Below are 115,343 nucleotides of genomic sequence, written 5' to 3'. Positions count from 1 at the left end.
GGCGATCACCCTCAACAAGCACCCGACGGGCGCCTTCCGGAGAAATGACGAAAACTTGGCCAACAATGCTTTTGACGATTGCAACAACACTGCTCATTGAAGATTTCTCCGGCGATCCATTCTGTGGGTGTTCCTGTGGCTGAGACCCTATGGGATTCATCAACCTGGGAAGTGCGTAGTTTATAAAACGGGTGACGTCAAATAATTGGCTATATTTTTTGGCGATTTACTTTATGCCAAACTATTGACCTTATTGGCGCCATCCTAAACAATCGCCTCGCTAATGTCACATTGATATTCACGCGGCGAACCGTCCTACATGTGTGAACCAGTTCCGCTTTTGAACTTTCCGACGTACGGTCATTACGGTAGCCATTTTCTAACGCAGCACGCCAAGTTGCTGTGACTTGAGACAAGAAGTCCTGGGGAATTTTTAAATGCGTTTGCACCTGCTTAAGGCAATACCGTTCGTTCTCGCCGCCAGTTTTGTACAAGCCCAAACCCTGCCCCAGGCCATGCAGCAAGCGCTGGATGTGCACCCGGAGATTCAGGCAGGTGTCAACGCTCGTATTGCTGCCGACTATCAGTTACGTGCGGCCAAGGGCGGTTACCTGCCCCGTGTCGACCTGAACGCCGGTTACGGCCGTGAAGGCACCGACAGTTCTTCCACCCGGGCCCGTGGCGGCCACTGGGACACCCTTAATCGCGGTGAATCGAGCCTGCGCCTGCAGCAAATGGTTTTTGACGGTTTTGCCACCTCCAGTGAAGTTGGGCGTCAACAAGCCACCGTTAACTCCCGCGCTTTCTCGTTGCTTGGCACTTCCGAGCGCACAGCATTGACGGTAGCCCAGGTTTACCTGGACGTCCTGACCCGTCGTGAGTTCGTGCGCCTGGCTGAAGACAACCTGCGCAATCACGAGCGCATCTACGACCAGATCAAGTTGCGCACCCAGCGCGGCGTCGGCAGCGGGGCTGACCTGGACCAGGCCGAAGCCCGTCTGGCCCAGGCCCGCAACAACGTGATCACCGAGCAGACCAACCTGGCCGATGCCCAGACCAACTACCTGAGCGCTGTTGGCCAGGAAGCCGATCAGTTGGAGCGTCCGCCAAGCTTCATGGCGCTGCTGCCAGCAGACCTGAACGAAGCGCGCCGCCAGATGCTGGATAACAGCCCGATCCTGCGTTCGGCCGAATCCGACATCGCCGCCGCCGAAAAACAATACGAAGCCGCCAAGTCTTCCTTCTACCCACGCTTCGACGCCGAGTTGGGCCGCAACGCCGACAACAACATCGACGGCGACGCCAGCCACAACAATGGATGGGAAGCCATGCTGCGCATGCGCTTTAACCTGTATGCCGGTGGCAGCAACAAGGCTGAGCTGGAGTCCAAGTCCTACCAGTCCAACCAGGCTCTGGATATCCGCAACAACGCCCTGCGTCAATTGAACGAAGAACTGGGCCTGGCCTGGAACGCCATGAACAACGCCAATGCCCAGGTGCCGATTGCCCAGCAATACGTCGACCACAGCAGCAAGGTGCGCGGCGCGTACCAAAAGCAATTCAGCCTGGGCGAGCGGACCCTGCTCGACTTGCTCGACAGCGAGAACGAACTGTTCACCGCTTCGCGTCGTCTGGAAGAGATAAAAAACGTTCAGTTATTTACTCAGTACCGAATCAAGGCGACCATGGGCGAGTTGCTCAAGAGCCAGGGAGTGGTCGCACCGATGGCCTCCGTCGTACAGAACGATGTGAAGCCGAAAGTTCAACTGCCTGGGATGAATTGAGCTATTCCTTATAGTCCCATCTGTTAGTTGAGAGAGCCCGCGTGGAATCAGAAGTCAGTCGAGTCCATCTCAGTCATGATCCACGCACATTGCACGACGACCCGTTACTCGACGGGTTGTTGGCTCTCTGCGCCCTGCACCAGAAGCCCGCCAGTGCGGCGATGCTGACCACCGGTCTGCCATTGCCGGCACAGCAACTGACTGCCGATTTGCTGGCCCGGGCCGCGGCCCGCGCCGGTTTGCAAGGGCGCCTGCTGCAACGCAAGCTCGATTCGATCCCCGCGATTGCCATGCCGGCGTTGTTGTTGCTCAAGGACGGTCGCAGCGCCGTGCTGCTCGGCTGGCAGGGTGAAGACGAAGCCCAGGTGCTGCTCAGCGAAAGCGATGGCGGTGAAACCATCGTCAAGCGTCAAGCCTTGGCCGATGACTACATCGGTAAAGTGTTCTTTGCCCAGCCCCAGCACAAATTCGATGTCAGCCACGGCACCCTGATCCCTCGGGCCCGCTCGTGGTTTCGCGATACCCTCAAGCGTTCGCGCTGGCTCTACGCCGATGCCATCGCCGCCAGTTTCCTGATCAACCTGATTGCCATGGCCGCGCCGCTGTTCGTGATGAACGTCTACGACCGCGTGGTGCCGAACCAGGCCACCGCCACCCTGTGGGTGCTGGCCACCGGTATTTTCATCGCCTACGTCTTCGACCTGGTCCTCAAGAGCCTGCGTAGCCTGTGCCTGGACCTGGCCGGCAAGAAAACCGACCTGATCATCTCGGCCACGCTGTTCGAGCGGATCGTCGGCATGTCGATGAAGTACCGCCCGGCGCGGGTCGGCAGTTTCGCCCAGAACATCCACGAGTTTCAGAGCCTGCGCGATTTTCTCGCGTCCCTGACCCTCACCAGCCTGATCGACCTGCCGTTCACCCTGCTGATCTTCATGGTGATCGCCATCCTCGGCGGGCATCTGGTGTGGATCCCCATGCTGGCCTTCCCGATTGCCCTGGGCATCGGCTACCTGCTGCAAAAGCCGTTGGTCGCCACCATGGAACGCACCATGGCCCTGGCTTCCGAGCGCCAGTCGAGCCTGATCGAAACCTTGGCCGGGCTGGACGCGGTCAAGGTCAACAACGCCGAAAGCGAGCGCCAGTACCAGTGGGAACAGACCATTGGCACCCTCAGCCGCCTTGAGCTGCGGGTCAAAATGCTCTCCGGGCTGTCGATGAACATCACCCTGCTGATCCAGCAACTGGCGGGTGTGATCATGATTGTCTTCGGGGTCTACCAGATCATCGCCGGCAATCTCAGCATGGGCGGCCTGATTGCCTGCTACATGCTCAGTGGCCGCGCCCTCAGCCCCCTGGCGTCGCTGTCGGGCCTGATGACCCGCTACCAGCAGGCCAAAGTCACCATGGTCTCCACCGACCAGATGATGGAGCTGCCCCAGGAGCGCAACTTCGAAGAGCGCCCCCTGAGCCGCCGCACCCTGCAAGGCGCCATCGAGTGCCGGGGCCTGAACTTTACCTACCCCAACCAGCAGAACATGGCGCTCAAGAACATCAACCTGGTGATCAAGCCCGGCGAGAAAATTGGCATCATCGGGCGCAGCGGTTCGGGCAAGAGTTCCCTGGCCAAACTGATCGTGGGGCTCTATCAGCCCGACTCTGGCGCCTTGCTGGTAGACGGCGTGGACATTCGCCAGATCGACGTCAGCGAGCTGCGCCACAACGTCGGCTATGTGCCCCAGGACATCCAACTGCTGGCCGGTACCCTGCGCGACAACCTGGTCTCCGGCGCCCGCTACGTTGAAGACGAAGTGGTGCTGCAAGCCGCCGAACTGGCGGGCGTCCACGAATTTGCCCGCCTGCATCCGCAAGGCTACGAACTGCAAGTAGGCGAGCGGGGCCAGAACCTTTCTGGCGGCCAGCGACAAAACGTCGCCCTGGCGCGTGCCCTGTTGCTCAACCCGCCTATCCTGCTGCTGGACGAACCGACCAGCGCCATGGACAACACCGGTGAGGAACGCCTCAAACAGCGCCTGCAAGCCGTTGTGGCAAACAAGACCGTGGTGCTGGTGACACACCGGGCGTCGTTGCTGTCTTTGGTGGACCGTTTGCTGGTCATCGACCGTGGGCAGATCCTCGCGGATGGCCCGAAAGCCGTAGTGATGGAAGCGTTGAAGAAGGGGCAGATCAGTGTTGCGTAAATTCAAGGACGCGGTCCGTCGTTACTTCATTGGTTCCGATTCGCTGGACGGCCAGCCACTGCCAGAGGTCAAGAAGGCCCTGATCGAAGATGCCCCGCGCGTCGTGCGGCTGACCATCTGGGGGATCATCGGGTTTTTCCTGTGCATGCTGCTGTGGGCCGGCTTTGCCAAGGTCGACGAAGTCACGCGTGGCGATGGCAAGGCCATCCCATCCTCCAAGCTGCAGAAGATCCAGAACCTGGAAGGCGGCATTGTCGCCGAGCTGTACGTCAAGGAAGGGCAGATCGTCGAAGCCGGCGCGCCGCTGATTCGCCTGGACGACACACGTTTTGTCTCCAACGCCGGGGAAACCGAGGCCCAGCGCCTGTCCCTGCTGTTGCGCATCGAACGCTTGAACGCCCAGGTCGAAGACCGGCCGTTGAATATCCCTGAAGATGTGCGGGCTGCTGCGCCCACCCAGGCGATCAACGAGCAGTCGCTGTACGAAAGCCGGCGCCAGCAGTTCAAGGACGAAATCGGCGGCTTGCAGGAGCAACTGACCCAGCGCCAGCAGGAGATGCGCGAATACACCTCCAAGCAGGGCCAGTACCGTAACCAGCTGTCGTTGCAGCGCCAGGAAATCAACATGTCCGAACCCCTGGTCGCCCAGGGGGCGGTGTCGCCGGTGGAAGTGCTGCGCCTCAAGCGCGCAGAAATGGAAACCCGTGGCCAGCTGGACGCCACCACCCTGGCCATCCCCCGCGCCGATTCGGCGATCAAGGAAGTGCAGCGCAAGATCGACGAGACCCGCGGTAAATACCGCAGCGAAGCCCTGACCGAACTCAACGAAGCACGCACCGACTTGAACAAGGCCCAGGCCACCGGCAAAGCCCTCGAAGACCGGGTGAGCCGGACCCTGGTCACCTCGCCGGTGCGCGGGATCGTCAAGCAACTGCTGGTCAACACCATCGGCGGGGTGATTCAGCCGGGCAGCGACATGGTGGAAATCGTGCCGTTGGACGACACCCTGCTGGTGGAAGCCAAGATCCGCCCGCAAGACATTGCTTTCCTGCACCCGGGGCAAGAGGCCGTGGTCAAGTTCACCGCCTATGACTACACCATCTACGGCGGCCTCAAGGCCAAGCTGGAGCGCATCGGTGCCGATACCATCACCGACGAAGACAAAAAAACCACCTACTACATGATCACCTTGCGCACCGATCGCAGCCACCTGGGCACCGATGAGAAGCCGTTGATCATCATCCCCGGCATGGTCGCCTCGGTCGATATCATCACCGGCAAGAAAACCATCCTCAGCTACCTGCTCAAGCCCATCATCAAGGCCCGGGCGGAGTCGTTGCAGGAGCGTTGATCTCGATTGCCTGGCCTGGCCTCATCGCAGGCAAGCCAGCTCCCACATTGGATCGGTTTACACGGTCAAAATGTGGGAGCTGGCTTGCCTGCGATAGGGCCCTCAACTCCACCACACTTTCCGGCCTCAACCCCTTAAAAGGCCATATAGTTATTCTCTAACGGTATTTAAATTCCAGTTCTTATATCTATAAAGTCACTCTCCTGACTGCCAGGGAGTGATCTCATGTCCACCGCCACAGCCGCCTTGCCCACCGCCCAAACCTTCGACATCCGCCCATTCCCCGGCAGCGTAGGCGCCGAGATCATCGGCCTGGATCTGTCGCGTCCGGTCAACGACCAGGACTTCGCCCGCATCCACCGCGCGCACCTGGACCACCATGTGGTGGTGTTCCGCGACCAGCGCATCACCCCCGAGCAACAGATCGCCTTCAGCCGCCGTTTCGGCGTGTTGCAGATCCATGTGCTCAAACAGTTCCTGCTGGCCAACCACCCGGAAATCCTCATCGTCTCCAACATCATCGAAAATGGTCAATCCGTCGGCCTGGGCGACGCTGGCAAGTTCTGGCACTCGGACCTGTCGTACAAGGAACTGCCGAGCCTGGGTTCGATGCTCCACGCCCAGGAGTTGCCGTCCGAAGGCGGCGACACGCTGTTTGCCGACATGCACAAAGCCTGGGACCAACTGCCCGAGCATCTGCGCAAAGCCGTGGAGGGCCGCAGCGCCGCGCACTCCTACACCGCGCGCTACAGCGAAACCAAATTCGAAGGCAACTGGCGCCCAACCCTGACCCCCGAACAACTGGCCCAGGTCGCCGAGGTGGTGCACCCGGTGGTGCGCACCCACCCGGAAAACGGGCGCAAGGCACTGTTCGTCAGTGAAGGATTCACCACCCGTATCGTCGGCCTGCCCGAAGACGAAAGCCGCGACCTGCTGGCCCAGCTCTACGCCCACAGCGTCCACCCGCACAACATCTACCGCCATAGCTGGCAGCCCCACGACCTGGTGTTCTGGGATAACCGCTCGCTGATCCACCTGGCCGCCGGTTGCCCCAGCCACCTGCGCCGCAAGCTGTTTCGCACCACCATCCAGGGCGACGCCCCCTTCTGATTCGGAGCATGACCATGTCCAGCAAAACCCCCTTTGCACGATTGGCCGCGACCGTGGGCCTTGGCATCAGCCTGTTGGCCGGCAGTCTGGTTGCCCCGACTGTCGCCCAGGCCGAAGGCCAGATTCGCATTGCCGAGCAGTTCGGCATCGTTTACCTGCTGCTCAACGTGGTGCGCGACCAGAACCTGATCGAGAAATACGGCAAGCAGGAAGGTATCGACATCAAGGTCGACTGGACCCAGTTGTCCGGCGGCGCGGCGGTCAATGACGCGCTGCTTTCCGGCTCCATCGACATTGCTGGCGCCGGTGTCGGCCCGCTGCTGACCATCTGGGACCGCACCCACGGCAAGCAGAACGTCAAGGCCGTGGCCTCCCTGGGCAACTTCCCGTACTACCTGGTCAGCAACAATCCCAAGGTCAAGACCATTGCAGACTTCACCGAGAAAGACCGCATCGCCGTGCCGGCCGTGGGGGTTTCCGTGCAGTCGCGGTTCTTGCAATACGCTGCGGCCAAGCAATGGGGCGACAAGGAATTCAATCGCCTGGATAAATACACCATCGCCGTGCCGCACCCCGACGCCACGGCCGCGCTGATCGCCGGCGGCACCGAGCTGACCGGGCACTTCTCCAACCCGCCGTTCCAGGATCAGGCCCTGGCCAACCCGAACGTGCATGTGGTGCTCAACACCTATGACCTGCTGGGGCCGAACTCGCCGACCGTGTTGTTCGCCACCGAGAAGTTTCGCAACGACAACCCGAAAACCTACAAGGCCTTCATCGATGCCCTGACCGAGGCCGCGCAGTTCGCCCAGAACGACAAGGGCGCCGCCGCCGACACCTATATCCGGGTGACCAAGGCCAAGATCGACCGGGCCGAGTTGCTGAAAATCATCGACAACCCGCAATTTGAGTTCAGCGTCACGCCGAAAAACACCTACCCACTGGCTGAATTCCTCTACCGCGTGGGCGCGATCAAGAACAAACCCGAGTCGTGGAAGGATTACTTCTTCCAGGATGCCAAGCCGCTGCAAGGGAGCTGAGATGAACGCGCCTTTGCAAGGCCACACGGCCAGCAACCTGAGTCCCGCCCAAGCCTTGCTCGCGGTGGATCAAGTCAGCCTGGAATACCGCACCCCCGAACGGGTGGTGCGGGCCACTCACCAGGTCAGCTTCGAGATCGATCCGGCTGACCGCTTTGTACTGCTGGGGCCTTCGGGCTGCGGCAAATCCACGCTGCTCAAGGCGGTGGCCGGCTTTATCAAACCCTGCGAAGGCGAGATCCGCCTGCTGGGGCAAAAGGTCGAGCAACCGGGCCCGGATCGCATCGTGGTGTTCCAGGAGTTCGACCAACTGCCGCCCTGGAAAACCGTCAAGCAGAACGTGATGTTCCCGCTGCTGGCGTCCCGGACCCTCAAGCGCCGCGAAGCTGAGGAGCGGGCGTTGTACTACCTCGACAAGGTCGGTTTGAGCGCCTTTGCCGACGCCTATCCGCACACCCTGTCCGGTGGCATGAAGGCGCGGGTGGCGATTGCCCGGGCGTTGGCCATGCAGCCGAAAATCCTGCTGATGGACGAGCCCTTCGCCGCCCTCGATGCCCTGACCCGGCGCAAGATGCAGGAGGAGTTGCTGCTGCTGTGGGAAGAGGTGCGCTTCACCCTGCTGTTTGTCACCCACTCCATCGAAGAGGCGCTGGTGGTGGGCAACCGCATCCTGTTGCTGTCGCCCCATCCAGGGCGGGTGCGCGCCGAAATCCACAGCCATCAATACGACCTGCACAGCCTCGGCGGTGTGGCGTTCCAGGCGTCGGCGCGGCGTATTCATCGCCTGTTGTTCGATGAGTCGCCCGAGGCAGAAACCGAACTGGATTTCGCCGACATCCGCATCGCTTATTGAAGGACTGTGCCCATGCGCCAGGAATATGAAATCACCCTGCAACCGCTGCCCGGCGTGCCCGTGGAACGCGCCTTACCCCTGCGCCAACGCCTGTGGCAACAAGGCTGGCTGCGCAAGGGCCTGATCCTGATCGTGCTGGCGATCCTCTGGGAAGCGGCGGCGCGCTATCAGAACAACGACCTGCTGCTGCCCAGCTTCTTGCAGACCTTCCACGCCTTCTACGACGGCATTGCCAGCGGCGAGTTGCTGGGCAAGGTCAGCATCTCGCTGGTGGTGCTGCTCAAGGGCTACCTGATCGGCATCGTCCTGGCATTTGCCCTGACCACCCTGGCGGTCTCGACCCAGATGGGCCGCGACCTGCTGAGCACCCTGACCTCGATGTTCAACCCGCTGCCGGCGATTGCCCTGCTGCCCCTGGCGCTGTTGTGGTTTGGCCTGGGGCAGAACAGCCTGATTTTTGTGCTGGTGCACTCGGTGCTGTGGGCCTTGGCGCTCCACACCTACTCGGGGTTTATGGGGGTGTCGGAAACCCTGCGCATGGCCGGGCGCAACTACGGCCTCAAGGGCATGCGCTTTGTGCTGTTTATCCTGATCCCGGCGGCGCTGCCATCGATCCTCGCTGGCCTGAAGATCGGCTGGGCCTTTGCCTGGCGCACGCTGATCGCCGCCGAACTGGTGTTCGGCGCCACCAGCGGCAAGGGCGGCCTGGGCTGGTACATCTTCCAGAACCGCAACGAGTTGTACACCGACAAGGTATTCGCCGGGCTGGCGGTAGTGATCCTGATCGGCCTGCTCGTGGAAAACCTGGTGTTCGACACCCTCGAGCGCGTCACCGTGAAGCGCTGGGGCATGCAGCGCTAAATAGGAATTATTGCTCTTTGGCCGCTATGAGTCCGATAATGCCGCCCGAACCTGACGCCGCCCTGGCGTCAGGCCTGGCCGGTAAAAGGATTTACGAACATGCGGTTTCTTGTCTTGGCTGCAGCCTTACTCGCGTCGACAGCGGTTTTTGCCGGGTTTGAGCCTGAAGTGGTGTTCACGGTCAAGCCGGTGTACCCCAAGACCCTGACAACCACCCAGGGGCATGCGCGGATCAGCCTCAAGATCCACAACGACGGATCGGTCAGCGATGTAAAAGCGCTCAATGCCACCAAGCCCGCCTTTGGCGAAGCGGCTGTCGGTGCGGCCAAGCAATGGCGCTTCAAGCCGTGGACAGTGAGCGCCGAGCGGCCTGCGGTGGTCGAGGCGCGCAACGATATGCTGTTTTCGCCCGAGCCCATCAGCCGTGAAGGGGTGCAACTGAACTTTACCGAGGTGAAGTTTCAATCCTGCCGTGACTTGAGCGAGGAGGTCAGCCAGTTCCGCCGCGAGCATCCCACCCGCCCTTTGAGTGCCATGAAGAGCTTCGCCATCACCCGCGTTGCGGTGATGCTGCCGGCGTTCAGTGGCAAAACTACCTATGCCGACGGCCTGGTCCTGGCCGATCAGCTGGAAAACTTATTGCCGGAAATCGTCCGCCAGTGTCAGGCCAATCCCACCGCCACCTACGCCGATTACCTGCCGCATAGCCTGAAACAGTACCGATAAAGCCTGCTACGATTGCGTGCGCTGTACTCCACATTCATCACGAGTGCTTGGCATGCAATTACCGGACATGAACCTGCTGGTGGCCCTCGACGCCTTGCTCGACGAGGGCAGTGTGGTGGGCGCCGCACGGCGGATGAACCTCAGCCCGGCGGCGATGAGCCGCACCCTGACGCGCATCCGCGAGGCTGTCGGCGATCCGATCCTGGTGCGCGCCGGGCGCGGCCTGGTGCCCACGCCCAAGGCCCTGGAGTTGCAGGGCCAGGTGCGCAACGTGGTGGAGCAGGCGGCGTTGCTGTTCCGCTCGGCGGACGAGGTCGACCTGAGCACTTTGCGCCGGCGGTTCAGTGTGCGTGCCAATGACTTTTTTGTCGGCGTGTATGGCGGTCGTTTGTTCGATGCCATGGAACGGGTGGCGCCCCACTGCGAGCTGCGTTTTGTGCCGGAAGGCGACAGTGACGATGAAGCCTTGCGCGAAGGGCGCCTGGACCTGCGCGTCGGCAACACCATGCCGATCACCCCGGAAGTGAAGGTGCAGAACCTGTTCTCCACCACCTTCGTCGGCCTGGCCCGTGAAGGCCACCCGCTGTTCGACGAAGAAATCACTGCGGCGCGCTTTGCCAGCTACTCCCATATCAGCATCTCCCGGCGCGGTATCGCCCGTGGGCCGATCGACACTGCCCTCAGTGCCCAGGGCCTGGAGCGCCGGGTGGCGATGATCGCGCCGGGGTTTCACGGTGCGATGTTCATGCTGCCCGACTCCGACCTGATCCTGCCGGTGCCCAAGGAAGCGCTGTACAGCGCCAATCGCCTGAAACTGCCACTGCGCGCATTCACCCTGCCGATTTCCCTGCCGACCCTGGTCCTGACCCAGGCCTGGCACCCGCGCTTCGACAAAGACCCGGCGCACCGATGGCTGCGCGAAACCATGCGCGAAAGCTGCGCGGCGACCTGGCGCGAAGCCCAGCCGGTCTGATGACCCCGATCAAATGTAGGAGCTGGCTTGCCTGCGATAGCGGTGTGTCAGCTAACGCATCTGTAACTGATACACCGCTATCGCAGGCAAGCCAGCTCCTACGTTCAATCATTGCGTCTGATGCAGTTATAACCTTCCCACAAGTCAGTTTTCGTCATGTCTAAGCCTTATTAAACTGCTCGGGTATTCTATTGCCGAGTTGTACCTTCATGACTTCCCTCGCTGCCCCCGCGCCCTTGGCCGCCGCCAAACCCGCCGCCGTCAGCCCCCCTGTGTTCGGCCCACGGATCATCATCGGCCTGGTTGGCGTGCTGCTGGCGGTACTGGTCTCGGGCCTGAACGAAATGGTGACCAAGGTCGCCCTCGCCGATATCCGCGGTGCGCTGTACATCGGGTTTGACGAAGGTACCTGGCTGGTTGCTGCCTACACCGCCACTTCCGTCTCGGCCATGGCCTTTGCGCCGTGGTGTTCGGTGACGTTTTCGCTGCGCCGCTTCACCCTGTGGGCCATCGGCCTGTTTACCCTGCTGGGGGTGCTTTGCCCGCTGGCGCCGAATTATGAAAGCCTGCTGGTACTGCGCACCCTGCAAGGCCTGGCCGGTGGAGCCTTGCCGCCGATGCTGATGACCGTGGCCCTGCGTTTCTTGCCGGCCCACGTCAAGCTCTACGGCCTGGCCGGCTATGCCCTGACCGCCACTTTCGGCCCCAGCCTCGGCACACCGTTGGCGGCACTCTGGACCGAATACGTCGGCTGGCAGTGGGCGTTCTGGCAGATCGTCGCACCGTGCCTGCTGGCCATGGCCGCCGTGGCCTACGGCTTGCCCCAGGACCCGCTGCGCCTGGAGCGCCTCAAGCAGTTCAACTGGCGCGGCCTGCTGCTGGGCTTCCCGGCGATCTGCATGCTGGTGATCGGCATCTTGCAGGGCAACCGCCTGGACTGGTTCGAGTCGCCGCTGATCACCACGCTGCTGATTGGCGGGGTGCTGTTGCTGGTGCTGTTCATGCTCAATGAATGGTCACACCCGATGCCGTTCTTCAAGTTGCAGATGCTCGGCCTGCGCAACCTGGCCTTCGCCCTGATCGTGTTGGCCGGGGTGCTGGTGGTGTTGCAGGCGGTGATCATCCTGCCGTCCAGCTACCTGGCGCAGGTGCAGGGTTACCGGCCGCTGCAAACCGCGCCGGTGATGCTGATCATGGCGCTGCCGCAGTTGCTCGCGCTGCCCCTGGTAGCCGCCCTGTGCAACTTGCGCTGGGTGGATTGCCGCTGGGTGCTGGGGATTGGCCTGGGCATGCTGACCTTGTCCTGCCTTGGCGGCGCGCAACTGACCTCGGCGTGGATCCGGGATGAGTTCTACGTGCTGCAACTGCTGCAAATCTTCGGGCAGCCGATGGCGGTGTTGCCGCTGTTGATGCTGTCCACCGGCAGCATCGTGCCCACTGACGGGCCGTTTGCCTCGGCCTGGTTCAACACGGTCAAGGGCCTGGCGGCGGTGGTCGCCACCGGGGTGATCGAGGTGCTGACCACCCACCGCCTGCATTTCCACTCGACCATGCTGGTGGACGCCCTGGGTAACTCACCCCTGGCTGACAGCGATGCCGCGGGCCTTGCCCACCGCCTGCACCAGCAGGCCGTGGTGCTGACTTCTGCGGATCTTTATTACGTCATGGCCGGTGTCGCGGTGGCGTTGATCCTGCTGATTTTCTGGATGCCGACGCGGATTTTCCCGCCGCGCGCACCCGCTTGATTGTTGACTGAAACAAAGGATTTTTATGAAACGCAAAGACCAGATTGCCGTGACTGTTATCAGCGTATTCGCCGTGGGCGCGCTGGTGTACCTGCTGGCGCCGGGTGTGTTTGGCAGCAAGCGCCAGACCACCAACGACGCCTTCGTCGCCGCCGACTACACCTTGGTGGCACCACGGGTCGCCGGGTTTATCAAAGAGGTGTTGGTGGAGGACAACCAGCAGGTCAAGGCCGGGCAGTTGCTGGCGCTGATCGATGACCGCGACTTGCGCGCCGCCGCCCAGGCCGCCGATGCCGAAACCCTGATGGCCCAGGCCCAGCTGAAAAACGCAGTGGCCACCCTTGAGCGGCAAAGCTCGGTGATCGCCCAGGCCCAGGCCACGGTGGCCGCCGACCGCGCCGAAGTGGCCTTTGCCGAGCACGAATTGAACCGCTACAACCACCTTGCCGGAGTTGGCGCAGGTACCGTGCAGAACGCCCAGCAAGCCAGGACCCGCATCGACCAGGCCACCGCGCGCCTGGCCAACGCCACGGCGGTATTGGCCGCCGAGCGCAAGCAGGTGGAAATCCTCAGCGCCCAGCGCGATGCCGCCGAAGGTGGCTTGAAGCGTGCCCAGGCCGCGCTGGAAATGGCCAGCTATCAACTGTCGTACACGCGCATTGTCGCGCCGGTGGATGGCATGGTCGGCGAGCGGGCGGTGCGGGTCGGTGCCTTTGTCACCCCGGGTAGCAAGATCCTCGCCGTGGTGCCGTTGGCCGACGCGTATGTGGTGGCCAATTTCCAGGAAAACCAACTGTCCCACATGCACGCCGGCCAGGCGGTTGAAGTGCGGGTCGACAGCCTCGACGGTGAAGTCCTCAACGGCCACCTGGAAAGCCTGGCACCGGCCACGGGCGTGACCTTCGCCTCGGTCAAGCCCGACAACGCCACCGGCAATTTCACCAAGGTGGTGCAGCGCATCCCGGTGAAAATCATCCTGGAACCGGGCCAGGCACAGGTCCATCGCCTGCGGGTCGGGATGTCGGTGGAGGCCAGCGTCAACACACAGCCCAGCGCGCAGCAACGTGAGGTGGCGCAGCAATGAGAAAACTCGCGCTGCTTACTCTCAGCCTGATCAGCCTGGGCGCTTGCACCGTCGGCCCGGATTTTAAGCGCCCCGACGCCCAGCCAGCGGCGCACTGGGCCGAGCCCCAGGGGCGCCAGGCCGCCAGCCGTGCGGTCAGCGACCCATTGGAAGAGCAGTGGTGGGACGTGTTCCACGACCCGCAACTGTCGGCCCTGGTGCGCCGGGCACTGAGTGACAACCTCGACCTGAAACTGGCCAGCAGCCGCCTGCAACAGAGCCGCGCGGTGCGCCAGGTGACGACTGCCGAGCGCTACCCGCAGGTCAGCGCCGACGGCAACTATGGCCGCAAACGCAATAGCGCCAACGGCCTGAGCGATCCCTCCGGCAATAACGGCCGTTCGGCCTTCAACCTGTGGGACGCGGGCTTTGCGGCCTCCTGGGAACTGGACTTCTGGGGCCGGGTACGGCGCGAAACCGAAGCCGCCGACGCCACCCTGCAAGTGGCCGAAAACGACCGCCGCAGTGTGCTGCTGTCGGTCTTGGCCGAGACTGCCCAGGACTACATCCAGCTACGCGGCGTGCAAAGTACCCGTGCGGTCACCGAGCAAAACCTCGACGTCGCACGGCGCAGCCTGAAGCTCTCGCAACTGCGCTTGGCCGATGGCGTGGCCACCCACCTGGATGTCGCTGAAGCTGCGGCGCAAGTGGCCGCCATCGAAGCGCGCCTGCCGGATTTGCAGCAGCGCCAGGACCAGTTGATCAACGCCCTGAGCCTGCTGATGGGCCAGGCCCCGCAAGCCTTGCATGCACAACTGTCGCCGGACGCGGCGGTGCCCCAGACCCAGCGCCAGGTTGCGATTGGCCTGCCGTCGCAACTGGCACAGCGCCGCCCGGATATCCGCCAGGCCGAGGCGCGCCTGCATGCGGCGACCGCGAGCATCGGCGTGGCCAAGGGCGACTTCTACCCACGGATCACCCTGTCAGGCAGCCTCGGTTCCCAGGCCATGCAATTGTCGGATCTGGGCTCCTGGGGCTCACGCACCTTTGCTTTCGGCCCATCGCTGAGCCTGCCGCTGTTCAACGGCGGCCGCCTGCAAGGCATGCTCGATCTGCGCGAAGCCCAGCAGCAGGAAGCGGCCCTGGCGTACCAGCAGACCGTGTTGCGCGCCTGGCATGAAATCGACGACCAGTTGACCCGCTACAACGCCAGCCAATTGCGCCGCGACAGCCTCGCCGAAGCCGTGCGCCAGAACCAGATTGCCCTGGACACCGCCCAGCACCAGTACGTCGAAGGGGTGGTGGATTTCGTCAACGTGCTCACGGTGCAGAGCGCCTTGCTGGCGACCCAGGAGCAATGGGTGGAAAGCTCCACCGGCGTGTCCCTGGCCATGGTCGGCTTGTACAAGGCATTGGGCGGGGGCTGGGAGTCGGTGTATCCGTTGCAGACCGCCGGGCGGTAACTGATAAAGTTTTTTGCCAGTCGCGATACAAGCTGTAATGATAATTGCTCTCAATAGTGTATCCGGGCGATTCATGGACACCGCGACTGACGGCCAGCAACAGCTTCATCTCCTGTACCGCGACCATCATGGTTGGCTGCAAGGCTGGCTGCGCAAGCGCCTGGGCGACCGTGAGCACGCCGCCGACGTGGCGCAGGACACCTTCCTGCGCCTGCTGGTGTCGGGGCGTATTCCCGGGGCCAAGGAGAGCCGCAGCTACCTGACGCAGATCGCGCGCAACCTGGTGATCGATCAATGGCGGCGCCTGCGCATCGAGCGCGCCTATCTGCAAAGCATTGCCCACCTGCCGGAGCCCGAGTCGCCGTCCCTGGAAACCCGCGCATTGATCCTCGAAACCCTGATGCAGATCGATGCCATGCTCGACCGCATGCCCGAGAACGTGCGCCGGGCGTTCCTGTTGTCGCAGTTCGAAGGTCTGACCTACGCGCAGATCGCCGAGCGCCTCGGGGTAACGATCAGCTCGGTGCAGAAGTACATGACCCGCGCGATCATCGCCTGCTACCAGGTGGCTTACGAAGAATGAGAGCCCGCCATGACGCGCCGATTGCCCAGGCCGTGGTCGAACAGGCCAGCGAGTGGTTGATGCTGCAATGGGGTGGCGAATTCGACGGGGCCCAGCGCCAGGCCTTTGCCCATTGGCAGGCCGCTGACCCGGAGCATCGTCGCGCCTGGCAGCGGTTGCAGCAGTTGCAGCAGACCTTGGGCGGCGTACCCGCAGACAGCGCCCGCGCGGTGTTGCGCGACGCGCCGGACCCACAGCGTCGGGCTGCGTTGAAACTGCTCGGACTGTTGCTGGTAGCCGGTGGCAGCGGCTACCTGGTGCAGGGCAGCCAGCCGTGGCAGGCGGCGTTTGCCGAGCACCGCACCGCCACGGGCGAAATTCGCCACCTGACCTTGAGCGACGGCACCCACCTGGACCTCAACAGCGACAGTGCCATCGACCTGCGCTTCAGTGCCACTGAGCGGCGCATCCGCCTGATTCGTGGCGAGATCCTGCTGACCAGCGGCCACGACCCGTCCCGCCCGCTGATCGTCGAAACCGCTGCGGGCGATATCCAGGCCCTGGGCACCCGCTTTGCCGTGCGCGAACTGGACGACGGCAGCCGCGTCGACCTGTATGAAGGACGCCTGCAGGTGCGCCCGGTAGAGGGTGTGCCGGTGCTGATGAACGCGGGTGACAGCCTGTGGTTCAGTGCAACGCAGACCTCGGCAGTGACTGCGCTGGATGCCAACGCCAGCAGTTGGGCCCAGCACCGCCTGATTGCCGAGCGCCAGCCGCTGGGGCGTTTTGTGGCTGAACTGAGCCGTTATCGGCCGGGGGTGTTGCGCTGTGACGAGGCCGTGTCCGGGCTGTTGCTGACCGGTGTGTTTCCGCTCAATGACACCGATGCGATCCTCACCGCCCTTGAGCGCTCATTGCCGGTACGGGTGCATGCGGTGACGCGCTATTGGGTCACCATCAAACCCAGGGTCTGACTCGATCAACTGTAGGAGCTGGCTTGCCTGCGATAGCGGTGTATCAGTGACAGATGGGCCAACTGACCCACCGCTATCGCAGGCAAGCCAGCTCCCACATTGATGGTGTTTCAGTTTGGAAAATCTGTGGCCGCATTTTTTTTGATTTTCTTTTGTCGGTTTTTCAATCCCGTCCGGGATACCTCTTGAAAGCCAATCAAGAAGCGTTCTCACGGGGAGTCCTGCAATGCCGCACCACCCAATCCAACCCCTGGCCCGCGCCCTGCGCCGTGGCCTGTTTGTCAGTGTGCTGGCGACTGTGCCGCTCGTCCCGACCCTGGTCCAGGCCCAGGAGAGCGCCGGCGAAGCCTTGCGCCAATACAACATCCCTGCTGGCAGCCTGGACCAGGCGTTGAACCGTTTCGCCAGCGCTTCGGGGATTTTGCTCTCGGTGGATGCATCACTGACTGCCGGCAAGCGCAGCCCTGGCTTGCAGGGCCGCTATGCCACCGGGCCGGGGTTGGAACGCTTGTTGGCCGGCAGCGGCCTGGTGGCGCTGCAGTCGGGCGGCGGCTGGTCGGTGCAGGCGCTGTCGGGGGACGGTTCGGTGCAGTTGGGCGCAACCCAGATCAGTGCCCAGCAGGCCCAGGAAAACGCCTGGGGCCCGGTCGACGGCATCGTCGCCACCCGCAGTGCCACGGGCAGCAAGACCGATGCGGCGCTGGTGGAAATCCCCCAGACCATCAACGTGATCACCGCTGCCGAAATCAAGGCGCGCGGCGCGCAAAGCGTGACCCAGGCGCTGCTGTACACCCCCGGCATGAGCGCCGGGGGGTTCTCCGACCGGGTCAAGCTGTTCGACGAGCCGACATCCCGTGGCTTCTCGCCCACCCCCTTGTACCTCGACGGCCTGCACCTGCCTTACGGCGGCGGCAGTACCGGCGGTGCGTTGCAGATCGAGCCCTATTCCCTGGAGCGCATCGAAGTGCTCAAGGGTCCGGCATCGGTGCTGTACGGGCACAACCAGCCTGGCGGCATCGTCAATATGGTCAGCAAGCGCCCCAGCGAGACCCCGGTGCGCCAGGTGGTGCTCGAAGCCGGCACCTACGAGCACAAAAGCGCGGCCATCGACCTTAGCGGCCCGCTGGATGATCAAGGGCAGTTTTTCTATCGCCTTACCGGGCGCCTCAAGGACGAGCAGGGCGAGATCGACTACTTCGAAAACCGCCGCCAATTCATTGCGCCGAGCCTGACCTGGCGGCCCAACGACGACACCAGCCTGACCCTGTTCGCCCAGTACCAGAAAGACAAGGGCGTGCCCGAGGCCCAGGGCCTGCCGGCGTCCGGCACGATCTGGCGCAACCCCAACGGCAAGATCGACCGTGATGTGTTTATCGGCGAGCCGGGTGTCAACAAGTACAACCGCGAACAATTCGCCTTCGGCTACGAGTTGTCCCATCGGCTGAACGACACCTGGACCCTCAAGCAAAACGCGCGCTATGCCGAAGTGGACGACCGCTACAGGGCGCCGTTGCACGGCTACCGTTTTGTCGCCAACCCGGCCACTGGCGCGATGGATCAACGCTACCTGCAACGTTTCGGCGTGGACTGGAGGCAGAACAACAAAGTGATTGGCGTGGATAACATCGCCCAGGCCGAATTCACCACTGGCGAGTTCTCCCACACCCTGATCGTGGGCCTGGATTACTACCACTCCAACTCCAGGTTCCTCGGCCTTTATGACCGCAACCCGCCGATCATCGATCTGTTCAACCCGGTGTATGGCCAGCCGCTGAACTTCGGCCAGCCCTATCGCTGGGACAACACCATCACCCAGACCGGCCTGTACGTGCAGGACCAGATCAAGTGGGACAAATGGGCACTGGTGCTGGGTGGGCGCTATGACTGGGCCAATGTGGTCAACAAGGCGCCGCTGAGCGACGACCGCACCAGCAGCAAGGACCAGGCCTTCACCGGCCGCGCGGGCCTGGTGTACCTGTTCGATAACGGCCTGGCGCCGTTTATCAGCTACTCGGAGTCCTTCCTGCCGCTGTCCGGCACCGATGCCAACCAGAAACCCTTCGACCCGTCCACCGGCAACCAGTACGAAGTCGGCGTGAAGTACCAGCCCCCGGGCCAGGAAAGTTTTGTGCAGGTCTCGGTCTATCAACTGGACCAGAAAAACATCCTGACGGCCAATCCGCCGAGCAACTTCAGTAGCCAGAGCGGCGCCATGCGTTCGCGCGGCGTCGAGTTCGAAGCCAAGGCCGTGTTGAACGATTCCTGGGATGTGGTCGCTTCGGCGGCGCGCAACGACATCAAGTACACCAAGGACAACGAAGGTCGCGAAGGCCGCCACCCGGCCGGTATCTCACCCCTGACGGCGGCGTTGTGGGTCAACTACACCGTGATCGGCGACACCCCCCTGGCCGGCCTCGGCGCAGGCCTGGGCGCCCGCTACTCGCGCAGCAGCATGGGTGACTACTTTGCCGGCGCGTTCACCGTGCCGTCCTACACCGTCTACGATGCCAGCCTGAGCTACGACCTGGGCGCCTCGCCCCTGAAACTCAAAGGCGTGAAGCTGGCGATGAACGTGCAGAACCTTGCCAACAAGACCTACGTATCGCAGTGCACCAGCGACCTGGATTGCTACTACGGCGAAGGGCGTACGGTGGTGTCGAGCCTGACTTACGACTGGTAAGACGCTATCCCCTGTAGGAGCCGGCAAGCCGGCTCCTACAGGGATCAACCTGGATTCTGCAAAAACACCACATACCCCCGAAACCACTCACTCCCCTGCAAATACCCCGGCTCCTGCCATTCCCCGCCCTGGATCAAGCCGATCTTGAACGGCATTCCCAGTCGGTTCATCCGGGGCAGGTACGCCGCGTAATCGGGGATGCTATGGCGGCCCTGATAGGTCTGCACCACCACTTCATCCACTACGCCCTTAAGCTGGGCGATGGCGGCCGGGTCGGCGTTGCTGCTCCAGTCCATCAGGCCGGTGATGCTCAGGCGCAACTCCTTCGGCAAGCGCTGGCGCAGGTCCTTGAGGAAGGTGGCGTATTCGTGCAGGTATTGGGTGCGGGCGTCGAAGTCGATCTGGATCCCGACCACCGGGTTGCCCGCTGCGCGCCAGCGTTGCACCTGCCCGAGCATTTTTGTGTAGACCGGCTCTGGCCAGCGCAAGGTATGGGCGCGGTAGACGATCCACACTTCGCCCTGACGGAGGCGCGGCACGCTCATGCCCTGGGCGATGAACTGCACGCCGCGTTCGGGCTGGCGGCGGGTCGAGTTGATCTGGCCCTGGAGGATGTACAGGGTCTTGGCCTGCTTGAGCACCGGCTGTGGCGCGACGCCGCTCCACAGCCAGAAGGCTTCATAGTCACGGGCGTCGACTGCGCCGAAGGCCGGGCTCGCCAGGAGCAGCAGCGCCAGCCACAAGCCTTTCACCGGCTTACCAGTAGTACTGCAGCGATTTGCCCCACTGGGTGTCGGCAAACCCGGTTTTCAACTGGCGGAACCAGCCCTTGCGCACGGCCTTGTCCACATCTTCGCCACCGCAGCTGTTATAGCCCGAAGGCGCATAGCAGTTGATCGCCCGGAACAGTGCATAGGCCTTGTCGTCACGGGGCGCCTTGGGGTTGGCGATCACTTGTTGGTAGCCCTCGAGCCGCGAGAAGGTTTCCCCGGTGAAGCCCGATGCAGTGCTGCCCAGGCTGCCGGCCGAGCGGGCCTGTTCCAGGGGCATGCCGTCCAGGCCGTTGCGCAGGATGAACTCACCCAGGCAGTTGAGGCCGTGTGGGTTTTTCGGGTCGTCCTGCAAGGTGCTGGCGGTTTGCGCGATGGTCGGGCAGGTGTAGCCGGAGGCGGCCTTGTCGCCGCTCCAGCGGAACAGGGTCAGTGCCTGGCCACCGTCGTACACATAGCCCAGGCTGGTGCCGAGCTTGTCTGCGGCAGGGGCGGTCGGCAGTTGCTGCAAGTCTTGGGCAAAGGTCGCGAACTGGCCCCGCAGCAGGTCTTTGTAGAGCAACACAAATTGCGCGGTACTGCGCTCCAGCGGGTCGCTGGCCTGGCTGATCTGCTGGCGCAGCAACTCGGGCCCGGCCACGCTGCGCAACAGGATATAGCGCACTTGCTGGGTCTGGATCGGCGAGTCGACGGCGAACACCTTGGCCAATTGGCCGCTGCGTTCGTAGTTCATCGCCAGGGCCAGCTCCACTTGATCGCGCTGCAAGGGCTGCTTGGCCAGTGGCAGCAGTTGCAGCCACAGTGCCTCGGCGCCTTTCCAGTCCTGCTTGGCTTGCAGGGCCAGGCCGCGCAGGGTTTGCTGGCTGAATGCCAGGTAATCCAGGCTCGCTGGCAGCTCCTGTGGCAGATGCTTCAACGCCTGGTCTGGCTGGTGCTCGACATACAGGGCGAACGCCGCCTGCAAGTAGTCGTACAGCGCAGGCTCGTTGGCAAACGCGGCCTTTTGTCCGTCGAGGGTGGCGCGGGTCAGCTTGGGCGGGTTGTTGGCGCGCATCCACATCAGGTCGTTGATCGCCAGCAACAAGGGGTTGCGGATGGTCTCGGCGTAGCTGGTCAGCAGCTTGTTGTCGGTTTCTTCCACCAGCTCATCGATGGAGCCATTGCGCTCGGCATCGCTGGCCTCGGTCAGTTGCCAGGCGTAGTCGTCGGCCAGTTTGGTCGCATCGCCCGCCAGCCAATGCACCCGGCGCAGCAGGCCACGAGCGGAGGCCGAATATTTACCCTGTGGATAAGTGTTCAGGTAGCTGAGGAAACTGTGCTCGGCTTCGTCCAGCGCAGACTTATCCACAGCCTGGCGCTGGGGCAAGCCGTACTCGTCAAAAGCATTTTCCTGGGCATGGTTGAGGGACGCGCGGGCGATCATGTACACCGCCGTTTCCTTCAGCCACGGCAACGTGGTCAGGGTGACTGCGGCAAATCCACGCTCGGCATACACAAAGCGCCCGCTGTAAAAGTCGGAGGCGGCGAGCAGGTAGGTGGTCAGTTCGCGACCCTGGGTGGAAGTGATCAACTGCGGCTCCAGCAGCACCTCGCCCTGCCAGTCGCAGGTGCCGAGCAGTTTCAGGCGGGCATTGGCCAGCAGCACACGCTCATTCGCCGGCACATCGGCCTTGGTCACTTGGCGCACAAAGTCGGTGGCGCTCTGCACATTGTTACTGCGGCAACGGCTGCCTTCGCCCCACAAAAACTGGTCGCCCGCCGCCGCCGTGGCCTCGTGCTGGATGCCCAGCGCGGCCAACAACTGCGCAAGCTGCGCGCCTTGTTCTGCGGGCGTCTGCCCCTCGGGCGGGCGGGGCACCAGGCGATACACCGGGAACGGCACCGGGCCGAAGCCCTGGGCCAGGTCATCTTCACCCAGCGGATTGGGGGTCAGGGGCGCGTTCTTTTTTGCCGCGAGCAACAGGCGCAGGTTGGTCCGGCTGTCGTTGCCAGGGCTCAGGAACGGCATGTTGCTGCAAGCGGTCAGCGAATCCTGGGACACGCGCCAGTCGGGGTAGCACGAGTCGTCGCCACTGGCCTGGGCCTGCAGGGATACGCCGGCACACAGTGCCAGGGTCAGGGATGACAGAAGACCGATGCGCATGAATTGTCCTTATTCCGGGAGTCCGTGGATGCCGCTGGGCGGAAGGTGAAGATGATAACGTGAACATTGCAAAATGTTGCACGTATGGCCGCCAATCTGTGGGTTTTATCGGTCTAGACTGTGGGCAATTACCTCGTCTTGGAGTTGTCATGGAATCGCCTGTTCACAGCCTGCCGTCGTTGTTCAAACAGCTCGGACTGGCCGATGACGCCATCAGCATTGAGCGTTTTGTCGCCGTGCATTCACCGCTCAAGGCAGAGTTGAAACTCGAAGATGCGTTTTTCTGGACGCCGAGCCAGAAGGCGTTTTTGCGCGAAGAAATCCTGGAGGATGCGGATTGGGCGGAAGTGGTGGATGAGTTGAATGTGCTGCTGCGCAGCGGTCGTGCGTAAGCGAACGCACTGTGCAAGACAACGGCAATCGAATGTGGGAGCTGTCGAGCCCCAGCGAGGCTGCGATAGCGGTGAGCCAGCCACCATCCATGCACGCAGTGCCAATGCCATCGCTGCCTCGCCAAGGTTCGACAGCTCCCACAGGGTGACGCGGTATGTGGGTGTCCCACCGCCTATCTGTGAATTTGTATCAAAACTTGACGAGACTCCATTCCTTGATCATATTGATAGTTAGCAAACTAACTGTATGCGAATGATCTCGTGCCCCAAACCCTCGAAACCCTACATATGAGCCTCAGCAGCAGCATGGTCGCAGGCGCCCGTCACTGGCGCAAAATCTGCCAGACCACGCTGGTGAGCTACGGTATTTCCGAAGCCTGTGCGGTGCCTTTACTGATGATCGGCCGTCTTGGCGACGGCGTGCATCAAGTCAAGGTGGCCCAGGCCTCGGGGATGGAAAGCCCATCCCTGGTGCGCCTGCTGGACCAACTGTGCAGCGCAGGTTATGTGTGCCGCGCCGAAGACCTGCACGACCGCCGCGCCAAGGCCTTGAGCCTGACCGAACGGGGCCGGGAGTTGGTGCAGGCCGTTGAAGCACAATTGGTGCGCCTGCGCCGTGAAGTGCTGGCAGATATTGCCCCTGCCGACCTGGAGGCAGCGTTGCGGGTACTGCGCGCTTTCGAAGACGCCAGCCAGCCGCCCGTGGTCGTGGCTTCTTGAACGGATTTTTTACCGGCATGCCGCCGGCCCGGGATTGGTTCTACGGCGTGCGCACTTTCGCCGCCTCGATGATTGCCCTGTACATCGCCATGCTCATGCAAATGCCGCGTCCGTATTGGGCGATGGCCACGGTGTATATCGTTTCCAGCCCGTTTGTCGGGCCCACCAGCTCCAAGGCCTTGTACCGTGCGATCGGCACCTTTCTGGGGGCGATGGCGGCGGTGTTTTTCGTGCCGATGTTTGTGCAGACGCCGTTCCTGCTGGTGGTGGTGATTGCACTGTGGACTGGCATTCTGCTGTTTCTGTCCCTGCATTTGCGCACCGCCAACAGCTACGCGTTGATGCTGGCGGGTTACACCTTGCCGTTGATCGCCCTGCCGGTGGTGGATAACCCCCTGGCGGTGTGGGATGTGGCCGAGGCGCGCACCGAAGAGATCTTCCTTGGCATCGCCGTGGCGGCGGTGGTCGGCGCGATGTTCTGGCCACGGCGCCTGGCGCCGGTGTTCGATGATTCGGTGCGCAAATGGTTTGCCGACGCGACGGTCTACAGCCAGCGTTTCCTCACGCGCAATGTGCAGCCCGAAGAAGTCAGCAGCCTGCGCGGCGGCATGGTCGCGACCTTCAACACCCTGGAATTGATGATCGGCCAACTGCCCCACGAAGGCGCGCGGCCGCAAACGGTGCGCAACACCAAGGAACTGCGCGGGCGCATGATCCATCTGTTGCCGGTGGTGGATGCCCTGGATGACGCGCTGTATGCCCTGGAGCGCCGCACCCCGGAGTTGGTCAGCAAGTTCGCGCCGCTGCTGGCGGCCACCACCGAGTGGCTGCAAAGCACCGCCAGTGAGGCGTCGGTGGAACGCTGGCGCGCCCTGCGTGACCAGCTCGAAGCCCTGCAACCCGACGCCGAGGCCCTGGACGATCGCCATCAGTTGCTGTTTTCCAACGCGCTGTATCGCCTTGGCGAGTGGATCGACCTGTGGCAAGACTGCCGCAGCCTGCAAGCTGCCATCCACAGCGAAAGCCAGGCCCCGTGGCGCGCGGTCTACCGCCATTGGCGCCTGGGCCGGCTGACGCCGTTTCTTGACCGTGGCCTGATGTTCTACTCGGCGTTTTCCACGGTCAGCGCGATCATCGTCGCCTCGGTGCTGTGGATTCTGCTGGGCTGGACCGACGGCGGCAGCGCGGTGATCCTCGCGGCGGTAGCGTGCAGTTTCTTCGCCTCGATGGACGACCCGGCGCCCCAGATCTACCGGTTCTTTTTCTGGACCGCGATGTCGGTGCTGTTCGCCAGCCTCTACCTGTTTCTGATCCTGCCCAACCTGCATGATTTCCCGATGCTGGTGCTGGCGTTCGCGGTGCCCTTTATCTGGGTCGGCACCCTGACGGTGCAACCGCGCTTCTACCTGGGCATGCTGCTGACCATCGTCAACACCTCGTCCTTTATCAGCATCCAGGGCGCCTATGACGCGGATTTTCTGAGCTTCGCCAACTCCAACCTCGCCGGCCCCGTGGGCTTGCTGTTTGCCTTTGTCTGGACTCTGATTGCGCGGCCCTTTGGCGCCGAACTGGCGGCCAAGCGCCTGACCCGTTTCAGCTGGCGCGATATCGTCGGGCTCACGCAGCCGGCGACCCTCGCCGAGCACCGGCGCCTGGGCGTGCAAATGCTCGACCGCCTGATGCAGCACCTGCCGCGCCTGGCCATGACCGGCCAGGACACCGGCGTCGCCTTGCGCGAGCTGCGCGTGGCGCTGAACCTGCTCGACCTGCTGGCCTACGCACCCCGCGTCCTGGGCGTGCCACGGGTGTTGCTCGACCAGGTGGTGGCCGAGGTCGGCGAGTACTTCAAGGCGTGCCTGAAGGCCGGTGAACGCCTGCCGGCTCCCAGCGGTCTGCTGATGACCCTGGACCGTACCCGCCGCGCCCTCAATGGCCAGGGCCTGCAAGGCGAGGGCGAAACCCGCCTGCACCTGCTGCACGCCCTCAGCGGTTTGCGCCTGGCGTTGTTGCCCGGCGTGGAGTTTGTCAGCACAGGCGAGATGGACGCGCCGTTACCCGATGGAGCGCCTCTATGATCGGTGACCTGGATATCAGCGGGGTATTCCTGCCCACGCTGCTGGTGCTGATGGGCATTACGTATGGCTTTTACCTGGTGGTGCACGGGCTGTTGAACCGCGTCCACTTCTATCGCCTGGTCTGGCACCGGGCATTATTCAATGTGGCTCTCTACGCGCTGTTGCTGGGCGCTGTGGACTCACTCAGTCGATACCTGATGACATGAAAAAACCTTTTTTGACGATTGGCCGTGTGGTCCTGACATTACTGGTAGTGACCTTCGCCTGCGTCGTGGTCTGGCGCATGGTGATGTACTACATGTTCGCGCCCTGGACCCGTGACGGGCATATCCGCGCCGACATCGTGCAGATCGCCCCGGACGTGTCCGGGCTGATCCAGCAAGTGGACGTGCGCGACAACCAGTTGGTAACCCGTGGCCAGGTGCTGTTTTCGGTGGACCAGGACCGCTTCAAGCTCGCCCTGCGCCAGGCCCAGGCGGCCGTGGCCGACCGCCAGGAAACCCTGGCCCAGGCCCAGCGCGAAGCCAAGCGCAACCGTGGCCTGGGCAACCTGGTGGCCAGCGAGCAATTGGAAGAAAGCCAGTCCCGCGTGGCCCGCGCCCAGTCGGCCCTGGCCGAAGCGCAGGTAACGGTGGACAGCGCCCAGCTCAACCTCGACCGCTCGGTGATCCGCAGCCCGGTGGACGGCTACGTCAACGACCGTGCGCCTCGGGCCCAGGAGTTCGTGACCGCCGGGCGCCCGGTGTTGTCGGTGGTGGACAGCAACTCCTTCCACATCGACGGCTACTTTGAAGAGACCAAGCTGGACGGCATCCATGTCGGCCAACGCGTGGATATCCGCGTGATTGGCGACAACGCGCGCTTGCGCGGGCATGTGCAGAGCATCGTCGCCGGTATTGAAGACCGCGACCGCACCAGCGGCTCCAACCTGCTGCCCAACGTCAACCCGGCGTTCAGTTGGGTGCGCCTGGCCCAGCGGATTCCGGTGCGTATTGCCTTTGATGATGTGCCGGCGGATTTCCGCATGATCGCCGGGCGCACGGCCACCGTCTCGATCATCGATGACCAGCCCAAGGCCGGAGACCAGCCCAAGGCCGGAGACCAGCCATGAAGCAACTGCTGGCGACCGCAGGGCTGGGGCTGGGGCTGCTGCTGTCGGCCTGCCAGGTGGTAGGCCCGGATTACCAGTTGCCGGACCAAGCGGCGATCAACCGTGGCGACCTGCAAGGCCAATTGGCCGGGCAGGGCAGTCATGTGGTCTCGGCCCCGGTGCCCGCCGACTGGTGGAAGCTGTACCAGGACCCGCGTCTGGATGAACTGGTGCGCCAGGCCATGGCCTCCAACACCGACCTGCGCGTGGCGGCAGCCAACCTGCAACGGGCGCGTTTCCAGGTGCAGGAAGCGCAATCGGCGGGCGGCTGGAGCGGTGGGGTCAAGCTTGGCGCCCAGCGTTTGCAGGAGTCCGGCGAGGCCTTTTTGCAGGCCAATAAAGTGCCGGTGGCGAATGTCGGTGATATCGGCATCACCACCTCCTATCAGTTCGACCTGTTCGGCACCCTGCAGCGCGGCATCGAAGGCGCCCAGGCCAATGCCGACGCGACCCAGGCTGCCGTCGATACCGCGCGCATCACCCTGGTGGCGGACGTGGTGCGCTCCTACACCCAGGTGTGCGCGGCCAACGAAGAGCTGCACATCGCCCAACAGTCCCTCGACCTGCAAGCCCAGAGCACGCGCCTGACCCAGCGCCTGCGCGATGCCGGGCGGGGCGATGAAACCCAGGTCACCCGCTCGCAAACCCAATTCAAGTCTCTGCGCGCCGAACTGCCGCGCTTTGAGGCGGCGCGCCAGGCGGGGTTGTTCCGCCTGTCGATGCTCCTGGCCAAGCCCCTGGACCAATTGCCTACTGGCACCCGCGATTGCGCCCAGTTGCCGCAGATTGCCCAACTGCTACCGGTGGGCGACGGCGCAACCCTGCTCAAGCGCCGCCCCGACGTGCGCCAGGCCGAACGCCGGTTGGCGGCGGCGACGGCGGGCATTGGCGTGGCCACCGGCGAGCTGTACCCGGATATCAGCATCGGCGCCTCCATTGGCACCGTGGGCATTATCGACAACCTCGGCAAACCGGCCACCAACCGCTGGGGTTTCGGCCCCTTGTTGAGCTGGACGGTGCCATCCAACGGCTCGCGTGCGCGCATCCATGAAGCCGAAGCCGCGACCCAGGGCGCCCTGGCGCACTTTGACGGGGTGGTGCTCAATGCCATCCGCGAGACCCAGACCGGGCTTGCGCAATACACCGCCCAATTGCAGCGCCGCGATGCCCTGGCCGAGGCCGAGCAGTCGGCGCAACAGGCCGCCGACCAGACGCACCGCTTCTTCCAGGCCGGCCGCGAGTCGTTTCTCGCCGACCTGCAGGCCACGCGCACCTACACCGATATGCGCGCGCAACTGGCCCAGGCCAATAGCCAGGTGGCAATGAGCCAGATCGACCTGTTCCTGGCCCTGGGCGGCGGTTGGGAAAGCGGACGAACGCAAGGTACGGAACCCGGCAAACCCTGAGGCGGTTGCTATGCTTTGATCAGACGGGCTTGCGTGATGGCCCGCTGATCACTGCCTGCGTTGCTCATGGGGATTCCAATAATGAAAAACCCTTATGCTCCCGCTTTCTGGTGCGTGCTCTTCGCACTGGTGTTGTTATCGGCGACTTACTTCTACGGTGTCATGCTGGCCCATCAACTGGATAAGGCCATGGTGTTCCTCGACAGCGCCTGCGCGTTGATCGCCGCATTGTCCGTGGGCGTGGTGGCCTGGGCGTCGTACCAGGGCCAGCGGACCCAGAAGAAAATCCTCGAGCAAGGCAAGACGCGGGTGGCGATCTGGGACACCAAGGTTGCCCTGCGCCGGGTCGAAACCGTGTTCGACCGTTATTTCTGGGGCAGCTACTGGCAGCCGGGGCGTACGTTCCAGGAAGTCATGGGCGAACTGACCGGCACCCCCCTGGAAAAAAGCCTCGAAGCGTTGAAGAAACAATGCGTGGTACTCGACCGGCAAGTGGCTGAAGGACGGCATTGGCTGAACAACGCCCGGGAGCTGTCAGACGTTGCCACCGCCATGGCCCGCGAGCGTTACCAGCTGGACTTCTACGACCCCAAGGCCGACACACCGGGCAATGCGGTGATTCATCGCGAGTTTGAAGTGCTGGTGTACACCTGGACCGCACGGCTGAAGAGCTTCGATCACCAGCTCGACGAGATCGAGATGGAATACTCCTGACCCCCACCGCCCCCTGTAGGCGCCGGCTTGCCGGCGAGACGACCTTGAGCCCTGCGCCGCCCATTCGGCCGCCATCGCCGGCAAGCCGGGGGCGTGTGTATGGCGGGCCTTGCGACAAGCCCCCTTGCCAGTGCTAACCTTGCCCCGATTTTCGGCGGGCTTGAGCCGACGCCCCACTTCGGGGTTCAGGGAAGACAGCCCACTTCGCACAGGATTGGATCAGGACACTTCATGAATAAATCAGCCGTTGTACTCTTGGGTTTTGTTGCCGCCGTCGGCGTGGTCAGTGCTGGCGGTGCCTGGTACACCGGCAGCCAGTTGGAAGGGGTGCTGAAAACCACGATCGAAGACGCCAACAAGGAGATGGAACGCTCCCTGGCCGGTGTCGATGGCCGCATGACCCTGGAGATGGTCTCCCTGGACCGCGGCTGGTTCAGCAGCACCGGCCACTTCCGTCTCAAGGCTGAAGGTGCGGCATTCGGTGAACAGTTCAAAGACAGCGAACTGCTGTTTGTCGACCGTATCGAACACGGCCCGCTGCCCTTCTCGCGCCTGGTAACCCTGAAGTGGTGGCCGGTGCTGGCTACCAGCCATTTGGCGCTTGAGAAGAACCCGACCACCGAAAAATGGTTCGCCGCCACCAAGGACGTTTCGCCGGTCAAGGGCGTGGCCAACATCGGCTTCAACCGTTCGGTCAACGGCAACCTGGAGCTGCTGCCCCTGGAGTACAAGGACGGCACCACCAGTGTCACCTTCTCCGGCCTGAACATGGACTACTTCAACACCGAAAAGGCGACAGAGATCAAGGTCGACGGTTACATGGACGCCCTCAAGGTCTCCCTGGTCGACCCCAAGGGGGCACCGTTCCAGGCAGAGCTCAATGGCTTGACCCTCGCCAGTAACTTGACCAAGAGCAACTTCGGCTTTTATGTCGGCCAGAATACCGTCGTGTTGAGCAACAGCACGTTCACCTTTGGCCCGGAACAAGCCGTGCTGACTGTCAAAGGTTTTGAGCAGAAAGACAGCAGCGATACCAAGGACAACAACCTCAGCGGTCGCGTCGACTACAAAATCACCGAGATCGGATACCAGGGCAAACCCGTGGGTTCGGCGGCCATGGCCGTGAGCGTTAAGAACATCGACGTGCCATCGACCATGGTGCTGACCAAGCTCTATCAGGACAAGATGCAACCGGTGCAGGCTGCCCAGGCTGCCGGCCAACCGATCCCAGAACTGCAACTGAGCGAAGCCGAGCAGGTGCTGGCCCAGGCCAACGTTGACCTGCTGCTGGCCGCCAAGCCGCAAGTGGCCCTGGAAAACCTGTCCCTGAAGACCGCCAATGGCGAAAGCCGCTTCAACCTGGTGGTGGACCTGACCAAGCCGTCCACCATGGAGCTGCCGCCGGTTGAACTGGCCAAGCAGATGATCACCCTGCTGGATGCCAACCTGACCCTGTCCAAGCCGATGATCTCTGATGTGGCTGCCCTGCAAGCGCAGATCGGTGGCGTGACCGACCCGAAAGCCATCGAGCAGCAATCGCAGATGGCCAGCGAGATGGTCAGCGGCATGGCTGTTGGCACGCAGTTGGCGACCCTGGAAGGCAACGACATCCTGGCCAAGCTGCACTACGCCAACAATGAAGTGACCTTCAATGGCCAGAAAATGACCGTCGAGCAGTTTATCGGCGGCGTACTGGGCAAACTGGGTGCGGTCAGCGGCGCGCAGTAAGGCCGCCCGCCCCCTGTAGAAATACGGTCTGTGTAGGAGCTGGCTTGCCGGCGATGGCATCACCTCGGTGTATCAGTGACACTGAGGTGATGCCATCGCCGGCAAGCCAGCTCCCACACAAGCCCCACATTTGATCTCCACTGGTTTGTAGGACGATTCTGAACAATTGTCCTGATTTGCCCTATTCCATATCCTTCTCAGGGATATTGCGCCCCAGGAAAGCTTGGCCGGGTCATCAGACACCGGCGGCCTGATGCGTGTTGTACAGGCGAACCTATCGCTACAGCTTTCCAAGTAAGGAAGCTGACGACATGTTGCGTAATTTCTCTCCCACTGGCCCTGGCCGCCTGCGTCTATTGATCGGTGCCGCCTTGTTGCTGCCGACCCTGGCCGTGGCCGATCCTGCCTATGATTCCCTGATTCGCCAGGCCCGTACCGGCAACTACACGCCGGCGCTCAACCTGCTGCGCCAATTGCCTGCCGAGCGCCAGACCTCTGGCCAGGTCAGCGATCACCTGCTGATTGCCAGTTGGGCGCGCCAGGATGACGAAGTGCTCAAGGTCTATGAGACCCAGGGGCGCCAGCGCCAACTGACCACCCAAGCGCTGACCACCGTGGCCCGCACCTACCGCAATCAACAGCGTTGGGCACCCGCCGAGGCGGTGTATCGCCAGGCCTTGCTGCGCGAACCGAACAACCCGGACCTGCAACTGGGCCTGGCCATGACCATGGCCGATGGCGGCAAAACCGCCGAGGCCGTACAGCGTGCGCGCACCCTGGTGGCGGCCAAGCCTGAGGATGTCCAGCGCCGCATGGCCCTGGGCTACGCGTTGTCCCGTGCCGGGCAGCCCTATGATTCGCTGTTCGAATTCGACCAGGCGTTTATCCGCGCCGGCAACCAGCCCGAGGTGGTGCGCGAATACCTGATCGCCCTGCAACGTGCACGTATGCCGGAGCCGGCCCTGCGCCTGAGCGCCCGCCACCCCGGCCTGCTGGACCCGGTGACCCAGCGCCGCCTGGAAGGTGACCTGGCTGCCGAACGCGTGCGCCTGGCTGAATTCCCGACGCGCAGTGAAAGCGAACGCTTTGTGATCGCCGACCGCGCCCTCAAGGATTACGACCAACTGCTCGCCACCTGGACCCCGGACGCCAGTGCCCATGACGATGTGGTGCGCTGGCGCATCGACCGCCTGGGCGCGCTCAAGGCCCGCGCACGTACCGCCGAGGTGCTCCACGACTACGAAGCCTTGCAAGCTCAAGGCGTGCAACTGCCCAACTACGCCCTGCGCTGGGTGGCCGCCGCCTACCTCGATCAACGCCTGCCGGAAAAGGCTGCGCCGCTGTATCGCCAGGCGGTGATTGCGCCGGACGCCGACCCCAGCAACCAAGTGGTAGACAGCACCGCGCTGTACTACTCCTTGCTGGAAAACGACCAGACCCGCGAAGCCCGCGCCGTCGCAAACGACCTGGCGAGCACGCAAAAACCTCGGGTTGAACTCAAGGGCCTGCCCCTCGGTAACCCCAACGATGCATGGTTGGCCGCCCAGCAACTGGCGGCTCAGGCCGCGACCTACGGCGCCGATCTGCCGACCAGTGAAAAAAGCCTGGAAACCCTTGTGCGTACCTCGCCTGGCAATGTCGGCATGCGTGTGGCCCAGGCGGACATGTTCCGCGCCCGCGCCTGGCCGCGGCGTGCCGAAGTTGCCCTCAAGAACGCCGAAAACCAGAACCCGCGCCATATCGACCTGGAAGTCTCCCAAGGCTACAACGCGCTGGATCTGCAGGAGTGGCGCCAGCTCGATGTGCTCGCCGATGACGTGGTCGCCCGCGCCCCGGACAATCGCCAGGTCCAACGCCTGCAGCGCCTGCGCAAGGTGCATGAGATGGCCGAGCTGCGCATCGAAGCCGAGACCGGCAAAAGCCATGGCGGCGGGGCGGTCTCCGGTAGTCGCGACTGGGGGATCGAAACCCTGCTCTACAGCCCGCCCATCGATGAAGACTGGCGGATATTCGGCGGTATCGGCTACGCCACCGCCGACTTTGAAGAAGGTACCGGCCACCACCGCTGGCAGCGCCTGGGGGTGGAGCGGCGTACCCGTGATATGACCCTGGAGGCCGAAGTCTCCAATCACTCCTACGGCAAAGGCACCAAGCAAGGCGCGCGCCTGGCGATTGCCCGGGACATCAACGACCACTGGCAGTACGGGGGCAGCCTTGACTACCTGGCCGCCAGCACGCCGTTGCGCGCGCTCAATGCCAACGTCACCGCCAACGGCGGTAGCGGGTTTATCCGCTGGAGCGCCAACGAGAGCCGTGAGTGGAAACTGGCGCTGAGCCCGTCCCACTTCAGTGACGGTAACGACCGTGTCGAAGCGTCGCTCATCGGCCGTGAGGGCGTCTACCGCTCGCCGGGCGTGCAAGTGGACCTTGGCCTGGAAGTCGCCACCAGCCGCAACAGCAAGGAAGAAGCGGCGTATTTCAACCCGCGTTCAGACTTCAGCGTGCTGCCCACGGTGAGCGTCAACCATGTGCTTTATCACCGCTACGAAACCCAGTGGAGTCAGCAGTTCCAGGCCGGTGCGGGCACCTACAGCCAGCGTGATTACTCCACCGGCGCCATTGGTTTGCTCAGTTACGGCCAGCGTTATCGCTGGAACGACGTACTGGAGACCGGCGCCAACCTGAGCTGGATCAACCGACCTTATGACGGTGAGCGCGAAAGCGATGTGCGCCTGATCGTCGACCTCACTTACCGTTTCTAGAAGAGTCCGATCATGACCCTTGTTTCCCGTTGCCTGCTGGCCCTGGGCTTTCTGCTGAGCAGTGCCTGTGCCCAGTCGCCCGCGCCTTTTACGCCACCTGCTGAACGACTCAAACCGGTCAACGAAGCGCCGTGGCCGAAAAACCATTTCCTGGGCATTGCCTACCACGATGTCAACGACCGTGACCCCGACCAGAGAGTGGTGGCGGTGCGCACCGAACGCCTGATCGAACAGTTGTCCTGGCTGCGCGAGAACGGCTACCAGGCGGTCAGCGTCGACCAGGTCCTCGCCGCCCGCGCCGGTGGGCCAGAGCTGCCGGCCAAAGCCGTCATGCTCAGCTTCGACGACGGCTATTCGAGCTTCTACACCCGTGTCATGCCGATCCTGCGTGCCTACCAGTGGCCGGCCGTGCTGGCGCCGGTGGGCAGTTGGGTCGACACGCCGTTGAACCAACCGGTGGATTTTGCCGGCGTGCCGCGTGACCGCGCGGAGTTTCTGACCTGGCAACAAGTGCGCGAAGTGGCGCAATCGGGCCTGGTGGAAATCGCTGCCCACACCGACGCCAACCACAAGGGCGTGCTGGCCAACCCCCAGGGCAACCTGCAACCGGCCGCCGCCACCCGGCGCTATGACCCGGTCACCGGCAGTTATGAATCCGAAGCGCAGTTCCAGGCGCGGATGCGCGCCGACGTCGCGGCGATTTCCAACAAGATCCGCGCCGTTACCGGCAAGGCCCCGCGTGTATGGGTATGGCCGTATGGGGCGGCGGATGGCACCTCCCTGGCGGTGGTGGGTGAGCAGGGTTACCAGATGGCCCTGACCCTGGAGGACGGCCTCGATAACCTCGGCAACTTGATGAGCAGCCCGCGCTTTCTGGTGGACAACGACCCGTACGGCGAGGACTTCGCCAACAGCATGGTCTCGGCGCAGGTCAAAGCGCCGATGCGCGTGCTGCATGTGGACCTCGATCATGTCTACGACCCGGACAAGGCGCAGGAAGCGCGCAACCTCGATGCGCTGGTCCAGCGTGTGCTGGACATGGGCGTCGACACCGTGTTCCTCCAGGCCTTCGCCGACCCCAAGGGTGATGGCCTGGCGCGTTCGCTGTACTTCCCCAACCGCCATCTGCCGATGCGTGCCGACCTGTTCAACCGCGTCAGTTGGCAGCTGCACACCCGTGGCGGCCTGGTCAAGGTCTACGCCTGGATGCCCGTGCTCAGCTTTGCCCTGGACCCCAAGCTGCCCCGCGTCAGCCGTTGGGACCCGGCCACCGGCAAAGTGGCCGTCGACCCGAAACAGTACCAGCGCCTGTCGCCATTCGATCCCCAGGTGCGCAAAGTCATCGGTGAGATCTACGAAGACCTGGCCCGTACCAGCGCTATCCACGGCGTGTTGTTCCACGACGACGCCGTGCTCTCGGACTTTGAAGACGCCAGCCCCCAAGCCCTGAAAACCTACGCCGCCAACGGCCTGCCGGGCAGCATCCAGGCGCTGCGCGCCGACCCTGAGGTGATGCAGCGCTGGACCCGTTTCAAGAGTCGCTACCTGATCGACTTCACCCATGAACTGACCGCCAAGGTCCGCACCCTGCGCGGCCCGGAAGTGCTCACCGCGCGCAATATCTTCGCCGAGCCGATGCTCAACCCGGCCAGCGAAGCCTGGTTTGCGCAGAACCTCGACGACTTCCTCAAGCACTACGACTGGACCGCGCCGATGGCGATGCCCTTGATGGAAGGCCAGTCGCTGAAAAACTCCAACGCCTGGCTGGAAAAGCTCGTGGCCACGGTCAAGGCCCGGCCCGGTGCGATGCAACGCACGGTCTTCGAGCTACAGGCCAAGGATTGGCGCACTCCAGCCGCCCCGGACATTTCCGGCGTGCAAATGGCGGAGTGGATGGGTGTGCTCAAGCGCCAGGGTGCCAGCAGTTTTGGCTACTACCCCGACAACTTCCTGGAGAATTCGCCGGATCTGAACACCGTGCGTCCGGCCCTTTCCAACAAATGGAATCCTTGACTCATGTTCGACAGAATCCTTGCTCTTCTCGTGTTGGCATTGGTGTTGGGGGTGCCCCTGGGCCTGATGTTCCTGGTCACCGGGCAGTTCCTGATGGAGTTCGTGTTTTTCTACCCGTTGTTTATGTCCGGGCTGTGGATCGCCGGTGGCGTGTATTTCTGGCTGCACTGGGAGCGCCACTGGCCGTGGTCCGATGACACCCCGGCGCCGGCGCTCAAGGGCGAGCCGCTGATCTCGATCCTGATCCCTTGCTACAACGAAGGCGACAACGCCGCCGAGACCATCGGCGCGGCGTTGGCCCAGCGTTATCGCAACCTGGAAGTGATTGCGATCAACGACGGCTCCAGCGACAACACCGCCGAAGTACTCGATGCCCTGGCGCTGCAAGAGCCGCGCCTGCGCGTGTTGCACCTGGCGCAAAACCAGGGCAAGGCCGTGGCCTTGCGCATGGGCGCCGTGGCGGCGCGCAGCGAATACCTGGTGTGCATCGACGGCGACGCCTTGCTCGACCGCAATGCCGCCGCCTACCTGGTGGCGCCGATGCTCGACAACCCACGGCTTGGCGCGGTCACCGGCAACCCGCGCATCCGCACGCGCTCGACCTTGATCGGCCGGGTACAGGTGGGCGAGTTCTCTTCGATCATTGGTCTGATCAAGCGCACCCAGCGGGTCTTCGGGCGGATTTTCACTGTGTCCGGCGTAGTGGTGGCGTTTCGGCGGGCGGCCCTGGACCGGGTCGACTACTGGAGCACCGACATGATCACCGAAGACATCGACGTGAGCTGGAAGCTGCAACTGGACCACTGGAGCATCTTCTACGAGCCGCGCGCGCTGTGCTGGATCCTCATGCCGGAAACCCTCGGCGGCCTGTGGAAGCAGCGCCTGCGCTGGGCCCAGGGTGGTGCCGAGGTGCTGTTCAAGAACATTCGCGGGATCTGGCAATGGCGCCACCGCTACCTGTGGCCGTTGTTGTTCGAATACTGCCTGTCCACCGGCTGGGCCTTCACCTTCCTGCTGTCGGTGATTTTCTGGGGCGTGGGCAAAGTGGTGCCGTTGCCTGAGGCGATTGCCGTCAGCTCGCTGATGCCACCGGCCTTCACCGGCTTGCTGCTGGCGGTGGTGTGCCTGGTGCAGTTCGCCGTGAGCATCATGATTGACCGGCGCTACGAGCGCGGCCTGTGGAAAACCCTGTTCTGGACCGTCTGGTACCCGCTGGTGTTCTGGCTGGTGAGCCTGTTCACCACCCTGGTCAGCTTTCCCAAAGTCCTGTTCCGCCAACATCAAAAACGCGCGCGCTGGGTCAGCCCGGATCGCGGCATCAAGGCACCTGCCAAGGAAGTGAAGCCATGAACCTGATCCGTACCCCCCAGCGGCCTGTGATGCAGGCCATCGATATTTTCCTGACCCTGCTGGCCTGGGCCGGGCTGGTGATCCTGCTGGTGCGCGGCCTGGTGCCGATGCTCGACAGCCACGGCGGCCCACGCATCGACGCCCCGATCTTTGCTGCGCTGAACACCTTGCAGATCTACCTGTGGATTGCCCTGTTCAACGCGGTACTGCTGATCAGTTGGGCGCGCTACCAGCAGCGGCGCGGCAAGCGCTTCGCCCAGCGCCGGGCGGCGGGCAAGGCCTTGAGTGATCACGGCCTGAGCGAGAGCTTCCGGTTGGCGGCGGGGGAGCTTGAGCAACTGCGCCGGCCGGGGGTGCTGGTGATTCATAACGACCAGGAGGGTGGGGTGCAGGCGGTGACGGCACAACGGCGGGAGCTGAAGCTGGTGGCGGAACGCGTTGGGTAGGAGTCGGCTTGCCGGCGATGGTCGTCAACGATGATGTTGGGTATCTGACACTCTGCGGCGGTCTCGCGGCCGTCATCGCTGGCAAGCCAGCTCCTACAGGGAGGGATCTGCGGTACCTATCGTCAGAAATGGGATCCAATTCACAAAATAACCGCGAACTTTTCCGCTTATTTGGCTACTAAACCATCTCGGCACAACATTGATGGCTAACTAGTGGCAACTTTCAAGTTGCGCCGAAAGCTGTATCAAAACTGATACCGCTTGTCGGAATAAAAATTCCGAATACAAGCATTTAATTGTTGCTGATAGTTTTTATCGTTATTAATCAGCAACTTATTGGTGATTTAATTTTTAGCTTCAACTAGCCGGGAATTTAGGCTGTGTGGAAGTTCGATGTTAGTTTGCCGCCCCTTGTTATTCGATGGATCGAACATGCCTTCGTTATTGCCACGGATTCGGTATTCCCTGTGTATTGCCCTGTTCGCCCTCTGTGGGTCAAACAGCGCAGTGGCCGCGACTTCGCCTGGCGATCAGGACCTGATCCGCGAGCGGCAAAACCGCTTGCTTGAAGAGCAGCGCCGGCGCCTCGAAGAGCTCAAGGAATTGCCCGGCAAGGAAGTCAAACCCGCAACGCCCACCGCCCCGGTAGATACCCGTTGCTTCGCGATCAAGACCATTGAACTCAAAGGCGCCGACAGCCTGTCCGCCCCCGAGCGTGAGCGCTTGATCAAGCCTTACATCGACCAGTGCCTGGGCGTGGCCCAGCTCAATCAACTGCTCAAGGCCGTCACCGATCACTACATCGACAAGGGCATGGTCACCAGCCGTGCCTACTTGCCGCAGCAGGATTTGTCCAAAGGGCATCTGCAAGTGTTGGTGGTCGAAGGCAAGCTCGAAGGCTTGAATAGCGCCGCCGACAGCAAGATCTCGGCGCGCGAGTTGGCCATGGCCTTCCCCGGCAAAAACGGCGACCTGCTCAACCTGCGGGAAATCGAGCAGGCCATCGATCAGCTCAACCGCTTGCCATCCAACCAGGCACAAATGGAGCTGGCCCCCGGCGAAGCCGTTGGCGGCAGTTCGGTGCTGGTGAAAAACACTCCGCAAAAGCCCTGGCGCGCCAGCCTGTCGCGCAATAACGACGGGCAGAAAAGCACCGGCGAGCAGCAGTGGGGCGCCGGCCTTGAGTGGGACAGCCCCCTGGGCCTGGCGGACCAGTTGGTGTTGCGCGGCGGCCATGATGCGATCAGCGATCACCAGAAAACTTCGAAGAACGGCATGTTCTATTACAACGTGCCGTGGGGCTGGTGGAACTTCAGCTACACCTACAGCGAGAGCGATTACCGCGCGCTGGGCCAGGCCGACACGTTCAGCTTCAAGCAATCGGGTGACAGCCAGAACCACCAACTGCGCGCCGAGCGTGTGGTGCATCGTGATGACGTGAGCAAGACCTCGGTCAACGTCGGCCTGGCCCACTTGCGCACCAATAACTACGTGCTCGATACCCGCCTGGACAGCAGCACTCGCCTGAGCGAGATGCAAGTGGGCATCAACCACGGCCGGCGGGTCGGCAGTGCCTTCGTCAACATGGATCTGGGCATGCAGAACGGCATTGGCCTGCTCGATGCCCAGTCCCAGGACGAACGTGGCGAATTCGGCAGTCGCCAACCCAATTCGCGCTACCGCAAATACACCGCCACCGTCAGCTACCTGCAGCCGTTCACGTTGTGGGGCGAGTCGTTCAGTTTCACCAGCCTTGCCACCGGCCAACGCAGTGAAGACATACTCTTCAGCCCGCAGCGCATGAGCCTCGGTGGTTCGTCCTCGGTGCGCGGCTTCAAGGACCAGCAACTCAACGGTGACAGTGGCGGCTACTGGCGCAACGACCTGCGCTGGGCGCGGCCGGTGCTGGTGGATTGGTTGCGCCCGGCCTTCGGCGAATACGGCGTGAGCCTGGGTTACGACCAGGGCGTGATCCGCAATGACCGCTACAACGACATCGTCCACGGCCGGGTTTCCAGCAACTCCGTGGAGCTGTTCGCCCGTGGCAAAAACGTCAGCACCAGCGTGACCTTTGCCCACTCTTTGGAACGTCCGGCAGTGATGAGCGAGCGCGAAGCGCCGATCTACTTCCGGATGGATTTCTACCTGTAATTCAACGCCTAGCCGCATCGAGAATTTGACATGGATGTCCGCCCGTTTGCCTTCCTTGCCCGCCTGCCTTCTTCAGCCATGAAGCGCCGTGATGCGTTCTGCGGCCTGCCCAAGCGCGGCCTGGTGCTGATCCTGGCCAACGCGCTGTTCTGGCAGCCGCTGCTGGCCCAGGCCGATGGCATTGTGGTCAGCGGCCCCGGCACGACGGTGGGCGCGGCGGGCAATGGCGTACCGGTGGTGAACATCGCCACGCCCAACGGCAGCGGCCTGTCCCACAACCAGTTCAAGGACTACAACGTCGGCCCCAATGGCGTGATCCTCAACAACGCCGGCGGCCCGTTGCAGTCCACCCAACTGGGCGGGATTATCGTCGGCAACCCCAACCTCAAGGGTGGCTCGGCGAATGTCATCCTCAACGAAGTCAACGGCGGCAGCGCCAGCCAGTTGCGCGGCTACACCGAAGTGGCGGGGCAGTCGGCCAAGGTTATCGTCGCCAACCCCTATGGCGTGACTTGCAACGGCTGCGGCTTTATCAACACCCCCAACGTGACCCTGACCACCGGCAAACCGATCCTCGATAACGGCCGCCTGGACCGCTACCAGGTCGATGGCGGCGCGGTGACCATCGACGGCCAGGGCTTGAACGCGAGCAATGTCGACCGCTTCGAAATCATCACCCGCACGGCCAAGATCAACGCGCAGATCAATGCGCGCAACCTGACCGTGATTGCCGGGCGCAACGACGTCAATGCACAGACCTTGAATGCCACCGCGCGCGCCGACGATGGCAGCGCCAAGCCGGAGCTTGCGATTGACTCCTCGGCCCTGGGCGGCATGTACGCCGGTGCGATCAAGCTGGTGGGCACCGAGGCCGGTGTCGGGGTAAAACTGGACGGCACATTGGCGGCCAGCGCCGGCGATATCCAGCTCGATGCCAACGGGCACCTGAGCATGGCGCAGGCGGCGGCCAGTGGCGCGATCGACGTCAAGGCGGCGAGCCTCGACGCCCAGGGCCCGGCCTACGCCGGCACCGCCCTGACGGTGAAAACCAGCGGCGACCTGAGCACCCAGAAAAGCCTCGCGGCCCGCGACACGGTGCGCCTGAGCAGCGGCGGCAAGTTGACCAACAACGGCGTTATCGAAGCCGGCGTGAATGCTGATAACACCCGCACCACCACCGGCGACGTCAGTCTCGAGGCCCGCGATATCCGCAACAACGCCAGTGTGGTTGCCAGCCGCAGCGCCACCGTCAAGGCCAGCCAGACCCTGGATAACCAGGGCGGCGTCATCAGTGCCAGAAAGGCCCTGGACGTCACTGCCAGCACTGTGGATAACCGCAACAAAGGCCGCCTGCTGACCAGCGGCAGCACCCAGTTGACCGCCGCTGCGCTGTACAACAGCCAGGGCGAAATCATCAGCGATGGCGCGTTGCAGGCCAATGTCGCGCAGGTCAATAACCAGGGCGGCGTGGTGGTCAGCCACGACACCCTTAGCGTGACCGGCGACAGCCTGGATAACAGCAACAAAGGCGTGATCTCCAGCGCCGCAGCGCAAACCCTGACCCTCAGCGGCGCACTCAATAACAGCCAGGGCGGCACCATCGACAGCGCCGGCGCATTCACCCTGCGCGGCAACAGCCTGGACAACAGCGCCGGCAGCCTGACCGGCAACGGTGCGCTGACCCTCGACCTGCTGGCCGATCTGATCAACCGCAACGGCAAGCTGGCCAGCGCCGGCCCGCTGTCGATCGAGCGGGTGGCCGCCCTCGACAACCAGGGCGGCAAACTCACCAGCCAAACCCTGCTGACGGTATTGGCGGCCAGCGTGGACAACCGCAACAGCGGCACCCTGGCGGCAAACGCCGGGCTGACCCTGAACGCCAGCGGCCTGCTGCAAAACGACAACGATGGCCTGATCCACAGCGAAAACGCCGGCCTCAACCTCACCGTCGGCAGCCTGAACAACGCCGGGGGCAAACTCTCGGCCAAGGCGGGCGATGCGCTGATCAACGCCGGTGTTTTCAACAACGGCAACGGCGGTGTGTTTGCCGGCCAGCGCGTGCGCCTCAGTGGCGGCAGCGTCGATAACGCCGGGCAGATCGCCGGTCAGCAAGTCGACCTCAGCCTGCTGGGCGCCCTCAACAACCGTGGCCTGATCGAAAGCGCCAGCACCCTGGACATCACCGCCGCCAGCCTGAGCAACCAGGGCGGGCAATTGCGTGCCCTGGGTACCAGCGGCAAAAGCCGCGTGGCGATTGGCGGTGTGCTGGATAACAGCGGCGGCAAGCTGGAAGCGGCCAATGCCGACTTGAGCCTGGCCGCCGGCACTTTCCAGAACCAGGGCGGCAGCGTGTTGCATGTGGGTACCGGGGTGTTTGATATCGCCGGGATCAACCTCGATAACGTCGGCGGCAGCCTGGTGACCCAGGGCGACCTGAGCCTGGACAAAACCAACTGGACCAACAGCAGCCTGATCCAGGCCGGTAACCTCACGGTCAATGTCGATAATCTTGAGCAAACCAGCAGCGGCCAACTGCTCGCGGCCAACCGCATCAAGGGCACGGGCCAGAACTGGTCCACCCAGGGCGTGATCGCCAGTAACGGCAGCCTTGAGCTGAACCTGGGCGGGACCCTCAACAACACCGGCCGCCTGACCGGCGCCACGGATTTCAGCCTGGCCAGTGCCGCGCTGAACAACCTCGGTACCCTGGGCAGCGGCCGCGCCATGACCCTGACCACTGGCAGCCTGCTCAACCAGAACGGCCTGCTGTTCAGCGGCGGTGATATGAGCCTGCGGGTCGAGCGCTTGAAAAACCTCGGCGCTGATATCTATGCCATGGGCAACCTGAGCATCGACCGCGACGGCAAGGGCGCGTTCGCCACCAGCATCATCAACAGCTCGTCGAGCATCCAGAGTGACGGCAACCTGAGCCTGGCCGCCGGCACCATCCAGAATATCCGCACGGTGCTGACCAGCGAATCGGGGATCTACAGCGCCTCGATCAGCCCGGTGCAGTGCATTGAAAACGTCAACGGCGGTGACTGCGAAGGCGGCAAGGAAAACCGTCCGTTCCTGATTGCCCAGCGGGAGCGCCTGAGGGTTACCGACGCCAGTGCGGCTTCCAGCATTACCTCCGGCGCCAACCTGCTGCTGGTCGGCGGTGATGTGCTCAACAGCAGCAGTAGCATCGCTGCAGCCGGCAGCCTGACGGCCCGGGTCAACCAGTTGACCAACCTCGGCCTGGAAACCCATGACACCCTGACCGAGCGCGTGTTTTCTTCCGAGCGCACCCGTGATCCGTCGGGCTACAACCAGACCGCCGCGCAATTTACCCAGCGCTATTCCATCGGTGGCGCGGCCTACAACCCCAACAACCTGGGCGGCCTGGAAGCGGCCATGGCGTTCTTTATCGGCGCTATGGAGCGCCAGTGGGGCGAGACCAAAACCACTCAATTGGCGGCTGCGGACCAGCGCTACGCAGCGGTGATCCAGGCTGGCGGCGCGGTGAACATCCAGGCCCAGGCCGGTATCGATAACAGCGTGGTGCGCGGCGGCTACACCTACGTGGGCAGCGGCGCGAAGACCGACACCAACGCTCCCGGCTTCTCCACCCAAGTGAAGCTCAACGGGCAATTGCCACCGGATGTCGCCCAGCAACAAGTCAACCCGCTGGGCCTGCCGGGCTTCAGCTTGCCCACCGGGCAGAACGGCCTGTTCCACTTCAGCGATGGCAGTGGCGTGCAGGGCCTGCCCAACAGCCAGTTTGCCGATAAGCCGCAAAAGTACCTGATCGAGACCAACGCGCAGCTGACCAATATGGCTGAGTTCATGAGCTCGGATTACATGCTGGCCAAGCTGGGCTACGACCCCGACGCCAGCCAGAAGCGCCTGGGCGACGGTTTCTACGAGCAGCGCCTGATCCAGCAAGCCGTGGTCGCCCGTACCGGCCAGCGCTTCATCGACGGCCAGACCAGCGACGCCGGGGTGTTCAAGTACCTGATGGACAATGCGGTCGGCGCCCGCCAGCAACTGAACCTGGCCGTGGGCGTGAGCCTCACCGCCGAACAGGTCGCGGCCCTGACCCACGATATCGTGTGGCTGGAAAACGCCACCGTCGCCGGCCAGCAAGTGCTGGTGCCCGTGTTGTACCTGGCCCAGGCCAGCAATCGCCTGGCCCCCAATGGCGCGCTGATTTCCGGCAGCGACCTGAACCTGATGACCGGCGCCAACCTCAATAACGTCGGCACGCTGCGCGCCACCAGCAACCTGGGCGCCAATGTGGGCGGCGACCTGAACAATAGCGGGCTGATGGAGACCGGCAACCGCCTCGACCTGCTGACCGGCAAGAACCTCAACAACCGTGCCGGCGGCATCATTGCCGGGCAGCAGGTCAACCTGGTGGCCGGTGCCGACCTGCTCAACGAGCGCAGCGTCACCACCCACCAGAGCGCCAGCGACTACCGCATCGAGCGCAGCGACTTTATCGACAACGCTGCGCGCATCGAGTCGGCCAGCACCCTGGCGATGCAGGCCGGGCGCGATATCAATAGTGTTGGCGGCGCGCTCAAGAGTGGCGGCGACACCACCGCCCAGGCGGTGCGCGACGTGAATATCGTCGCGGCGCAAACCCTGGACAACGGCGCCATTGGCAGCCGTTCGCGCCACGAGATCATCACCCAGCAAGGCTCGGTGGTTGAAGCCGGGCGGGACTTCCATGTGGTCGCCGGGCGGGATGTGAGCGCGGTGGGCAGCCAGATCGAAGCCAAGCGCGACCTGAGCGTGGGCGGCGTGGGCAATGTGAACCTGGCGGCGGCGGCCAACGAGCAGCATTCGGCGTACAACTCGAAAAAGGTCAAGAGCATCGAGGACCATATGAGCCAGGTCTCCACCGTGCTCAAGGCCGGTGGCAACGTGACCTTGAATGCGGGCGAAGATTTGCTGTTGCTGGCCAGTAACGTCAGCGCCGGCAACGAAGCGTACCTGGTGGCCGGCAAGAACCTGGCCCTCAAGGCTGCCGAAGATCAGGACTACAGCTTCTACAGCAAGACCAAGAAAAGCTCCTCGGGGAAAAAATTCCGCCTCGATGAGACCGACACCGTCAACAACGTGGGCAGCAGCGTCAATTCCGGCGGCAACAGCACCCTGGTAGCCGGTGAGAACCTGCTGCTGGCGGGTAGCAGCGTGGCCGCCGACAAAGGCGCGGCAAAACTGGTGGCGGGCAAGGATGTGCAAATCGTCGCGGTCACCGACGCCGAAAGTGCCCGGCATGAGCGCAAAGAAAGCAAAAGCAGTTGGGGCGGGCTGAAGTCGAGCAAGGTCCAGGACAAGGTTGACGAGAAACGCACCATGGCCGTGGGCAGCATGGTTTCGGGCGAGACGGTCAGCGTGGTAGCGGGGCAGGATGCGACAGTGACCGGCTCGGCACTGGTCAGCACCGGCGATCTGGCTGTGCAGGCGGGGCGCGACCTGACGATTGATGCGGCGCAGAACACCTTCTCGCGCACCGATATGCACAAGGAAAAAAATCGCGACCTGACCGGCGTGTTGACCGGCAATAAGCTGGGCCTGGACGACATCACCGGCAATCAACACCTGTCGATCAGCAGCAGCAAACACAACGGCACCGCCCAGGAAACCACCCTGACCGGCAGCACCATTGGCTCCAGCGAAGGCAACGTTGCGTTGATTGCCGGGCGTGAGTTGAATGTGGTCGCCAGTGACCTGGTGAGCACCAAGAACATGGACCTCAGTGGCGCCAACGTGACCATCACCGCCGGCGCTGAAACCGCGCGGCAAACCACGCAAGACAGCTCCAAGAGCCTGGCCGTGGGCCGGGTGATTGGCGGTGCGGTGATCGACACCGCGCGCAGCATTCACGATGCCACCGAGGCGGCGAAGAACGCCGATGACCCGCGCCTCAAGGCGGTGAAAATCGCCCAGGCAGCCCTGGCGGCCTACAACCTGGGTGGCCAGGCCTCGGACGCCAACGGCCAGAGCGCCGGCTTCAAGAACAAGCAGGGCGGCTCACCCAGCAACGGTTCGTTGATCAAGATCGGCACCGAACTGGCCAATACCCGCAGCAAGGCCAGCAGTGAGTACAACAGCCTGACGGCGCGCCAGAGCACGCTCAATGCCGGGCAGGATCTGTCGATTGTCGCCACCGGCGAAGCGCCCGGCACCCAGGGCAATATCGAGATCACCGGCAGCAGCCTGAAAGCCGCCAACACCTTGTTGCTGGCCAAGAACAACGTGTTGCTGCAAAGCGCCCAGGACACCGTCGATCGCAAGAACGATGGCTCGACCAACAGGACTGCAATTGGCGCCAGCTTCAATATCGGCGAGCAGAACGGCTTCACCCTCGACCTCGGTGCACAGGGCGCGAAGAACAAGGGCAATGGCAACTCGGTAACCCAGGTCAACACCACCCTGGACACCGGCTCGCTGCTGCTCAAAAGCGGGGGCGACACCACCCTCGCCGGCGCCCAGGTGCGCGCTGACCGCATCCAGGCCGACATCGGCGGCAACCTCAACATCCTCTCGCGCCAGGACAGCGAATCGTCGCGCAGCAAGCAGAGCAGCGCAGGCTTTGGCGCCAGTATCTGCATCCCACCGTTCTGCTACGGCTCCACTGTGGCCGGTTCGGCCAGCATCGCAGCGGCCAAGATGAACAGCGACTACCAGGCCGTGACCGACCAGACCGGCCTGTTTGCGGGCACCGGTGGCTACGACATCAATGTCGGCAAGACCACCACCTTGCAGGGCGGGGTGATTGCCAGCGAAGCGGCGGCAGTGAAGAACCGCTTGAGCACCGATCGCCTGATCGTCAGCGATATCAAGAACACCAGCGAGATCCAGAGCCAGTCGGCGGGGCTCTCCGCTTCGTTCAGCAGCAGCGGTGGCACCTCGCCGGGTGGCAGCATTCCGGTGGCGCTCAAGGAAGACGAGCGCAGCCACACCCGCAGTGCGGTCAGCGACGGCACGATTGTGGTCCGCAACCCTGAGGGCGCCAATGACCTGGTGGGGCTCAATCGCGACACTGCCAACGCCAACCAGAGGCTCGACCGTCCAGACGAAAAGGCCATGCGGGAGCGCATCGACCTGATCCAAAGCTCGGCGCAATTGGCCAGTGGGGTGATCAGTACGGTGGCCAAAGCCAAGGCCGATGAAGCCAAGAAGCTTGGGCAAGAGGCAAAAGACCAGGCCAGCGCGGGCTTGCCAACGGCGGGTGCCGCGGCCCAGGCGTACGAGGCGGCGAATGCCGAGGCGCTGCGCTGGCAGGTGGGTGGCGACAAGAAACTGATGGCCGATATTGCATCCGGGCTGATTGCGGCCGGGCTGGGCGGCGCTACCGGCGGCACGGCGGTAGGGATCGTGGCTAATACATCGGCCAGCGATATCTTCAATAAAATCGGCAGTTTTGCCGACGAGCAGAAAAACCGCAAAGACATCGACAGCGCGACCAAGGCTGCCTGGGCCGAAGGCGGCGCCGCGCGCGTTATGTTGCACGCATTGGCGGGAGCCGCGTTGGGGCTTTCCAGCGGCAATGTGCAGAGCGGCGCATTGGGTGCAGGGGCCTCGGCGGCGCTGATGCCCTCGATTCTGCAAGCGCTGGAAGACAGTGGCATGAAAGAGGCCGACCGTAAGGCCGTGGCTACGCTGATTGCCTCCGGCGTGGGTACGGCGGTCGGTTCCGGGCATGGCACCGGCGGCGCCATTGTTGCCGGTGGCACTGCGGCCAGCGTGGATCGGTACAACCGCCAGTTGCACCCGGACGAGATCAAGTTCGCCTCCGACAAGGAGCGCGTCGATCGCTATGCACAAGCGCAGGGCATCACCGAAGAGCAAGCACGCATAGAGCTGCTGCGAACGGCTGCGGCGATGGTCGATCGCGGCTGGAACACCGTGTTGGGTGTCGAGGATGGCAACACCACGACGGCGGCCAGTTTCCTGCGCAGCGAGCTTTCGCAGTCCAAAAGCGCCGACCTGTTCCAGGTCAGCCTGGCCGATTACAACAATGAGCGTTTGGGCCTGTCGCGCCTGATGAAAGACCGGAACTCGGTTGAGAACCTGGTCAAGTACATCGAACTGGTCGACCCCTACAAGTACCTGCACGATCCGAAAAACATGGCCGAAATTCTCAATGCCAAAGGGCAGGGCAGTGCCGAGGGTATTGCCAATGCCGTAGAGGATCTGGCCAGTTTCGGTTCCAAGACGGCGCTTTGGGCGATGAGCACCGTCAATTGCCCAAGCTGTGGCGGTCGGCAGTTTATCGCGGCGGTAGAGGCGGTGCAGAGCTTGCCCGAAGAGCTGAGGCTCAAGGGCTACCTGGACACCCTGCATATCATGCAGGGCTATGGCGCCGACGTGCTGCGCCAGAACGAGATGATCGCCACCTCTACCGGCGTGGGCCTCGGCCTGGGTGGTGCGGGTGTCGGTAGTGCTGGCGCGATGACCACCCGCCTGACCGGCGAGCTGGCCGGGGCTGTGGGCAAGCGCTTCACCGGTATCATCAACGAAGCGGCCGAGCAGGCATTGCTCAAGAGTGGCGGTAGATTCGGACCTGATGGCAAGCCGCTGATGGATCTGTCGGTGCTGACCCGTGAGCAGAAAAGTGTCATGGGCGATTTACTTGGAGGTCGCTCGGTGCAGCAAATTGTTCCTGACGGGCAGAAGCTGGCGCGAGTACCGGGGACCGGTGAAACGGGTATTGACGATCTGTACAAGGTCGATCGTCCGGATGTCGACTTCCTTGTCATTGAATACAAGTTTTTGAGTGATAACAGGAAGTCCGGTTCCTCGGCGCTGGGCAAGCCTACAGATGGCAAGCAAGGTTCCGCCTCGTGGATACTCGGAGGCGATCGCCTGGAGCGTTCGGTTGGCGCAGATCAGAGCCGGGATGTGCGGCTCGCGGTGGACGCGAACCGTACTGAAACGTGGGTGGTGAGAACCCGGCCAGATGGCGACACGGAAATTGAAGTGCTTGATGCGCGTGGCAAAGCCAAAAATGTTGATACGTCGAAAATTCTCCCGCCCAAGAAAAACTTCGATGAGGGTTATCCATGATTCGTGCACCCCTGGGGGATAAGCCGTATTGGGACGATCGCGAAGCCAAGGATCGGCAATGGGTTGAGCGCGTCAGTGAAATTCTCTCGCAACCTTCGGCCAACCCCCTGTACAGAGCGCAATTTACGTTCGACTTTGCCAAAGATAATGTGCGTGCGGCCATTCGGGTCTATTCGAGTGGTGGCAATGTTGCAGAGATGGCTACCTACCTCCCCGCCGCGATAGACGCATGGGAGCTTTCAAATCGAGAGTCCGACAGCCTGTGTGCTGAGAATAATCTCCAGACCTGCCGTGACTGGACTTTCGAGTTGGCGGACCTGAACCACTACATCTGGTGTTTCTGGTTGGTAAGCCTGGCGCTGGCGCTGGAAATTCCCGACGACCAGTGGCGTCGCCTCGTCGCCTTGATCGGCGAAGGTGGGCAGGACGTTCTGCTGGATCGAATCATTGCATCCCGCCAGCCAGGGCGTGTGATCGGTGAACAGCTACTGCACGCCAAACCTTATGCAAGGCTGCTCAAGGCCATCGATGCGCCCCAGGAACAGGAGGCCTCGCTGTTGCGGGCGTTCGTGGAACATTGGTACCCGGAGCTGAACCGACGCGGTAAACAGCAACCCTGGTGGTATGTCTATGGCGACCCGGTAAAACATCCCCTTGAAATGGGTAGCTACTTTGGCCGCTGGTGCTTTGAGGCGGTTGCCGCAGTCAAGGCATTCGGGCTGGATGACAGCGCTTGTCTGGGGCATGAGCATTACCCCGGCGACTTGCTCCATCCCAGTGAAGACGTTGTTCCCGCCCCAGCCCCTGCCCGCGTAGAAAAAACCGGCTGGCTGGCGCGGTTGTTTGGGCGCTCAGATGAATGAGCCGTCACTTGTACAAGTACTGGCATGGCATTGGTGTGGCTTTACTGCTGGCAGCGTTATTGAACGGTTTCTTGCGATTTGACGGCAGCTGGCAGCGTTTTTTCATCATGGTGTTGGTGCAGCTGTGGTTTGGCCAGGCGGTCTACAACTATGCGCGTGGCGCCCGGGTAGCCATCGCGCCGGGTGGCATGAGCAAGGATGCCGACCCAAAGTGGCGCGCGGCCTTGGCTGGCTTCGCCCTGTTTTTATATGGGGGCGTGTTCTTTTTGAGTTTTTGACTCTTGCAGGGCAACCCCAGCCCTTTATTGCCACGGAAGACCCTTTATGAAAAAAGTTGCCTTTATCCTCGCGGCCCTGGCCCTTGCGGGCTGCCACTCCACTGCCCGCGACTCGTCGCCCAGCCTGTTGAAAGATGGCGTGCAGTTGCAGCAGAGCAAGGTCGTGGCGGACGCCGAGCACGCCAAGGTGATCATGCGCGCCACCGGTTTTACCTACCCGGTGCAGTTCTCCGTGCGCCGTGGCGGCGATGCCGATCAGCGCCCGGAGATCCTCGGCACGGTGGTGGATTCGGGCCGGGGCAAGGTGTTCGGCTGGATCGCCAAGATGAGCGAGGTGGCCAACAGCGCCGCGGTCAAGCGCTTCCCACAGTTGGAAGTGCTGGCCGATCCGGGGCAGACGATCGAGGTATTGGGCGAGTCGCGAGTGTATGACTCGAACTACTACCGCTACGCCGAAAAAATTGTCTACGCCTGCGGGCCGATGACCTCGGCGTTCAAGCCGCAAAAGCAAAAGGTTTACCTGGTGGAATTCGTGATTGTCGGCGCCGGCTGTGAGCAGCATGCCTATGACATCACCGACCCCGCACAACGCGTTGCCGTCCCCGCGTCCTGAATCATGCACCCTACAACCGCCGGGCACATTGGCGGTGTTGTCGTAGTAAATGGAGTTTCAAATGAAGCGCAAGCAGTTCCAGAAAACCCTGTTGGCCATGATGGTCAGCGCCGTTGCCGCACAAGCCAGTGCGGTGGAGTTTGACGTCAGCACAGGGCAGAACGTCTGGGCCTCCCAGACGTTCAACGAGCCTGTGACCCTGGTGGGCGCGCGCAATGTCGTATCGACCCAGCCCAGTGCCGATGGTGTGAATGTGTCCCTGACCAATATCCAGGGCACGCTGCGTAACAACGCCAACCTCACCCTGAATGCCGGCGGCCAGGCCGTGCGTGGCCTGATCGTCGATGGGGCGCTGGATCAAATGCTCACCACCACCGGCAGCCAAATCAGCGGCGATATCGTCCAGGCTGGCAATATCCACCTGAGCAACACCATCTGGGCCGAAGGCTTTGAAGTGGGCGCCAGCAACGTGGGCGGCAGCATCATCAACTCGGGCAACATCACCCTGGTCGAGGTCCCAGGTTCGGGCGATGAATCCGACGCCGAGGGTATCTACCTCAACGGCACCACCGTGGCGGGCGACGTGGTCAACAGCGGTGTGGTGGATATCACGTCCTACTACGGCTACGGCCTGATTCTCGATACCCACAACAACATGCCAGTGACCATCGGCGGCAAGCTGCTCAATTCCGGGACCATTCGCGTGACCGGTGAAGAGGCCCTGGGGATCGAGATCGAAACCGATACCAACCCCCTGCGTATCGAAAACAGCGGCCTGGTTTCCGTCAACGGCGGGCAGGCGATCGCCGTGCAGCTCGATGCAGGCACCTACGATTACCTGCTCAACACCGGCACCATCGAAGCCCACGGCAGCAACGCCATGGCCTTCAACGTGCAAGGCGCGACCTTCAACACCACCTCGCCGAGCGGTGAGCGCGGCTTGATCAACCGTGGCGTGATCAGCGCCGACGCGACCGCGATCAAGGTCAACCCGCGGTTCCAATTGACGCCCTTGGAGATCAACCAGCAAGCCGGGGAAATCCGCAGCAACTCCGGCACGGCCATCGACGGGGGCAACCTGGCGAGCCTGAACTGGAGCGGCGGCAAAATCGTCGGTGATGTGCTGGGTGTCACGGCAGTGAACATCAACGGCCAGGCCGATTTTACCGGTGCGCGCATTGGCAGCCCGGTATCGGTCAACGCGGGTTCGTTGAACCTGTCTGGCGCCGGCACCACGATCACTGGCGACCTGAATGTGGCCAGCGGCGCCGGGGTTGATATGCGCCTGTCCAACAGCGTGGTGCCGACCACCCCGTACCTGACGGTCAGCGGCGCCGCGAATTTCGCCCAGGGTTCCAACGTGACCTTGAGCGCCAAGCCCGGTGATTTCACCGCAGCGCCCAGCGGCACCGAATACACCCTGTTGCAAGCCGGCAGCGTGCAGAACAACGGCCTGACGGTCGCCAGCAGCTCGTCGCTGCTCGATGTGCTCAGCTACTCGGCCGATGCGCAGACGGTCAAGGCCGTGGTGGGTCTGAAGCCAGACGAGCAGGTACAAACCGACCTCGGCGGCGTTGGGGCAACGACCTCGGCGGTCACTGCCGTGAACCTGTTGAAAAACGAAGTGCTGGGCCAACTGAGCCAGGACGACGCGGTGTTCCAGGCCGTGGCCAACGCTGGCAGCGCCCAGCAACTGGCGCAGCTTGGCGAACAGCTCAAGCCAGACGTGAACCGGGGCGCGCTGGACGTGGCCTTGTCCGGGCAGACCGTGATCAACGGCGCGATCCTCAACCGCCTGGCCGGCCAGCGCGATGGCAGCGAACGCGGCGGTGTGTGGGTGCAGGGCTTGAGCAGCAACATGGACCAGGACGGTCGCGGTGGCGACAACGGTTACTCGGCCAACAGCAGTGGCGTGGCAGTCGGCGTGGACGGGCGCTTGAACGACAGCACCCGGGTGGGTGTGGCGTACAGCTACCTCAACTCCAACATCCACTCGGACCTGGGCAACAAGACCGAAGTGCAGGGCAATGCGCTGTCGCTGTATGGCAACTGGTCGCTGCAGAACTGGTTTGTCGATGGCAGCCTGAGCTACGGCGTCAACGACAACGACAGCAAGCGCCACATCGCCGGCACCACGGCCAAGGGCAGCTACGACAGCCAGGCGTTGTCGGCCAGCGTGATCGGCGGCTACAGCTTCAAAGCCTCGGACAGCGTGCTGATCGAACCGCGTGTCGCCGCGCGTTACTCCAGCGTGCACATGGACAGCCTGCATGAGAAGGGCTCTTCGGCGGCGCTGAACACCGGTTCCCAGCGTTACGAAGTCGGTGAACTGGGCGCCGGCCTGCGCGTGGCGGGCAACCTGGCGCTGGGCGCCGGCACCCTGCAACCGGAAGCGACCTTGATGGCTTATCACGACCTGATGGGTGATCGCGTGGCGCAGACTTCCAGCTTTGTGAACGGTGGTTCGACGTTCAGCGTGACCGGTGCATCGGTCGCGCGTGACAGCTATGAAGCCAGCGTGGGCGTGAACTACCAGGTCTCGGCGTTCAGCGTCGGCGCCAGCTACACCCGCCAGGCTCGCAGTGGGTTTGATGCCGATGGCGTCATGCTCAAGGCCCGCTACGCCTTCTAAACCGTCTTGGTAGGAGCGAGCTGGTGTAGGAGCTGGCTTGCCTGCGATGTAGACACTGCGGTGTTTCAATCACACCGCAGGGATGCTATCGCAGGCAAGCCAGCTCCCACACAAGCCAGCTCCTACGCAAGCCAGGCCCCACAAGTGCGAAACAACTTGAGAACCGCTCTCAACCCCGTAAAATGCCGCAGCACTTAATCAGGGACGAATTCGAAGATGCGCATTTTTGCTTTACTGCTGGCTCTGTCCTTCCTGGCCGGCTGTGCTTCCAAACCCCCGTACTACATCTCTCCAGCCCCTGTGACCATTCCCAAGACCGCCACCTTCTGGGTCGATACCTTCGACGTCAAAGTGGTGGGGCAGGGCCGGATTTTCATGTCGGACGCCAAAGTCCGCGAGCAGCTGGGCGTCGACCTGGTGGACCGCCTGCTCAAGGCCAAGCGCTACGCCAGCAGCAAGCAGACCGCTGACTACCTGCTGGACGTGGATATCGTCTACGTGCGCCATATCCTCGACTCCAAGGGCGGCATCACCAGCCTGGTGGTCGACGACAACACGATCCTGCAAAGCATCGATTTTGGCTACAAGGTCAAGGTCAGGAAAGCCGAGGCCGAGGTGCTGCATTTTGCCCAGGACCGGGATGGCCTGGTGCCCAACAACTGGGGCGGCCAGGTGCAGCAATGGAAGACCATTGGCGGGATCCTGACCAATGAAGGCAACGCCAACATCGAGCGCCATTTTACCGGTGGTTTGAGCAACTACATCGTGCGTGACCTGCGTGCCATACCTGCACGCTAACCCCCGGATTTCTTCACTTAGGAGCACCCTGTGAAAGCACTCTCAAACATCCTGCTGTCAGGCTTTGCCGGCGCAGCGCTGCTGGCGCTAGCCGGTTGTGCGGCGACCGAAACCTCCCGCGCACTGCCGATCGAAAAAGTCGCCAGCGCCAACGTTGCCTACTCCGGCGTACGCGTGCCGATTGCCGTGGGCAAGTTCGATAACCGCTCCAGCTACATGCGCGGGATCTTCTCCGATGGCGTGGACCGCCTCGGTGGCCAGGCCAAGACCATCTTGATCACCCACTTGCAGCAGACCAACCGCTTCAGCGTGCTGGACCGCGACAACATGGGCGAGATCTCCCAAGAAGCGAAGATCAAGGGCACCGCCCAGAACCTCAAGGGTGCTGACTACGTGGTGACCGGCGATGTGACCGAGTTCGGCCGCAAAGAGACCGGCGATCGCCAATTGTTCGGCATCCTCGGCCGTGGCAAGACCCAGGTGGCCTACGCCAAGATCAACCTGAATATCGTCAACATCAGCACCTCCGAAGTGGTGTATTCCACCCAGGGCGCCGGTGAGTACGCGCTGTCGAACCGCGAAGTCGTGGGCTTTGGCGGTACCGCCAGCTATGACTCCACCCTCAATGGCAAGGTCCTGGACTTGGCCATGCGCGAAGCGATCAATCGCCTGGTCGACGGCATCAACGCCGGCGCCTGGAACCCGCGTAACTGATTCAAGTGTTTTCAAGGAGCAGTACACGGATGAGCAAGGCAGTTAAGTTGGCGCTGATGCTGACAGCAACCGCGCTGGTTGCAGGGTGCCAGACGGCACCCAAGCCCCTGTATCAATGGGAAAGCTACCAGCCACAGGTTTACGAGTACTTCAAGGGTGAGCCCAAGGAAGCCCAGGTCGAAGCGCTGGAACGCGACCTGCAAAAGATCAACGCCAGTGGCCGCCAGGCCCCGCCGGGCTACCACGCCCACCTGGGCTTGCTGTACCTGAGCATGGGCAAGGATGACCAGATGGTGCAGCAGTTGCGCACCGAGAAGGCGCTGTTCCCCGAGTCTGCGGCCTACATGGACTTTTTGCTCAAGAACGCCAAGGCCCCAGAGGTGAAGCAATGAGCTTTTTGAAACTCACCGGCGCCTTGCTCGCCCTGGCCTTGCTGGGCGGTTGCGCGGCCCCCAAGACCGTCGATTATTCGGCCTACAAGCAGGCGCGGCCGAAGTCGATCCTGGTGCTGCCACCGATCAATGAATCCCCTGAAGTGCAGGCCTCCTACAGCCTGGTATCGCAGGTGACCTACCCATTGGCGGAAGCTGGCTACTACGTGATGCCGATTGCCCTGGTGGACGAAACCTTCCGCCAGAACGGCCTGACCACCGCCAACGATATCCAGGGCGTGGCGCCGGGCAAGCTGCATGAGATCTTCGGTGCAGACGCGGCGTTGTACATCACCGTCAGCGAGTACGGCACCAAGTACATGCTGGTCACCAGCGACACTTCCGTGACGGCCTCGGCCAAACTGGTCGACCTGCGTACCGGCACCACCCTGTGGACCGGCTCGGCACGGGCCTCCAGCGAGGAAGGCAACAACAACGGTGGCGGCCTGGTGGGCATGCTGATCACGGCGGCGGTCAAGCAGGTGATCAACAGCTCTACCGACGCGGCGCACCCGATCGCCGGTATCACCAGCGCGCGCCTGTTGTCGGCCGGGCAACGCACCGGGATCCTCTACGGCCCGCGTTCGCCCAAGTACGGCTCGGACTGATCTGGACCAATCACTGCCGATCCAATGTAGGAGCGGGCTTGCCCGCGATAGCGGTAGGTCAGTCACCGTATGTATTGACTCGCCCACCGCTATCGCAGGCAAGCCCGCTCCCACATGGATTGAGTGACCAGACGCTAACCCGAATCCCGACGCCCCTACGTCTGACCTTGTGAACGCATCATTCACACACGAGGTTCAGCCCATGTCCCATCCTCTTCTCTTCCTGCGCCCCGCTGCCCAGGGCTTTGCCGTGACCTTGCTGGTGGCGCTCGCCGGGTGTGGGCTGTCATCCCGTGACGAGGCCAAGGCGCCCGAAGCGGTTGCTATCCCCGAACTGCAAAGCGCGCCGGTCCAGGCTCAGGCCGCCATGCTCAAAAGAATGGCGATGCCGGCACCGATGGCCATGCATGACGGCGTGGCGATGGAGTACCGCGCCGAGCCGCGTGAGCAGTATCAAAACCTGCCGGACAACCCGGTGCACAGCGTGGCCCAAACCCCGGTCTCGACCTTCAGCGTCGATGTCGACACGGGCAGTTACGCCAATGTCAGGCGTTTCCTCAACCAAGGCCAGCTGCCGCCCGAAGGCGCCGTGCGACTTGAGGAAATGGTCAATTACTTCCCCTACGACTATGCGCTGCCCACCGATGGCTCGCCTTTTGGCGTGACCACCGAAGTCGCCGCCACCCCCTGGAACCCCAGCACGCGTCTGCTGCGCATCGGCATCAAGGCGTCCGAGCGTGCCGTGGCCGAACTGGCGCCGGCCAACCTGGTGTTCCTGGTGGATGTTTCCGGCTCCATGGACCGTCGCGAAGGCCTGCCGCTGGTCAAAAGCACCCTCAAGCTGCTGGTGGACCAGCTGCGCGATCAGGATCGCGTGTCCCTGGTGGTGTATGCCGGCGAGTCGCGGGTGGTGCTCAAACCCACGTCCGGGCGTGACAAGGCAAAAATCCGCAACGCCATCGAGCAACTGACCGCCGGCGGCTCCACAGCGGGTGCATCGGGCATCGAGCTGGCCTATCAGATGGCCCGCGAAGGGTTTATCGATAAGGGTATCAACCGCATCCTGTTGGCCACTGACGGCGACTTCAACGTCGGCATCAGCGACTTCGACAGCCTCAAGCAGATGGCCGTGGACCAGCGCAAAAGCGGCGTGTCCCTGACCACCCTGGGGTTTGGCGTGGGCAACTACAACGAACACCTGATGGAACAACTGGCCGACGCGGGCGATGGCAACTACGCCTATATCGATAACCTGCGTGAAGCCCGCAAGGTGCTGGTGGAGCAACTCAGCTCGACCCTGGCCGTGGTGGCGCGGGATGTGAAGTTGCAGGTGGAATTCAACCCGGCCCAAGTCAGCGAATATCGCCTGCTGGGCTATGAAAACCGGGCCTTGAAGCGTGAGGATTTCAGTAACGACAAGGTGGACGCCGGCGAGATCGGTGCCGGGCATACCGTGACGGCGCTGTATGAAATCGTACCCAAGGGTGCCAAAGGCTGGCTGGAACCGCTGCGCTATGCCCAGGCTACGCCTGTCGAGGGCAACGCCGCAGAACTGGCCATGCTGCGCGTACGCTACAAGCCGGCGGCGGGTGGCAGCAGCCGCCTGATCGAGCACCCGATCAATAGCACTCAACACGCCGCCAGCGACGACCTGCGCTTTGCCGCCGCCGTGGCCGCCTTCGCCCAACAGCTCAAGGGTGATGGCCGCTACACTGGCAACATGAGCCTGAAGGACACCGCCACCCTGGCCCGTTCGGCGCGCGGCGATGATCCCTACGGCCTGCGTAATGAATTCGTACAGTTGCTGGAACTGGCCCAGAGCCTCAAACACTGATCTTGCCCACGATATAGCTCTAATGTGGGAGCTGGCTTGCCTGCGATAGCGGTGGGTCAGTGCCGCCCATAGTGCCTGACCCGCCGCCATCGCAGGCAAGCCCGGCTCCCACAGGTAATCTGCAGTGATCCATCGAAAGGAGTTCGCCACCCAACATGGCCGTATCAGATGACCCACCCAGCGACGAATCGCTGCTGGCCCGCTACCGCAGCGGTGACGCCGCTGCGTTCGAGACCCTGTATGCCCGGCACCGCCAGGGCCTCTACCGGTTTCTGGTAGGCCTTTGCAACAAGGCCGAACTGGCCGAAGAAATCTACCAGGACACCTGGCTCAGCCTGATCCGCAGCACCACTCAGCCACAAGGCCGGGCGAGTTTTCGTACCTGGTTATTCCAGATTGCCCGCAACCGCCTGATCGACCATTGGCGCAAGCACGGTATCCACAACCCCCTGCACGACAGCTACGACGAACAGCAGCACGCCCAACCCGACGACAGCGCGGGCCCGGAGCAGCAACTGAGCCTGAGTCGCGACCAGGGCCGTCTCGATGCCGCGTTGCAGAACTTGCCCGAGGACCAGCGCGAAGTGTTCATGCTGCGCCTGCACGGCGACCTGGAACTGCCGCAAATCGCCGCCCTGACCGGCAGCCCACTGGAAACGGTAAAAAGCCGCTTGCGTTACGCCCAGCAGAAACTGCGTCGACTGCTGGCCGAGGAGGTACCCGTATGACTGACTCCCGACACCCCCAGGACCCGACTGACGAAGGGCTGATCCAGCACTTTCGCCAACACAGCGCCAGCGAGCCGCCCGCGTCCCTCGACGCCTTCATCCTCGCCGCCGCCCGCCGCGAAGCCCCCACGCCACCGCCGAGCCTGTGGCAACGCTGGCTGCAAGCCTGCCAACGGCCACGCTGGCAGATGGCCTTTGCTACCGTAGCCGGGGTCGCGCTATTGATTGGCGTGGTGACGCGCTCGCCAGTGCCCGACCTCAACCTGCCCGAAGCCAGCCAATACGCCGCCGCGCCACCGCCGCAGGCACTCTCTGCGCCCGCCGCCCCAGCGCCCATGGCGCGTATGGCAATGGCGCCCCAGGCCGACAGCACGCCGGTCCAGGCCGAGATGGCAAGCGCCATGGCCGATGAGCCCGTGGCAAAAATGAGCAAACAGATGGCCGCCAAGCCCCAGTCCCTGGAGCAAGGGCTTGAGGAAATCGTGCGTCTGCGCCAGGCGGGTCAGAGCAGGGCGGCGGATGAGAAGCTGCTGGCCTTGCACAAGCGCTTTCCCGAGGAAAACCTGCCGGCGCAGTTGGAGGCGTTGCAAAAGCGTTGAACCGCGCCCACAAAAAAGCCCCAGGTCTTGGGACCTGGGGCTTTTTTTGTATCTGGTGCACCCGGCGGGATTCGAACCCACGACCCCTGCCTTCGGAGGGCAGTACTCTATCCAGCTGAGCTACGGATGCTTGTGCGGGCGCCATCATACCCATGTCGACCTTGGGCGTCCATGCTGGTTTTTGGCCGTCTGCCGGTAGGATTCTGGTGCAGCGAGGCTCTGTAACGGGCGGTGTGTGCTGGGGATGCGCAATTCGGCTCCGTTACGCCTGTCAGAATAGTCTGGCTAATGCGCCGTTTTCGTTCTTTTTTTCGAACAGACTATTGCCCTGCCCCCCCATTGATCCTAGGATTCGTTTGAGATTTCAAACGCTCTGTCTCCCGTGCGCGATGTTTCAGCTTGCGCCCAGTGACTGATTTCCCTGACGGCAGCCTTCGAGGCGCCTTTCAACAACTCTAATTTGCCCCGCGCGCGCGCGGTGCTGTTAAGGAAAGCCGACATGCAGCTTAAAGACACCCAGTTGTTCCGCCAGCAAGCCTTTATTGATGGCGCTTGGGTCGATGCGGACAACGGTCAAACGATCAAGGTCAACAACCCCGCGACTGGCGAGATCCTGGGCACCGTGCCGAAAATGGGCGCCGCCGAAACCCGTCGTGCCATCGAAGCTGCCGACAAGGCCTTGCCGGCCTGGCGCGCACTGACCGCCAAGGACCGTGCGAACAAGCTGCGTCGCTGGTTCGAGCTGATTATCGAGAACCAGGATGACCTGGCGCGCCTGATGACCCTGGAGCAGGGCAAGCCGCTGGCCGAAGCCAAGGGCGAAATTGTCTACGCCGCTTCGTTCATCGAGTGGTTCGCCGAAGAGGCCAAGCGTATCTACGGTGACGTGATCCCTGGCCACCAGCCGGACAAGCGCCTGATCGTGATCAAGCAGCCGATCGGCGTCACCGCCGCCATCACGCCGTGGAACTTCCCGGCCGCGATGATCACCCGTAAAGCCGGCCCGGCCCTGGCCGCCGGTTGCACCATGGTCCTCAAGCCTGCGTCGCAAACCCCGTTCTCGGCGTTCGCCCTGGCTGAGCTGGCCCAGCGTGCCGGGATTCCAAACGGCGTATTCAGCGTGGTCTCCGGCAGCGCTGGCGATATCGGCAGCGAGCTGACCAGCAACCCGACCGTGCGTAAATTGTCCTTCACCGGCTCGACCGAAATCGGCCGCCAGTTGATGGCCGAATGCGCCAAGGACATCAAGAAAGTTTCCCTGGAGCTGGGCGGCAACGCGCCGTTCATCGTGTTTGACGACGCCGACCTGGATAAGGCCGTCGAAGGCGCGATCATCTCCAAGTACCGCAACAACGGCCAGACCTGCGTCTGCGCCAACCGCCTGTACATCCAGGATTCGGTGTATGACGCGTTCGCTGAAAAACTCAAGGTGGCCGTGGCCAAGTTGAAGATCGGCAATGGTCTGGAAGAAGGCACCACCACCGGTCCCCTGATTGATGAAAAAGCCGTGGCCAAGGTCCAGGAACACATCGCCGATGCCCTGAGCAAAGGCGCGACGCTGTTGGCTGGCGGCAAGGTCATGCAAGGCAACTTCTTCGAGCCGACCATCCTCACCAACGTGCCGAAAAACGCTGCCGTGGCCAAGGAAGAAACCTTCGGCCCGCTGGCGCCGCTGTTCCGCTTCAAAGACGAAGCCGAAGTGATCGCGATGTCCAACGACACCGAGTTCGGCCTGGCCTCCTACTTCTATGCCCGCGACCTGGGTCGTGTGTTCCGTGTGGCCGAGGCTCTGGAATACGGTATGGTCGGCGTCAACACCGGGCTGATCTCCAACGAAGTGGCGCCGTTCGGCGGTATCAAGGCGTCGGGCCTGGGCCGTGAAGGCTCCAAGTACGGCATCGAGGACTACCTGGAAATCAAATACCTCTGCCTGGGCATCTAACCGGCAAGGTATCGCTGCAAACGCAAGGGGCACGAGAGCGCTGTCCCTTTGCGTGCTTCACACCGTTATTCGAAGTGGCCGGGAAAGCTGTGGCAGTCGATCATCGCATGCTGCCGTAGTTGCCTCCCCGCCACGTAATCCTTGGACCACGCCACCCGATGAGTGGCGAATGAGGACTTTATGAGCAACAAGACCAACGCTTCCTTGATGAAACGCCGCGAAGCCGCTGTACCGCGCGGTGTTGGCCAGATTCACCCGATCTTCGCCGAATCCGCGAAGAACGCCACCGTGACTGACGTTGAAGGTCGCGAGTTCATCGACTTCGCCGGCGGTATCGCCGTGCTGAACACCGGTCACCTGCACCCGAAAATCATCGCGGCCGTGACCGAACAGCTGAACAAGCTGACCCACACCTGCTTCCAGGTCCTGGCCTACGAGCCGTACGTGGAGCTGTGCGAAAAAGTTAACGCCAAGGTCCCAGGTGATTTCGCCAAGAAAACCCTGCTGGTCACCACCGGTTCCGAAGCCGTTGAAAACGCCGTGAAAATTGCGCGTGCCGCGACTGGCCGTGCCGGTGTGATCGCCTTCACCGGTGCCTACCACGGCCGCACCATGATGACCCTGGGCCTGACCGGCAAGGTCGTGCCGTACTCCGCTGGCATGGGCCTGATGCCCGGTGGCATCTTCCGTGCGCTGTACCCGAACGAGTTGCACGGCGTGAGCATCGACGACTCCATCGCCAGCATCGAACGCATCTTCAAAAACGATGCCGAGCCGCGTGACATCGCTGCCATCATCATCGAGCCGGTGCAGGGCGAAGGCGGTTTCTACGTCGCGCCTAAAGCCTTCATGAAGCGCCTGCGCGAACTGTGCGACAAGCACGGCATCCTGCTGATCGCCGACGAAGTGCAAACCGGTGCCGGTCGTACCGGGACCTTCTTTGCCATGGAGCAGATGGGCGTCGCCGCCGACCTGACCACCTTCGCCAAATCCATCGCGGGCGGCTTCCCGCTGGCCGGTGTGTGCGGCAAGGCCGAATACATGGACGCCATCGCCCCGGGCGGCCTGGGCGGCACCTATGCCGGTAGCCCGATCGCTTGCGCCGCGGCCCTGGCCGTGATGGAAGTGTTCGAAGAAGAGCACCTGCTGGACCGCTGCAAGGCGGTTGGCGAGCGTCTGGTCACCGGCCTCAAGGCTATCCAGGCCAAGTACCCGGTGATCGGTGAAGTACGTGCCCTGGGCGCGATGATCGCGGTCGAGCTGTTCGAGGATGGCGACAGCCACAAGCCGAACGCTGCGGCGGTTGCCTCGGTAGTGGCCAAGGCGCGTGACAAGGGCCTGATCCTGCTGTCGTGCGGCACCTACGGCAACGTGTTGCGCGTGCTGGTCCCGCTGACCTCGCCGGATGAGCAGTTGGACAAAGGCTTGGCGATCATCGAAGAGTGCTTCTCTGAGCTGTAGGCTGACCTGATCGACAGAAAAAACCCGCTTCGGCGGGTTTTTTTGTGGGCTGTGCAGCTATTCAGGCCTTGTTCATTGTACGCAGGCGCTTCCTTTGTCTAATGTGCAAGGATTGCCGATGGAGCGTGCTGCATGACTGCTGTTGATTTACCTGCTGTACCTCGAGTGCTGATTGCCGAGACCGACCCCTGGTCGCGGGATCTGCTCAAGCAGGTGTTGTTGAATGTGCGCTGCGACGCGCGGCTGGATGTGTGCGCCGACGGGCAGCAAGCCGCCGAGTTGTTGCGAGATAAACCTTACGATTTGATCATTGCCGATTGGGAGCTGCCGGGCGTTGATGGCCTGAGCCTGTTGCGCAGTGTGCGTCAGCGTCGGCGGGTGCCGGCGTTGCCGTTTATCCTGCTGAGTGCGCGCAATGACGGCGCCAGCGTGCGCGAAGCGTTGCCGCTGGCGCCCACCGCCTACCTGACCAAACCTTTGAACATGGAAGGCCTTACGCAACGCCTGCAGGACTTGCTGCTCAACGAAGGCCAGACGGTGTATTGCGAAATCCCGGCCCTGGCGGCGGGCATGTCCTTGCCGGTGTTCCTGGAGCAGCGTCGCGAGCTGTCGGACGGCGCGCCGCTGCGGGTTGACGTAAAAGCCGCCGTGCAACGCAGCCTTGCGCCGCAGGGGCTTGACCTCAAGCAGCTGGAAGAACAGGTCAAGGTTGATCCACAGATCACCGCCGTGCTGATCGCCGCCGCCAACAGCGCCGGCCAGCACGGCACGCCGGTGCAGACGCTGTCTATGGCGCTGCATAAGCTGGCGGCCGGGCAGAGCATGAACCTGATCCTTGGCCTGGCCCTCAAGCACAACGTGATCCTCAGCGATGCAGTCTTGATGGAGTACGCCGAACGTCATTGGCAACTGTCCCAGCAGACTGCGCAATACGCCCGCGCCTTGGCGCGCATGCTCGACCTGGATCACGAGCGCTGCTACAGCGCCGGTATTCTCCATCGCCTGGGCGACCTGGCCCTGCTGCGCAGTTTGCAGGAGTGGCGCCAGGGTGGTGGCGAACTGGACGATGAGTTGGTTGGCGAGTCGTTGTCCACCTTTGGTGCCAGTTATGGCTCGGCGCTGCGTACGCGCTGGCGCTTGCCCCTGGAGCTGCGCCAACTGGTCGCGGCGATCTACTCCCTGGAAGGCGGGGTGTATTCCCGCGAAGCGCTGGTGATGAATATGGCGGCGCAACTGGCGGGGCTGACCGAGCATGAAGGGGTCGAGGCGCTGGCCAAGGGCAAGACGGCGCGGTTGCTCAAGGTGGGGTTTTCAGAACTCACGCGCATCCGCAAGCCTGGGTAGGCGTTGTGTCAGGCAGCAACAATGCTGAATGTGCCGCCGCCATCGTAGCCTCGCTGAAGCTCGACAACTCCCACATTGGTTTTGTGGTGCGTCCAAAACTCCCGGCCTGGTCGAGATCCCACATTGGTTTTGTGGGGTATCCAGAATTCTCGCCTGGTCGAGATCCCCTGTGGGAGCGGGCTTGCCCGCGATGGCGGTGTTCCAGGCGCTATTTTTAGTGCCTTGAAAGGGCAGGCACTCAGCCGGCAATCACCCGGTTCTTGCCCTGGCGCTTGGCTTCATACATGGCTGCATCGGCCCGGGCGAACAGGCTGTCCAGGGTTGCATCTTCGGCGCTGAGGCTGGCCAGGCCCTGGCTGACGGTCACGCTATAGGGTTGGCCTTCATGGCTGAAGCCCAGTTGCCGCACTTCCTGGCCCAGGCGTTCGGCGACTTGCATGGCCCTTTCCGGGGCGCATCCGGGCAGTACCGCGGCAAATTCTTCGCCGCCAATGCGCCCGAACAGGTCGCCACGGCGCAACACCCCGCGACCGCTCTCGGCGATACGCAGCAACACCTGATCGCCCTCCAGGTGGCCGTAGGTGTCGTTGATGGCCTTGAAATCATCGATGTCGAGCAGCAGGAAGGCCAGCGGCAGGCCTTGGGCACAAGCGCGTTCGAATTCATGATGGGCGCACTCGAAGAAGTGGCGACGGTTGCTGCTGCGGGTCAGCACGTCGGTGGTGGCCAGGCGTTGCAGTTCGAGCTCCAGGTGCTTTTTTTCGGTGATGTCTTCAGCGATGCCCACCACAATCAGCGGCTTTCCCGGCGTGGCCTGCTGGTTGGTAAAACACTTGTCGCTGAGCCAGCGGATCTGCCCGTCTGCAGTGATGATGCGGTACTGGCGATCCTCCACTGCACCCAGCTCCAGCACCTGGGCCAGGCTGTGCTCAGCGTACTGCTGGTCTTCGGGGTGGATGCTGTCGCGCCAGCCGCGGTGCTCGGCCAACAGCAGGCTGGCCGAGCGCCCGAAGATGCGTTCATAGGCGGGGCTGACGTACAGCACGCGCCGGGTTTCCCACTCGATGGCCCAGAGCACGGCGTTGACACTCACCAGCAGTGAGCTCAACAACTGTTCGCGTTCGCTCAGGCGCTCCACTTCGCCCTGGGCGTGCATCAACGCCAGTAGGGTCGCGGCAGCTGCCGGTCGCGACGTATCCGTCGAATCAGGTGTGGTGGAGGTAGGGGAGTCCGTTTCGTGGACCATCGGCACAATTCTCTCTGGACATGCCGCAGCATTGAACAGCAGTCAAAACAAGGCCCGCCAGGATGGCGAAGTGTTGTTTGAGAGAGGGGAATTGCAGCTAAGTTCCGTTATCAGTCGCGATTGAGACGGAATGTTCGGTGACTGTGAAATGGCGCCAAAAAACTGTGGGGCTGGCTTGAAATGTACCTGGGCCTTGTAGGAACTGGCTTGCCAGCGATGGCGGCCTTGAAACTAGGCCTCATCGCCGGCAAGCCGGCTCCTACCGTGTCAGGCGCTGGGGCGTAGGGAGTAGGTTTTCAACTGGTGGGCAAAGTCGCGCAGGGACTGGATCCCGCTGGCCTCGGCCTCATGCACCCATTCCTTGATGGCGGCGAGCATGTCATGCCCGTTGCTGCTGGTCTTGAGCCAGATCTGTTGCAGCGCCAGGCGCTTTTCGTAGATCACTTTCAAGGCCTGGCTGTGTTCCAGCATGCCCTGGATGCGCAGATGGTGGCGCTCATCCAGCAGGCTGGTTTCCCGTGACAGCAGGCGCTTGGCCCGGTGGAACTGGTGGCGTACCGAATGATCGACCTTCTCCAGCTCCTGCTTGACCAGGGGCGCGATCACCAACTTGCGGTACTGGGCCATGATCTGGAAGCGGTTATTGAGGATCGCCATGGCGGTGTCCATGTCCAGATGGCCCTTGCCCTCGACCCGGTGGGCAATCGGTGCGACGCGTTGCACCTTGGCCAGGCGCAGGAAGCTGAACACCTTGATCCAGGCCCAGCCCAGGTCGAATTCCCACTTCTTCACCGACAGCTTGGCGGAGTTGGGGTAGGTGTGATGGTTGTTATGCAGCTCTTCGCCACCGACGATGATGCCCCACGGCACCAGGTTGGTCGCCGCGTCGCGGCATTCGAAGTTGCGATAGCCGATGGCATGGCCCAGGCCGTTGATCACGCCGGCGGCCCAGAACGGGATCCACATCATCTGGATCGCCCAGATGGTAATGCCGATGGTGCCGAACAGCAGCACGTCGATGACGCCCATGAGGGCCACGCCCAGCAGCGGATAACGGGTGTAGAGCTTGCGTTCGATCCAGTCGTCCGGGCAGTTCTTGCCGTAGATGCGCAGGGTCTCGGGGTTTTCCGCCTCGGCGCGGTACAGTTCGGCACCTTTGCGCAGGACCGTGGACAGGCCCTTGATCACCGGGCTATGGGGGTCGTCGACGGTTTCGCACTTGGCGTGGTGCTTGCGGTGGATAGCGGTCCACTCGCGGGTGTTCTGCGCCGTGGTCAGCCACAGCCAGAAGCGGAAGAAGTGTTTCAGGCCGGCATTGAGCTCCAGGGAGCGGTGGGCTGAATAGCGGTGTAGATAGACCGTGACGCCGATAATGGTCACGTGGGTCATCAACAGAGTGACTGCCACCAGTTGCCAGGCTGACAAGTCAAGAAAACCGTTGTACCACATAGGCTGTATGGCCCTCAGATAAAGAAAAGAACAGCTGACGCATTATCACTAAGCCTACAGATAAAACCAGTCGCCCTTTTGAATAGGAGTGACGAGATGTTACTTATTCTATAATCCGCAGCCTTTGTAGGGCGATTCTGTTTTTTAGTAAGGATTACTAGTTATATGCTGCTTTCATACCGAGGTGCCCTACGTGCAGGGCTGGTGTACTTGCTGCTTTCCGTCCTGTGGATCCAGCTCAGCCAGCAGGTATTTATCAATTTCATCGATGAACCGACGGAAATGGTCCACTGGCAGATGCTGCGTGGCTACCTGTGGGTGACCCTCAGCGCCCTGTTTATTTTCCTGTTGTGCGCCCGCAGCGCCCGCGTTCATCGCATCCAGCAACCCTTGAAGGAAAACCGCGAACGCCTGCGCCAGGCGGCGGCGGTGTTCGATTGCACCCGCGAAGGGGTGTTGGTCACCGACGCACGCGGGCGGATTGTCCACGTCAACCGCGCCTTTATCGAAATCACCGGTTACCAGGTGGATGACGTAATGGGCCGTCAGCCGAGCCTGTTCAAGTCCGGCCGCCATTCGCCGGCTTTTTATGAGCAGATGTTTCGTACCCTCAATCAAGACGGGGAATGGAGCGGCGAGATCTGGAACCGACGTAAAAGCGGGGAAATTTATCCACAGTGGCAAACCATCCGCGTCATCCATGACGACCAGGGCCAGGTCAGCCATTACGTGGCGGTGTTTTCCGACATCAGTGCCATCAAGCATTCCGAGCACGAACTGGCCCACCTGGCCCACCACGACCCGTTGACCGACCTGCCCAACCGCCTGCTGTTCACCGACCGCGCCGAACAGGCGCTGGCCTCGGCGCAGATCCACAAGCGTGGCTGCGCGCTGCTGATGCTGGACCTGGACCACTTCAAGATCATCAACGACAGCCTTGGCCACAATGTCGGCGACCAGTTGCTCAAGGCCGTGGGCGAGCGCCTGCAGGGCCTGTTCGGCCCGGGCGTGACCCTGGCGCGCCTGGGCGGCGATGAATTCGCGGTGCTGGCGGAAAGTTGTCCACAGGTGGTCCAGGCGGCCGCCTTGGCCCAGCGCATCATCGACGGCATGAAGCAGCCGTTTGTGTTCGATGGTCACCAGTTGTTTGTCAGCGTCAGTATTGGCATCAGCCTATTCCCCAGCGACGCCTTGAGTGCCGAACAATTGCTGCGCAACGCAGACTCCGCGTTGTTCAAGGCCAAGAGCTCCGGGCGCGAAGGCTACGCCTTGTACACCGAGGAGCTGACCGCCCACGCCCAGCACAGGATCGAGATCGGCAATGAGCTGCGCCGCGCCCTCGATCAGCAAGAGCTGCGGGTCTACTACCAGCCGGTCCACGACCTGCAAACCAGCCAGATGATTGGCGTGGAAGCCCTGGTGCGCTGGCAACACCCATTGCGCGGCCTGGTGCCGCCAGCAGAATTTATCCCGATTGCCGAGCGCACCGGGCTGATCGCCGAGATCGATGCCTGGGTCATGGACCAGGCCTGCCGGCAGATGTGCCGGTGGCTGGCTGAGGGCCGGGGCCTGTCCTTCCTGGCGGTGAATATCTCCAGCCGCCTGTTTGCCCGCCACGAACTGTACGAGCAGGTGGCCAAGGTGCTGCATGAAACCGGCCTGGATCCGGCGAAACTGGAGCTGGAAGTCACCGAAAGCGCGGTGATGGACGACCCGGAAATGGCCCTGGAGCAACTTCACCGCCTGCGCGAGCTGGGCCTGAGCCTGGCGATCGATGACTTCGGCACGGGCTATTCGTCACTGCTGCGCCTCAAGCGGTTGCCGGTGCAGAAGCTGAAAATCGACCAGGGCTTCGTCGCCGGCCTGCCGTGGGATGAAGACGATGCGGCGATTGTACGGGTGGTCATCGCCCTGGCGCAGAGCATGGGCATGCAAGTACACGCCGAAGGCATCGAGCAGATGGAACAGGCGCGGTTCCTGTTGAATCACCAGTGCGATCTTGGCCAGGGCTACTGGTTTGGCCGGCCGATGCTGGCGGCTGACATCGATTGGGCCAGGGCACCCGCCATCCACTGACCTCTATCTGGGGTTGAAATACAGTAAATGTGGGAGCGGGCTTGCTCGCGAATTCGGTGTGTCAGCCAGTAAATCTGGCACTGATACACCGCTATCGCGGGCAAGCCCGCTCCCACATTTGCATCTGCGTACGCCTTAACGTCGTGTCCTGCCTGAAAATTCTTTCTGGTTATATAAACATTCTTAAATAGTATTTTTAAGAATATCCGCGCTTATCTACTATCGCTCTCACGCCGCAAGCAGTGCCGCCACTGCCAGGCACTTCTCATTTCAGGAGCACGACCATGAGCGCATCTCTACGCAGCGTTGACGGCCAGGACGAAGCAGCCATTTTGCGCGAGATCCAAAGCGCATTGCGTGACCTGCGTTTTGGCGCAGTGGAAATCACCGTACACAACGCCCAAGTGGTGCAGATCGAACGCAAAGAGAAATTCCGCTTGCAGAGCCCGGGCAACAAACCGAGCTGAGGCAACACGGCGCTTCGATTGCGGGACCCGTACTAATAAGAAAAGCCAACACCCAAGAATTTCAGGAGCTTGTCTATGTCGTCGATTCGCCGTTATGCCCTGGCCGCCCTGGCCAGCGCCGTGTTTGCCGGTTCCGCAGTGGCCAAGGATTACGAGCTGCTCAACGTTTCCTACGATCCGACCCGTGAGCTGTACCAGGACTACAACGCTGAATTCACGGCTTTCTGGAAGAAGGCACACCCTGGCGACAACGTGAAGATCCAGCAGTCCCACGGTGGTTCGGGCAAGCAAGGCCGGGCGGTGATCGACGGCCTGCGCGCCGACGTGGTGACCCTGGCCCTGGCCGGCGACATCGACGAAATCGCCAAGCTGGGCAAGACCCTGCCAGAGAACTGGCAGACCCGCCTGCCTGAAGCCAGCACGCCATACACCTCGACCATCGTGTTCCTGGTGCGCAAGGGCAACCCCAAGGGCATCAAGGACTGGGGCGACCTGATCAAGCCGGACGTATCGGTGATCACGCCAAACCCGAAAACTTCCGGCGGCGCCCGCTGGAACTTCCTCGCGGCCTGGGCTTATGGCCTCAAGGCCGGTGGCAGCGAAGCCAAGGCCCAGGAATACGTGAAAGAGCTGTTCAAGCACGTGCCGATCCTCGACACCGGTGCTCGCGGTTCGACCATCACCTTCGTCAACAACGGTCAGGGTGACGTGTTGCTGGCCTGGGAAAACGAAGCGTTCCTGGCCCTCAAGGAAGATGGCGGCGCTGACAAGTTCGACATCATCGTGCCGTCCCTGTCGATCCTCGCCGAGCCACCCGTGGCCGTGGTCGACAAGAATGCCGAGAAAAAGGGCAACACCGAAATTGCCACGGCGTACCTCAACCACCTGTACAGCCCGGCTGGCCAGGAGATCGCGGCGAAGAACTTCTACCGCCCGCGTGACAAGGATGTGGCCGCCAAATACGCCCAGCAGTTCCCGAAACTGGACCTGGTGACTATCGACAAAGACTTCGGCGGCTGGAAAACTGCCCAACCGAAATTCTTCAACGACGGTGGCGTGTTCGACCAGATCTACACGGCGCAGTAAGCCACACTACTGCTAGGTACGAGCTTTGTGTGGGAGCCGGGCTTGCCCGCGATAGCATCACCGCGGTGTAACTGATACACCGAGGTGCCTGCATCGCGGGCAAGCCCGGCTCCCACAAAGGCTTGCTCCGGCAGGGGTATCTACCCGCTAACCAAGGACTTTTATGTCGCGTCGTATCTCCCCCGTCATACCCGGCTTCGGGCTGACGCTGGGCTACACCTTGGTGTACCTCAGCCTGATTGTGCTCATACCGCTGGCGGCCATGTTCGTCCATGCCGCCCAACTCACCTGGGATCAGTTCTGGGCCATCATCTCGGCGCCGCGGGTCTGGGCAGCCTTGAAGTTGAGCTTCAGTACCGCCCTGTACGCCGCGCTGATCAACGGCGTGATCGGTACGTTGCTGGCGTGGGTGCTGGTGCGCTACACCTTCCCCGGGCGCAAGATTATCGACGCGATGATCGACCTGCCGTTCGCCCTGCCCACCGCCGTGGCCGGTATTGCGCTGACCGCGCTGTATGCGCCGTCCGGCCTGGTCGGCCAGTTCGCCACCGACATGGGCTTCAAGATCGCCTACACCCCTTTGGGCATCACCCTGGCCCTGACCTTCGTCACCCTGCCCTTTGTGGTGCGCACCGTGCAGCCGGTATTGGCCGATATCCCCCGGGAAATCGAAGAAGCCGCCGCCTGCCTGGGCGCCAAGCCCTTGCAGGTGTTCCGCTACATCCTCGTGCCGGCGCTGCTGCCAGCCTGGCTGACCGGGTTTGCCCTGGCGTTTGCCCGTGGCGTGGGTGAGTACGGTTCGGTGATTTTCATCGCCGGCAACATGCCGATGAAAACCGAGATCCTGCCGCTGCTGATCATGGTCAAGCTCGACCAATACGACTACACCGGCGCTACCTCCATCGGCGTGCTGATGCTGGTGGTTTCCTTTGTCCTGCTGCTGCTGATCAACTTGTTGCAGCGGCGCATCGAACACCCATAAGGAGGCGCGGAACATGTCCCAATCGTCTATTTCCGCCGCGTCTTCGGCCAACGCTGCCCGCCGTGGCAGTGCGGTTTCGCGACGCATCCTGATCGGCCTTGGCTGGCTGATCTTCGCCCTGTTTTTGCTGTTGCCGCTGTTTATCGTGGTGTCCCAGGGCCTCAAGCTCGGCCTGGGTGCGTTCTTTGCCGCGATCTTTGAGCCCGACGCGCTGTCGGCCTTGAAGCTGACGGTGATTGCGGTGCTGATCTCGGTGCCGCTCAACCTGGTATTCGGCGTCAGTGCGGCCTGGTGCGTGAGCAAGTACTCGTTCCGTGGCAAGAGCATGCTGGTGACCCTGATCGACCTGCCGTTCTCGGTCTCGCCAGTGATCGCCGGCCTGGTCTACGTGCTGATGTTCGGTGCCCAGGGCTTCTTTGGGCCGTGGTTGCAGGATCACGATATCCAGATCGTCTTCGCCTTGCCGGGCATCGTGCTGGCGACGATCTTCGTCACCGTGCCGTTCGTGGCCCGTGAGCTGATCCCGCTGATGCAGGAGCAGGGCACCCAGGAAGAAGAAGCCGCGCGCCTGCTGGGCGCCAATGGCTGGCAGATGTTCTGGCATGTCACCGTGCCCAACATCAAGTGGGGCCTGATCTACGGCGTGGTGCTGTGTACTGCGCGGGCAATGGGTGAGTTCGGCGCGGTGTCGGTGGTGTCCGGCCACATTCGCGGCGTGACCAACACCTTGCCGCTGCACGTCGAGATTCTCTACAACGAATACAACCACGTCGCCGCGTTTGCGGTGGCGAGTCTGTTGCTGATCCTGGCGCTCTTCATCCTGCTGCTCAAGCAGTGGAGCGAGAACCGTATTAACCGCCTGCGCGCCGGTGCGGCTGAGGAATAAGTCATGTCGATCGAAGTCCGTAACGTCAGCAAGAACTTCAACGCCTTCAAGGCCCTGGACAGCATCAATCTGGATATCCAGAGTGGCGAGCTGGTGGCATTGCTTGGCCCCTCCGGCTGCGGCAAGACCACCTTGCTGCGCATCATTGCCGGCCTGGAAACCCCGGATGCCGGGAGCATCGTGTTCCACGGCGAAGACGTGTCCGGCCACGATGTGCGTGATCGCAACGTCGGTTTTGTGTTCCAGCACTACGCGCTGTTCCGCCACATGACCGTGTTCGACAACGTCGCGTTCGGCCTGCGCATGAAACCTAAGAGCCAGCGCCCGAACGAAACCCAGATCGCCGCCAAGGTCCACGAACTGCTGAACATGGTGCAACTGGACTGGTTGTCGGATCGCTACCCGGAACAACTCTCCGGCGGCCAGCGCCAGCGGATCGCCCTGGCCCGCGCCCTGGCGGTGGAGCCCAAGGTGCTGCTGCTCGACGAACCCTTCGGCGCCCTGGACGCCAAGGTCCGTAAAGAGCTGCGCCGCTGGCTGGCCCGCCTGCACGAGGACATCAACCTGACCTCGGTGTTCGTGACCCACGATCAGGAAGAAGCCATGGAAGTTGCCGACCGGATCGTGGTGATGAACAAAGGCGTGATCGAGCAGATCGGCTCGCCGGGCGACGTCTACGAAAACCCGGCCAGCGATTTCGTCTACCACTTCCTCGGCGACTCCAACCGCCTGCACCTGGGCGAAGACCAGCACCTGCTGTTCCGCCCGCACGAAGTGTCGTTGTCACGCCATGAACTGGAAGACCACCATGCTGCGCAAGTGCGCGACATCCGCCCGCTGGGCGCTACCACGCGGGTCACGCTGAAGGTCGAAGGCCAGAGCGAACTGATCGAAGCGGAAGTGGTGAAGGATCACGACAGCCTGACCGGGCTGGAGCGGGGCGAGACGTTGTTCTTCAAACCCAAGGTCTGGCAAAAAGCCTGAGTCTCTGGCCTGCCAATCACCTGTAGGAGCTGGCTTGCCTGCGATGCAGACACCTCGGTGTATCAGTCACACCGCAGTGATGCTATCGCAGGCAAGCCAGCGCCTACACAGGTGTGTGTCGAGCGAGCGCGCGCACCGGCCCCGACCGCTCTTCAATCTGCCGCTTGAGCTCATGGCGCAACCCCAGCAAAAACGCCAACTCCGCCACCACAAACAGCGGCCCCACGATCAGCCCGGACACGTCATCGACAAAGGCCGGCTTGCGCCCCTCGTAGTAATGGCCGACAAACTGGATCACCCAGCCCAGCACAAACAGGCCGATGCCGCTGCTGAGCCACACCAGCGTGCTTTGCGCCGCCAGCACATGCCCAGCCCAGACCGACAGGCCCATCAGCACACTCATCAACACCCCCAGCGCCAGTTCCAGGCGCAGGTAGAACCCTGCAGAAAACAGCGCCAGCAGCACCGCCGGTGATAGCCACAGGCCGGCCACCTGCCATTCGGGGCGTGACAGCAGCACGGCGACGGCCACCACTATCATGGGGATGCCGATAAAGTGGCTGGCGATGTTGCGCGGGTCGCGGTGGTAGGCAGCGTATTGGCTGAGGTGGTCGACGAGGCTTTTCATTGTTATTCCTCCTGTAGGATGCTTGATCATGCCCTGTAGGACTGCGACAAACTGTCATCTGGGCGACAATCTTTGGAGTTCTCATGGACGCAGAGTCTTGGCATGGGCGCCTGTCCAGCGGCCACTGGTACCGCCATCTGCCTGCTCCCTTGCAGCATAGCTTGCTGGCCCACGCCCGCGTGCGGCAGCTGGCGGCGGGGCAGGTGCTGTTCAAGCGCGGTGACCCGCCGTGTGGCTTGTATGCGGTGCTCGATGGCAGCCTGCGCATCAGCGCAGTGAGCGCCCAGGGCAAGGAGGCGTTGTTGAGCCTGGCGCAAGCGCCCTTCTGGTTTGGCGAAATCGCCGTGTTCGACGGCCTGCCACGCACCCATGACGCTTGTGCGGTCGGGCCTTGCACGCTGTTGCAGGTGCCGCAGTCGGCGATCCTGCACTTGCTTGCGCAAAGCCCGGCCTATTGGCGGGACATGGCGTTGTTGATGAGCCAGAAGTTGCGGCTGACCTTTATCAATATCGAGCAGTTGAGCCTTGCGCCGGCGTCGGTGCGGGTGGCCCATCGGCTGTGGATGATTGCCGAGGGTTATGGCGAGATCGACGGCTCGCGGCGCGTGGTGCAACTGGCGCAGGAAGATTTGGCGGCGATGCTGGGGGTGTCGCGCCAGACGATCAATGCGCTGCTCAAGGCGTTGCAAGAGCAGGGCGTTGTGCGGTTGGGGTATGGGGAGATTGAGATACTTGATGCCCTGCGGTTGCGGGAGATGGCGCAGGGGTAGGCGGTGCCTGTAGCGGCCCTTTCGCGAGCAAGCCCGCTCCCACATCCGACCACATTCCAAAGAATGTACTCGGTCAAATGTGGGAGCGGGCTTGCTCGCGAAAGGGCCCTCCCAGGCACTAAATAACCTCAGTCCGGCTGAAACGGCGAAGCACTCAGCACCACCCCGGTCTCCTCCACATACTGCTGCCAATGGCCAATCAAGGTCGCCAGCTTTTCCGGCTGGCTCAACGCCAGGTCATGGATCTCTCCAGGATCCCTGCCCAAGTCATACAGCTGCCAGGTCGCCGGCCCCACGGGTCCTGGGATGTACACCGCCTTCCACTGCCCCTGGCGAATCGCCCGGCGGCCGAACAGCTCCCAGCCGGTGACGGTATGTTCGTCGTGCACCTGCGCGGTTTCCCCAGATAAAAAGCCCAGCCACGACTTGCCCCGCAGCGGCGCAATCGGCTTGCCGCGCCACTGTTTGCCGGGGTGGCGCACGCCGGCCAGGTCGAGAATGGTCGGGGTGATATCCATCACCGTGCCAAAGCCATGGCTGATCCGACCCTTGAGTGCCAGCTGCGGGTAATGTACCAGCGCCGGCACACGGATCCCGCCTTCGGTGGTGAAGGCCTTGAACAGGCGCGACGGCGCAGTGGCCACCTGGGCCCAGGACGGTCCATACCAGACATAGGAGTTGGCGCGGCCGATGTTGCCCAGGCTGTTGTCGTAATGCTGGTTGAGGTAAGTCAGCAGCTCAGGCCCGAATTTGGGGAAGGCTTCCAGCAGCGCGCCCTCGGCGCCGTTGTCGGACATAAACAGGATGAAGGTATTGTCCAGTTGCCCCTGCTGGCGCAGGTACTCCACCACCCGGCCGATGTTCCAGTCCATGCGCTCGACCATCGCCGCATACACTTCCATGGCCCGCGCCGAGACCTGGCGTTGTTCATCGCTCAGGGCCGCCCACTGGGTGTTCAGCTCAATCAGCGGATGGGGCTCGACATCGGCATCGATCAGCCCCAGGGCCTTGAGTTTTTCCAGGCGCTCCAGGCGCAGCACCTCGGGGCCGGCGTCGTAGCGGCCACGGTATTTGTCGACGATCTCTACCGGCGCCTGCAACGGCCAGTGCGGGGCGGAAAACGGCAGGTAGGCGAAGAACGGCCGGGCCTGGTCGCGTTCCTTGAGGTACTGCAAAAGCCTGTCGCCAAAGGCATCCGAGGAATAGAAACCTTCGGGCAATTGCTCGACGAAGCGGTCGTCCTCGATATACAGCGCCGGGGTGGATTTGAGCAGGCCAGGGGTGGTGTCGTCGTAGGGCGGCTCGAAACCATAGTGGTTGGCCGCCCCCGGCAGCAGCGAGAACGAGCGCTCGAAACCCCGGGCATGGGGCGCCAGTTCAGCGGTCAGCCCCAGGTGCCATTTGCCGCTCATCAGGGTCTGGTAACCGGCGTCGCGCAGCAGTTCGGGCAGGGCCACCACCTTGTCGTTGAGGTAGCCCTCATAGCCCGGCTTGCCGATCAGCTCCGGGGTCAGCGCCTCGGCCATGGTGCCGATGCCGGCGATATGGTGGTCGGTGCCGGTGAGCAGCATCGAGCGGGTCGGCGAGCAGGTGGGCGCGGTGTGAAAATCGGTCAGGCGCAGGCCGTTGAGCGCCAGGGCGTCCAGGTGCGGCGTAGAGATCTCCCCGCCAAAGGCCCCAAGGTCGGAGAAGCCCATGTCATCGGCCAGGATCACTAGAAAGTTGGGACGTTGCGACATCAAGACACTCCTCATTCAGCAGGCAATAAACGCCAGGGGCAGGTCACGGATCTGTTCACGCAGCGGCGGCTGGTAATGGTCGTCGCTGATCAGCTCGTGCAGCAGTTCTTCGCGCAATTGGTGGAAGTCGAAACTGCTGCGCTGGCGCGGATGGGGCAGGGCGATGTCCACCACCTGCTTGATCCGCCCGGGCCGGGGCTCCATCACCACCACGCGGTCGGCAAGAAAAATCGCTTCTTCCACATCGTGGGTCACCAGCACCGTGGTGATTCTGGCGCGGGCGCGGATCGCCAGCAGTTCATCCTGCATCTGCTGGCGGGTCAGGGCGTCGAGGGCGCCGAAGGGCTCGTCCAGCAACAGGATGCGCGGGCTGGCCACCAGGCCGCGGGCGATTGCCACCCGTTGCGCCATGCCGCCGGACAATTGGTGTGGGTAGGCGCGGGTGAAATCGGTGAGGCCCACCAGTTCGATAAAATCGCTGATGCGCTGTTGGCGCTGGGCCTCGCTCAAAGGCTCGTTGACCAGGCCCAGGCCGATGTTTTCTGCCACCGTCAGCCACGGGAACAAACGGTGTTCCTGGAACACGATGCCGCGCTCGCCGCCGATGCCTTGCACTGCCTTGCCATCGACGCGGATTTCGCCGCGAAACTGCGTATCCAGGCCGATCAGCAGGCGCAGCAAGGTGGATTTGCCGCAGCCGCTGGAACCGACGATCGCGACGAACTCGCCCTCGGCAATGTCCAGGTTGAATTCGCGGATGGCCTCCAGCTCGAAGCCATCGACGTCGAAGGTCTTGCCCACATGGTTGAAGCTGACGATAGGTGCAGTCATGCGTGTCTCCAGCGCGTGGCGCGGGTTTCGATGCGTTGGCCGATAAGGTTGAGTGCCGCGCCCGTGAGGCCGACCAGGAGCATGCCGCTCATGATCAGGTCCATGCGCAGCAGCTGTTGGGCGCCGATCATCAGGCTGCCGATGCCGCCATTGGACGGCATGAAATATTCCGCGCCGATGGTGCCCAGCCAGGCGTAGATCAGGCTCAGGCGCAGCCCGGCAAAAATGCCCGCCGCCGCCCCCGGTAGCACCAGGCGGCGCAGGCGCAGGGCCAGGCTCAGGCGCAGCACCTGGGCGGCTTCATTGAGCTGCGGCGAGAGGTTGAGCACGCTGCGTTGGGTGGCGATAAACAGCGGGAAAAACGCGGCAAGGGCGATAAACACCGACTTGGCCAACTCCCCCAGGCCGAACCAGGCGGTAAGCAGCGGTACCCAGGCAAAAATCGCGATCTGGCGCAGCGCCGCCAGGGTCGGGCCCAATACCCGCTCACTGCGGCGCGACAGGCCCAACAGTAGGCCAAGGGCAAAACCCAGCCCGCCGCCAAGGAGCAAGCCACTCAAGGTGCGTCCCAGGCTTTTGCCCAGGGCGCTGAGCAGGCTGCCATCGAATATGCCGCTGGCGGTGGTGTACAACACGGTCCACGGGCTGACCAGGATATTGGGATCGACCCAGTCCAGGGCTGTCGCCGACTGCCACAGCGCCAACAGGCTCAAGGGCAGCAACCACGGTTGCAGGCGTTGCCAGCCCTGGTAGCGCGGGCCACGGCGGATCTGCGCGGTCGCCGGATGGGGCCAGTGCACCCACTTGCGATCCAGCCAGCCAATGCCGCGATCCATCGCCACGCCCAGCACGCCAATGACCACGATGCATACAAATACGATATCGAGCATGAACAGCTGCCGTGCCCACACCATCAGGTAGCCGATGCCTTCGCTGGAGGCCAGCAATTCCACGGCCAGCAACGAGGTCCAGCCGGCGGCCAGGGCCAGGCGTACACCTGCCATGAAGGCGGGCAGTGCGGCGGGCAGGATCAGCCGGCGGATCAGCAGGTGCGTGGGCAAGCGCAGCACCCGCGCGGCCTCGCGTAAACCGGGCTGGGCGTCGCGCACGCCGACCAGGGTGTGCAGGGTCACGGGCACCACAATCGCCTTGACCAGCACCACCAGCTTGAGGGTTTCGCCGATCCCGAAAAACACCATGAACAGCGGGATCCAGGCCAGGGTCGGGACTTGCGACAGGGCGCTGAAGGTGGGGAACACCAGGCGCTCGGCGCGGGCACTCAAGCCCAGCAGCGCACCCAGTAACGCCCCGGCGCCGACCCCTGCGAGCAAACCCCAGAACAGCCGTTGCAGGCTGATCGCCAAATGGCTCCACAACTCGCCGCCGGCCAGCTCCACGGCGCTGCTCCAGACCAGCGCGGGGGCGGGCAATATTTGCTCGCTCATCCAGTGCTGACGGCTGGCCAGCCACCACAGCGCAAACAGCGTGAGTGGCAGCAGCCATGGCAGCAGGCGTTCACTCAGGTTCGGCCAATGTGCCCGCCCGGCCTTGGCAGGGGCGGCGAGCGGCAGGCTCAACAGTGAGATTCGGGCCATGGAAGACCTCCGTGGTCGGCGAGTGCGTTATGTGATTTTGATCTTATAAACAAACAATCAAGATTATTTAGGGATAAGAAAAACCATTTAAAGCCTCTGCCCGACACGCATCCAATGCATTTGGAGAATATTTTCCATGCTGTTGATGCATAACCCTCTGGAACCGGCGTCTGCGGCTGCATAGTCCAAAAAGCTATTAAATTGTGAATTTATAGTATTTAAAGTTTTGATCGTGTTGTGCGTACTTTCTGCTCCAAAGGCCACCGTCGCCCACAGGAGCACCTCTATGAAACTGCCCTTTAAACGCTTGATCACCCTGGTCGCCGGCACCGCGCTCGCCGGGCTGGTGCATGCCGCCGACCTCAAGGAAATCCGCATCGCCGTGCCCGACCTGAGCGCCGGTACCCAGAACAGCGGTGGTGGCTTGACGGATGTGCTGAGGAGCCAGCAGATCTTTGAAAAAGCCTTCGCCGACCAGGGCATCAAGATCCAGTGGAATTACTTCAAGGGCGCCGGCCCCGTGATCAATGAAGCCTTTGCCAACGGCCAGGTGGACCTGGCTTACCTGGGCGACCTGGCAGCGATCATCGGCCGTTCCAATGGCCTCGACACCCGCCTGTTGAGCGCCACCGCTCGCGGGGTGAAGCAATACCTGGGCGTGGTGCCGGGCTCGGGGATCAAGACCTTGCAGGACCTTAAGGGCAAGCGCGTGGCGGTGTTTCGCGGCACGGCCACCCAGTTGTCCCTCAACGGCGCCCTGGCCAGCCAGGGCTTGAGTGAAAAGGACCTGAAGATCATCAACCTGGATTTCAACGCCGCCGTGGCCGCCCTGGCCGCCAAGCAGATTGATGCGACCTGGGGCGGGTCGAACCTCAGTTCATTGCAGGCCAAGGGCCTGGCCGAAATCCCCCTGACCACCAAGGACCTTGGCGACGCAGGCAGCATCCAGGCGGTGCTGGTGGGCAGCGGCACATTTGTCGACGCCCATCCCGAGGTGGTGGCCAAGCTGCTCAAGGCGCAGCAGCAGGCGGTGCAGTGGTTGACCGATGACAACAACAAGCAGGCGTATATCGATTTGGTGTCGGGGCTGGCGAGTTATCCGCCGGTGATTCTGACCAATGATCTGAAGGATCAGAAACTCAGTGAGATTTTCCCGTCGACGTTGGATCCGGTGTTCCTGGGCAAGCTGCAGGACGCGGTGGATCTGGCTTCGAAGGAGCGGCTGATTCGCAAGTCGTTCCAGGTCAGTGATTGGGTGGTGCCGGGGTTGGTGGCGGCGCAACTGTAGGAGCCTTCAACGATAACGCGGGGTGCCTGGTGCCCCGCAGTGTGCTCAGGTTTTTCGCCGGCAAGCCGGCTCCTACAGGGGCCTGCTAGACCGCGAAGTGAAATCTACAGTGCATGAACGGGCATCATCGCAGGCAAGCCAGCCCCCACATGGGAGTGCGGTCAAATGTGGGAGCTGGCTTGCCTGCGATGGCGCCCTTCAGACCGCCACATCCACCTCCTGCCGATCCACCGCCACCAACGTCTCGATCATCGCTTTTGCCGCCGGCGACAAGCGCGAGCCGGTGCGGCTGACGATCCCGCACCGCGCGCTCATGGTCTCCATGTTCTGTGGCAGGTTGCGCCAGTGCAGCAGCACCAGGGCGCCGCGGGCGATGTCCTCGGCAAAGGCTTCCTCGGTGCCCACGCCAATGGCGTTGGACTGCAACACGATCTTCACCAGCGCCGGGAAGTGTTCGGTCTGGATGCTCGGTGAAAAGTCCATGCGCCCGCTGAGGTTCGCCAGCAGTTTGCGAATGCCCTGGGAGATCAGCGGCGACGCCAGCGGGTAGTCGAACATGTCGTTGGTCGAAAGGCTGTCCTTGGCCAGCAGTGGGTGGCCAGGCCTGCAAAAAAATACCCCGCGCTTGGGCGAAAGCGCCTGGGTCTGAAAATTTGGATCGGCTTCGAACTGGCGGATGTCGGCGATAAAGAATTCGATCTCTTCCCGGCTCAGGCTGCGGCTCAGGGTTTCCCAGTTATCCACCTGGAACCGCGTGCGGATTTTCGGGTGCGCGTTGACGAAGCGCGCCACCGCGTCCGGCACCAGCTTCACCGCTGGCGCCGGGCCGCAACCGAAGCGCAGTTCGCCGGCATCGAGCTTGGTCATGCGCGTCACTTCACTGCTCAGCAGCGCGGCGCCGTGCACCAGGCTCAGGGCATGTTGCAGCACCACCTGGCCTTCCGGGGTGGGGCGCAGATCCTTGTGGCCACGGTCCACCAGCACGCAGCCAAATTCCTGTTCCAGGCCCTGGATGCTGCGGCTGAACGCCGGTTGCGTGATGCCCATGGCGTCGGCCGCGCGCACAAAACTGCGGTGTTCGTTGAGGGCGATGAAGTAGCGCAGTTGGCGAAGATCCATATGCTTTCCCGGCATTTTAAAAATAGGTCGAAGGCATTTGCGACCAGGGGAGCTGAGGTTTTAAATGCAAGCTCTTATTCCGTCAACGAAGCATGTGTTCATTTGCTAGACCTAAATTGCATATGAATAGAGCGTTGGCACAGCGTCACCCAACCGTAAGCAGACACATGAGGGTCATCCAATGAGCAATGCCGCACTCGCTGTTCAACCCGTCGCCCTGGCGCTGGATATCCACCCGGTCGCCGGGCGTATCGGCGCCGAGATCCGGGGCATCAAACTGTCCGGCGACCTCGACGCCGCCACCGTCGACGCCATCCAGCAAGCGCTGGTGCAGTACAAGGTGATCTTCTTTCGGCAGCAGACTCACCTCGATGACCAGAGCCAGGAAGCGTTTGCCCACTTGCTCGGCGAGCCGATTGCCCACCCCACGGTGCCGGTGCGCGATGGCACGCGGTTTTTGCTGGAACTCGATGGCGCCCGTGGTCATCGTGCCAACTCCTGGCACACCGATGTGACCTTCGTCGATGCGTACCCCAAGGCCTCGATCCTGCGTTCGGTGCTGGCGCCGCCATCGGGTGGCGACACGGTCTGGGCCAACACTTCCAGCGCCTACAACGACTTGACGCCCGAAGTGCGCGCGCTGGCCGACACCTTGTGGGCGGTACACAGCAACGAATACGACTACGCCGCGCGCAAGCCGGATGTGGCGCCTGAAAAGCTCGAGGAATACCGCAAGATCTTCACCTCGACGGTGTACGAGACCGAGCACCCTGTGGTGCGCGTACACCCGGTCAGCGGCGAGAAGACCTTGCTGCTGGGGCATTTCGTCAAGCGCCTGAAGGGCTACTCGCAGGCCGATTCCGCGCACTTGTTCAACTTGCTGCAAAGCCACGTCACCCGCCTGGAAAACACCGTGCGCTGGCGCTGGAACACCGGCGACGTAGCGATCTGGGACAACCGCGCCACCCAGCATTACGCAGTGGATGACTACGGCACCCAGGAACGCATCGTGCGCCGCGTGACCCTCAAGGGTGATGTGCCGGTGAGCGTGCAGGGGCAGCGGAGTGTGACGACCAAAGGCGCGTAACCCACCGCAGATCAACTGTGGGAGCGGGCTTGCTCGCGAAAGCGGCGGATCAGCCAACACAGTTGTTAACTGACATACCGCTTTCGCGAGCAAGCCCGCTCCCACACTAGCCCGCGTCCTACAGGGGGTTTGGGTGTTCACCAAACCCCGATCTGCACCACCTTTTCCGCTTCCGGCTCCCCATAACGAAACCGTTGGCCACGCAGGTCAATCTCCGAGTGGCTGATGGTGGTGCGCCGCTTCAAACCCCGCAGCCATTCGAACAGATAGCCCTGATGCTCTTCGCGCACCGGGGCATACGCCGGGTCAGCACCCAAATCGTGCAGTTCCTGGGGATCGTTTTCGAGGTCGAACAGCTGCGCGCGAAAGCCGTCATAGGCCAGGTATTTCCAGCGTTCGCTGCGCACCATGGTCATGCGGCAACGGTCGATCGGCTGCGCCAGGCGTTCGCGGGCCGGGGCCTGGAAGGCGTAGTCATACTCGGCAATGGCGTAGCGGCGCCAGTCGGTTTCCAGGCCATGCAGCAGCGCGATCAACGAGCGGCCTTCCAGGCGATGCTCGGCGTTGGGCAGGCCAAGGGCCTCAAGGAACGTGGGCAGGGCATCGATGGTTTCCACCAGGCGCGCGTCCACCGTACCCCGACTGATATCGGCAGCGGCACGCGGGTCGCGGACAATCAGCGGAACCCCCACCGCCGGCTCCAGCAAAAACTCTTTTTCGCCCAGGTGGTGGTCGCCGAGGAAGTCGCCATGGTCGCTGGTGAACACAATCAGCGTGTCATCCCAGCGGCCAGTGCTGTGCAGCACATCGAACAGTCGGCCGAGCTGGTCATCCACCTGCTTGATCAGGCCCATGTAGGTGGGAATCACCCGTAGCCGTACCTCGTCGCGGGAAAAATTCAAGCTCTCCTGGTGTTGGCGGAAGGCCTGGTACACCGGGTGATCGCTGGCCTGCCCGGGCTCGGCGCGGATGGGCGCCTGCACCTGATCGACGCCATACAACGCGTGATACGGCGCAGGCGCGATATAGGGCCAGTGCGGCTTGATGTACGACAGGTGCAGGCACCAGGGCTGCTCGCCTTGTTCGTGGATAAAGTCGATGGCGCGGTCGGTGGTGTAGACCGTCTCCGAATGCGCCTCGTCCACCCGCGCCGGCAAGTGGGCGTTGCGCATGTGCCAGCCACTCAGCACTTCCCCGTCTTCGCCGGCGGCGGCGTTGGCCCATTCATGCCAGGGGTTGGCGCCGGCATAACCCTGTTCGCGCAGGTAGTGGGTGTAGGGCGCTGACTCGCGCTTGCTTTCGAACAGCGGGCTGTCGGGGAAGATCCCGTCATGGCGAAAGTACGCCTCGAATCCGACCTCGTTGAGTGGCTGCGCTTGCGCGCTGTCGGGGTCGATCTCCAGGCGTTGCAAGGCGTCGAGATTGGGCGTGGCGTGGGTCTTGCCCACCAGCGCGGTGCGGATGCCGTGGGGGCGCAGGTAGTCGCCGATGGTCAGCTCTTCCAGGGGCAGCGGCACGGCGTTCCATGCCACTTGATGGCTGCTGACGTAGCGCCCGGTATAGGCCGACATGCGCGACGGCCCGCAGATCGTGCCCTGGGTGTAGGCGCGACTGAAACGCACGCCGGCGGCGGCCAGGCGATCGATATTGGGCGTGTGCAGGTGGGCGTGGCCGTAGCAGGAAAGGTAATCGCGACGCAGTTGGTCGCACATGATGTAGAGCACGTTGCGCACAGGGGACATGAGGGTTTACCGAACGGGGAACAGGCGGTGTTTTTCGCCGGTGAAGCGGGGGTGAGGCAAGTGCATTTGGGGAATGGGTTTTATGCAGTGGGTGCATGGTCAGCCCACATTGGAGTGCGATCAACCTGTGGGAGCGGGCTTGCCCGCGATAGCGGTCGTTCAGACCGCAAGATTCTCCAGCTCACACACCTGCTCATCCTGCTCATCCACCTCCTTGATCTGCTCGATCATCGCCTCCGCCAGCGGCGACAACCGATACCCCGCCCGGCTGACGATGCCATAGCGGGTGTAACGCTCCTCCAGGTCTTCGGCCAGGCCGTCGATCTTCAAGCACACCAAGTCGCCCCGGGCCATGTGCAGCACGTCGCTGTTGGCGCTGACGATACCGATGGCGTCGGAACGCAGCACCACCCCCAGCAGGCTGTAGCCGTTCTCGCATTCGACATTGGGCGTGTAGTCCGGCCGGCCGCTGAGGTCGACGATGACCTTGCGCAGGTTCGGCGGGCGGATGGTCACGGCCAGGGGATAACTCATCAGCTCGGCGGCGCTGACACTTTCGCGCTGGGCCAACGGGTGCCCGCTGCGGCAGCAAAAGTGCCATTTGCGCGGGCGCAGGCGGTGGGTCTGGTAGTCGGGGTTGGCTTCGAAGTGGCGGGTGTCGGCGACGAAGAATTCGAACTCTTCGCTGAGCAGGCGCTTGCCCAGGCTTTGCCAGTCATCCACCTGGAACTGCACGCGAGCCTTGGGGTAGCGCCCGATAAAGCTGCCGATCGCGCGCGGGATCAACCCGGCCGCCGGGGCCGGGCCGCAGCCAAAGCGCAGCTCGCCGGCTTCCAGGCCGTTGAACTGGCTGATCTCGTTGGCCAACTGCTGCGCGCCGCTGACCAGGCGCCGTGCATGTTCCAGCAGCACCTGGCCTTGCTTGGTCGGGGCCAGGTCCTTGCGCCCGCGATCCACCAGTTGGCAGCCGGCACTGTGCTCCAGGGCCTGGATGCTGCGGCTGAAGGCCGATTGCGACAGGTTCACGGTGGTCGCGGCCGCGACAAAGCTGCGCTGTTCGGCGAGGGCGATGAAGTGACGGAGCTGGCGCAAGTCGATATGCATTTTTCACATTAAAAATATCGGGGAAATGCATTGGCTATGCATTAGGTCGACTCCTTATAAAGGCTATCTCTTATGCAGTAAATGTTTGTAAAAACATAAATAAATAACTTTATAGAATATGTAACTGTGCATATTCCGCGATTCCGGAGCCGCTTATGAGTGTGTCGAAGCCCGCTGTACCGTCTTCCCCCTGGCGGCTCAAGCGCCTGCCCCTGGCGCTGTTGCTGGCGGGCAGTGCCAGTTGGTTGCCGAGCCAGGCCGCCGAAACACCCGCCCCCGCGCGCAAGGGCGAGAGCGCCAGCGGGCAACTGGAAACGGTCACCGTGACGGCCCGCCGCCGCACCGAAAGCGCCCAGGAAGTACCCACGCCCATGAGTGTGATCGGTGGCCAGGCGCTGGAAAGCCAGCGGGTCTATCGGATCCAGGATTTGCAGCAACTGGTGCCCAGCGTCAACGTCGCCTACATGCATGCGCGCCAGTCCAGCGTGTCGATTCGCGGCCTGGGCAACAACCCGGCCAGCGATGGCCTGGAAGGCAGTGTCGGGCTGTATATCGATAACGTGTACCTCGGGCGCCCGGGCATGGCGGTATTCGACCTGATGGACATCGAGCAGCTTGAGGTCTTGCGCGGCCCGCAAGGCACGCTGTTTGGCAAGAACACCACGGCCGGGGTGATCAATATCAGCACCCGCGCGCCGAGCTTCACCCCGGAGCGCAGCATCGAGACCTCGGTGGGCGAAGACGGTTATTTCCAGACCAAGGGCACGATTTCCGGGCCGCTCAACGATGAGCTGGCCGGGCGCTTTTCGGCCTATCGCACCCGCAGCGACGGCGATATCCAGAACCAATACAACGGCCACGACCTCAACGGCGGTTCACGCCAGGGCTTTCGCGGGCAACTGCTGTACAAGCCCAGCGAGGCGTTCAACCTGCGCTGGATCGGCGACTACAACGAAGAGGACTCCAGCGCCGGCACCCGCGTGCTATACAGCACCGGCCCGACCATCAACGGCACCAACCTCTACCAATCGCGGGCCGATGCGGCCGGGGCGACCCTGGTCAACGGCTCCCACCGCAAGGTCAACCTGGACAACGACCAGCGCGTGACAGTGTTCCAGGGTGGTACGTCCCTTGAGGCCAACTGGACCCTGCCCAGCGACTTCACCCTGACCTCGGTCAGCGCCTACCGCTGGTGGAATTTCACCCCGCGCAACGACGACGGCCTTAACGTGCCGGCCTCGTATAACGCTGGTGTGTCGGTGGAAGATAAACAGTGGTCCCAGGAGTTTCGCCTGGCCTCGCCTACCGGTGGGTTCTTCGATTACGTGGTGGGCGCTTACTACTTTGGCTCCGACCTGGACAACAAATCCTTCGCTTACTACGGGCCCCAGGCCGATATCTGGAACGGCACGCCAGCAGGGGCCTTGAGCAATGTCAGCAGCGTCGGCAACGGGCATATCCGCACCGACAGTTTTGCCCTGTTCGCCCAGGGCACCTGGCACCTTACCGAACGCCTGGATTTCACTGCCGGCCTGCGCGGCACCTATGAAGAAAAAAGCGCCTCGGTCAGCCGCAACGCGCCGCAAGGTGGCGCAACCGTGGCGGGCGCGGCGGCGACCGCACGCCGTGGCCGTGCCGGAGCCTACGATTCGGGCGATCTCAACCAGTACAGCACCAGCCCTTCTGGCCTGCTCAACCTCAGCTACCGTTTCAGCGATGACTTGCTCGGCTATGCGACCTTGTCCCACGGTGAGAAATCCGGCGGGGTCAACCTGGCAGTGGGCTCTGCCCCGACCGCTGGTGCAGACTCGCTGTTGATCGGCACCGAGCGTGCCAACAACGCCGAGTTGGGCTTTAAGAGCACGCTGTGGGACCGTCGCCTGCAACTCAACGCCAACCTGTTCTGGACCCAGGTCAACGGCTACCAGACCAACGCCTACGACTATGGCAACCGCGTGCAGTACCTGACCAACGCCGGCTCCGTGCGCTCGCGTGGGGTGGAGCTGGAAAGCACCCTGGTGCCGATCCGTGGCCTGACGCTGAACATCAATGGCTCGTTCAACGATGTGCGCTACCTGTCGTACAAAGATGCGCCATGCCCACCGGAAGTCAGCCTGCGCCCGGGTGCACCGGCCTCGTGCGATCTCAGCGGGCACCCGGTGGTGGGCGCCTCGAAGTGGATTGCTAACGCCAACGGCGAATACAAGTGGAACCTGGATAACGGTTTGGAGCCCTACGTCACCGCAAGCTATGCCTACCGCTCCAAGGCGGTGGGTACGGTGGAGGATTCGGATTACGGGCAGATCCCGGGTTATGCGGTGGTCAACCTGTCCACCGGCCTGCGCGGCGATTTCCAGCAGGGTCAGTGGGACGTGTCGCTATGGCTGAAAAACGCCTTCGACAAGACCTACTACACCACCCTGTGGACAGGCGGCAACGGTGGCTATGAAGGGCTGCTGGGCACCCCGCGCACGCTGGGGGTGACCGGGCGCTACGACTTCTAGCCCCCCATCCGTAGGAGCCGGCTTGCCGGCGATAGCGGTCTATCGGTCACCGGATCGATATCTGACCCACCGCCATCGCCGGCAAGCCGGCTCCTACAGCAGGGCGGCTTCGCGCGCAGGCTCTGTGCGGTAGGTGGCCGGGCTGAAGACCCGGGTCACCACCAGCATCGCGATCACCGTCACGGTCAGCACTATCCAGGCGCTGACAAAACTGCCGGTGAGTTCGCGCAGCCAGCCGGTCATCCACGGCGACACGGCATTGATCAGAAAACCCACGCCCTGCACGAATGCCGCCAGTTGCCCGGCTTCCCGTGGGTCGCGGCGATGGTCCAGGGTCAACAGCAGGCTCAGGGCAAAACATGCCCCCAGGCCGAAGCCGATCAGCGCCACCCACAGGTGCGGGTATTGCAGCGGCGCCAGCAGCAGGCCGAGGTAGCCCACGGTCTGGGCCAGCAGGCTGATGGTCAGCAAGGGCCGGCGGTCGATACCGCGTTGCGCCAGCGCCGGCATCAACAGCGCGGCAATCACCTGGAAAATCGTCATGAACGCCAGCAGCGAGCCACTGGGCAGCACGCCCCAACCCAGTTGCTGGTAGTACGCCGGCAGCCACGCCACCATGCTCATGTACCCGCAGTTCACCAGGCCGAAATACAGCGCCAGTAACCAGGCGCGACGATTGCGCAGGCCCTGGAGCGGCGCGCTCACCTGCAGGTTCTTCGCCGCGCCCAACGGCAGCCACGCCCACAGCAGCAACGCGCCGAGCGCCGGCAGCAGCCAGATGCCAAGGCCGGCCTGCCAGTGCTGGAAATGGCTGGCCACCAGCGGGCTGAGCAGTGCCGCCAAGCCACCGCCACCCATCAACGAGGCTGAGTACACCCCCATCGCCAGTGGCACCCGGTGGTGGAACTGGCGCTTGATCATCGCCGGCACCAGCGCCTGGATCAGCGCTACCCCGGCGCCGCCCAGCAACGCCGTGGCCAGCAGTGCCGGTGCCTGGCCCAGCAGCCAGCGCGCCAGGCACGCCAGCAGGATCATCATCAAGCCCAGGGCAATCCCGCGTCGTTCGCCCAGCTGCGCCTCGACACGGATGCCCACTAGCGCCACCAAACCCATGCACACCACCGGCAGGCTGGTGAGCAAGGCACTGCTCTGGAAACTCAGGCCGGTGGCCAGGCGGATTTCCCCGAGCAACGGGCTGATAGAGCTGAGGATCGGCCGCAGGTTGAGGCCCAGCACGACCAGCAGGCCCCAGCCGGCGAGGGATTTATTCAGGGTCATGCAGGGTTTTCCATTGACGGTAAAGGGCTTGCATGGCCGGCACAGGCAAGTGCTCGAGGGGCAAGGGCTGTGCGCTCAGTGCCAGGCCCATCTGCTGGTAAATCGCTGCGGTCGACAGGCCAAAAGGCGCGGCCATTTCATTGCTCGCGGCAAACACCACGCGGGATACGCCGCACATATACATCGCGCCCAGGCACATCGGGCACGGCTGGCCGCTGGCGTAGATCACACAGCCTTCAAGGCGTGGGCCCAGTTGCTCGCTGGCGCGGCGAATGGCGAGCATCTCGGCATGGGCAGTGGGGTCCTGGTCGAGGTGGATCTGGTTGACCGCTTCCACCAACACCTCGCCGTGCTTGACCAGGACGGCGCCAAACGGCCGTCCGCCACGGGCCACGTTGTCCTGCGCCAGGGCAACGGCGCGTTGCAGATGACGCTGATCGTCAGTCATGGAAAATCTCCCCTCTCGGTGAACGCGAAGTATGGCCACCGCCTGGGGTATTCTGAAATTAAATATAACCATGCCAACCAGTGGCAAACCCGATGGTGGTGTTCATGTTCGATCCCGTGCTGTTGCGCAGTTTTGTCGCCGTTGTCGATTGTGCGAATTTCACCCGCGCCGCCGAACGCCTGCACCTCACCCAATCCACGGTCAGCCAGCAATTGCGCCGCCTGGAAGACAGTGTCGGCTGCCGCTTGCTCGACCGTGATCAGCGCCGGGTGGTGGCAACGGTCGAGGGTGAACGCCTGCTGGCCTATGCGCGGCGCATCCTGGCACTCAACGAAGAAGCCGCCGATGTGCTGATCAACCAGCAGAGCGACGGTGTGCTGCGCCTGGGCGTGCCCGAGGATTTTGCCGCCGAGCGCTTGATGCCGTTGCTGTCGGCGTTTGTCGTGGCCTACCCACGGGTGCGCCTGGAGGTCACCAGCGGCCTGGGGCCGGCGCTGTTGCGCCAGTATCGCGGCGGTGAGTTCGATGTGTTGCTGGTCAAGCAGATGGGCGACAGCGACGACTGCCTGGCCTCCTGGCCGGAGCCGTTGTGCTGGGTCGACAGCCGCCACATGCCGGCCCTGGGCCGCGACCCATTGCCCTTGGTGGCGTTCCCGGTGGGCGGCCTGTACCGCAATGAAATGCTCCAGCACCTGGAAGTCGGTGGCTGGCGCTGGCGCATTGGCTATTCCAGCGCGAGCCTGGCCAGTGTGTGTTCGGCGGTGGCGGCGGGGTTGGGCATCAGCCTGCTGCCTGAGCGGGTGGTGCAGGCCGGGCATGTGGTGCTCGGCGCCGACAGTGGTTTGCCCGCGGTGCAGGGCGTGCGGCTGGCGCTGTATGGGCGCAATGGGATGGGGGCGGCGGGGCAGAGCCTGCAGGGGCAATTGTGGGATTTATGCGAGGCCAACCCGCGCTGAGCCATGCCTTTGAGGAATATTTTGCATGCCCGCAAAGCATCATGATTTTGCCTCTCGCCGCCAGGCCCCGTGGGGCGTGGCTTTGGGCCAAGCGCTGATTTTTCATATTCCTGTTTGGTCTATGTATAACTTTAAAGATTACTTTAAGAGATAAGCGTCTGCCCCCGATGATTCAGCTCTCGACGGTCGCCCCGCAGGCCCGTCGGTTTTTTCGCTGAAGACAGCAGGGAGTGAATCAATGGGCAATGTCCAGACCGCCGCCAGTGCACATGAGGCGCAGTGGCGCCAGGCACCGAGTGGTGAGTTGGTCGACCTTGGCCGGCCGCATCGTGCGCCCTTGGGGCAGTTGCGTTTGCAGAAAACCCCCAAGGGGATCTTGAGCCGCCGTGAAGGCATTTTATTGGGCCTGTTGGCGCTGGCGCTGCATGGCGCGGTGATCTACTGGGTCAGCCAGAAACCGGTGCCGGTGCTGCCGATTGTGCCGCCGGAAATTCCACCGATGACCATCGAGTTTTCCCAGCCGGCGCCGCCGGTGGTGGAACCGCCGCCGCCTGTACCGCCACCGCCGCCAGTTGTAGAACCACCGCCACCGGTCGTGGATGAGTTGGCGGCCAAGCCGGCGCCACCCAAGCCGGTTCCCAAGCCCAAGCCAAAACCTGTGCCCAAGCCCGAACCCAAGCCGGTGCCCAAAGCCGTCGAACAGCCGCCTGCGCCACCCCAGCCGGCACCCCCCGCGCCCACGCCAGCTGCGCCTGCGCCGGCACCGGTGACGCCTGCTTCGGCCAACGCTGCGTACCTGAAGAACCCGGCGCCCGAGTACCCATCACTGGCCCAGCGCCGTGGCTGGGAAGGCACGGTGTTGTTGCGGGTGCATGTATTGGCCAGCGGCAAGCCCGGTGAAATCCAGGTGCAAAAGAGCAGCGGTCGCCAGCAACTCGACGACGCCGCACTCAGCGCCGTGAAGCGCTGGAGCTTCGTGCCCGCCAAGCAGGGCGACGTGGCCCAGGATGGCTGGGTCAGCGTACCTATCGATTTCAAGATTCATTGAGCCTTTGCTCGACACTCTATCGCTTACACCGAGGACCGCATCATGACGTTACTGGCATCTCCACTTGAATCCATCGAAAGCGCGGTGATCTGGCTGCTGGTGGTTTTTTCCGTCGCCACCTGGGGCCTGGCCCTGCTCAAGGGCGTGCAGTTCGGCCGCCTCAAGGCCCAGGATCGCAAGTTCCACAAACAGTTCTGGGCAGCGTCGAGTCTCGATTCGGCCGCCGAACTGAGCGAAACCCACCCCGGCGCCGCCGCCCGTGTGGCCCAGGCCGGGTATGCCGCGATCCAGGTCGGTGATGCGCCGCACGCCGCTGACTTGAGCCAGGCGATCAACCACCAGGACCGCCTCGAACGTGCCCTGCGCCAGCAGATCGTGCGTGAGCGGCGCTCCCTGGAAACCGGCCTGGCCGTGGTCGCGAGTATTGGCAGCACCTCGCCCTTTATCGGGCTGTTCGGCACCGTGTGGGGGATCATGGAAGCGTTGAAAGGGATCAGCGCCGCGGGCTCCGCCAGCCTCGAAACCGTGGCCGGGCCCATCGGTGCGGCGCTGGTCGCGACCGGCGTGGGGATCGCCGTCGCCGTACCGGCGGTACTGGTCTACAACTATTTCCTGCGTCGCCTGAAGCTGACGGCTGCCGACCTGGATGACTTCGCCCATGACTTCTACAGCCTGGCGCAGAAAAATTCGTTCCGCGTGCTGGTCCACCCGGCGCTGCACAAAAACGCCGCCCAGGGCAGCGCGCAAAAAGTGAAGGAGGCGTCCTGATATGGCCTTCTCCACCCAAGACAGCGACGAGGTACTGAGTGAGATCAACGTCACGCCCCTGGTGGACGTGATGCTGGTACTGCTGGTGGTGTTTATCGTCACCGCCCCGCTGTTGACCAATGCGATCCCGATCAACCTGCCCAAGACCGAGGCCGTGGCCCCGGTGGAGCAGAAAGACCCGTTGGTGGTGAGCATCGACGGCGCCGGCAAAGTGTTTATCAACAAGGATGAAATCCAGCCGGACCTGCTGGAATTCAACCTGCAGGCCGCCAAGGCGAAGGACCCAGAGGTGCGGGTACAACTGCAGGCTGACGATGGTGTGAACTATGGCGAAGTGGCTCGGGCCATGGCGTCGATTGAGCGAGCGGGAATTACCAAGCTGTCGGTGATTACTGCACGTTAGTGTCAACAGCCTCGACAATTTTTTGGCCGTCTCCTTGGCAGGGTGCGGCCTTTTTTTTGCCTGTGATTTAAGCCGTCTGCCCAACCCCTGTAGGAGCTGGCTTGCCAGCGATAGCGGTGAGTCAGTCGATGAATGTTTCGGCGGACACGGCGCAATCGCCGGCAAGCCAGCGCCTACATTTTGAGCGAAATGGTTTTGTGTTTTTGGTTATTAATAAATAGCTTCTTATTCCTTAACGAATATATGCCCCGTCCCTATACTGGTCAGCAACGTTAAACGCTGCAGGAGGGCACACCCATGCACAGCGAGTTGATCCGTTACCTGATCGTGCCGGGCTGGCAAGGATCGCCAGAAGATCATTGGCAAACCCATTGGCAGAACAGCCTGCCCAACAGCGCCCGCGTGGAGCAGGCCGACTGGTTGACCCCGCGCCGCGAAGACTGGGTGGCGGCCCTGGCTGAAGCCATTGCGGCCGACAGCACTCCGGTGATTCTCATTGCCCACAGCCTGGGTTGCATCACCGTGGCGCACTGGGCGGCCAGCGCGCCGTTGCAGTTCCTGCGCCAGGTGCGCGGGGCCTTGCTGGTGGCCCCGGCGGATGTCGAGCGCCCCGCGTGTGCGCCGGCGTTGCGCAACTTTGCACCGATTCCGCGCGACCTGTTGCCGTTTCCCAGCCAGGTCGTCAGCTCCGACAACGACAGTGCGGTCAGCGCCCCTCGGGCCCTGGAGCTGGCGCGGAACTGGGGGGCTGAAGCCGGAATTCTCGCAGGCGCCGGGCATATCAACGTGAAGTCCGGCCACCAGCGCTGGGAGCAGGGTTTCGCCTACCTCTATCGCCTGCAAAACCGTCTGGAGCATCACTCCCGGCGCCGCGCCTAATACTTTTCAACGCCCCGTCCCTTAAGTGGAATTGGGGCGGGAGCCTGCCATGAGCCTGCATGAAACCTTTGGCCAGCCACTGCTGACCTTCCCCGATGCCGAAAAAAGCCCCTTGAGCATCCGCGCCAAGGCGCTGGTATTTGTCGACCCCCGTTCCCGGCAACTGCGCGAAGACCTTCAAAGCCTGGCCCCGCGTGCCTTGCCCGTACTGATTCGCGGCGAAACCGGCAGCGGCAAAGAGCTGCTGGCGCGCCATATCCATCGTGGCAGTGACCGCAGCGGCCTGTTTGTGTCGGTCAACTGCGGTGCGATCAGCCCCACTTACGCCGATGCCGAACTGTTCGGCTATGCCGCCGGCAGCCACAGCGGCGCGGCCAGCAGCCGCGCCGGTTGGTTCGGCTCGGCCAACGGCGGCACCTTGTACCTCGATGAGATCGGTGACTTGCCGCTGCCGATCCAGATCAAGCTGCTCACCGCCCTGGAAAACCACGAAGTCACTCGCGTCGGCGCCCATCAGCCGAGCCCGGTGGACGTGCGCCTGGTCGCTGCCACCAGCATCGACCTGGCCCAGGCGGTGGCCGTGGGTAAATTCCATGAGCGCCTGTTCCATTACCTCAGCGAAGGCCAGTTGGAACTGCCGGCGCTGCGCGAGCGCGTAGGCGACATCCTGTCCCTGGCCGAGTACTTCCTGGGGATCTACAGCCAGCGCCTGGACCTGCCGGTGCCGTTGATCAGCGAGGACGCGCAGCGGGTGCTGGAGCAGCACAGTTGGCCGGGCAATACGCGGGAGCTGGAGAACGTGATCCACTTTGCGCTGCTGGTCAGCAGCGGCGATGAGATCTTGCCGGAGCATCTGAACCTGCCGGTGGCGTCGGTGGCGCAGATTGAGCATCAGGTGCGACAGATCCTGAGCAGCGGCAGCGAAGTCGAGCGCGCAGCGTTGACGCGTCTGTTTCAGGGCTTGGGCTCTGTATGAGCAAAATGGAATATCAAAGTGAATAAAAGGTATTGTTCGGGAATAAAAAATATCGGTATTGTCCATTCCACGCCGCGATAGCACATCGCTGGCACCCCCATAAGAAGCGGCCGTCACCGACGTCCCGGATTTTCGATTAAGGACACTGCATGAAAAAGGTTCTGTTGTTCACCGCCCTGGCGGCGGCCCTGACTGCCGGTATCGCTCAAGCCAACGAAAAACTGGTGGTCGCGGCCACGCCGGTGCCGCACGCCGAGATCCTTGAGCTGATCAAGCCGACCCTGGCCAAAGAAGGCGTGGACCTGGAAATCAAGGTCTTCACCGACTACGTGCAACCGAACGTGCAAGTGGCCGAGAAGCGCCTGGATGCCAACTACTTCCAGACCCTGCCGTACCTGGAAAACTTCAACAAGGGTAAAGGCACCAACCTGGTCACCGTGATTGGCGTGCACGTTGAACCGTTTGGCGGCTACTCGAAGAAAGTCACCAAGCTTGAAGACCTGAAAGACGGCGCCACCGTGGCTATTCCCAACGAAGGCTCCAACAGTGGTCGCGCCCTGTTGCTGCTGCAGAAGGCCGGCCTGATTACCCTCAAGGACCCGAAAAACGCCCTGTCCACGCCAAAGGACATCGCCAGCAACCCGAAGAACCTGAAGTTCAAGGAACTGGAATCGGCCCTGCTGCCGCGCGTCCTGGACCAGGTTGACCTGGACATGATCAACACCAACTACGCCCTGGAAGCCGGCCTGAACCCGGCCAAGGATGCGTTGATCATTGAAGGCGCCGACTCGCCGTACGTGAACTATCTGGTAGCCCGCCCAGACAACAAGGACAGCGCCGCCATCCAGAAACTCTCCAAGGCCCTGACCAGCCCTGAAGTCAAAGCCTTCATCGAGAAGAAATACAGCGGCGCGGTGTTGCCGGCGTTCTGATTTGCCAAACCCCCTTCAAGAAATGTGGGAGCTGAGCTTGTGTAGGAGCTGGCTTGCCTGCGATAGCATCACCTCGGTAATACTGATAAACCGAGGTGTCTGCATCGCAGGCAAGCCAGCTCCTACACAAGCCCGCTCCCACACTGCGCTACAAATCCCGGCGGTTGATCGCCCGCCGCAGCGCCACCAGCCATTTCACCAAGTCCTGCGGGTCAATCGGTTTTGTCTCGCTCATCTGGCATTCCCTCGCTGTTAAATGGCCCTCAGTCTGGGCACGCGCTGTCCTTCCCTGTGGTTCAGCGCAAAAAAAAGACCCTTCCTACACACCCCAGAACAATAGCTGTCACCCGGCAACCCGGCGAATCCGCCGGTTAGCTTTTTGGGTGATATCAATATGCTATTTCGGTATTTAAATTTTGGTTTTTATACCTTTAAAGTCAGCGCTTCCCGGCGTTACCCACGCTGGACCGGACTGCGTTTACGCCGCATTACCCCTGCGGCGCCCAGGACTTGAAATGACCTTCGACTACGCGTTTATCCTCAGCACCCTGCCGGCGTTTCTCAAGGCCGTGGGGGTGACCCTGCAAGTAGGCTTGATCGCCATCGGCACCTCGCTGCTGGTGGCGCTGATCAACTCGGCCCTGCTGGTGTTCCGCACGCCCTACCTGTCGCGCCTGGTAGCGCTGTATGTGGAGCTGGCGCGCAACACGCCGCTGCTGATCCAGCTGTTCTTCGTGTACTTCGCCTTGCCGGCCCTGGGCTTGAATATCTCCGGGTTCTGGGCGGCGATCATCACCATGACCTTTTTGGGCGGCGCCTACCTCACCGAAGTGCTGCGCGCCGGTGTGGAAGCGGTGCCGCTGGCGCAGATCGAGTCGGGCAAGTCCATCGGCCTGTCCGACTGGCAGTTGCTGCGCCATGTGATCCTGCCCCAGGCCGGGATCCTCAGCCTGCCTGCGCTGTTCGCCAATTTCATTTTCCTGCTCAAGGAAACCACCGTGGTGTCGGCAGTGGCGGTGCCAGAGATTCTCTACACCACCAAAAGCTATATCGCCCTCTACTACAAGACTTACGAGATGCTCGCCGTGCTCACGCTGATTTGCGTGCTGTTGTTCTTGCCGCTGTCGCTGCTGCTCAGCCGCCTGGAAAGGAGGCTCCAGCATGGCCAGTTCGGGTCTTGAATTGTTGTGGGTGTCGTTGCCGCAACTGGGCAAGGGCGCTGCACAAACCCTGTCGATTTCGTTTTTGAGCATCGCCTTCAGCACCATTGGCGGGGTGGTGTATGGGGTGCTGCGCACTTTGAATGTGCGGGCGATCAACCTGCTGCTGCGCATTTACCTGGAATTGTTCCGCGCGATTCCGGTGCTGGTGTGGCTGTATCTGCTGTTTTTTGGCCTGCCGATTTTCACCGGCCTGAGCATCCCCAGTTTCTGGTGCGCGGTGCTGGTGCTGTCGCTGTGGGGCGCCAGTGAAGTGGGCGAAGTGGTGCGCGGGGCCTTGCATTCGCTGCCGCGCGGGCAGCGGGAGGCGGGGCTGTCGATTGGCTTGTCGGCGCCGCAGCTCTACGGCTTCGTGCTGTTGCCCCAGGCGCTCAAGCGTATGACGCCGCCGACCATCAACGTCTACACGCGGATCATCAAGACCAGCTCCCTGGCGGTGCTGATCGGCGTGGTGGACGTGATCAAGGTCGGCCAGCAAATCATCGAGCGCACTTACGAGTCGGTATTGATCTACGGCGCGCTGTTCCTGTTTTTCTTCTTTATCTGCTACCCGTTGTCGGCCGCCTCCAAGGTGCTGGAACGGCGCTGGGCCCAAGCATGAGCGCACTGATCGAGTTCCAGGGTTTCAATAAATTCTTCGGCGAACAGCAGGTGCTCAATGGCATCGACCTGAGGGTGCAAAGCGGCGAAGTGGTGGTGATCCTCGGCCCCAGCGGCTGCGGTAAAAGCACCTTGCTGCGCTGCCTCAATGGCCTGGAAGTGGCCCACAGCGGCAGCCTGCGGCTGGCCGGCAAAGAGCTGCTGGATAAACACACCGACTGGCGCCAGGTGCGCCAGGACGTAGGCATGGTGTTCCAGAGTTACCACCTGTTCCCCCATATGAGCGTGCTCGACAACATCCTGCTGGGCCCACTCAAAGTGCAAAAGCGCGAGCCCCGCGAAGCCCGTGAACAGGCGCAAAAACTGCTGGAGCGGGTAGGGCTCGCCGACAAGCGCGATGCGTTCCCGCGCCAGCTCTCGGGCGGCCAGCAGCAACGTATCGCCATCGTCCGTTCGCTGTGCATGAACCCCCAGGTCATGCTGTTTGACGAAGTCACCGCCGCCCTCGACCCGGAAATGGTCAAGGAGGTGCTGGAAGTGATCCAGGACCTGGCCCGCGATGGCATGACCCTGCTGATCGTTACCCACGAAATGGCCTTTGCCCGCGCCGTCGCCGACCGCGTGGTGTTTATGGAAGCTGGCCGCATCCTCGAACACAACACCCCCGAGGCCTTCTTTACGAACCCGCAGACCGCACGCGCGCAGCAGTTCCTCGAGAAATTCTCGTTTGTTTCAACACTGCCCAAGAAAATCAAGGAACTGGAGCTGTCATGAAAACTGCCAAGTTGTTACTGCCGCTGCTCGGCCTCGCCTTACTGGCCGGCTGCAACAAAACTGAAGAACCGGCCAAACCCGCCGCTGCCGCGCCGGCGGCGGTGAGTTACATCGACAAGATCAAGGCCCGCGACAAGCTGATCGTCGGCGTGTTTACCGACAAGCCGCCGTTTGGCTTTGTCGATGAAGCCGGGCGCTACGTCGGCTTTGATACCGACATCGGCCGCCGGTTTGCCAAGGACCTGCTGGGTGACGAGAACAAGGTCGAGTTCGTGGCCGTGGAGCCGGCCAGCCGCATCCCGTTTTTGCAGAGCGACAAGGTCGACCTGATCCTCGCCAACATGACCGTGACCCCGGAGCGCAAGGAAGCGGTGGAGTTCACCAACCCCAACCTGAAAGTCGCGGTCCAGGCCCTGGTGCCTAACGACAGCGTGGTCAAAAGCCTCGACGACCTGGCGACCCGCACCACCATCGTCACCACCGGCACCACTGCCGATATCTGGCTGACCAAGAACCACCCGGACTGGAAACTGCTCAAGTTCGAGAAAAACTCCGAGTCACTGCAAGCCTTGTCGGCTGGGCGTGGTGATGCCTATGCCCAGGACAACCTGGTGCTGTTCAGCTGGGCCAAACAGAACCCGGGCTATCGCGTGCTGGAAGAGAAACTGGGTGACGAAGCGCCGATTGCACCGGCGGTGAAGAAGGGCAATATCGAACTGCGCGACTGGGTGAATGCCGAGTTGGCGAAGTTGGGTGAAGAGAAGTTCTTGCTCAAGCTGTATGACCAGTACGTGCGTAAAGAACTGAGCGATGACACCAAGCCTGAGAGTGTGATTGTTGAAGGGGGTAAGTGGCAGGGTTGAAGTCGCTATTGCAGGCAAGTTGAAGGCTTCACCCGGCACTTTCTGCAATGAGGGCCGGGTGAGGCGCTGTCAGAATTACCAATACTTAATCAGGAAGTATGTAATTATCATCCAGGTAAAAGAAAAGATTATCGTCGTTAAGTTGATGACCAAATACCGTTTCAAGTGAGCAGGGAAATTTTTGAGATCGACCGGGTCTAGTTCACCAGTAATGATGGACGACCTAGGCCACACAATCATTCCGGTGATTTTTGATATTTCCAAAAGAGACCAAATCAAACCGCGCTTCCCAAGGCTAGGCCCCCAAATATAAATGTATCGACTGTTCTTCAGGGCCTCCTTTATGGCTTCGAGGTGACGGTGGCTTAGATACAGACTGTGGGCGATACCGGCAACGCCTATCAGCATTGGCGCCCCTAGAAAAAAAATCGCAAACCAGAGAGGCCAACTATCGATAATGGTCATGGTTATGTAGTCTTGGCGATTGTTTTGTCCGTGTGTTTTCCTCCCGGATCATTGATGAATTATATTCATCCATATCCAAGTCCCTATTAAGGCATGCTGTGCATACATAATATCTCAATTGAGGTAACATCCGAATTACCTGTATTTCAATAAAAAGGCTACAGCTATCAACCAGACGAGTGGAATGCTCATCATCGTTAAGTTGACGATCAAATACCATTTCAAGTGAGGAGGGAAATTTTTGAGATCGAGTGGGTCTAGTTCTCCAGTCCTGATAGAGGGTTTGGGCCAAACGATCATTCCGGTGATTTTCGATATTTCCAGGATCGACCAAATAAAACCGCGCCTCCCCAAGCTCGGCCCCCAAATATAAATGTAGTGGCTGTTTTTCAATGCCTCCTTTATAGCGCCCAGATGACGGCGGCTCAGGTACAGGCTGTGGGCGATAGCGGCAACTCCGATCAGGCCCGGCGCACCACTTAGCATCCAAAAAGCCAGCCAGGACGTCCAGAAACCCTCTGTTATCATGGCAACGTTCTCTCATACATAATTTCTCCGCCTATTTCGCCACCCATAGCACCGAGAGTCGTACCTGCCCATGTGCCAACTCCCACTATCGCGGCGACACACACAACACCCCCGACACCTCCTGTAGATACGCCAATCGCCATGCAGATCGGACCGCTCGCCGAACGAGCTACCGCACCACCCACAGTACCAACCATCGTAGACCCTGCAAATTTCCCCCCCCTCAACAAACTTAACCCTCTCACAAGCTTCCACAGAACCCCCATTACACACCTGCTGAATAGCCAGAACTTACTAAATATGCAGCGTATATACGGCAGTTAAATTTTGGAGTTGGCCAGAATTATTAATATTTCACTAGCGCGACTGAAACTATTCCCCAGGTTAAAGAAATGCTCATAATCGTCAGGTTGGCGATCAAATGTCGTTTCAAGTGAGGTGGGAAGTTTTTAAGATCGACTGGATCTAGTTCACCAATCATGATGGCGGATCTGGGCCATACAATCATTCCGCTGATTTTTGATATTTCAAAAAGCGACCAAATCAAACCGCGATTCCCCAGGCTCGGCCCCCAAATGTAAATATATCGACTGTTCTTCAAGGCCTCCTTTATTGCTCCCAGATGACAATGGCTCAAGTACAGACTGTATTCCGCCCCTACATATGCAAGCAGGAATGGGGCCGCTAGAACAAAAATCGCAACCCAGGGAGACCAGGTATCGATATTGGTCATGGTTATGTAGTCTTGGTAATTGTTTTGCTCATGTATTTCCCTCTCGGCTCATCGATAACTATATTCATCCATATGCCAGTCCCTATTAAGGCATGCTGCGCATACATAACAACTCAATTGAGGCTACATTCGAATTACCTGAATTTTAATAAAAAGGCTATAGCTATCATCCAGGCGAGTGGAATGTTTATCATCGTTAAGTTGGCGATCAAACACCATTTCAAGTGAGGAGGGAAATTTTTGAAATCGAGTGGGTCTAGTTCCCCAATCCTGATAAAGGGCTTGGGCCAAACGATCATTCCGGTGATTTTTGATATTTCCAGGATCGACCAAATAAAACCGCGCCTCCCCAAGCTCGGACCCCAAATATAAATGTAGTGGCTGTTCTTCAGGGCCTCTTTTATTGCGTCCAGGTGACGGTGGCTTAGATGCAGACTGTGGGCGATGCCGGCAACGCCTATCAGCAGTGGCGCCCCTAGAAAAAAAATCGCAAACCAGAGAGGCCAACTATCGATAATGGTCATGGTTGAGTCGCCTGGTAAATTTGCTCTCCCAGTGCTTCACCTGCCATACCACCGACAGTAGTGGCCGCCCATGTGCCAACTCCCACTATCGCGGCGACACACACAACACCCCCGATACCTCCTGTAGATACGCCAATCGCTATGCAGATTGGACCGCTCACCGAACTAGCTGACACACCACCCAAAGCACCAACCATCGTAGACCCTGCAAATTTCCCCCCCTCAACAAACTTAACCCTCTCACAAGCTTCCACAGTCCCCCCATTACACACCTCCTGAATAGCCAATAACGAAGACACGCCGCCAATACCAATGGCGATGTACCCGCCGGTCTTCATGTAGTTGGCTGCACGGCTGGTTGCTTCCACATGGGTGGCATACCCCGGAATTTGTCCGGGTGCTCCGGCCTTGCCCCAGTGATGCACCAGGCTGCGACTGGATATGCCGAGGGCGGTTTTCAGTTTGGGGTGATCGCCCAGGGTTGTCTGGCCACGCAGGCGAGTGGACTTCAACAGATGGGCATCCAACTGAGCCAGCAGGCGCTTGCGATCAGCGAGAAATTGCGGGGACTTGAGGTGTCCTTCCCGGCGATAGCTCTCTTGATGGAGACGCTCGATGGCTTGGAGGGTGTCGCGCAGGTTGCTCAGGTGCTGCTCTATCACCACCGCGCTGACGCCCAGCCAGGTTGAGGTGTGGCCGATAAACCCGGCGATTTCTGCGCCGTGCCGGTACAGAAAGTCGGCCTCCTCGGGTGTCAGGGGCTCCAGCGCTGCGTCTACTTGCTGGGCGGCCTGCATCAACAGGGCTTCCTGGTAAGTGCAGGCGGTGTTGTTCGGATCACTCAACACGATGATCGAGCCGGCTTTAACCTCGCCCTTATAGGGGTTAAGCCCCTGAAACTTGCTCATGACGGCGGGGTTGTGCTCGGGGAAAAGGACCGCCTCCAACGCTTCGCGGGTCATGCTTTTGGGGACCACGTAGAACCCAGGTTCCTGGGGCTCAACGCTGTTGAATACGGCTGGAGCGCGATTGGCTGAAAGCGCCAGGCTGGATGAGGTCGCAGCTGCCGGTCGTTGGGTAACGGGTGGCGCGGTGGGTTCGGCGGCTCGCCTGGCCACTCGCGGTGCAGTGCCTTGGTTGCTGTAGGTCGCCGTGTACACCGAGGGAATCAGCCGCGCTCGGCAGGGGCAACTGCTGAAACTGTCCAGCGTGCCCGCTACAAGTTTGCCATGACTCTCTATGTGCGATATGCCACCGATAATCTGATAGATCTTCCTGTCTATGCCGCATGTGACTTCGCCCCCTTCGCGGGCATGAAGCAGACCGAATATAGTTACCCTCACATCTCCATCCAGGACGATCCCGCCGCAGGTGGTCTTGTCACCGCGACCAATGAAATGACCTTCACTCATTGTTATTTCCTATTGTTTTCGGTCGGGTAATGACGCGTTGCGAGCGTCCATTAATTTTTTATTTGGAAGTGGTTAAGTGTTATCTAATTAGCGGGTAGTCAACTGGTGTACGGTTTGCGGTTAAGCACTCAAATAGATTGCAAAAAATCTTCAGCTTTCGACACTCCCGCACGTAATATGATCAACGAAGAACTTTGCGGTGTATTGATGATTTCGTCACCGTTACTGAGCACGCTGCCCACTAATGCAATATGGCTGTAGTCTGCTCCTGCGGCGGTTACAATTTGTGCTTTAGTGCCGTCGTTGTATACAGCGTAATCACCTTTCTGCGCGGCGTGTACGTGCTGCCCATTAGGCAGTTTGAATTCCATCGGAGAAGTGGCTTGTTCAATAACGCCACCGTTGCGGGTTTGGCTGCCTTGCGCTGCGATTCGGTAAATAGCGATAGGAGGATGGGCTTTTCTGTATTCTTGCTGTTGCCTGACGAGGGTCAACACCTCTTCGTTGCAGGTGTCTTGTATGTTCTCCGTGATTTTCGACTTGTCTAGGTCGCGGAGAAAGTCAGCGCAAGCTTCGTTGGTGTGACGTGCAGGCTGGACTGTATTCATTTTATATTCTCGTTCATGACGTGTGTGTTGCACTAAGCTTGGTGTATGCAGTGATTAAAACTAGGTGTAAGTGCCAGGTCGTCAGCCTGAAGAGATATAGGTTTTAAGTAAAGTCGGATGCCTCCGAAGTTAAGCTCATAAAGTTCTGAAGGAAAAATTCCATCTATTTAAATAATGGGAGTGATTCTGCGCATAGACAGCGATTACTTTGGTACTGCACCGTGAGTGTTCAGATGCCCGGTGTGCGGCACCGGGCGAAGGGCTTCCAACACACTGCCTAACTCGGCCAATGCCACGCCGGCTCATCCAACACCCGCTGCCCCACAATCTGCGTCTGGCCCATCACCTTCTCCAGCACAATCGAATTGCATCCCTCGTCCTGCTGCAACGCCGCGATCAAGCGGCTGGCATGGGACACCACCCACACCTGGCATTGCCTTGAAGCCTGGATGATCAGGCGCGCCAAGGCCGGCAACAGGTCCGGGTGCAGGCTGGTTTCCGGTTCGTTGAGTACCATCATTGTCGGCGGGCGTGGCGTCAGCAGGGCGGCGATCAGCAGCAGGTAGCGCAGGGTGCCGTCCGACAACTCCGCCGCCGACAGTGGCCTCAGCAACCCTTCCTGATAAAACTCAATGGCAAAACGTCCGCCCTGCAACGGCTGGATATTCAGGCGTGCGCCGGGAAACGCATCGCTGACTGCGCGCTGCAAGGCCTCGGGGTCGCCGATTTCGCGGATGGTCTGCAACGCGGCCGCGAGGTCGCGGCCATCGTGGTGCAACACCGGTGTGCGCGTACCCAATTGGGGCAGGCGCACCGGCGCATCGGCGTCGCTGCGAAAGTGGTCGTAGAAGCGCCAGCCGCGAATGCTTTCGCGCAGCATCAGCACTTCGGGCGAGCCGCGCAGGCTGCCGACCTGGTCGAACAGGCTGTGGTAGTCGGGCGTGTGCTGGGCCAGCACATCCCAGGCCCGCCCGTCTCGGGCGCGGATCATCGCCCCCGAGCGTTGCACCAGCAGGCTGGCCGGGCGATAGACGTGACCGGCCCAGATGCATTCCTTCTTGATCTCGGGGTCCAGGGAAAAGTACGACGAGCTGGGTACTGGCAAGCCCAGGGAAATCGCGTAGCTGAAGTCTTCGCCGGCAAAGCCCAGGCGCAAGCGCTTGACGCCCTGGGGCACGCTGGCCTGCACCGCGACTTCGCCCTTGAGCATGCGCCGGCTGATGTTTTCGGGGCCGGCCCAGAACGTCGAGTCCAGGCCTCCTTCGCGGGCCAGGGCATTGATCACGCCGCCCTGGGCGGTTTCCGCCAGCAGGCGCAAGGCGCGGTACAGGTTGGATTTGCCGCTGCCATTGGGGCCGGTGATCAGGTTCAGCCGATCCAGCGGTACCACCAATTTATTGATCGAGCGGTAATTGGCCACCGCTAAGGTTTTCAGCATCAGGGGCGTTCCCGGCCGGTATGGACCGCCATCTTACCCTGTAGGAGTCGGCTTGCCGGCGATCAACCGAGGCCATGTAATTCCCATAGTCGAAGGCGGAACCCTGAACTAAGCTCACAGTCGCATACACACTGGCACGTCGGTATCACGCAAAAGGAGCCTGCATGGGCGGTCCCACCTCAACAGTTATTTGTGGCGTTGCCCTGCTGGCATTGCTGAGCGGCTGTGGCCAGCAAAAGCCTGAACCCAAGGCCCATTCCAGGGTGTTTGTGCAAACCGTGCAGCCGACCGATTTCGCGGCGGCGGTGACCCTTACCGGGGATATCCAGGCGCGGGTGCAGACCGATTTGTCGTTTCGCGTGGGCGGCAAGATTATCCAGCGCATGGTGGATGTGGGCGACCGCGTGACGGCCCGGCAAGTGCTGGCCAGGCTCGATCCCAAGGATTTGCAGACCAACGTCGATTCCGCCCAGGCCCAGGTGGTGGCGGAACAGGCGCGGGTCAAACAGACGGCGGCGGCCTTTGTGCGCCAGGAGAAACTCCTGCCCAAGGGCTACACCAGCCGCAGCGAGTACGACGCGGCCCAGGCCGCCTTGCGCAGCAGCCAAAGTGCCCTGGCGGCGGCGCAGGCGCAGTTGGCCAACGCCCGCGAGCAGTTGGGCTACACCGCCCTCATCGCAGAAGCGCCGGGGGTGATTACCGCGCGCCAGGCCGAAGTCGGCCAGGTGGTGCAGGCCACCGTGCCGATTTTCAGCCTGGCCCGTGACGGCGAGCGCGACGCGGTATTCAACGTCTACGAATCGCTGCTGGCGGAGCCACCGCCGGATGCGCCAATCACCGTCAGCCTGCTGGATAACCCGAGCATCAAGGCTGTGGGTCGGGTGCGTGAAGTGACCCCGGCCGTTGCGGCCAGCAGCGGCACGGTGCAGGTGAAGATCGCCCTGGAGGCCTTGCCCAAGGGCATGCAACTGGGTTCGGTGGTCAGCGCCACCGCCAACGGGCAAGCCAAGGCCAGCATCGAACTGCCTTGGGCTGCACTGACCAAGGATCTCAGCGAGCCCGCCGTGTGGCTGGTGGATGGCGACGGCAAGGCGCAATTGCACAAGGTCACTGTCGCGCGCTACCTGACCGGCAAGGTGATCATCAGCGATGGCCTCAAGGGCGGCGAAAAAGTCGTAGTGGCCGGTGGGCAATTGCTGCACCCAGGCATGGTGGTGGAGATCGCCCAGGCGCCGGACCAGGCCCAGGCCAAGGGCGTGCAGCCATGAAGCACCTGACGCTGATCCTCGCCAGCAGCCTGTTGCTGATCGCCTGTTCCAAGGAAGAGCCGGCGCCGGAGCCTATAAGGCCGGTGCTCTGGGTCGAGGTGAAGGCCGAAGATCAGGCTCACCTCGGGCGCTTTGCCGGCAGCATCCAGGCGCGTTATGAAAGTAACCTGGGTTTCCGGGTGCCAGGGCGCATCGCCCGGCGCGCGGTGGATGTGGGCGCCGAAGTCGAAAAAGGCGCCTTGCTGGCGGTGCTCGACCCCACGGACCAGCAGAACCAGCTGCGCGCCGCCCAGGGCGACCTGGCGCGGATCCAGGCGCAATTTATCAACGCCCAGGCCAATGCGCGGCGCCAGCAGGAGTTGTTCAACCGTGGCGTCGGCGCCCAGGCGCAACTGGACATTGCCCAGACCGACCTGAAAACTACCCAGGCCTCCCTCGACCAGGCCAAGGCCTCGGTGGACCAGGCCAAGGACCAGCTCAACTACGCCGAGTTGCGCACTGACCACGGCGGCATCGTCACCGCCTGGAATGCCGAGGCCGGCCAGGTGGTCAGCGCCGGCCAGCAAGTAGTGACCCTGGCCCGTCCGGATATCAAGGAAGCGGTGATCGACCTGCCCGCCGGCCTCGCCGAGCGTCTGCCGCCGGATGTGGTGTTCCTGGTGGCCAGCCAGTTGGACCCCAGCATCAACACCACCGCCACCGTGCGCGAGATCGAGCCCCAGGCACAAAGCGCAACCCGCACCCGTCGCGCGCGCCTGACCCTGGCCCAGACGCCCCCGGCGTTCCGGTTGGGCACGGCGATCAGTGTGACCTTGAGCTCGGCCATCGCGCCCCGCATCGAGTTGCCCGCCAGCGCGGTGCAGGATGTCGAGGGCAAGGCCCGCATCTGGGTCATCGATATGCAGCAGCAGACCGTGCAACCCCGCGACGTGACCCTGGTCAGCCGTGATGCCAGCAGTGTCGTGCTCAACGGCGGCGTGCAGCCTGGCGAGCGGGTGGTCAGCGCCGGCGTCAATAGCCTCAAACCCGGACAAAAAGTCAAAACCGACGAGGACAGCCCGCGATGAAAGGGAGCTTCAACTTATCCGACTGGGCACTCAAGCATCAGTCCTTCGTCTGGTACCTGATGTTCGTTGCGCTGCTGATGGGCGTGTTTTCCTACATGAACCTGGGGCGCGAGGAAGATCCGTCCTTCACCATCAAGACCATGGTGATCCAGACCCGCTGGCCGGGCGCGACCCAGGAAGAAACCCTCAAGCAGGTCACTGACCGCATCGAGAAAAAGCTCGAAGAGCTGGACTCCCTGGACTATGTGAAAAGCTACACCCGGCCCGGTGAATCCACGGTCTTCGTGTTCCTCAAGGACACCACCAGCGCCAAGGCGATCCCCGAGATCTGGTACCAGGTGCGCAAGAAGATCGACGACATTCGCGGCACTTTCCCCCAGGGCTTGCAGGGACCGTCGTTCAACGACGAGTTCGGTGATGTGTTTGGCTCGGTGTATGCCTTTACCGCCGATGGCATGTCGATGCGCCAGTTGCGCGACTACGTCGAGCAGGTGCGCGCCGAAATCCGGGCGGTGCCGGGGCTGGGCAAGGTCGAGATGATCGGCCAGCAGGACGAAGTGATTTACCTGAATTTTTCCACGCGCAAACTGGCCGCCCTGGGGATTGACCAGCGCCAAGTGGTGCAGAGCCTGCAAGCGCAGAACGCGGTGACCCCGGCCGGGGTGATCGAGGCCGGGCCGGAGCGGATTTCGGTGCGTACCTCCGGGCAATTCGCCTCGGAAAAGGATCTGGCTGACGTCAACCTGCGGCTCAATGACCGCTTCTACCGCCTGGCGGATATCGCGGATATCAGCCGTGGCTATGTGGATCCGGCGCGGCCGATGTTCCGTTTCAACGGCCAGCAAGCCATTGGCCTGGCCATCGCCATGCAGAAGGGCGGCAATATCCAGGAGTTCGGCAAGGCCCTGCACCAGCGCATGGACGAGCTGACTGCCGACCTGCCCGTGGGCATCGGCGTGCACAAGGTGTCGGACCAGGCAGAGGTGGTGGAAGAGGCCGTCGGCGGCTTCACGAGTGCGCTGTTCGAAGCGGTGATCATCGTGCTGGTGGTGAGCTTTATCAGCCTGGGCCTGCGTGCCGGGTTGGTGGTGGCGTGCTCGATCCCGCTGGTGCTGGCACTGGTATTTGTCTTTATGGAGTACAGCGGCATCACCATGCAGCGGGTGTCGCTGGGTGCGTTGATCATCGCCCTCGGTTTGCTGGTGGATGACGCGATGATCACCGTGGAAATGATGATCACGCGCCTGGAAAAAGGCGAGACCCTGGAGCAGGCCGCGACCTACGCCTACACCTCCACCGCGTTCCCCATGCTCACCGGCACCCTGGTGACCGTGGCCGGCTTCGTGCCGATTGGCCTCAACGCCAGCTCGGCCGGCGAATACACCTTCACCCTGTTTGCGGTGATTGCGGTGGCGATGCTGGTGTCGTGGGTGGTGGCCGTGTTGTTTGCGCCGGTGATTGGCGTGCATATCCTCAGCAGCAAGGTCAAACCCCACAGTGAAGAGCCGGGGCGGATCGGGCGGGTGTTCAACGCCGGTATGCTGTGGGCCATGCGCAACCGCTGGTGGGCGATTGGCCTGACGGTGCTGCTGTTCGTGGCGTCGGTGTTTTCCATGCAGTTTGTGCAGAACCAGTTTTTCCCGTCGTCGGATCGCCCGGAAATCCTCGTCGACCTCAACCTGCCGCAAAACGCCTCGATCAACGAAACCCGCAAGGCCGTGGATCGGCTTGAGGCAATCATCAAGGACGACCCCGACATCGCACGCTGGAGTACCTACATTGGCCAAGGGGCGATCCGTTTCTACCTGCCCCTGGACCAGCAACTGGAGAACCCGTACTACGCGCAGTTGGTGATTGTCAGCAAGGGCCTGGAGGAGCGCGGCGCGTTGATCGAGCGCCTACAAAAACGTTTGCGCGATGACTTCGTGGGCGTCGGCAGTTTTGTCCAACCCCTGGAAATGGGCCCGCCGGTCGGGCGGCCGATCCAGTACCGGGTGTCTGGCAAGGACATCGACCAGGTGCGCAAACACGCCATCGAACTGGCGACGTTGCTGGATAAAAATACGCACCTGGGCGAGATCATCTATGACTGGAACGAGCCGGGCAAAGTGCTGCGGGTCGATATCGCCCAGGACAAGGCGCGCCAGCTTGGGCTGTCGTCCGAAGACGTGGCGCAGTTGATGAACAGCGTGGTCAGCGGCTCGGCCGTGACCCAGGTACACGACGATATCTACCTGATCAACGTGGTCGGCCGCGCCGAAGACGCCGAGCGCGGCACCCCGGAAACCTTGCAGAACCTGCAGATCGTCACCCCCAGCGGTACCTCGATCCCATTGCTGGCCTTTGCCACCGTGCGCTACGAGTTGGAGCAGCCGCTGGTGTGGCGCCGTGATCGCAAGCCGACCATCACCATCAAGGCCGCCGTGCGCGACGAGATGCAGCCGACCGACCTGGTCAAGCAGCTCAAGCCTGAAATCGAGAAATTCAGCGCCGGCTTGCCGGTGGGCTACACGGTCGCTACCGGTGGCACCGTGGAGGAAAGCGGCAAGGCCCAGGGCCCGATTGCCAGTGTGGTGCCGTTGATGCTGTTCTTGATGGCGACCTTCCTGATGATCCAGTTGCACAGCGTGCAGAAAATGTTCTTGGTGGCCAGCGTGGCCCCACTGGGCTTGATCGGCGTGGTGTTGGCGCTGATTCCCACGGGCACGCCCATGGGCTTTGTGGCGATCCTGGGGATCCTGGCGTTGATCGGTATCATCATCCGCAACTCGGTGATCCTGGTGACCCAGATCGACGCCTACGAGCGGGATGGCTACACACCGTGGGACGCGGTGGTGCAGGCCACCGAACACCGGCGCCGGCCGATCCTGCTGACGGCGGCGGCCGCCAGCCTGGGCATGATCCCCATCGCCCGGGAAGTGTTCTGGGGGCCGATGGCCTACGCGATGATCGGCGGGATCATCATCGCCACCCTGCTGACGCTGCTGTTTTTGCCGGCGTTGTATGTGGCCTGGTACAAAATCCGCGAGCCCGCGTAGGGGTCGGCAAGCCGGCTCCTACAGCGCGGTAGGGGCCGTGGGAAACGTCTCAAAGTCCTAATGGGGCGTTTCTCAGGTAACCAATTGTTTTACCCTCCAGGCTTTCACTTGTGTGAAGGTCTTTGCCATGCCTCGTTGTCTGCGCCTTACCTTAATGGTTTGCATGCTACTGCTCTCACCCCTGGCGGTTGCCGGCACCGTGCTGGAAAACGCCCAATGGCGTATCGAACTCGACGCGGCGACCCTGGCTGTACGCGTTACCCCCGCTGGCGGCGAACCGGTACTGGCCTCAAGCGGCGTGGCGGCCCATGAGGTCAGCCAGTTGCAACAGGCCGATCAACAGGCCAACTGGCAATGGGACAAGGGGGCCTATCACCTGAGCGCCACTCTGGAGCAGCGCGACCTGATCCTTAGCGTCACCGCACGCGAGGCTGCTGAACTGGACATCCTCCGGCAACCGGCCAGCGCCATGGGCAAGGGTTTGATCTGGCCGCTCGCCGAGGGGCATTACATCCCCGCCGGCAATCGCCTGTGGCAAGACTTCCTGCTCGATTACGGCGATGTGAACAGCACCCAAGACCTCAGCCTGCCGTTATGGGGCGTCGACCACGCCAGCTTTACCCTCAACTGGCTGCTGACCAACCCCTACAACAATCGCTTGCAGTGGCATGCCGAGGGCCAGCGCCTGGGCTTGACGTTGCGCCATGAGTTCACCGCCCTGGACCCTGGCGCACCGATGACACTGCGCCTGAACCTGGGCGAAGCCGACTTGCTGGCCGGTGCCAAGCGCTATCGCCAGTGGCTGGTGGAGCAGGGCCTTTACGAGCCGTTGGCGCAAAAGCTGCAACGCCTGCCTGACGGCGAAAAACTGCTGGGTGCCAGCCATGTGTACCTGTGGGGCAACGACCTGCTGGGCCTTGGTGATGTACGCGATTGGCAGCAGCTACGCACATTGCTGCGCGCGGCTGATGGGTTGGGCGCGCAACTCAGGGGCCTGCTTGACCCGCAGGCGACGCAGGTGGTGCACGTCACCCAGCCGTTTCTGGATCGTTACCAGCAAGCCGTGTTGTTAAGAGGGCTCAACGCGGCCCTCGACAAAAAGGCGCGCCAGGGCTGGCAAGCCAAGACCGAGCCCGACATGCAGGCCCTCGCCGAAGGCTATGGGGTGGTCCGTCAGGCATTGGCGCAGGAGTTTGCCAGCGCCTTGACCGCGCCCCCCGAAACCTGGGGTAGCACCTTATCCGCCAAAACTATAAAGACCCTGCAAGACAGTGGCCTACCACGCTTGCTATTGACCCTGGGCGAAGGCTGGGAGGGCGGGCTCTGGCACCCTGAGGCGGTACGCAAGGGTGTCGAGGCCGGGTACTTGATGGCGCCTTATGATTCCTATGAAACCGCGCTGGCGGACACGGAGAACCTCGACTGGACCACCGCGCACCTGGGCAGCCGGGCGTACCGCGACTGCGCGATCATGTTGAAAAATGGCCAGCTCAAGACCGGCTTCCAGAAGTCCGGGCACTACACCGACCCGCGTTGCGTGCGCCCGCTGCTGCAGGCACGGGTGACAGCGGTGCAGGCCAAGGCCGGGTTCAATGCCTGGTTTCTCGATGCCTACGCCACCGGCATGCTGTTTGACAGCTATCGCTCGGTACTGGGCATGACCCAGGCGCAGAACGCCGAGGGCAATATCGACGCGGCACGCTGGATTGGTAGCCACCTCCAGTTGCCGGTGGGCTCCGAAGACGGCAATGCCACCACCGCCCGCGGCGTGTTGTTCGCCCATGGCATGCAGACCCCGGTCATGGGCTGGGGCGACCGCGAGATGACCCAGGACAAGCAATCGCCTTACTACGTGGGCGCCTGGTATCCACCGGAGGAACCGGCAGTGTTCTTCAAGCGCGTGCCGCTCAAAGAGCCGCTGCGCAGCGTGTACTTTGCCCCGGCGATGCGCCTGCCGCTGTATCAGGCGGTGTTCCATGGCTCGGTCATTACCAGCCACCACTGGCTGTTCGACAGCCTGAAGCTGAGCAATGTGCAGGCGGAAAACGAGTTGACCCAGCTGCTTTACAACGTGCCGCCGTTGTATCACCTGAGCGCCGCTACCTTGAAGCAACGCTTGCCGATGATCCAGCGTCAGGATGGGTTTTTCCGCCCGTTGCATGAGCGTCTGGCGACCCAGGCAATGACGGATTTTCGCTGGCTGAGCAACGACCGGCTGATGCAGCAGACCACGTTTGCCGATGGCACGCGGTTGGTGGCCAACTTTGCGCAGGAGCAGAGGGACGGGTATCCGGGGCGGAGTGTGACGGCGTGGGTGGTGGGTGAAAGTCCGGTGGTGTATCAGGTGGATCAGCAGCGCCCTTGAGTCCATCGCGGGCAAGCCCGCTCCCACAGGGGGGGCTCGACCAGGCAGGGAGCTCTGGACACACCACAAAACCAATGTGGGAGCTGGCTTGCCTGCGATGGCGGTATGTCAGCCACCAAAGATAGTGCCTGTACTACCGCCATCGCGGGCAAGCCCGCTCCCACAGGGGGGGCTCGACCAGGCAGGGAGCTCTGGACACACCACAAAACCATGTGGGAGCTGGCTTGCCTGCGATGGCGGTATGTCAGCCAAAGATAGTGCCTGTACTACTGCCATCGCGGGCAAGCCCGCTCCCACAGGGGGGGCTCGATCAGGCAGGGAATTCTGGACACACCACAAAACAATGTGGGAGCTGGCTTGTCGGGTCGCCGCATCGCTGCGATAGCGTCCGCTCAGACAACCTCTACCTTACGCCACACACTGGCCAACCAGGGCTGCTGCTCGCGCGGCAGCCCCGCCGGGCGATAGTAGTGCTCCAACTCCACAAACCCCGCCGCCGCCAGCAGCGCCTGCCAGGCCGCAAGGTCGTGATACGAGCCATAACGCGGCCCGTTCCAGCCCTCCTGGTTTTGCCCCCTGGGATTGGAGCTGAACAACACCCCGCCCGGTTTCAGCGCAGCATGCAGTTGCTGGAGAATGCGCGGCAATTCCTGCTTGGGGATATGGAACAGCACCGCATTGGCAAAAATTCCGTCGAAGCGCGCGGCCGGCAGATCCAGTTTGAGGAAGTCCTGGTGCAGTACCTCGCAGCCGCTGTCCTGGCGCGCCATCTGCGCGAAACGCTCGGCGCCATCCAGGCCCACGGCTATATGCCCAAGCCGGGTGAAGGTCTGCAAATCCCGCCCCGGCCCGCAGCCGAAGTCCAGCACGGTAAACGGTGCGGGCGCCTGGATATGCCGCAGCAGTGCGTCGATGTTCTGGCTTACATCATGGTCGCGGGTGCCTTCGCGAAAGTCCTCGGCCACCTGGTTGTAGTGGCCCAGGGTGGTGGAGGTGATCTGGTCGAGGTCGTCGGGGGCGAGTTTCATGGCAGTCGGCACCAGGGCAAAGAAAGGTGCCGACTATACCTCAGCGCTTGTTCAGCCCGCGCGCCAGGCGATCGCCGCCCAGTTGGATCGCGGCCACCAGCAGAACCAGCAATACAATCACCGTGAGCATGATCTGGCTGTCAAAACGCTGGTAACCGTAGCGGTAGGCAATATCCCCCAGGCCTCCGGCGCCGATCGCCCCGGCCATGGCCGACGAGTTGATCATGGTCACCAGAGTAATGGTGAACCCGCCGACAATCCCCGGCAGCGCTTCCGGCAACAGCACATGCCAGACGATATGCCAGCGCCGGCAGCCCATGGCCTGGGCGGCTTCGATCAGGCCATGGTCGACTTCGCGCAGGCTGACCTCGGCGATTCGCGCAAAGAATGGCGTGGCGGCGATGGTCAGCGGCACCACGGCGGCCCATACGCCGTAGGTGGTGCCGACGATCAGGCGGGTGAACGGGATCAGCGCCACCATCAGAATCAGGAAGGGGATGGAGCGGAACAGATTGACGAACGCCCCCAGTACCCGGTTCAACGCGGGGGCCTGGTAGATACCGCCCTTGTCGCTGGTGACCAGGAACACCGCCAGCGGGATGCCCACCAACAGCGCGATCAACGACGACACCCCGACCATCAACAAGGTGTCGATGGCGCCCTGCAATAAACGATCAAACCACATAGCCCAGCACCTCGACCTGTTGTGCCCAGCGCGCGGCGCGGGTGCGTAATGTATCGGGATCCAGGGTGGAGTCGCTCACCGCCAGCAGCAACTGCCCCAGAGCGTGGCCCTGGATGCGCTCGACCCCGCCTTGCAGCAGGCGCACGCGCCCACCCAGGGCGCCGAACAGTGCGGCGAGGTCCGGTTCATCCGCGCTGGCGCCGGTAAATTGCAGGCGCAGCACCACGGCCGCCTGCGCCGACGGCGGCGTGGCCTGCAAACGCTTTTGCAGCTCATCGGGCAAGCCATGTTGCAGGGGCGCCAGCAGGGTTTTGCTGACCTCATGCCTGGGGTTGCCAAACACTTCCCACACCGGCCCTTGCTCGACGATCCGCCCGTGTTCCAGCACCACCACGCGGTCGCAGATTTCGCGGATCACCGCCATCTCGTGGGTGATCAGCACGATGGTCAGGCCCAGGCGCCGGTTGATCTCGCGCAACAGGCCGAGGATCGACTGGGTGGTTTCCGGGTCCAGGGCCGAGGTGGCTTCGTCGCACAGCAGGATCTGCGGGTCGTGTACCAGCGAGCGGGCGATGCCTACCCGTTGCTTCTGCCCGCCGGACAACTGCGCCGGGTAGGCCTTGTGCTTGTCCTGCAAGCCCACCAGCTCCAGCAGTTCGCGGACTTTTTGTGCGCGCTGTGGCTTGGGCACACCGGCGACTTTCAGCGGCAGCTCGACGTTCTGCCACACGGTCTTGGCCGACATCAGGTTGAAGTGCTGGAAAATCATGCCGATGCGCCTGCGCAGGGCCACCAGGCGGTCTTCGTCGAACTCGCCGATATCCACCTGGTCGATCAGCACCCGGCCGCTGCTGGGTTGCTCCAGGCGGTTGATGGTGCGGATCAGCGACGACTTGCCGGCGCCACTGCGGCCGATGATGCCGAACACTTCGCCGTGCTGGATCGCCAGGTCAATGCCTTGCAGCGCATGCACCGTGCCGTCATAGGTTTTGCCCAGGTTGATAAAACGCACATGGGCGCGGTTGAGGTCTGGGTGCAGTTCGGTCTGCCGGGCGTCCCTGGGCGGTGTGCCCAGGTCGCGCAGTTGGCTGTTGGCGGCGCTCATGTTCAGCCTTCCCAACCGACTTGGTACAGCGTGCCGAGGGATTTATCCAGGGCAGCACGCACCACCGGCGAATGCTGGTAGATCTCGACGAACTTGATCACCCGCGGGTCGGTTGTGCCTTTGGGCTGGGTCACGAACTGGATCACGTATTCCGGGTGATCGAGGCCGTCGAACAGCAGCGCCGACTCGGCATTGAAGGTCTTGGACAGGCGGATGTAGGCCGGGTAGCCCTGCACCAGGTCGGCATCGTCATAGGCGCGTACCAGCTGCACTGCTTCGACTTGCAGGATCTTGAGCTTTTTCGGGTTGGCGACGATGTCTTCTTCGGTGGCCTTGTAGCCCACGCCCGGCTTGAGGGAGATCAAGCCCGCCTTGGCCAGCAGTTGCAGGCCGCGCCCGCTGTTGATCGGGTCGTTGGCGATGGCCACGCTGGCGCCCTGGGGCAGCTCATCGAAGCTTTTGTATTTTTTCGAGTACAGGCCGACGTTGTTGATGATCCCCGGCTTGAACGGCACCAGGTCAAAACCGGCGGCGGCCTTGGCGTTTTCTAGGAACGGAATGTGCTGGAAGTAATTCACGTCGATATCGCCGGCGGCGAGGCTGACGTTGGGCGCGATCCAGTCGGTGAACTCCACCAGCTCGACTTTCAGGCCCTGTTTGCCGGCCTCTTCGACGGCGGCTTCCAGGGGGATGGCGAAGGCCGCCGTGGTGCCGACTTTCAGCGGCGCATCGGCGGCAAACACCGCCGAGCTGAACAGGCCGAGGGCCAGGGCCAGTGCTTTGACTGGGTGGGACAGCAGTGTTTTTTTCATGGTCGATTTCCAGTCATAAGGTGTGGGGAAAAACAACGAAGATCTAATGTGGGAGCAGGCAAGCCAGCTCCCACATTTTTGGTTTAGTGGCGGTAGTGAGAGCCGGTGTGTTGTTCGGGTAAGCGAGCATCGCGGTGGAACACTTTCTCGCGCAGCGTCCCGCTCTCATAAGCGGTCTTGTACGACCCACGCCTTTGCAACTCCGGAATCACCAACTCGATGAAGTCCACATAGCTCTCCGGCGTAACAATGCGCGTCAGGTTGAAGCCATCCAGGCCGGTCTCGCTGATCCAGGATTCCAGCTCATCAGCCACCTGCGCGGGCGAGCCCACCAGGGTGATATAGCGCCCGCCCAACGCGTGTTGCTCCAACAACTTGCGACGGGTCCAGTCGTTGTTCTGCAAGGCTTTAGTGGCCGATTGGATCGC

The 115,343-nt window shown here is 62.2% G+C and carries 94 protein-coding genes and 1 tRNA gene (2 of these 95 running past the window's edge); 68 read left to right on the top strand and 27 right to left on the bottom strand.

What is annotated here, in order from left to right; genetic code table 11:
• A protein-coding gene (locus HBO19_RS20950; RefSeq protein WP_170058214.1) for a retention module-containing protein crosses the window boundary here: on the bottom strand, nucleotides 1–97 show its 5' portion. 13,853 nt of this gene lie to the left of the window's left edge; 97 of the gene's 13,950 nt are visible here — the first part of the coding sequence; it begins with the start codon at nucleotides 95–97; the stop codon falls past the left edge of the window.
• A gap of 340 nt (nucleotides 98–437) precedes the next feature.
• Between HBO19_RS20950 and HBO19_RS20945 the strand changes: the two genes are divergently transcribed.
• From HBO19_RS20945 to HBO19_RS20875, 15 genes are all read left to right on the top strand, one after another.
• Nucleotides 438–1,784: a TolC family outer membrane protein gene (locus tag HBO19_RS20945; RefSeq protein ID WP_029298771.1), complete on the top strand. Its 1,347-nt coding sequence runs from the start codon at nucleotides 438–440 to the stop codon at nucleotides 1,782–1,784.
• A 41-nt stretch (nucleotides 1,785–1,825) separates the two neighbouring features.
• Complete coding sequence (locus tag HBO19_RS20940) at nucleotides 1,826–3,982, top strand: type I secretion system permease/ATPase (protein WP_169954001.1); 2,157 nt, start codon at nucleotides 1,826–1,828, stop codon at nucleotides 3,980–3,982.
• Nucleotides 3,972–5,333 (top strand): HlyD family type I secretion periplasmic adaptor subunit, encoded by a 1,362-nt coding sequence (locus HBO19_RS20935; RefSeq protein WP_029298775.1) that lies wholly within the window; start codon nucleotides 3,972–3,974, stop codon nucleotides 5,331–5,333. The genes HBO19_RS20940 and HBO19_RS20935 overlap by 11 nt, the downstream gene beginning before the upstream one ends.
• Before the next feature lie 225 nt (nucleotides 5,334–5,558).
• A complete protein-coding gene (locus tag HBO19_RS20930) occupies nucleotides 5,559–6,443 on the top strand; it encodes a TauD/TfdA family dioxygenase (RefSeq protein ID WP_170058213.1) in 885 nt (294 codons plus the stop codon).
• A gap of 14 nt (nucleotides 6,444–6,457) precedes the next feature.
• Nucleotides 6,458–7,483 (top strand): ABC transporter substrate-binding protein, encoded by a 1,026-nt coding sequence (locus HBO19_RS20925; RefSeq protein ID WP_169953999.1) that lies wholly within the window; start codon nucleotides 6,458–6,460, stop codon nucleotides 7,481–7,483.
• 1 nt (nucleotide 7,484) lies between these two features.
• A complete protein-coding gene (locus tag HBO19_RS20920) occupies nucleotides 7,485–8,336 on the top strand; it encodes an ABC transporter ATP-binding protein (RefSeq protein WP_169953998.1) in 852 nt (283 codons plus the stop codon).
• A gap of 12 nt (nucleotides 8,337–8,348) precedes the next feature.
• Nucleotides 8,349–9,197: an ABC transporter permease gene (locus HBO19_RS20915; protein ID WP_170058212.1), complete on the top strand. Its 849-nt coding sequence runs from the start codon at nucleotides 8,349–8,351 to the stop codon at nucleotides 9,195–9,197.
• Nucleotides 9,198–9,296: 99 nt separating this feature from the next.
• Nucleotides 9,297–9,923 carry a TonB family protein gene (locus HBO19_RS20910; protein ID WP_169953997.1) on the top strand — a complete coding sequence of 209 codons (627 nt, stop codon included), beginning with the start codon at nucleotides 9,297–9,299 and terminating at the stop codon, nucleotides 9,921–9,923.
• Nucleotides 9,924–9,975: 52 nt separating this feature from the next.
• On the top strand, nucleotides 9,976–10,896 hold the full coding sequence (locus HBO19_RS20905) for a LysR family transcriptional regulator (protein WP_169953996.1): 921 nt from the start codon (nucleotides 9,976–9,978) through the stop codon (nucleotides 10,894–10,896).
• A 209-nt stretch (nucleotides 10,897–11,105) separates the two neighbouring features.
• Nucleotides 11,106–12,641, top strand: a complete 1,536-nt coding sequence (locus tag HBO19_RS20900) for an MFS transporter (protein WP_170058211.1) — start codon at nucleotides 11,106–11,108, stop codon at nucleotides 12,639–12,641.
• 25 nt (nucleotides 12,642–12,666) lie between these two features.
• Nucleotides 12,667–13,725: an HlyD family secretion protein gene (locus HBO19_RS20895; protein WP_169953994.1), complete on the top strand. Its 1,059-nt coding sequence runs from the start codon at nucleotides 12,667–12,669 to the stop codon at nucleotides 13,723–13,725.
• Nucleotides 13,722–15,167, top strand: coding sequence for an efflux transporter outer membrane subunit (locus HBO19_RS20890; protein WP_169953993.1), 1,446 nt, complete (start codon nucleotides 13,722–13,724; stop codon nucleotides 15,165–15,167). Before HBO19_RS20895 ends, HBO19_RS20890 begins: the two co-directional genes overlap by 4 nt.
• A 73-nt stretch (nucleotides 15,168–15,240) precedes the next feature.
• Nucleotides 15,241–15,750: a sigma-70 family RNA polymerase sigma factor gene (locus HBO19_RS20885; RefSeq protein ID WP_169953992.1), complete on the top strand. Its 510-nt coding sequence runs from the start codon at nucleotides 15,241–15,243 to the stop codon at nucleotides 15,748–15,750.
• A complete protein-coding gene (locus HBO19_RS20880) occupies nucleotides 15,747–16,703 on the top strand; it encodes a FecR domain-containing protein (protein ID WP_170058210.1) in 957 nt (318 codons plus the stop codon). Before HBO19_RS20885 ends, HBO19_RS20880 begins: the two co-directional genes overlap by 4 nt.
• Nucleotides 16,704–16,929: 226 nt before the next feature.
• Nucleotides 16,930–19,383, top strand: a complete 2,454-nt coding sequence (locus tag HBO19_RS20875) for a TonB-dependent siderophore receptor (protein ID WP_170058209.1) — start codon at nucleotides 16,930–16,932, stop codon at nucleotides 19,381–19,383.
• Between the two features lie 44 nt (nucleotides 19,384–19,427).
• On the opposite strand, the gene HBO19_RS20870 is transcribed toward HBO19_RS20875, so the two are convergent.
• The gene (locus HBO19_RS20870) at nucleotides 19,428–20,135 is read right to left on the bottom strand and encodes a DUF3142 domain-containing protein (protein WP_170058208.1); all 708 of its coding nucleotides are present in this window, start codon (nucleotides 20,133–20,135) and stop codon (nucleotides 19,428–19,430) included.
• A gap of 4 nt (nucleotides 20,136–20,139) precedes the next feature.
• Nucleotides 20,140–22,296 carry an outer membrane assembly lipoprotein YfiO gene (locus HBO19_RS20865; protein ID WP_170058207.1) on the bottom strand — a complete coding sequence of 719 codons (2,157 nt, stop codon included), beginning with the start codon at nucleotides 22,294–22,296 and terminating at the stop codon, nucleotides 20,140–20,142.
• Nucleotides 22,297–22,445: 149 nt separating this feature from the next.
• Between HBO19_RS20865 and HBO19_RS20860 the strand changes: the two genes are divergently transcribed.
• The 25 genes from HBO19_RS20860 (at nucleotide 22,446) to HBO19_RS20740 (ending at nucleotide 58,364) form a co-directional block, all read left to right on the top strand.
• Nucleotides 22,446–22,688, top strand: a complete 243-nt coding sequence (locus tag HBO19_RS20860; RefSeq protein ID WP_169953987.1) for a DUF2789 domain-containing protein — start codon at nucleotides 22,446–22,448, stop codon at nucleotides 22,686–22,688.
• A 288-nt stretch (nucleotides 22,689–22,976) separates the two neighbouring features.
• Entirely contained in the window at nucleotides 22,977–23,408 is a 432-nt protein-coding gene (locus HBO19_RS20855) for a MarR family transcriptional regulator (RefSeq protein WP_169953986.1), read from the top strand.
• On the top strand, nucleotides 23,405–25,483 hold the full coding sequence (locus HBO19_RS20850) for an FUSC family protein (RefSeq protein ID WP_170058206.1): 2,079 nt from the start codon (nucleotides 23,405–23,407) through the stop codon (nucleotides 25,481–25,483). The genes HBO19_RS20855 and HBO19_RS20850 overlap by 4 nt, the downstream gene beginning before the upstream one ends.
• Nucleotides 25,480–25,689, top strand: a complete 210-nt coding sequence (locus HBO19_RS20845; protein ID WP_029298814.1) for a DUF1656 domain-containing protein — start codon at nucleotides 25,480–25,482, stop codon at nucleotides 25,687–25,689. The genes HBO19_RS20850 and HBO19_RS20845 overlap by 4 nt, the downstream gene beginning before the upstream one ends.
• Nucleotides 25,686–26,594 (top strand): efflux RND transporter periplasmic adaptor subunit, encoded by a 909-nt coding sequence (locus HBO19_RS20840; protein ID WP_170058205.1) that lies wholly within the window; start codon nucleotides 25,686–25,688, stop codon nucleotides 26,592–26,594. The genes HBO19_RS20845 and HBO19_RS20840 overlap by 4 nt, the downstream gene beginning before the upstream one ends.
• The gene (locus HBO19_RS20835) at nucleotides 26,591–28,039 is read left to right on the top strand and encodes an efflux transporter outer membrane subunit (protein WP_170058204.1); all 1,449 of its coding nucleotides are present in this window, start codon (nucleotides 26,591–26,593) and stop codon (nucleotides 28,037–28,039) included. The genes HBO19_RS20840 and HBO19_RS20835 overlap by 4 nt, the downstream gene beginning before the upstream one ends.
• An 81-nt stretch (nucleotides 28,040–28,120) precedes the next feature.
• Complete coding sequence (locus HBO19_RS20830; protein ID WP_169953982.1) at nucleotides 28,121–28,753, top strand: NADH:ubiquinone oxidoreductase subunit N; 633 nt, start codon at nucleotides 28,121–28,123, stop codon at nucleotides 28,751–28,753.
• Between the two features lie 231 nt (nucleotides 28,754–28,984).
• The gene (locus HBO19_RS20825; RefSeq protein ID WP_169953981.1) at nucleotides 28,985–30,481 is read left to right on the top strand and encodes a YdgA family protein; all 1,497 of its coding nucleotides are present in this window, start codon (nucleotides 28,985–28,987) and stop codon (nucleotides 30,479–30,481) included.
• 311 nt (nucleotides 30,482–30,792) lie between these two features.
• Complete coding sequence (gene pgaA / locus HBO19_RS20820; protein WP_170058203.1) at nucleotides 30,793–33,243, top strand: poly-beta-1,6 N-acetyl-D-glucosamine export porin PgaA; 2,451 nt, start codon at nucleotides 30,793–30,795, stop codon at nucleotides 33,241–33,243.
• 12 nt (nucleotides 33,244–33,255) lie between these two features.
• Nucleotides 33,256–35,256, top strand: a complete 2,001-nt coding sequence (pgaB, locus tag HBO19_RS20815; protein ID WP_170058202.1) for a poly-beta-1,6-N-acetyl-D-glucosamine N-deacetylase PgaB — start codon at nucleotides 33,256–33,258, stop codon at nucleotides 35,254–35,256.
• Between the two features lie 3 nt (nucleotides 35,257–35,259).
• Complete coding sequence (pgaC, locus tag HBO19_RS20810) at nucleotides 35,260–36,606, top strand: poly-beta-1,6-N-acetyl-D-glucosamine synthase (RefSeq protein ID WP_169953979.1); 1,347 nt, start codon at nucleotides 35,260–35,262, stop codon at nucleotides 36,604–36,606.
• A complete protein-coding gene (pgaD, locus tag HBO19_RS20805; protein WP_169953978.1) occupies nucleotides 36,603–37,052 on the top strand; it encodes a poly-beta-1,6-N-acetyl-D-glucosamine biosynthesis protein PgaD in 450 nt (149 codons plus the stop codon). The genes pgaC and pgaD overlap by 4 nt, the downstream gene beginning before the upstream one ends.
• 432 nt (nucleotides 37,053–37,484) lie before the next feature.
• Nucleotides 37,485–39,203 carry a ShlB/FhaC/HecB family hemolysin secretion/activation protein gene (locus HBO19_RS20800; protein ID WP_170058201.1) on the top strand — a complete coding sequence of 573 codons (1,719 nt, stop codon included), beginning with the start codon at nucleotides 37,485–37,487 and terminating at the stop codon, nucleotides 39,201–39,203.
• A 30-nt stretch (nucleotides 39,204–39,233) separates the two neighbouring features.
• The gene (locus HBO19_RS20795; protein ID WP_170058200.1) at nucleotides 39,234–48,266 is read left to right on the top strand and encodes a hemagglutinin repeat-containing protein; all 9,033 of its coding nucleotides are present in this window, start codon (nucleotides 39,234–39,236) and stop codon (nucleotides 48,264–48,266) included.
• Nucleotides 48,263–49,129, top strand: a complete 867-nt coding sequence (locus HBO19_RS20790) for a PoNe immunity protein domain-containing protein (RefSeq protein ID WP_170058199.1) — start codon at nucleotides 48,263–48,265, stop codon at nucleotides 49,127–49,129. Before HBO19_RS20795 ends, HBO19_RS20790 begins: the two co-directional genes overlap by 4 nt.
• Entirely contained in the window at nucleotides 49,126–49,407 is a 282-nt protein-coding gene (locus HBO19_RS20785) for a hypothetical protein (protein WP_170058198.1), read from the top strand. Before HBO19_RS20790 ends, HBO19_RS20785 begins: the two co-directional genes overlap by 4 nt.
• A gap of 46 nt (nucleotides 49,408–49,453) precedes the next feature.
• A complete protein-coding gene (locus HBO19_RS20780) occupies nucleotides 49,454–50,020 on the top strand; it encodes a hypothetical protein (RefSeq protein WP_170058197.1) in 567 nt (188 codons plus the stop codon).
• A 61-nt stretch (nucleotides 50,021–50,081) separates the two neighbouring features.
• Entirely contained in the window at nucleotides 50,082–52,652 is a 2,571-nt protein-coding gene (locus HBO19_RS20775; protein ID WP_170058196.1) for an autotransporter outer membrane beta-barrel domain-containing protein, read from the top strand.
• A gap of 216 nt (nucleotides 52,653–52,868) precedes the next feature.
• Nucleotides 52,869–53,450, top strand: coding sequence for a hypothetical protein (locus HBO19_RS20770; RefSeq protein WP_169953971.1), 582 nt, complete (start codon nucleotides 52,869–52,871; stop codon nucleotides 53,448–53,450).
• 30 nt (nucleotides 53,451–53,480) lie between these two features.
• Nucleotides 53,481–54,164 carry a CsgG/HfaB family protein gene (locus HBO19_RS20765; RefSeq protein WP_169953970.1) on the top strand — a complete coding sequence of 228 codons (684 nt, stop codon included), beginning with the start codon at nucleotides 53,481–53,483 and terminating at the stop codon, nucleotides 54,162–54,164.
• Between the two features lie 29 nt (nucleotides 54,165–54,193).
• Nucleotides 54,194–54,556: a DUF4810 domain-containing protein gene (locus HBO19_RS20760; protein WP_169953969.1), complete on the top strand. Its 363-nt coding sequence runs from the start codon at nucleotides 54,194–54,196 to the stop codon at nucleotides 54,554–54,556.
• Nucleotides 54,553–55,203 carry a DUF799 domain-containing protein gene (locus HBO19_RS20755; RefSeq protein WP_169953968.1) on the top strand — a complete coding sequence of 217 codons (651 nt, stop codon included), beginning with the start codon at nucleotides 54,553–54,555 and terminating at the stop codon, nucleotides 55,201–55,203. The genes HBO19_RS20760 and HBO19_RS20755 overlap by 4 nt, the downstream gene beginning before the upstream one ends.
• Nucleotides 55,204–55,405: 202 nt before the next feature.
• Entirely contained in the window at nucleotides 55,406–57,037 is a 1,632-nt protein-coding gene (locus HBO19_RS20750) for a VWA domain-containing protein (protein ID WP_170058195.1), read from the top strand.
• Nucleotides 57,038–57,192: 155 nt separating this feature from the next.
• A complete protein-coding gene (locus tag HBO19_RS20745; protein WP_169953966.1) occupies nucleotides 57,193–57,765 on the top strand; it encodes an RNA polymerase sigma factor in 573 nt (190 codons plus the stop codon).
• Nucleotides 57,762–58,364, top strand: coding sequence for a hypothetical protein (locus tag HBO19_RS20740; protein ID WP_170058194.1), 603 nt, complete (start codon nucleotides 57,762–57,764; stop codon nucleotides 58,362–58,364). The genes HBO19_RS20745 and HBO19_RS20740 overlap by 4 nt, the downstream gene beginning before the upstream one ends.
• 53 nt (nucleotides 58,365–58,417) lie before the next feature.
• Here the strand turns inward: HBO19_RS20740 and HBO19_RS20735 are convergent.
• Nucleotides 58,418–58,494: transfer RNA gene (locus HBO19_RS20735), tRNA-Arg, on the bottom strand.
• 369 nt (nucleotides 58,495–58,863) lie between these two features.
• Between HBO19_RS20735 and gabD the strand changes: the two genes are divergently transcribed.
• From gabD to HBO19_RS20720, 3 genes are all read left to right on the top strand, one after another.
• A complete protein-coding gene (gene gabD, locus HBO19_RS20730; protein WP_099170293.1) occupies nucleotides 58,864–60,306 on the top strand; it encodes an NADP-dependent succinate-semialdehyde dehydrogenase in 1,443 nt (480 codons plus the stop codon).
• 180 nt (nucleotides 60,307–60,486) lie between these two features.
• On the top strand, nucleotides 60,487–61,767 hold the full coding sequence (gene gabT / locus HBO19_RS20725; RefSeq protein ID WP_169953951.1) for a 4-aminobutyrate--2-oxoglutarate transaminase: 1,281 nt from the start codon (nucleotides 60,487–60,489) through the stop codon (nucleotides 61,765–61,767).
• Between the two features lie 132 nt (nucleotides 61,768–61,899).
• A complete protein-coding gene (locus tag HBO19_RS20720) occupies nucleotides 61,900–63,111 on the top strand; it encodes an HDOD domain-containing protein (RefSeq protein ID WP_170058193.1) in 1,212 nt (403 codons plus the stop codon).
• 238 nt (nucleotides 63,112–63,349) lie between these two features.
• On the opposite strand, the gene HBO19_RS20715 is transcribed toward HBO19_RS20720, so the two are convergent.
• Nucleotides 63,350–64,357: a sensor domain-containing diguanylate cyclase gene (locus HBO19_RS20715; RefSeq protein WP_169953949.1), complete on the bottom strand. Its 1,008-nt coding sequence runs from the start codon at nucleotides 64,355–64,357 to the stop codon at nucleotides 63,350–63,352.
• A gap of 267 nt (nucleotides 64,358–64,624) precedes the next feature.
• The gene (desA, locus tag HBO19_RS20710; RefSeq protein ID WP_169953948.1) at nucleotides 64,625–65,806 is read right to left on the bottom strand and encodes a delta-9 fatty acid desaturase DesA; all 1,182 of its coding nucleotides are present in this window, start codon (nucleotides 65,804–65,806) and stop codon (nucleotides 64,625–64,627) included.
• Nucleotides 65,807–65,971: 165 nt separating this feature from the next.
• On the opposite strand from desA, the gene dibA reads away from it, so the two are divergent.
• From dibA to HBO19_RS20680, 6 genes are all read left to right on the top strand, one after another.
• The gene (gene dibA, locus HBO19_RS20705) at nucleotides 65,972–67,882 is read left to right on the top strand and encodes a phosphodiesterase DibA (protein ID WP_169953947.1); all 1,911 of its coding nucleotides are present in this window, start codon (nucleotides 65,972–65,974) and stop codon (nucleotides 67,880–67,882) included.
• A 284-nt stretch (nucleotides 67,883–68,166) separates the two neighbouring features.
• Nucleotides 68,167–68,349, top strand: coding sequence for a sulfur starvation response protein OscA (oscA, locus tag HBO19_RS20700; RefSeq protein WP_029299482.1), 183 nt, complete (start codon nucleotides 68,167–68,169; stop codon nucleotides 68,347–68,349).
• Nucleotides 68,350–68,424: 75 nt separating this feature from the next.
• Nucleotides 68,425–69,435: a sulfate ABC transporter substrate-binding protein gene (locus tag HBO19_RS20695; protein WP_170058192.1), complete on the top strand. Its 1,011-nt coding sequence runs from the start codon at nucleotides 68,425–68,427 to the stop codon at nucleotides 69,433–69,435.
• A gap of 163 nt (nucleotides 69,436–69,598) precedes the next feature.
• The gene (gene cysT / locus HBO19_RS20690) at nucleotides 69,599–70,417 is read left to right on the top strand and encodes a sulfate ABC transporter permease subunit CysT (RefSeq protein ID WP_029299485.1); all 819 of its coding nucleotides are present in this window, start codon (nucleotides 69,599–69,601) and stop codon (nucleotides 70,415–70,417) included.
• Nucleotides 70,418–70,430: 13 nt separating this feature from the next.
• Nucleotides 70,431–71,303 carry a sulfate ABC transporter permease subunit CysW gene (gene cysW, locus HBO19_RS20685; protein WP_029299486.1) on the top strand — a complete coding sequence of 291 codons (873 nt, stop codon included), beginning with the start codon at nucleotides 70,431–70,433 and terminating at the stop codon, nucleotides 71,301–71,303.
• Between the two features lie 3 nt (nucleotides 71,304–71,306).
• A complete protein-coding gene (locus tag HBO19_RS20680) occupies nucleotides 71,307–72,287 on the top strand; it encodes a sulfate ABC transporter ATP-binding protein (RefSeq protein ID WP_169953945.1) in 981 nt (326 codons plus the stop codon).
• A gap of 103 nt (nucleotides 72,288–72,390) precedes the next feature.
• Here the strand turns inward: HBO19_RS20680 and HBO19_RS20675 are convergent, their stop codons facing one another.
• On the bottom strand, nucleotides 72,391–72,915 hold the full coding sequence (locus tag HBO19_RS20675) for an Mpo1-like protein (RefSeq protein WP_169953944.1): 525 nt from the start codon (nucleotides 72,913–72,915) through the stop codon (nucleotides 72,391–72,393).
• An 83-nt stretch (nucleotides 72,916–72,998) separates the two neighbouring features.
• Here HBO19_RS20675 and HBO19_RS20670 point away from each other — a divergent pair, with 83 nt between their 5' ends.
• The gene (locus HBO19_RS20670) at nucleotides 72,999–73,685 is read left to right on the top strand and encodes a Crp/Fnr family transcriptional regulator (protein ID WP_170058191.1); all 687 of its coding nucleotides are present in this window, start codon (nucleotides 72,999–73,001) and stop codon (nucleotides 73,683–73,685) included.
• Nucleotides 73,686–73,813: 128 nt separating this feature from the next.
• On the opposite strand, the gene HBO19_RS20665 is transcribed toward HBO19_RS20670, so the two are convergent.
• Genes HBO19_RS20665 through HBO19_RS20655 form a run of 3 tightly spaced genes read right to left on the bottom strand, consistent with a single transcriptional unit; the run spans nucleotide 73,814 to nucleotide 77,850 of the window.
• A complete protein-coding gene (locus HBO19_RS20665) occupies nucleotides 73,814–75,424 on the bottom strand; it encodes an arylsulfatase (RefSeq protein WP_170058190.1) in 1,611 nt (536 codons plus the stop codon).
• 15 nt (nucleotides 75,425–75,439) lie between these two features.
• Entirely contained in the window at nucleotides 75,440–76,255 is an 816-nt protein-coding gene (locus tag HBO19_RS20660) for an ABC transporter ATP-binding protein (protein ID WP_169953941.1), read from the bottom strand.
• The gene (locus HBO19_RS20655; RefSeq protein WP_170058189.1) at nucleotides 76,252–77,850 is read right to left on the bottom strand and encodes an ABC transporter permease subunit; all 1,599 of its coding nucleotides are present in this window, start codon (nucleotides 77,848–77,850) and stop codon (nucleotides 76,252–76,254) included. The genes HBO19_RS20660 and HBO19_RS20655 overlap by 4 nt, the downstream gene beginning before the upstream one ends.
• A 286-nt stretch (nucleotides 77,851–78,136) precedes the next feature.
• Here HBO19_RS20655 and HBO19_RS20650 point away from each other — a divergent pair, with 286 nt between their 5' ends.
• Nucleotides 78,137–79,138, top strand: coding sequence for an ABC transporter substrate-binding protein (locus HBO19_RS20650; protein ID WP_169953939.1), 1,002 nt, complete (start codon nucleotides 78,137–78,139; stop codon nucleotides 79,136–79,138).
• Between the two features lie 198 nt (nucleotides 79,139–79,336).
• Here HBO19_RS20650 and HBO19_RS20645 read toward each other — a convergent pair whose 3' ends face one another.
• Complete coding sequence (locus HBO19_RS20645; RefSeq protein ID WP_169953938.1) at nucleotides 79,337–80,257, bottom strand: LysR family transcriptional regulator; 921 nt, start codon at nucleotides 80,255–80,257, stop codon at nucleotides 79,337–79,339.
• 181 nt (nucleotides 80,258–80,438) lie between these two features.
• Here HBO19_RS20645 and HBO19_RS20640 point away from each other — a divergent pair, with 181 nt between their 5' ends.
• Nucleotides 80,439–81,344, top strand: coding sequence for a TauD/TfdA family dioxygenase (locus HBO19_RS20640; protein ID WP_170042315.1), 906 nt, complete (start codon nucleotides 80,439–80,441; stop codon nucleotides 81,342–81,344).
• A gap of 137 nt (nucleotides 81,345–81,481) precedes the next feature.
• On the opposite strand, the gene HBO19_RS20635 is transcribed toward HBO19_RS20640, so the two are convergent.
• Together HBO19_RS20635 and HBO19_RS20630 are read right to left on the bottom strand one after the other, a co-directional pair.
• Nucleotides 81,482–83,086, bottom strand: a complete 1,605-nt coding sequence (locus tag HBO19_RS20635) for an alkaline phosphatase family protein (RefSeq protein WP_170058188.1) — start codon at nucleotides 83,084–83,086, stop codon at nucleotides 81,482–81,484.
• A gap of 159 nt (nucleotides 83,087–83,245) precedes the next feature.
• Nucleotides 83,246–84,190: a LysR family transcriptional regulator gene (locus HBO19_RS20630; protein ID WP_169953935.1), complete on the bottom strand. Its 945-nt coding sequence runs from the start codon at nucleotides 84,188–84,190 to the stop codon at nucleotides 83,246–83,248.
• A gap of 155 nt (nucleotides 84,191–84,345) precedes the next feature.
• Between HBO19_RS20630 and HBO19_RS20620 the strand changes: the two genes are divergently transcribed.
• Nucleotides 84,346–86,694 carry a TonB-dependent receptor gene (locus tag HBO19_RS20620; protein WP_170042317.1) on the top strand — a complete coding sequence of 783 codons (2,349 nt, stop codon included), beginning with the start codon at nucleotides 84,346–84,348 and terminating at the stop codon, nucleotides 86,692–86,694.
• A gap of 93 nt (nucleotides 86,695–86,787) precedes the next feature.
• On the opposite strand, the gene HBO19_RS20615 is transcribed toward HBO19_RS20620, so the two are convergent.
• Both HBO19_RS20615 and HBO19_RS20610 read right to left on the bottom strand, forming a co-directional pair.
• A complete protein-coding gene (locus tag HBO19_RS20615; protein ID WP_170042318.1) occupies nucleotides 86,788–87,972 on the bottom strand; it encodes a CynX/NimT family MFS transporter in 1,185 nt (394 codons plus the stop codon).
• The gene (locus tag HBO19_RS20610; protein WP_170058187.1) at nucleotides 87,959–88,420 is read right to left on the bottom strand and encodes a nucleoside deaminase; all 462 of its coding nucleotides are present in this window, start codon (nucleotides 88,418–88,420) and stop codon (nucleotides 87,959–87,961) included. The genes HBO19_RS20615 and HBO19_RS20610 overlap by 14 nt, the downstream gene beginning before the upstream one ends.
• Nucleotides 88,421–88,524: 104 nt before the next feature.
• Here HBO19_RS20610 and HBO19_RS20605 point away from each other — a divergent pair, with 104 nt between their 5' ends.
• The 11 genes from HBO19_RS20605 to HBO19_RS20555 all read left to right on the top strand — a co-directional run bounded on the left by HBO19_RS20605 (nucleotide 88,525) and on the right by HBO19_RS20555 (nucleotide 97,839).
• Nucleotides 88,525–89,376 carry a LysR substrate-binding domain-containing protein gene (locus HBO19_RS20605; RefSeq protein WP_057437668.1) on the top strand — a complete coding sequence of 284 codons (852 nt, stop codon included), beginning with the start codon at nucleotides 88,525–88,527 and terminating at the stop codon, nucleotides 89,374–89,376.
• Nucleotides 89,377–89,614: 238 nt separating this feature from the next.
• Entirely contained in the window at nucleotides 89,615–90,424 is an 810-nt protein-coding gene (locus HBO19_RS20600) for an energy transducer TonB (protein ID WP_169953931.1), read from the top strand.
• A 42-nt stretch (nucleotides 90,425–90,466) separates the two neighbouring features.
• Nucleotides 90,467–91,192, top strand: a complete 726-nt coding sequence (locus HBO19_RS20595) for a MotA/TolQ/ExbB proton channel family protein (RefSeq protein ID WP_169953930.1) — start codon at nucleotides 90,467–90,469, stop codon at nucleotides 91,190–91,192.
• A 1-nt stretch (nucleotide 91,193) separates the two neighbouring features.
• Nucleotides 91,194–91,595, top strand: a complete 402-nt coding sequence (locus HBO19_RS20590) for a biopolymer transporter ExbD (RefSeq protein ID WP_029299521.1) — start codon at nucleotides 91,194–91,196, stop codon at nucleotides 91,593–91,595.
• A 297-nt stretch (nucleotides 91,596–91,892) separates the two neighbouring features.
• On the top strand, nucleotides 91,893–92,474 hold the full coding sequence (locus HBO19_RS20585) for an alpha/beta hydrolase (protein ID WP_032856553.1): 582 nt from the start codon (nucleotides 91,893–91,895) through the stop codon (nucleotides 92,472–92,474).
• A 49-nt stretch (nucleotides 92,475–92,523) separates the two neighbouring features.
• A complete protein-coding gene (locus tag HBO19_RS20580) occupies nucleotides 92,524–93,450 on the top strand; it encodes a sigma 54-interacting transcriptional regulator (RefSeq protein WP_170058186.1) in 927 nt (308 codons plus the stop codon).
• A 149-nt stretch (nucleotides 93,451–93,599) separates the two neighbouring features.
• Nucleotides 93,600–94,382, top strand: a complete 783-nt coding sequence (locus tag HBO19_RS20575) for a MetQ/NlpA family ABC transporter substrate-binding protein (protein WP_170058185.1) — start codon at nucleotides 93,600–93,602, stop codon at nucleotides 94,380–94,382.
• 515 nt (nucleotides 94,383–94,897) lie between these two features.
• Complete coding sequence (locus HBO19_RS20570) at nucleotides 94,898–95,563, top strand: amino acid ABC transporter permease (RefSeq protein WP_169953927.1); 666 nt, start codon at nucleotides 94,898–94,900, stop codon at nucleotides 95,561–95,563.
• Nucleotides 95,544–96,203: an amino acid ABC transporter permease gene (locus HBO19_RS20565; RefSeq protein ID WP_170058184.1), complete on the top strand. Its 660-nt coding sequence runs from the start codon at nucleotides 95,544–95,546 to the stop codon at nucleotides 96,201–96,203. The genes HBO19_RS20570 and HBO19_RS20565 overlap by 20 nt, the downstream gene beginning before the upstream one ends.
• Nucleotides 96,200–96,976: an amino acid ABC transporter ATP-binding protein gene (locus HBO19_RS20560; protein WP_169953926.1), complete on the top strand. Its 777-nt coding sequence runs from the start codon at nucleotides 96,200–96,202 to the stop codon at nucleotides 96,974–96,976. The genes HBO19_RS20565 and HBO19_RS20560 overlap by 4 nt, the downstream gene beginning before the upstream one ends.
• Nucleotides 96,973–97,839 (top strand): transporter substrate-binding domain-containing protein, encoded by an 867-nt coding sequence (locus tag HBO19_RS20555; protein ID WP_170042321.1) that lies wholly within the window; start codon nucleotides 96,973–96,975, stop codon nucleotides 97,837–97,839. The genes HBO19_RS20560 and HBO19_RS20555 overlap by 4 nt, the downstream gene beginning before the upstream one ends.
• A gap of 75 nt (nucleotides 97,840–97,914) precedes the next feature.
• Here HBO19_RS20555 and HBO19_RS20550 read toward each other — a convergent pair whose 3' ends face one another.
• From HBO19_RS20550 to HBO19_RS20520, 7 genes are all read right to left on the bottom strand, one after another.
• The gene (locus HBO19_RS20550; RefSeq protein ID WP_170058183.1) at nucleotides 97,915–98,304 is read right to left on the bottom strand and encodes a hypothetical protein; all 390 of its coding nucleotides are present in this window, start codon (nucleotides 98,302–98,304) and stop codon (nucleotides 97,915–97,917) included.
• A 135-nt stretch (nucleotides 98,305–98,439) separates the two neighbouring features.
• Nucleotides 98,440–98,832, bottom strand: a complete 393-nt coding sequence (locus HBO19_RS20545; protein WP_169953924.1) for a hypothetical protein — start codon at nucleotides 98,830–98,832, stop codon at nucleotides 98,440–98,442.
• Between the two features lie 346 nt (nucleotides 98,833–99,178).
• Nucleotides 99,179–99,565, bottom strand: a complete 387-nt coding sequence (locus HBO19_RS20540; protein WP_169953923.1) for a hypothetical protein — start codon at nucleotides 99,563–99,565, stop codon at nucleotides 99,179–99,181.
• 134 nt (nucleotides 99,566–99,699) lie between these two features.
• A complete protein-coding gene (locus HBO19_RS20535) occupies nucleotides 99,700–100,089 on the bottom strand; it encodes a hypothetical protein (RefSeq protein WP_169953922.1) in 390 nt (129 codons plus the stop codon).
• Nucleotides 100,086–101,501 carry a PAAR domain-containing protein gene (locus HBO19_RS20530; RefSeq protein WP_169953921.1) on the bottom strand — a complete coding sequence of 472 codons (1,416 nt, stop codon included), beginning with the start codon at nucleotides 101,499–101,501 and terminating at the stop codon, nucleotides 100,086–100,088. Before HBO19_RS20530 ends, HBO19_RS20535 begins: the two co-directional genes overlap by 4 nt.
• Before the next feature lie 128 nt (nucleotides 101,502–101,629).
• On the bottom strand, nucleotides 101,630–102,109 hold the full coding sequence (locus tag HBO19_RS20525) for a hypothetical protein (protein WP_170058182.1): 480 nt from the start codon (nucleotides 102,107–102,109) through the stop codon (nucleotides 101,630–101,632).
• 277 nt (nucleotides 102,110–102,386) lie between these two features.
• Nucleotides 102,387–103,547, bottom strand: a complete 1,161-nt coding sequence (locus HBO19_RS20520; protein ID WP_170058181.1) for an AAA family ATPase — start codon at nucleotides 103,545–103,547, stop codon at nucleotides 102,387–102,389.
• Between the two features lie 164 nt (nucleotides 103,548–103,711).
• Here HBO19_RS20520 and HBO19_RS20515 point away from each other — a divergent pair, with 164 nt between their 5' ends.
• From HBO19_RS20515 to HBO19_RS20500, 4 genes are all read left to right on the top strand, one after another.
• Nucleotides 103,712–104,815, top strand: coding sequence for an efflux RND transporter periplasmic adaptor subunit (locus HBO19_RS20515; protein ID WP_170058180.1), 1,104 nt, complete (start codon nucleotides 103,712–103,714; stop codon nucleotides 104,813–104,815).
• The gene (locus tag HBO19_RS20510; RefSeq protein ID WP_169953917.1) at nucleotides 104,812–105,882 is read left to right on the top strand and encodes an efflux RND transporter periplasmic adaptor subunit; all 1,071 of its coding nucleotides are present in this window, start codon (nucleotides 104,812–104,814) and stop codon (nucleotides 105,880–105,882) included. Before HBO19_RS20515 ends, HBO19_RS20510 begins: the two co-directional genes overlap by 4 nt.
• Nucleotides 105,879–108,920 carry an efflux RND transporter permease subunit gene (locus HBO19_RS20505; RefSeq protein WP_169953916.1) on the top strand — a complete coding sequence of 1,014 codons (3,042 nt, stop codon included), beginning with the start codon at nucleotides 105,879–105,881 and terminating at the stop codon, nucleotides 108,918–108,920. The genes HBO19_RS20510 and HBO19_RS20505 overlap by 4 nt, the downstream gene beginning before the upstream one ends.
• A 127-nt stretch (nucleotides 108,921–109,047) precedes the next feature.
• A complete protein-coding gene (locus HBO19_RS20500; protein WP_170058179.1) occupies nucleotides 109,048–111,285 on the top strand; it encodes a glycoside hydrolase in 2,238 nt (745 codons plus the stop codon).
• A gap of 392 nt (nucleotides 111,286–111,677) precedes the next feature.
• On the opposite strand, the gene HBO19_RS20495 is transcribed toward HBO19_RS20500, so the two are convergent.
• From HBO19_RS20495 to HBO19_RS20475, 5 genes are all read right to left on the bottom strand, one after another.
• Nucleotides 111,678–112,313, bottom strand: coding sequence for a class I SAM-dependent methyltransferase (locus tag HBO19_RS20495; RefSeq protein ID WP_169953914.1), 636 nt, complete (start codon nucleotides 112,311–112,313; stop codon nucleotides 111,678–111,680).
• A 40-nt stretch (nucleotides 112,314–112,353) separates the two neighbouring features.
• Nucleotides 112,354–112,998 (bottom strand): methionine ABC transporter permease, encoded by a 645-nt coding sequence (locus HBO19_RS20490; protein ID WP_169953913.1) that lies wholly within the window; start codon nucleotides 112,996–112,998, stop codon nucleotides 112,354–112,356.
• Nucleotides 112,988–114,103, bottom strand: coding sequence for an ATP-binding cassette domain-containing protein (locus HBO19_RS20485; protein WP_170058178.1), 1,116 nt, complete (start codon nucleotides 114,101–114,103; stop codon nucleotides 112,988–112,990). Before HBO19_RS20485 ends, HBO19_RS20490 begins: the two co-directional genes overlap by 11 nt.
• 2 nt (nucleotides 114,104–114,105) lie before the next feature.
• Nucleotides 114,106–114,915 (bottom strand): MetQ/NlpA family ABC transporter substrate-binding protein, encoded by an 810-nt coding sequence (locus tag HBO19_RS20480; protein ID WP_170042329.1) that lies wholly within the window; start codon nucleotides 114,913–114,915, stop codon nucleotides 114,106–114,108.
• 83 nt (nucleotides 114,916–114,998) lie between these two features.
• Nucleotides 114,999–115,343: the 3' portion of an LLM class flavin-dependent oxidoreductase gene (locus tag HBO19_RS20475; RefSeq protein WP_170058177.1), read on the bottom strand. It continues 1,008 nt past the right edge of the window; 345 of the gene's 1,353 nt are visible here — the last part of the coding sequence; its start codon lies beyond the right edge, outside the window — the gene reads right to left on this strand; its stop codon occupies nucleotides 114,999–115,001.

This window comes from Pseudomonas sp. WS 5021 (assembly GCF_012985535.1).
GTDB lineage: Bacteria > Pseudomonadota > Gammaproteobacteria > Pseudomonadales > Pseudomonadaceae > Aquipseudomonas.
This window is presented reverse-complemented; position numbering and strand designations above follow the sequence as displayed.

Coding starts and splice junctions, on each gene's coding strand:
- HBO19_RS20945 (WP_029298771.1), top strand. CDS start 438: ATGCGTTTGCACCTGCTTAAGGCAATACCGTTCGTTCTCGCCGCCAGT.
- HBO19_RS20930 (WP_170058213.1), top strand. CDS start 5,559: ATGTCCACCGCCACAGCCGCCTTGCCCACCGCCCAAACCTTCGACATC.
- HBO19_RS20925 (WP_169953999.1), top strand. CDS start 6,458: ATGTCCAGCAAAACCCCCTTTGCACGATTGGCCGCGACCGTGGGCCTT.
- HBO19_RS20920 (WP_169953998.1), top strand. CDS start 7,485: ATGAACGCGCCTTTGCAAGGCCACACGGCCAGCAACCTGAGTCCCGCC.
- HBO19_RS20915 (WP_170058212.1), top strand. CDS start 8,349: ATGCGCCAGGAATATGAAATCACCCTGCAACCGCTGCCCGGCGTGCCC.
- HBO19_RS20910 (WP_169953997.1), top strand. CDS start 9,297: ATGCGGTTTCTTGTCTTGGCTGCAGCCTTACTCGCGTCGACAGCGGTT.
- HBO19_RS20905 (WP_169953996.1), top strand. CDS start 9,976: ATGCAATTACCGGACATGAACCTGCTGGTGGCCCTCGACGCCTTGCTC.
- HBO19_RS20900 (WP_170058211.1), top strand. CDS start 11,106: ATGACTTCCCTCGCTGCCCCCGCGCCCTTGGCCGCCGCCAAACCCGCC.
- HBO19_RS20895 (WP_169953994.1), top strand. CDS start 12,667: ATGAAACGCAAAGACCAGATTGCCGTGACTGTTATCAGCGTATTCGCC.
- HBO19_RS20890 (WP_169953993.1), top strand. CDS start 13,722: ATGAGAAAACTCGCGCTGCTTACTCTCAGCCTGATCAGCCTGGGCGCT.
- HBO19_RS20885 (WP_169953992.1), top strand. CDS start 15,241: ATGGACACCGCGACTGACGGCCAGCAACAGCTTCATCTCCTGTACCGC.
- HBO19_RS20880 (WP_170058210.1), top strand. CDS start 15,747: ATGAGAGCCCGCCATGACGCGCCGATTGCCCAGGCCGTGGTCGAACAG.
- HBO19_RS20875 (WP_170058209.1), top strand. CDS start 16,930: ATGCCGCACCACCCAATCCAACCCCTGGCCCGCGCCCTGCGCCGTGGC.
- HBO19_RS20865 (WP_170058207.1), bottom strand. CDS start 22,296: ATGCGCATCGGTCTTCTGTCATCCCTGACCCTGGCACTGTGTGCCGGC.
- HBO19_RS20860 (WP_169953987.1), top strand. CDS start 22,446: ATGGAATCGCCTGTTCACAGCCTGCCGTCGTTGTTCAAACAGCTCGGA.
- HBO19_RS20855 (WP_169953986.1), top strand. CDS start 22,977: ATGAGCCTCAGCAGCAGCATGGTCGCAGGCGCCCGTCACTGGCGCAAA.
- HBO19_RS20845 (WP_029298814.1), top strand. CDS start 25,480: ATGATCGGTGACCTGGATATCAGCGGGGTATTCCTGCCCACGCTGCTG.
- HBO19_RS20840 (WP_170058205.1), top strand. CDS start 25,686: ATGAAAAAACCTTTTTTGACGATTGGCCGTGTGGTCCTGACATTACTG.
- HBO19_RS20835 (WP_170058204.1), top strand. CDS start 26,591: ATGAAGCAACTGCTGGCGACCGCAGGGCTGGGGCTGGGGCTGCTGCTG.
- HBO19_RS20830 (WP_169953982.1), top strand. CDS start 28,121: ATGAAAAACCCTTATGCTCCCGCTTTCTGGTGCGTGCTCTTCGCACTG.
- HBO19_RS20825 (WP_169953981.1), top strand. CDS start 28,985: ATGAATAAATCAGCCGTTGTACTCTTGGGTTTTGTTGCCGCCGTCGGC.
- pgaA (WP_170058203.1), top strand. CDS start 30,793: ATGTTGCGTAATTTCTCTCCCACTGGCCCTGGCCGCCTGCGTCTATTG.
- pgaB (WP_170058202.1), top strand. CDS start 33,256: ATGACCCTTGTTTCCCGTTGCCTGCTGGCCCTGGGCTTTCTGCTGAGC.
- pgaC (WP_169953979.1), top strand. CDS start 35,260: ATGTTCGACAGAATCCTTGCTCTTCTCGTGTTGGCATTGGTGTTGGGG.
- pgaD (WP_169953978.1), top strand. CDS start 36,603: ATGAACCTGATCCGTACCCCCCAGCGGCCTGTGATGCAGGCCATCGAT.
- HBO19_RS20800 (WP_170058201.1), top strand. CDS start 37,485: ATGCCTTCGTTATTGCCACGGATTCGGTATTCCCTGTGTATTGCCCTG.
- HBO19_RS20795 (WP_170058200.1), top strand. CDS start 39,234: ATGGATGTCCGCCCGTTTGCCTTCCTTGCCCGCCTGCCTTCTTCAGCC.
- HBO19_RS20790 (WP_170058199.1), top strand. CDS start 48,263: ATGATTCGTGCACCCCTGGGGGATAAGCCGTATTGGGACGATCGCGAA.
- HBO19_RS20785 (WP_170058198.1), top strand. CDS start 49,126: ATGAGCCGTCACTTGTACAAGTACTGGCATGGCATTGGTGTGGCTTTA.
- HBO19_RS20780 (WP_170058197.1), top strand. CDS start 49,454: ATGAAAAAAGTTGCCTTTATCCTCGCGGCCCTGGCCCTTGCGGGCTGC.
- HBO19_RS20775 (WP_170058196.1), top strand. CDS start 50,082: ATGAAGCGCAAGCAGTTCCAGAAAACCCTGTTGGCCATGATGGTCAGC.
- HBO19_RS20770 (WP_169953971.1), top strand. CDS start 52,869: ATGCGCATTTTTGCTTTACTGCTGGCTCTGTCCTTCCTGGCCGGCTGT.
- HBO19_RS20760 (WP_169953969.1), top strand. CDS start 54,194: ATGAGCAAGGCAGTTAAGTTGGCGCTGATGCTGACAGCAACCGCGCTG.
- HBO19_RS20755 (WP_169953968.1), top strand. CDS start 54,553: ATGAGCTTTTTGAAACTCACCGGCGCCTTGCTCGCCCTGGCCTTGCTG.
- HBO19_RS20750 (WP_170058195.1), top strand. CDS start 55,406: ATGTCCCATCCTCTTCTCTTCCTGCGCCCCGCTGCCCAGGGCTTTGCC.
- HBO19_RS20745 (WP_169953966.1), top strand. CDS start 57,193: ATGGCCGTATCAGATGACCCACCCAGCGACGAATCGCTGCTGGCCCGC.
- HBO19_RS20740 (WP_170058194.1), top strand. CDS start 57,762: ATGACTGACTCCCGACACCCCCAGGACCCGACTGACGAAGGGCTGATC.
- gabD (WP_099170293.1), top strand. CDS start 58,864: ATGCAGCTTAAAGACACCCAGTTGTTCCGCCAGCAAGCCTTTATTGAT.
- gabT (WP_169953951.1), top strand. CDS start 60,487: ATGAGCAACAAGACCAACGCTTCCTTGATGAAACGCCGCGAAGCCGCT.
- HBO19_RS20720 (WP_170058193.1), top strand. CDS start 61,900: ATGACTGCTGTTGATTTACCTGCTGTACCTCGAGTGCTGATTGCCGAG.
- HBO19_RS20715 (WP_169953949.1), bottom strand. CDS start 64,357: ATGGTCCACGAAACGGACTCCCCTACCTCCACCACACCTGATTCGACG.
- desA (WP_169953948.1), bottom strand. CDS start 65,806: ATGTGGTACAACGGTTTTCTTGACTTGTCAGCCTGGCAACTGGTGGCA.
- dibA (WP_169953947.1), top strand. CDS start 65,972: ATGCTGCTTTCATACCGAGGTGCCCTACGTGCAGGGCTGGTGTACTTG.
- oscA (WP_029299482.1), top strand. CDS start 68,167: ATGAGCGCATCTCTACGCAGCGTTGACGGCCAGGACGAAGCAGCCATT.
- HBO19_RS20695 (WP_170058192.1), top strand. CDS start 68,425: ATGTCGTCGATTCGCCGTTATGCCCTGGCCGCCCTGGCCAGCGCCGTG.
- cysT (WP_029299485.1), top strand. CDS start 69,599: ATGTCGCGTCGTATCTCCCCCGTCATACCCGGCTTCGGGCTGACGCTG.
- cysW (WP_029299486.1), top strand. CDS start 70,431: ATGTCCCAATCGTCTATTTCCGCCGCGTCTTCGGCCAACGCTGCCCGC.
- HBO19_RS20680 (WP_169953945.1), top strand. CDS start 71,307: ATGTCGATCGAAGTCCGTAACGTCAGCAAGAACTTCAACGCCTTCAAG.
- HBO19_RS20675 (WP_169953944.1), bottom strand. CDS start 72,915: ATGAAAAGCCTCGTCGACCACCTCAGCCAATACGCTGCCTACCACCGC.
- HBO19_RS20670 (WP_170058191.1), top strand. CDS start 72,999: ATGGACGCAGAGTCTTGGCATGGGCGCCTGTCCAGCGGCCACTGGTAC.
- HBO19_RS20665 (WP_170058190.1), bottom strand. CDS start 75,424: ATGTCGCAACGTCCCAACTTTCTAGTGATCCTGGCCGATGACATGGGC.
- HBO19_RS20660 (WP_169953941.1), bottom strand. CDS start 76,255: ATGACTGCACCTATCGTCAGCTTCAACCATGTGGGCAAGACCTTCGAC.
- HBO19_RS20655 (WP_170058189.1), bottom strand. CDS start 77,850: ATGGCCCGAATCTCACTGTTGAGCCTGCCGCTCGCCGCCCCTGCCAAG.
- HBO19_RS20650 (WP_169953939.1), top strand. CDS start 78,137: ATGAAACTGCCCTTTAAACGCTTGATCACCCTGGTCGCCGGCACCGCG.
- HBO19_RS20645 (WP_169953938.1), bottom strand. CDS start 80,257: ATGGATCTTCGCCAACTGCGCTACTTCATCGCCCTCAACGAACACCGC.
- HBO19_RS20640 (WP_170042315.1), top strand. CDS start 80,439: ATGAGCAATGCCGCACTCGCTGTTCAACCCGTCGCCCTGGCGCTGGAT.
- HBO19_RS20635 (WP_170058188.1), bottom strand. CDS start 83,086: ATGTCCCCTGTGCGCAACGTGCTCTACATCATGTGCGACCAACTGCGT.
- HBO19_RS20630 (WP_169953935.1), bottom strand. CDS start 84,190: ATGCATATCGACTTGCGCCAGCTCCGTCACTTCATCGCCCTCGCCGAA.
- HBO19_RS20620 (WP_170042317.1), top strand. CDS start 84,346: ATGAGTGTGTCGAAGCCCGCTGTACCGTCTTCCCCCTGGCGGCTCAAG.
- HBO19_RS20615 (WP_170042318.1), bottom strand. CDS start 87,972: ATGACCCTGAATAAATCCCTCGCCGGCTGGGGCCTGCTGGTCGTGCTG.
- HBO19_RS20610 (WP_170058187.1), bottom strand. CDS start 88,420: ATGACTGACGATCAGCGTCATCTGCAACGCGCCGTTGCCCTGGCGCAG.
- HBO19_RS20605 (WP_057437668.1), top strand. CDS start 88,525: ATGTTCGATCCCGTGCTGTTGCGCAGTTTTGTCGCCGTTGTCGATTGT.
- HBO19_RS20600 (WP_169953931.1), top strand. CDS start 89,615: ATGGGCAATGTCCAGACCGCCGCCAGTGCACATGAGGCGCAGTGGCGC.
- HBO19_RS20595 (WP_169953930.1), top strand. CDS start 90,467: ATGACGTTACTGGCATCTCCACTTGAATCCATCGAAAGCGCGGTGATC.
- HBO19_RS20590 (WP_029299521.1), top strand. CDS start 91,194: ATGGCCTTCTCCACCCAAGACAGCGACGAGGTACTGAGTGAGATCAAC.
- HBO19_RS20585 (WP_032856553.1), top strand. CDS start 91,893: ATGCACAGCGAGTTGATCCGTTACCTGATCGTGCCGGGCTGGCAAGGA.
- HBO19_RS20580 (WP_170058186.1), top strand. CDS start 92,524: ATGAGCCTGCATGAAACCTTTGGCCAGCCACTGCTGACCTTCCCCGAT.
- HBO19_RS20575 (WP_170058185.1), top strand. CDS start 93,600: ATGAAAAAGGTTCTGTTGTTCACCGCCCTGGCGGCGGCCCTGACTGCC.
- HBO19_RS20570 (WP_169953927.1), top strand. CDS start 94,898: ATGACCTTCGACTACGCGTTTATCCTCAGCACCCTGCCGGCGTTTCTC.
- HBO19_RS20565 (WP_170058184.1), top strand. CDS start 95,544: ATGGCCAGTTCGGGTCTTGAATTGTTGTGGGTGTCGTTGCCGCAACTG.
- HBO19_RS20560 (WP_169953926.1), top strand. CDS start 96,200: ATGAGCGCACTGATCGAGTTCCAGGGTTTCAATAAATTCTTCGGCGAA.
- HBO19_RS20555 (WP_170042321.1), top strand. CDS start 96,973: ATGAAAACTGCCAAGTTGTTACTGCCGCTGCTCGGCCTCGCCTTACTG.
- HBO19_RS20550 (WP_170058183.1), bottom strand. CDS start 98,304: ATGACCATTATCGATAGTTGGCCTCTCTGGTTTGCGATTTTTTTTCTA.
- HBO19_RS20545 (WP_169953924.1), bottom strand. CDS start 98,832: ATGATAACAGAGGGTTTCTGGACGTCCTGGCTGGCTTTTTGGATGCTA.
- HBO19_RS20540 (WP_169953923.1), bottom strand. CDS start 99,565: ATGACCAATATCGATACCTGGTCTCCCTGGGTTGCGATTTTTGTTCTA.
- HBO19_RS20535 (WP_169953922.1), bottom strand. CDS start 100,089: ATGACCATTATCGATAGTTGGCCTCTCTGGTTTGCGATTTTTTTTCTA.
- HBO19_RS20530 (WP_169953921.1), bottom strand. CDS start 101,501: ATGAGTGAAGGTCATTTCATTGGTCGCGGTGACAAGACCACCTGCGGC.
- HBO19_RS20525 (WP_170058182.1), bottom strand. CDS start 102,109: ATGAATACAGTCCAGCCTGCACGTCACACCAACGAAGCTTGCGCTGAC.
- HBO19_RS20520 (WP_170058181.1), bottom strand. CDS start 103,547: ATGCTGAAAACCTTAGCGGTGGCCAATTACCGCTCGATCAATAAATTG.
- HBO19_RS20515 (WP_170058180.1), top strand. CDS start 103,712: ATGGGCGGTCCCACCTCAACAGTTATTTGTGGCGTTGCCCTGCTGGCA.
- HBO19_RS20510 (WP_169953917.1), top strand. CDS start 104,812: ATGAAGCACCTGACGCTGATCCTCGCCAGCAGCCTGTTGCTGATCGCC.
- HBO19_RS20505 (WP_169953916.1), top strand. CDS start 105,879: ATGAAAGGGAGCTTCAACTTATCCGACTGGGCACTCAAGCATCAGTCC.
- HBO19_RS20500 (WP_170058179.1), top strand. CDS start 109,048: ATGCCTCGTTGTCTGCGCCTTACCTTAATGGTTTGCATGCTACTGCTC.
- HBO19_RS20495 (WP_169953914.1), bottom strand. CDS start 112,313: ATGAAACTCGCCCCCGACGACCTCGACCAGATCACCTCCACCACCCTG.
- HBO19_RS20490 (WP_169953913.1), bottom strand. CDS start 112,998: ATGTGGTTTGATCGTTTATTGCAGGGCGCCATCGACACCTTGTTGATG.
- HBO19_RS20485 (WP_170058178.1), bottom strand. CDS start 114,103: ATGAGCGCCGCCAACAGCCAACTGCGCGACCTGGGCACACCGCCCAGG.
- HBO19_RS20480 (WP_170042329.1), bottom strand. CDS start 114,915: ATGAAAAAAACACTGCTGTCCCACCCAGTCAAAGCACTGGCCCTGGCC.